The sequence below is a fragment of the Lentzea sp. NPDC092896 genome (assembly GCF_044754905.1).
Lineage (GTDB): Bacteria > Actinomycetota > Actinomycetes > Mycobacteriales > Pseudonocardiaceae > Lentzea.
This window is the reverse complement of record NZ_JBIVPX010000004.1, coordinates 1-114610: the sequence shown is the minus strand read 5'-3', so window position 1 is coordinate 114610 and position 114610 is coordinate 1. Positions and strand designations below refer to the sequence as shown.

The window sequence follows — 114610 nt, the reverse complement described above, 5'->3', positions numbered from 1 at the left end:
CGACCGTCACGCGGTTCTGCTCGTCGCAGCACTTCACGGTCTGCCCGCCGACGGCGATCACGCGCTTGACGAAGTCCTCCTCGTTCGCCGACGGCAGCCCGATCAGCGATCCGAGCCACGACAGCCCCTGCGAGATCGGGTTGGCCGGCTCGTCGGAGATGAAGTCGTTCTGCCACGACGGCGGCCCGCGGAACACGATCACGTCGCCGGGCGACGGATCGGTGAAGCGGTAGGTGACCTTGTCCACGAGCACCCGGTCGCCGTAGCAGTCGGTGCAACCGTGCAGCGTCGCCTCCATCGACTCGGACGGAATCATGTAGACGCGGCCGAGGAAGATCTGGATGCCGATCGCAAGGCCGAACGCGACCAGGATCAGGACAGGCAGTTCCTTCCAGAAGTTGCCCTTTTTCTTCTGCTTCGCGGGCTTGTCCGAAGCGTCCGAACTGGGCTCGTCACCGGGCGGGTTCTGCTCTGGAGCGTCGTCGACCACGAGATCAGCCTAGGGGCTGGGGGTTGTGATCCGACACAACACTCCACCGATCTTTCGGGAAAACGATGTACCGGGCTTTCCCGATGACGTTCTCGACCGGCACGGTGCCCGCTACGCCCCCGCCGCCCTGTTTGCGCGAGTCGGTGGAGTTCATCCGGTTGTCCCCCATGACGAACAACCGTCCATCCGGCACCCGGATCGGCTCGAACGGCTCGTGGTCCGCTGGCGAAGTGCCTTGCTGCCAGTGCACATACGGCTCGTCGAGGGATTTCCCGTCCACAACGACACGGTGCTGCTCGTCGCAACACATCACCGTCTGGCCGGGCAACGCGATCACGCGCTTGACGAAATCGCGCTCGTTCGCGGGCGAGATGCCCAGCAGCGAACCGATGTTCTGCACGAAACCCGCGACGGGATTCGTCGACCGGGCAGCGCGGAAGTCGTTGGAGGTCCAGGCCTCGGGGCCGCGGAACACGACCACCTCGCCCGGTTCGATGTCGCCGAAGCGGTAGGTGATCTTGTCGACCAGCACCCGGTCGTTCTCACAGCCGTTGCAGCCGTGCAGCGTGTTCTCCATGGACGCCGAGGGGATCACGTAGACCCGCGCCACGAACGCCTGAATGAGCACCGTCAGCACGACGGCCGTCATGACGACGTAGAGAACTTCTCTCCAGACAGGAGTACGCCCCCGCTCCGGTTCATCCGGTGCGGAGGCGTCCTCGAAGTCTGCTGGGCTCGAAGCCACCGGTCAGGAGACCGGACGGGCCTCGCGCTTCTCCTTGATCTTGGCAGCCTTGCCGCGCAGGTCGCGCAGGTAGTACAGCTTGGCGCGACGCACGTCACCGCGGGTCGCGACCTCGACCTCGGCGATGTTCGGGGAGTGCACCGGGAAGGTGCGCTCGACGCCGACGCCGAACGAGACCTTGCGGACGGTGAAGGTCTCGCGGATGCCGCCACCCTGGCGACGGATCACGACGCCCTGGAACACCTGGACGCGCTCGCGCGAGCCCTCGATGACGCGGACGTGGACCTTCAGCGTGTCACCCGCGCGGAAGCTCGGGATGTCAGAGCGCAACGACTGGGCGTCAAGTGCGTCCAGGAGGTTCATCGGTGGTTCCTCACGTGTCTTGAACTCCCCAGAGCATGTTCCATGGCTGTGCACGACATGATGGGGGCTCGGCTTTGGTGCGCATGCCGACATGACACCGGCTGCGGCAACTGTTCCAGTGTGCCAGACCAGGCACCCCGGAATGAAATCGGACTACTCCCCACCCTCGCGCAGGCGCGTGAGCAGGGCTCGGTCGTGCTTGTCGAACGCCTCCGGCGACAGCGATTCCAGCAGGTCAGGACGCCGTTCGAAGGTGCGGGCGAGTGACTGGTCACGTCGCCAGCGGTTGATCAGCTTGTGGTTGCCGGAACGCAGCACGTCCGGCACCGCGAGTTCGCGCCACACCTCGGGCCGCGTGTAGCTCGGCCCTTCGAGCAACCCGTCCTGGAACGAGTCCTCGGCGTGCGACTTCGGGTTGCCGAGCACGCCGGGAAGCAGCCGTGCGACCGCTTCCACGATCGCGAGCACCGCCACCTCGCCACCGACCAACACGTAGTCCCCGATGGACACTTCATCGACGCGAACGCGCCGTGCGGCGTCATCCACCACACGCTGGTCAATGCCTTCGTAGCGACCGCACGCGAACACGAGGTGCGATTCGTTCGCGTACTCGTGCGCAACTTCCTGCGTGAACGGGCGTCCTGCCGGCGTCGGCACGATGAGACGCGTCTCGTCCGTGCACACGTCATCCAGGGCAGGGCCCCAGATGTCGGCCTTCATGACCATGCCGGGCCCACCGCCGTACGGGCTGTCGTCGACAGCCTTGTGCACGTCCTGGGTCCAGTCACGCAGGTCGTGCACGCCGACGCTGATCAGGCCCTTGTCGATCGCCTTCCCGAGCAACGCGGCACGCAGCGGCGCCAGGTACTCGGGGAAGATCGTGACGACGTCAATCTGCATCGAGCAGGCCCTCTGGCGGGTCGATCACGACACGGCCGCCGCGAACGTCCACAGTGGGCACGATCTCGCGCACGAACGGGATCAGCGCCTCGCCGGAGTCACGGATGACCACGAGCAACTCGCCGCCGGGGCCGTGCAGGATCTCCTTGACCGTGCCGATCTTCGTGCCGTCGACGAGTTCGGCCGTGAGCCCTTCGAGCTCGTGGTCGTAGAACTCGTCGGGGTCGCCGGTCGGCGGCAGGTCGTCCGTGCTGCCCAGCAACAACGTGCCGCGCAACGACTCCGCGACATCGCGCGTGACGACTTCCTCGAAACGCACGAGCAGCCGCCCGGCATGAGGCCGGGCGGCTGACACGGTGAGGCTTCGGGACGTCCCGTCACGCAGCTTGGCCTGAATCTTCTGCCCGAGCGCGAACCGCAACTCGGGTGAATCAGTGCGCACGTCAATGGCGAGTTCACCAGTGATCCCGTGCGCCTTGGCCACGCGGCCGACGACGACGTCCATTTGCCCTTTGCAGCTTCGTTCAGCGGTCGGTGTCGACGACGTCGACCCGGACACCACGACCGCCGATACCGGCCATCACGGTGCGCAGAGCCGTCGCGGTGCGACCGCCACGACCGATCACCTTGCCGAGGTCGTCCGGGTGGACGTGGACCTCGAGGGTGCGGCCGCGGCGGGTCGTGACGAGGTTCACCCGGACGTCGTCCGGGTGGTCGACGATGCCGCGAACGAGGTGTTCGAGGGCGTCAGCCAACAAACTCACGCCTCGTCCTTGGGCGCCTCGGCCTCAGCCTTGGGGGCGTCGTCGGCCTTCTTGGCCTTCTTCGCCTTCGGCGTGGTGGCGTCGGTCATCGGCTCCTCGTTGGCGGCCGCGAGCGCGGCGGCGAAGAGCTCGGCCTTCGGGGTCTTCGGCTCCTTGACGCGCAGCGTGCCCTCGGTGCCCGGCAGGCCCTTGAACTTCTGCCAGTCACCGGTGATCTCCAGCAGGCGCTGGACCGACTCGGTCGGCTGCGCGCCGACACCCAGCCAGTACTGCGCGCGCTCGGAGTCGACCGCGATGAACGACGGCTCTTCCTTGGGGTGGTACTTGCCGATCGTCTCGATGGCCTTGCCGTCGCGACGGGTGCGCGCGTCGGCGACCACGATGCGGTAGTACGGCTGGCGGATCTTGCCGAGACGCTGAAGCTTGATCTTGACGGCCATGGGCCTGGTACTCCTCGAAAGCTCTGTGTTGATGATTCGCACAGCCGTGGCCCGGGCAGAGGGGCCGGCCACGACGGACAGCGAGCAATTCTGCCAGATGGGGAACGGTGGATCCGAATCGGGTCCTACGCGAACGCCCGCACGGTGCCGAGCGCTTCCCTGACGGCGCGCGCGTGCGCGACCGCTCCTGGCGTGTCGCCGTGCACGCACAACGACTCGGCCTGGACCTTGATGACCGCTCCGTCGACGGCGACCAACTCTCCCGCGAGGAGGCGCACGGCGCGTTCGACGACCTGTTTCGTGTCGGTGAGCAGAGCGTTCGACTGCCCACGCGGCACGAGGGTGCCGTCCGGCAGGTAGCCGCGGTCGGCGAACGCCTCCTGCACGGCGCGCAGGCCGGCGGCTTCCGCCCGGTGCAGGAGGTGGGAGAACGGCAAACCGAGGATCGGCAGGTCCTTGAACGCCCTGACGCCGTCGACCACGGCTTTGGCCTGCTTCTCGTGGTGCACCGTCGCGTTGTAAAGCGCGCCGTGCGGCTTCACGTACGCGACCTCGGTGCCTGCTGCTCGCGCACACGCGTCGAGCGCACCGATCTGGTACAGCACCTCGTCGGCCAGTTCGGCGGGGTCGACGTCGATGAACCGCCGCCCGAAGCCCGCCAGGTCGCGATAACTGACCTGGGCGCCGACCTTCACCCCGTTCTTGGCGGCTTCCTCGCACACCTTGCGCATGGTGGACGGATCACCGGCGTGGAAGCCGCACGCGACGTTCGCGCTGGTGATGACGCCCAGCAACGCGTTGTCGTCGCCGAGCTTCCAGATGCCGAAGCCCTCGCCGAGGTCGCTGTTCAGGTCCATCACATGACTCCGGCGGAGACGAGCAGGAGCGTGAGCCCTGGCAGGAAGTTGTTCATCACGTGCGCCACGATGCTCGCCCCGAGCCTGCGGGTGAGCAGCCGGGCTATGCCGATCGGGATGGCGATCACCAGCAGCAACGACGTGCGCAGCGGCTCGAAGTGGCCGATCGCGAAGATCACCGTGGTGAGCCCGAACGCGGCCCACCGGCTCCAGCCCTGGCGTTCGACGGCGCCCCACAGCAGGCCGCGGTAGATGATCTCCTCGCAGACCGGCCCGATGAGGCTGACGTAGAGGAACATCGTGATCGCCGCGGAGAGCGGCAGGTTCGAGCCGGACAGCAGGTCGCCGACCGCGCTCGTGGCGTTCTCCTCGCCGACGACCTTCGCCCAGATCGTCGCGGCGGAGTAGGTGAGGACGAGGCCGAGGATGCCGAGCTTCAGGCCGATCGCCAGGTCCTCTTTGGTCATGCTCAGGCGCAGGTCGATCCTCGGGCCGTTGCCGCGCACGTACGTGATCACGATGGCGGTGCCGGCCGCGAGAATCGTCGGCACGATCGAGCCGACCAGGACCAGCGGCACCGACTGCAGCAGGTTCACGCCGAACTGCTTGGCGATCGCCGTGATGAACACGGCACTCAGGATGAAAACGGCTTCCACCAGCAGGAACGCGCCGAACCCCCAGCGCTGGCCGACCCGCTCGGGCTCCGGGTTGCGGCTGATGTCCCGCACGCTCTCGATGAAGCCGCGCTTCGGCTTCAGGGATTCCGCTTCACTCACGCTCTGCAATCTAGTCACGCGGCGGCTACCAGCGGACGAACAGCAGGCACTGGCACACTCATGATCAGCCCACCTCGCGATCGACGGCTTCTGAAGCACCGATGCGCTGTCGGTGCCTCGCGATACGCTTGGAGTGGGGACCGCGAGCCCCCTCGGGGGACGCTGCCGCCCCCGAATCCGAGGCTACTGTGCGGCACCGACACGAACGGGGCCAAGCACCTGGCCAAAAGATGGTCAGATCGAGTCCCCGCCGGATGTCCCACTCCTGGTGAGTGGATCGGCGTACAAACGCTGCTACTAAACCCCCGCGCCGCTGATCATCAGCGCTTCAGGGTCGTCTCCTGCTCCATGTGCGAGAGCTTGGCGGGGTTGCGCACCGCGTACAGGCCGCTGATCCGGCCGTCCTCCACGCGCACCGCGATCACCGTGTCGAGTTCGCCGTCGAACCGCACGATCAGCGCCGGATAACCGTTGGCCTGGGCAGGCTCCATCGTCCATCCGGTGACCTTCAGCAGGCCGCCGAGCAGCATCCGCGCCACCTTCGACGCACCCACGACGGGGCGCGGGACGGCCTGCTTCACACCGCCGCCGTCGCCGAGGAACACGACGTCCGGCGCCAGCAGGTCCAGCAGGGCCTGGAGATCACCCGTTTCGGTGGCGCGCTGGAACGCCGCCAGCGCCTCGCGGGACTGCGACTGGGTCACGACCTCGCGCGGGCGGCGGGCGGCCACGTGCGAGCGGGCCCGGTGGGCGATCTGGCGGACGGCGGCCGGGTTCTTGTCGACGGCGGCGGCGATCTCGTCGTAGTCCAGGTCGAAGACCTCGCGCAGGACGAAGACCGCCCGTTCGGTCGGGGTGAGGGTCTCGAGCACCAGCATCACGGCCATCGAGACGCTGTCGGCCAGTTCGACGTCCTCAGCGACGTCCGGGGCGGTCAGCAACGGCTCCGGCAGCCAGGAGCCGACGTAGGACTCCTTGCGGCGGCCCAGGGTGCGCAGGCGGCCGAGGGCCTGGCGGGTGACGATCCGGACCAGGTAGGCGCGGTGGTTCTCGACGACGCCGTGGTCCACGCCCGACCACTTCAGCCACGTCTCCTGCAGCACGTCCTCGGCGTCGGCGGCCGAGCCGAGCATCTCGTAGGCGATCGTGAAGAGCAGGTTGCGGTGGCTGACGAACGTGTCGGTGGCGGCGTCCATGGACACAAGACACCAGCCGGCGGCGGTTTGTGACAGTGGGCTGGATCACAGTCACACGGAGCGGGGCACCGGCATCTCGTGGTCGTCAAGCAAGTCCACGAGGGAGGAAAAGATCATGGAACCGCGCTTCGACCTCTTCGGCACCGAGACCGGCAGCAAGCTCGCGAAGCGGTTCGCGGGCCTCGGACAGGCCGTGCACCAGACGTCGCTGCCCGCGATCACGGCGGAACTGGTCAGCCTGCGGGCGAGCCAACTGAACGGCTGCGGCTTCTGCCTCGACATGCACGTCAAGGAGGCCATCGCGGCGGGCGAGGACCCACTGCGCCTGCACCTGGTGGCCGGCTGGCGCGAGACCACGGTGTTCACCGAGGCCGAGCAGGCCGCGCTGGCGTTCACCGAGGAGGGCACCGTGCTCACCCGTGACGGCGTGAGCGACGAGACCTGGGACAACGTGCGCAAGCACTTCGACGACGAACAGGTCGCGGCGCTGGTCTGCCTGCTCGGGCTGATCAACGCCGCCAACCGGATGGCCGTCATCACGCACCAGAAGGGCGGCTCGTACCAGATCGGTGCGATGGCCCAGTTCAAGGACTAGTGGATCCGGCCCCTGAGCATGATCATGCGCGGCGTCCGGAGAGTCTCCAGATTCTCCCGCGGGTCCTCGTCGTAGACGACGATGTCCGCGGCCGCGCCCTCGGTCAGCGACGGGAAGCCGAGCCACTCGCGGGCACCCCACGACGCGGCGCCGATGGCGTCCAGAGCGCTCATCCCCACGCCGTGCAGCGCGACGATCTCGTCGACGATGCGGCCGTGCTGGATGCCACCGCCCGCGTCGGTGCCCGCGTAGACCTTGACGCCCGCCTCGATCGCGGACGCCACGGTGGTCGAGACACGTGCGTGCAGGTCACGCATGTGGTTCGCGTACTTCGGGTACTTGCCGGCCTTGTCCGCGATGCCGGGGAACGTCTCGATGTTGATCAGCGTGGGCACCAGCGCGGTGCCGTGCTCCGCCATCAACGAGATCGTGTCGCCGGTCAGGCCGGTGCCGTGCTCGATGCAGTCGATGCCCGCGTTGATCAGACCCGGCAGCGCGTCCTCACCGAAGACGTGCGCCGTCACTCGCGCACCGGCGGCGTGGGCGACCTTGATGGCCTGCGCCAGTTCCTCGTCCGTCCACAGTGGAGCCAGATCGCCCTCGCCGCGGTCGATCCAGTCGCCGACGAGTTTGACCCAGCCGTCGCCGTTCGCGACCTGCTCGGCCACGGCCGACGCGAGATCCGACTCGATCTCCACGCCGATGTACGGGATGTAGCGCTTCGGGCGGGCGATGTGCCGGCCCGACCGGATGATCCGCGGCAGGTCGAGGCGCTCCTGCAACGGCGTCGTGTCGATCGGCGAACCGCAGTCGCGGATCAGCAACGTGCCCGCGGCGCGGTCCGTGAGCGCCTGCTCGACGGCCTCGGACAACTCGACGCCGCCCTGCGGGCCCAGGCCGACGTGGCAGTGCGCGTCGACCAGGCCGGGAACCAGGAACCCGCCGTCGACTACGGTCTGCGCGTTCGGCACCGGCTGGGTGCGGACGCGGCCGTTGACGACCCACAGGTCTCGCGGCTCGCCGTCCGGCAGGACGACGCCGCGCAGGTGCATGGTCACTTCTTCTTGTCGTCCCCGTCGAACTTGAACTTCGACGGGTCGAAGCCGGGAGGAAGCTCGTTCAGGCCGCCCAGGTTCGGCAGGCCACCGCCGGGAGGCATGCCCGGAATCCCGCCGGGGGGCATGCCGGGCATGCCACCGGGGAACATCCCGGGCGGGAAGCCGCCCTTGATCTTGGGAGGCGTCGGGCCGCGTCCGCCCTTGCCCTTCTTCCCCTTCTTGCCCTTGCGGGTCTTGCTGCCGCCACCGCCGCCGAAGCCCATCCGGCCGGCCATCGACGCCATCATCTTGCGAGCCTCGAAGAAGCGGTTGACCAGGTCGTTGACGTCGCTGACCTTGACGCCGGAGCCGTTCGCGATGCGCAGCCGGCGGGACCCGTTGATCAGTTTGGGGTCGTCGCGCTCGGCCGGGGTCATGCCGCGGATGATCGCCTGGATGCGGTCGAGGTGCTTCTCGTCCAGCATGCCGAGCTGGTCCTTCATCTGCCCGGCGCCGGGCAGCATGCCGAGCAGGTTCGCGATCGGGCCCATCTTGCGGATCGCGAGCATCTGCTCCAGGAAGTCCTCGAGCGTCAACTGGCCGGAGTGCAGCTTCGCCGCGGCCTTCTCGGCCTGGTCCTGGTCGAAGTGCTGCTCTGCCTGCTCGATCAGGGTGAGGACGTCACCCATGCCGAGGATGCGCGACGCCATCCGGTCCGGGTGGAAGACGTCGAAGTCCTCGAGCTTCTCACCGTTGGACGCGAAGAGGATCGGCTGGCCGGTGACCTCGCGGACCGACAACGCGGCACCACCGCGGGCGTCGCCGTCGAGCTTGGTGAGCACGACACCGGTGAAGCCGACACCGTCGCGGAACGCCGTGGCGGTGTTGATCGCGTCCTGACCGACCATGGCGTCGACCACGAACAGGATCTCGTCGGGGTTGACCGCGGCCCGGATGTCGATGGCCTGCTGCATCATCTCCTCGTCGACACCGAGCCGGCCGGCCGTGTCGACGAGGACGATGTCGTGCTGCCTGGCCTTGGCCTCCGCGATGCCGAGGCGCGAGACCTCGACGGGGTTGCCGACGCCGTTGCCGGGCTCGGGAGCGAAGACGGGCACGCCCGCGCGCTCACCGACGACCTGGAGCTGCGTCACGGCGTTCGGGCGCTGCAGGTCGGCGGCGACGAGCAGCGGGGTGTGGCCCTGGCCCTTGAGCCACTTGGCCAGCTTGCCCGCAAGCGTCGTCTTACCGGCACCCTGCAGACCCGCCAGCATGATCACCGACGGAGGGTTCTTCGCGAGGTTCAGCCGCCGCGTCTCGCCACCGAGGACGTTGACGAGCTCCTCGTTGACGATCTTCACGACCTGCTGCGCCGGGTTCAGCGCCTGGTGGACCTCGGCGCCCTTGGCACGTTCCTTCACCTTCGCGATGAAGTTGCGCACAACGGGCAGCGCGACGTCGGCCTCGAGCAGGGCGACCCTGATCTCGCGGGCGGTCGCGTCGATGTCGGCGTCGCTGAGCCGGCCCTTGCCGCGAAGGCCCTGGAGAACCGTGGTCAGCCGGTCGGAAAGCGTGGAGAACACGCCTTCCAGACTAGCTAACCGAACGTTCACCCGATCCCGTGGCTCGCCAGGGCGTCCAGGAGCACCGGCTCACGACGTCCGACCGGAGCAGTGGAGATCTGCGCGAACCGCAGCCCGGCCGACACCGCTGCTCCATCCGCCACCGGGTCGTCGCCGACGTACAGGCACTCGGACGGCTCGACGTCGAGCCGGACGCAGGCGGCGTCGAAGGCCCGTGCGGACGGCTTCGAGACACCGATCTCGTAGGACAACGCGAAGGCGTCCACGGACAGCGACTCGCGCTCGAACACGCGGCGGATGTCCCACGAGATGTTGCTCAGCACCCCGACCTTCAGCGGCTTCACCAGGTTCAGGGCCGCGGCCGTGTCGGTGTAGGGCAGCCAGAACGCCGGGTTGTGCAGACGTTGGAACAACTCGTCGGTCATCGTGAGGCCCGCCAGCCGGAACAGGGTCCAGTGGGCGGAGCGGTTGGCGAGCGCGGTGAGGTCGCGGGCGTCCCAAACCGCGCGCTCGGCGGCGTTCATTCGCGCCACGAACGGCGCCGGGGCGCGCAACACGGTGAGGTGCCGCGGCGAGAGCCATTGGTAGGTCGGGCGCCCGAAGAGGGTGCCTGCGAAGTCGAAGAGGACAGCCTTGATCACGACACCATGATGCGCAGACCACCCGAGGTCCCCGCACGGGTGAGGAGCGTCACGCCGCTGAATCCGAACGGCACCCAACCCGCCTCGAACTGCGCACGCATCGACGAGCCGCGGCGGACGTGTCGCTCGAAAGCGTGAGTGCGGACGACGCGCTTGCGGGCGATCTGGCCGTCCAGGGCCTGCGCCGCCGAGGCGTCCAGCCACAGGAAGTGGCGGGAACGCCCCGACAGCAGTCCGGCGAGCACCAGCATGAAACGCGTGCCGGGCCTGGTGGACGGCTCGTGCACCACCAGCAGGCCCGCGCAGAACAGCGCTGACCAGAACACGCGCAACCGGTGCGTGAGGTGCACGAAGACGCGCCAGTACTTGTACGGCAGCGGTACGCGTGGTTCGAGCCACATGCGCACCTGGTCGGAGTCGAGCACGGTGACCGGCTCGTCCGCGTCGAGGCGGGTGAGCAGCGTCGTCTTGCCCGCGCCGGGAATCCCGGCGAGGACCACGAGCGAGCGCTTGCGCACCCGGACGACTGCGGCTTGCGTGTTCAACACGGCGGTCATGTCCTAGAAGACGTCTTGACCATCCTTCTCGTTCAGTTTGGTCCGATTTCGGCCGAAATGCACAGGGGTTCAGCGCCAGACGACGGCGTGATAGGTGCCGTTGGCGAAGTTCGCGACGCCGATGACCTGCCCGACCTCGCTCAGCCCGCTCACGGAGTGACGTGCGGCACTCGGCAGCCCTGGCAGCAACGTCTGCGTGCCCGCCATGTTCCAGGTCGCGGCCGAGGTGCCCATGGTGCCCGCGACGACACCGGAGTTGTTCACCTCGGCAGCGCTCGAAGGTGCGGGCGCCAGCACGGCACTGCCGCCACCGAAGAGATCCCACCTGATCGCCTGCGACGCAAGCTCGCCGACCGCGAACCCGTTGTCGTTGATGTCGAACGGCCGCGCGCCTGCGCCCAACTGGGTGCGGGTGTTGTCGCGCAACCAGAGCACGCCGTTGGTGCCCACGGTGCCGCCCGCGTCGGCGAGCTGGTTGACCGCGAGCAACGTGCCGCTGTCGAGCACGGTCCGCACGCCGGACGCGTTCCAGCGCACCACATCGCTGCCGGTGGACCCGACGGCCCAGCCCGCGTCGGTCACGTGGTGCGCGCTGCCCGCGCCCAGGATCCTGGCGTCACCGATGGAGTCCCACAGGACCGCCTGGCTCACACCGTTGATCGTGGCGGCGCCCGCGACGGTGCCGGCGTCGTTGACGTCGAACGCGACGGAGCTCGTCGCACCCGCCACCGCCAGCTGCACCAGTGCGCCGGAAGGGTTCCACTTCACCGCCTGTGCCTGGCCTGCCGAGTTCACGGCGTAGCCGGTGACCACGCCGTCTCGGTTGATGGCGGTGGCCTGCGAGTCGAATCCGAGGTCCGCGAGCTTCCTGATCCCGTCGAACCGGTCCCAGCGCACGGCGTGCTGCGAGGTGCCTGTGCCGTAGGAGACGCCGGCGATCGAGCCGGAGTCGTTGATGTCGATCGCCGTGCTACGGAGATCACCCGGCAACGTGCCGAGGTCCTCCACGGCCAGTGGAGCCGCTTGAGCGGTGGCGGGAACGATCAGGGCCGCGACGACGGCGGCCACCATGGCGGTTCTCAAAGTTCTTCCTCCCCAGTCAGAACAACGAGAACCTGACACTGCCCGGACGCCGCGAAGGTTGTCCAGGAAGCTGTCTCGTTGTCAGAACCGGGAAACAGCGGCGGTGGTGCGAGTGCGCGGTACCTCCCCCGGCGCCGTCACTCGTCACCACCACCCTCTGCCCGTCCGGGAAGCGATCCACCCCTCGAGGACGCTTTCCGGACACCACGAACACTGCCGTGTTTCGGAACCGCGCAGGAGCGTGAGCACCCGGAGAGGTTGTGCGTAGAGCTACTCAACCTCTACCTGGCCGCGTCCAGCACCGCCCGTTCGATCCGGCGCCGGTCGAGGTCGGAGCCCGCGATGCTGAACGAGTCGACGACCGTCGCGCCCAACGTGGACACGCGCGCCCACTGCACGTCGGCGCCGCACTGCTCCAGCGCACCGGCCACGCGGTGCAGCAGCCCGATCCGGTCCGCGGCCCGCAGTTCCAGCACCACCGCGCCGGTCGCCTCGTCGTCGAACCACAGGACCTTCGAGGGCGGCGGGTCGAGCGGCGGGCCGCCGTAGTCGCGTTCCTTCGCGGCGAGCTTGTCGGCCAACGGAAGCGAGCCGTCGATCGCCCTGGACAGCTGTTCGCGCAGCAGCGTCGCGTCCGGCAGCGACCCGAACCGCGGCGACACCGTGAACGCGTCCACCGTCGCGCCGCCGTGCGAGTGCAACGTCGCCGCGTGGACCTCCAGCGAGTTCAACGCGAGCACGCCGGCGGCCTTGGACAGCAGTCCAGGACGGTCCGGCGCGATCACCGTCACGAGCGCCGCGTGGTCCTGCTTCTCCAGCAGCACGTCCGGCTTTCCCGACGCCGCAACGCGTTCCGCCATCGCCACGTGCACCGGGTCGAGCGGTTCCGGTTTGGGCAACGGCTCTCCCGCCATCGCCTTGCGGCAGCGGGAGACCAGGTCGGCCATCAGCGCGGCCTTCCAGTCCGTCCACACGCCAGGCCCGGTCGCGATGGAGTCCGACTCCGCCAGCGCGTACAGCAGTTCCAGCAGGACCGCGTCACCGTTGAGCGTCTCCACCACGCGGTGCACGGTCGCCTCGTCCTCGACGTCCCGCCGGGTCGCGGTGTGCGGCAACAGCAGGTGGTGCCGCACCATCATCGACAACGTCTCGACGTCCTGCGGCCACAGCCCGATCCGTTCGCCGATCTGGGTCGCCAGCGCGGCCCCGACCTCGGAGTGGTCCTGCTGCCGGCCCTTGCCGATGTCGTGGATCAACGCGCCCAGCAGCAGCAGGTCGGGCCGCGACACCGTGGTCACCAGCCTGGCCGCGTGGGCGACGGTCTGCACCAGGTGCCGGTCGACCGTCCACATGTGCGCGGCGTCGCGCGGCGGCAGGTCCCGCACCGCACCCCACTCGGGGAACAGCCGGCCCCACAGATCCGTGCGGTCCAACGCTTCCACGACGTCCACGAGTCCACTGCCGCTGCCCAGCAACGCCAGCAGTTCCTCACGGGCCTCGCGCGGCCACGGCTGGCGCAGCTCCGGCGCCGAGTCCGCGAGCCGGGACAACGTTCCTGTCGCGATCGGGTGCTTGCTGCGTGCCGCCGCCGTCGCGACACGAAGCAACAACGCGGGATCACGGCTGGGAATCGCGTCACGGGCGAGCGAGACCTCAGACCCGTGCAGCACCACGCCTTCGTCCAACGGCCTGCGCGGCGGCTGTCCCCTCAGGAACGCGCCGAGCCCGCGTTTCGGGGCGGCCGCGCGGGCCGTTCGCATCGCCACGTCGAACGCGTAGACGACCGTCCGTGCGGCGGAGGAAAGCGAACGGGCCAAAGCGAAGCGGTCGGTCAGACCGAGCGCGGAGGCCACCTCGTCGCCGTCCTGCGCCCGCAGCACGTCACGAGGTTTCCGTGCGGCACGACGAAGTTCGGTGCGCACGTCCAGCAGCAGCTTGCGGGCTTCGTCGACGTCGGCGGACGGTCTGTCCACCACCTGCGCGACCGACAGCGCGTCCAGGATCGTGACGTCCCGCAGCCCGCCGCGGCCGTGCTTGAGGTCGGGTTCGACGCGGTGCGCGATCTCGCCGCTGCGGCCCCAGCGCTTCTGCGACGACTCGGCGATCTCGTCCAGCCGGTTGCGCACGTTCCCGCGCCACGCCTGCTTCGCGCCTTCGGCGAGCTTCTGGGTGACCTCGGGGTCGCCCGCGATGTGGCGGATGTCCAGCAGCCCCAACGCGGTGCGCAGATCGCCTGCCGCGACTCTCAGGGCTTCACCGACCGTGCGGACCGAGTGGTCGAGTCCGATGCCGGAGTTCCACAGTGGATACCAAAGCTTCTCGGCTATCTCGTCGACGTTCTTGACGCCGTTGTGCACCAGGACCAGATCCAGGTCGGAATAGGGCACGAGCTCGCGCCGCCCCAGCCCGCCGACCGCCACGAGCGCGATACCCGATCCGGATATCCCCGCTCCCCCCGCATGTTTGGTCAACCAGAACTCGTGCAGATCCACGAGTGCTTCGCGCAAAGGTTCGGCGGCCAAGCGACGACGACCTGGCACGAGCAGCCTTTCGCGTGCTCGCACCAGGTCGTCAGCCGTGACGACGGCCGTTTGGTTGTTCTCCACGGGCCGTCTCCTCAGTTTTTACAGCGCATCCGATCCACGTTCGCCCGTGCGCACACGGACAACGGTTTCGACCGGAGTGACCCACACCTTGCCGTCGCCGATCTTGCCGGTACGGGCGGCCTCGACCACCGCTTCCAGCACCTTCTCGACGGCCGTGTCGTCGATGACGACCTCGATCTTGATCTTGGGCACGAAGTCCACCGAGTACTCCGCACCGCGGTAGACCTCGGTGTGGCCCTTCTGGCGGCCGTAGCCCTGCACTTCACTGACCGTCATGCCCAGCACCCCGAGCTGTTCGAGGGCGCCCTTCACGTCGTCCAGGGTGAACGGCTTGATGATCGCGGTGACCAGCTTCATTTCTTGTTGCTCCCCTCGAGGACCGCGGTCGCGCCCGCGGCCACGCTCGGCTTGCCGGTACCACGCGCGCTGGTGAGGCTGCCGTACTCGTACGCCCGCTCAGCGTGCTCGGACTCGTCGATGCTCGCCACCTCGGCCTCTTCCGACGCGCGGAAGCCGACGGTGAACTTCACCAGGTAGCCGAGTGCGAGGCTCAGGACGAAGGAGTAGCCGAGCACCGCGAAGGCACCGACGGCCTGGCGCCAGAGCTGGTCGACGCCGCCGCCGTAGAACAGGCCGTTGACCTTGGCCGGGGCCGACTCGCTGGCGAAAAGGCCGATCAGGATCGTGCCGGACAGACCACCGACGAGGTGCACGCCGACGACGTCGAGCGAGTCGTCGAAGCCGAAGCGGTACTTGAGCGACACGGCCAGGGCGCAGAGGACACCGGTGATCGCACCGATCGCGATGGCGCCGACCGGGGTGACCGACGAACAGGCGGGCGTGATCGCGACCAGACCGGCGATGACACCGGACGCCGCACCGAGCGTGGTGGCCTTGCCGTCACGGATGCGCTCCGTGAGCAGCCAGCCGAGCATCGCCGCGCAGGTGGCGACGAGCGTGTTGATGAACGTGACGCCGGCGAGGCCGTTCGCACCGAGGGCGGAACCGGCGTTGAACCCGAACCAGCCGAACCACAGCAGACCGGCGCCGAGCACGACCAGCGGCAGGCTGTGCGGCTTCATCGGCTCCTTCGGCCAGCCGACGCGCTTGCCGAGCACGATCGCCAGCGCGAGACCCGCGGCACCGGCGTTGATGTGCACTGCCGTACCACCGGCGAAGTCGATCGCGAGGAGCTTGTTGGCGATCCAGCCACCGGGGTCGACGACGTTGCCGGCCGCGTCCTTGCCGTCGAAGTCGAACACCCAGTGCGCGACCGGGAAGTAGACGATCGTGGCCCACAGGCCGGCGAACAGCAGCCACGGGCCGAAGCGGGCGCGGTCGGCGATCGCACCGGAGATCAGCGCGACCGTGATGATCGCGAACATCGCCTGGAACGCCACGAACACGGTGCTCGGGATCTTGCCCGACAGCGAGTCGGCGCCCAGCAGCCCGTCGAGGCCGAAGAACTCGAACGGCTTGCCCAGCAGGCCTCCGGCGACGTCCGCACCGAATGCCGTCGAGTACCCGAAGAGCACCCAGAGGACACCGACCACGGCCATCGCGCCCAGGCTCATCATCATCATGTTGAGCACGCTCTTCGAACGGACCATGCCTCCGTAGAAGAAGGCAAGGCCCGGCGTCATCAGCAGCACCAATGCGGCGCTGGTGAGCACCCAGGCGGTGTCCCCTGTATCCACTTCGACCTCCACTGCACGTCGGTTGCAGGGAGCATCGAGATGTCCTGTTTCACCCACCCACGCCCAACGTTTCGCGGAGGTGAACTGTCGACCTGGACGTGTTACGTCCGCGTTTCGCGGCGTTCACGGACTCGATTCGGCCACCTCACCGCGTCGAGGTGATAACGAGAAGTAGTCGCGAGAAGTAGTCGGAGGCTCCCCTTCCGGGGCATTGCGGCCGTGCGCGGCGGGTCCGCCGGCCACTCCGAGTCCACGGTCATTCGCGGCGGACCGACTCCGCACCGGTGCTCCGCCCCAGCAGCACCAGCGGTGTCGAGGCGATCAGCAACGCCGCCACCAGACCGCACGCGACCACCACCGCGAACCCGAGCGTCGGCAACGGCCCCTTCGTCGCGACCAGCGTGAGCACGCCCAGCACCACGCCGAGCCCGGTCATCGCCACCAGCGGCACGCCCGTCTCCAGCAACACGACCCTGCGCAACTGACCGAGCGTCGTGCCGGACGCGCGCAGCAACGCGAACGACCGCCGCCGTTCGAGCACGCCTCCCACCGCGCCGGCGGCCAGACCGCATCCCGCCACCACCACGATGACGACGAGAGAGAAGTGGACGGCGGACTCGACGTCGTTCCAGAGCCGTTGCTCGCGCAGCACGAACTCGCGGCGGGTGTTGATGATGGCCCGTGGCGCGGCGACGGCCTCGCGGGTGCGGATGCGTTCCTCGTCGTCCACCGTGCCGTCGCTGACGATCTGGCGGTCGCGGCCGTCGAACACGGTCACGACGCCGGGCGGGGTGGCGGTGCCGGGCAGGTCGCCGTACGCGCTGACCAGGCCGCTGAGGTAGGTCGCCGCGAAGGCCGCGAACACCAGGGCGCCCGCCGCCCGGAACGACGCCTTCGGGTCCTGCTCGATCCGGCGCGCGGCCAGCACCGTCGTGGCGCTGGAGGCGTGCGCGAGCAGCCGTCCGATCTGCAGGCACACCCACGGCCCCACGATCGTCACACCGACCAAGGTCGCGATCATGAACAACGGCGCCAGCTCGTCGAAGCCGGCGGACGAGGTGTACGTGACCAGGAACAACCCGCCGAGGCCGATCACCAGCGGCAGCACGCGCACGGCGGTCGGCGGTTTCGACGCGGCACGCCGGAGGATCCCGAGCGGCCCGATGTCGACGCGGCGCAGCGAGAGCACGGAGACCACGATCGCGAGCAACGGCACGAGAGCCAGCACGGCCAACGGCGCGCGCACATCAGCGGCGTGGAACGGGAAGCCCTCGTACGTCATCGAGGAAGCGAACACACGACGCAGCACTTCGTAGGCGACCCAACCCGCGAACGTTCCCGCCACAGCCGCGATCCCGGTCTCGGCGGCCGCGATCAGCGCCGTCTGCGACCGGGTGGCGCCGACCAGCCTCAACGCGGCCAGGCGGCGTTCCCGCTGGGCCGCGGCGATTCTGGTCGCCATCGCCACGAACACCACGACGGGCACGAGCAGCAGCAACGCCGCGATCCCGAGAAGGATCCGGGTGAACGCGAAGAACGCGTGGTCAGGCTCGGCAGCGATGCCGGACGCGGTGAACATGCCGGGCACCTGCCCGCCGACCACGGCGACGAGTTGCGCGGGATGGGCCAGCAGGTCCACGGGAATCGTGCCGACGACCACGCCCGGATAGCGATCATCGAGTTGATCGTCCGGAGTGGACTCGAACAGGCGCTGCATCGCCGGTGAGGCAACGACCTCACCGGGACGCGGCAACGGGAAGCCGGGCGAAGGAGCGGAGGGACCGACGTCGGCGACGTGGATCCGCAGCATCTGCTCGCCGTGGAAGTAGTCGGTGACGGCCAGCCACCGCACAGAGCCGGAACCGGGCGTGTCCGCGCGGGTGTACTGCCACGCCGAACGGTCGGAACGCCCCTGCAGCGCGCCCTGAGCCGCGAGACAGAGCATCAACACCGTGACGCCAACGGCCACACCGGCTGCCGTGAACGCGAAACGCGCCCACGCACCCTTACCGCGAGGCCACCACAGGCCAGCCATGGCGCAGGACTATACCCCCGGCGTATACACCGGGGGTATAGCGACTGACCAGCGTTAGCGGACCGAGAACGGGCCGGACGGAATCCGCGGCTTCACGGACATGACCGACTGGGCCGGCGGCTCGACCGCGGCGCACGAGGTGCCGTTGCGCGGCAGCTTGAGCGACACCAGGTACTCGTTGTTGATCTTCAGCGTGCACTCGCTGCGGTCGTAGACGCCGTGGCCCCAGCCTTCGTAGGTCACGAAGACGGTGGTGTCACGGGTCTGACGGTGCGCGTTGACAGCCCACTCGTACGCCGTCGCCGGGTCGTGCTTGGCGTTGGTGAGCAGGATCTTCGGCGAGTTCTTGATCTTCAGCGTGCGCTGCGGGTTCGTGGCCTTCGGGAACCCGACGCAGCCCATCATGGCGCCGTGGCCGAGCGACGAGCCACGCGTGTTCGGCGCGATCCGGTACTCGGACTTCACCAGCGACTGGTACTCGCCCCACGAGCTGACGCGGAGGTTGTAGTCGTTGCAGAAGATGCCCGGGAACGGGTTGTCGAACGTCTCGTCAGCCGCGAACGCCGAGAAGGCCGACTTCGGAGCCTGCGTGCCGTCGATGATCTGCTTGATCTGCTCGGCGAACCGCTGCCAGCTCGGCCCGTAGGCCATGCTGACCACACCGCCACCGAGGTCCTCCGGCGTCATCTTGACGGTCGGGTCCCACGGCGCGGGCACCTCACCGCGCTCCGCCTTGGCCAGCAGGTCCTTCCAGATCTTGCGGAGGTCCTGGCCGGCGAACGGCGAGGTCGCCGTGCGGTCGTTCCACTTGATCCACTCGTTGAACGAGTCCTCGGCGGTGCGCGCCTCGGAGTCGAGGAACTGCTTGGTGCCGAGGCTGTGGTCCATGTTGGAGTCGATGATCATGGCGCGGATGTTCTTGCCGAACTTCTCCGCGTAGTGCTGGCCCATGATCGTGCCGTACGAGATGCCGTAGTAGTTGATCTTCTGCTCGCCCAGCGCGCGGCGGATGGAGTCGATGTCCTGCGCCACCTCCGCGGTCGAGGCGAAGTTGAAGATCGCGCCGCTCTGCTTGGCGCAGTCCTCGCGCAGCGCCTTGTTGAACGTGACCAGGGCGTCGAACTCGGCCTTGGTCTTCGGGTAGCTCGACGGCGTCTTCTGCAGCAGCTCCGCCGAGCACTTGATCGGCGCACTGCGCGCGACACCACGCGGGTCGAACCCGATGACGTCGAACTTGTCGATGATCTCCTTGCTGAAGTACCCGTCGGCGAACATCGAGAAGTCGACGCCCGAACCGCCCGGTCCGCCGGGGTTGATCACCATCGCGCCGATGCGCTTGGACGGGTCGGCCGCCTTCAGGCGCGACACGGCCAGCTTGAACTTCTCACCGTTCGGCTTCTTGTAGTCGATCGGCAACTCGAGGAAGCCGCAGTCGACCGTCGGCTTCTCCTCGCACGGCTTCCAGTCGATCGCGCCGACCTGGTACTCCGGCTGCCCTTCCGGAGCCGCGATCGCGACCTGACTCGCGCCTAGAACCAATGCAGAACTGGCGATCGCGGCGCCGAAGGCGCGCACCATCGGTTGCATGGAATTCCTCCCTGGATCCCCGAACTTGCGGGAGGAACGCTTCCACCGATCGTGTGACGCAGACAACCGACCTAGGTAGGGAGAAGAATCAGACCGTGGTCGTACAACCACAGTCAGTTAGTCGTTTTGGCCCACATCTCCTGCAAATGCCATAGGCCGTCACTCGTAGGGGTGCCGAGGATTCGGAGGCGTGCCATTCCGCCGTCCGGATAGATGTCGAGCCGCACGGCCGTCGCCTCGGTCGCCTCCACGACGAACCGGTGCCGCGTGTCGGGCTGCAGCCGGGTGCGCGGAAGCAGGTCGAACCACGTGTCCGGATCCGTGCGCTCGTCGCAGCCGCGGACGGACGCCCAGCCCGGCGCGTTGCCCTTGAAGTGACTGGTGTCGAGCTCCACGAGCTGCACAGCACCGGGTGCGGCGAGCCGGAGCGACACCCAGTCGTTGCCGTCGTCACGCCGCCGCGCGGTCTCCCAGCCCTCCCCCATGACCGTGGCCTGACCAGGGGCGATGAGGTTGTTGGGCGAGCTGTAGAACATGTTGCTGCAGCCGGTGACGACCGCGCCGTTCTCCAGCGCGGCCAGGTCGATGCCACCCACGAGCAGACGCGGATCGGCGAGCGGTTCGCCGTGCACGCGCAACCGGGCCACACCGCCGTCAGGGTCGATGGTCAGCCGTACGTGCGTGACGCGGCGTCCCTCGGTGACGTCGAAGTAGTGCTTCTCGTCGCCCTTCAGCGCGGTGCGTTCGACCAGCGGGAACCACTCGGTGATCTCGTCGCCGGACGGGTAGCCGTCGACCTGGGCACCCTCGACCCAGCAGAACGGCGGGTAGTTGCCCTTGAAGAACGCCGTGTCGACGACGATCCCGCGCACGACGCCGGGCATGCCGAGCCGGACCACCGCCTGGTCCACGCCCGCCTCACGCCGGCGGCGGGTCTCCCAGCCGTCGTAGACCTGGCCTTTGTGACCGAAGGTGTAGGTCTGGTAGACCGGCTCGGCGGGCTTGATCAGGTTCTCCCGCTCGGCGAACAGCTCGTCGTTCGCCCACAGCACACCACCTCCGACCGCGCGCGAGGCGAGATCGGGCAGCCGGGTCCACTCGGTCATGCTTCTCCTCTGCGTAGCAACTTGCCCTGCGTTGTACTGATTTCCTTGCCCCGCAACCACGTCTGCCGCACAACGCCGTTCAGCGTGCGGCCGTGGTACGGCGTCACGGGGTTGCGGTGGTGGAGCTTGTTCTTGTCCACCACGAAGGTCTCGTCCGGTGCGAACACCACGAGGTCCGCGTCCTTGCCGACCTCGATGGCGCCCTTGGTCTCCAGCCCGACCTGGCGCGCCGGATGCGTCGCCATCCAGCGGACGACGTCGGTGAGCTGGAAGCCGCGCTCCCGTGCGCCCGTCCACACCGCCGGCAGCCCGAGTTGCAACGACGCGATACCGCCCCACGCCGTCGCGAAGTCGCCTTCCTTCAGCTCCACCGTGCTCGGCGAGTGGTCGCTCACGACCAGGTCGATCACGCCGTCGCGCAGTCCCTGCCACAACGCCTCGCGGTTCTCCGCCTCACGGATCGGCGGGCAGCACTTGAACTCCGTCTGCCCGTCGTGGATCTCCTCGGCGGTGAACGTGAGGTAGTGCGGGCAGGTCTCGGCACTGATCCGCAGGCTCTCGCGCTTGGCGGCCTCCAGGATCGAGAGCGCGTCCGACGACGAGAGGTGCAGGACGTGCGTGCGAGCACCGGTCCTGCGGGTCAGCTCCACGACGTCGCTGATGGCCTTGTTCTCGGCCTCGCGCGGCCGTGACGCCAGGAAACCCGCGTAGTCCGGCTCCGAGTCACGGACCGTGTGCGCGTCCTCGGCGTGCACGATCGTCAACGCGTCGAGCGTGGCCAGCTGCCGCAGCGCCACTTCGAGTTCCGCGGTGGTCACCGCCGGGAACTCGTCCACGCCCGAGTGCAGCAGGAAGCACTTGAAACCGAAGACGCCGGCCTCGTGCAACGGCTTCAGGTCGGCGAGGTTGCCGGGGATGATGCCGCCCCAGAACCCGACGTCCACCGAGACGGTCGCCGCGGCCTTGCGCTTGATCTCCAGCGCCGCCACCTCGACCGTCGGCGGGATGCTGTTGAGCGGCATGTCGATGATCGTCGTGACGCCACCCGCGGCGGCGGCCCTGGTCGCCGTCTCGAAGCCCTCCCACTCGCTGCGGCCCGGGTCGTTGACGTGCACGTGCGTGTCGACCAGGCCTGGCAGCAGCACCTCGTCGTCGGCGAGGTGCACGACGTTCGGCGAGTCGATGTGCGGTTCGACGGCGACGATCCTGCCGTCGGCGACACCGACGTCGCACGCGATCTCACCCTGCGGGGTCACGACCCTGCGGGCGCGGAAGACCAGGTCCATGGCACTCACTCTGACACCCAGTCGCGGGCGATGCGACCGCCGAGATCAACCAGCAGCGTCTCCGCCCGGGCCATGCACCTCGTCACGTCCGGCTCGACGTCCAGCAACGCGTAGGCGGCCTTGAGCCCCAGGTCACCGGGTTCGACCGAGCACTGCCCCGCCACCGCGACCACCGGCACGTCACCGGAGGCCCTGACCACCCCGTACGGCGCCTTGCCGTGCCGGGTCTGCGCGTCCAGCGATCCCTCGCCCGTGATCACCAGCGACGCGTCCGTCACGGCTTCGGCGAACCCGGCCAGTTCGAGCACCACCTCGATACCGGGCCGGAACCGCGCGCCCAGCACCGCGAGCGCCGCGAACCCGATCCCGCCGGCCGCGCCCGCTCCCGGCTTTGAGGCGTACTCCGGGCCCACGAGCTGGGCGAACGCTTCGAGCCGCGCTTCGAGGATCTCCACCTGCTCGGGTGAAGCTCCCTTCTGCGGCCCGTAGACCGCCGCGGCACCGGACGGACCGAGCAGCGGGTTGTCCACGTCCGAGGCCAGCACCAGGTCGACGCCGCCGAACGACGCCTTGCCCAGCGCCTCCAGCATCCCCGCGCCGCCGTCCGTGCACGCGCTGCCGCCCAGCCCGAGCACGATCGTGGTGCAGCCGACGTCCAGAGCGGCTTTCAGCAGCTCACCGACGCCGTAGCTGGTCGCGTCGAGGGGCGCGGGCCGGTCCAGCAACGTCAGCCCGGCCGCCGAGGCGACCTCGACCACGGCGGTCGTGCCCTTGACCGCGAACGACGCGGGCACCGGCTTGCCGACCGGTCCGGTGACCCAGCGCCCCACCTTCATGAACCCGGCGGCGACGGCGGCGTCGACGGTGCCGTCGCCGCCGTCGGCCACCGGGAGGAGGCGCACGTCCAAGTCCGGGACCGCCTCCCGCAGGCCGCGCGCGACGGCGGCGGCGACCTGCGGGGCGGTGAGCGATCCCTTGAACTTGTCCGGCGCGACGATCACTGAACTCACGGGAGCGGCTCGAATTCCTTCATCGCGGCGATCGACGTGCCGTTCGCGGTGTTGCCCTCGCGTTCGATCATGATCTCCACGAGGACGGGACGGCTGGTCCGGTCCGCCTCCTTGCGCGCCCACTCCAGCGAGCCGCGGATCTCGCTCGGATCGGCGACCCGGACGCCGGAGCAGCCGTAGGCCTCCATGATCTTCACGTTGTCCGAGCCGCTCGTGTCGTAGTGGATGTCGACCTCGTACTTCATGTCATAGCCGCCGTGGTCCTCCGCCATCCTGATCAGGCCGAGGTACTCGTTGTTCAGCATGATCAGCACGAACGGCACGTCGTACTGGGCGCCGACCGCGAGCTCCTCCACGAGGAACTGGAACGAGTAGTCGCCGACGATGCCGACGACCTCCGCGTCCGGCCGCGCCTTCTTCACGCCGATCGCCGCCGGGATCTCCCAGCCGAGCGGGCCTGCCTGGCCGCAGACCTGGTAATGCCGCGGCTTGTGCGCCTTCTGGTGCTGGCCGGACCAGATCTGGTAGAGCCCGATGGCCGTGACGAAGTAGGTGTCCGGGCCGTAGAACTCGTTGATCTCCTTGAAGACCCGCGGCGCCTTGACCGGCACGGTCTCGAAGTCCTCGCGCCGCAGCAGCGTCCGCTTGAGCTCCTGGCAGCGGTCGACCCACTCGCCGGCCGCGCGCGGACCCCGTTCACGAGCCTTTTCCAGCAACGCCTGCAGGAACAGCTTGGTGTCGGCGACGATCCCGAGGTCGGGCCCGAACACCTTGCCGATCTGCGTCGGTTCGACGTCGACGTGGATGAACTTGCGGTCGCCGCGGTAGGTCGCGAGGTCACCGGTGTGCCGGTCGCCGAACCGCGCGCCCAGCGCCAGCACCAGGTCCGACTCCAGGAACGACGCGTTGCCGTAGCGCTGCGAGGTCTGGATGCCGGTCATGCCGGCGTAGAGCGGGTGGTCCTCGTCGATCGCGCCCTTGCCCATCAGCGTGGCCTGGATCGGGATCTGCAGGAACTCAGCCAGGTCCAGCAGCTCGGCGGACGCCTCGCCGAGGATGACACCGCCACCCGCGAGCAGCAGCGGGCGTTCCGCGGCCAGCAGCATCTCCAGCGCGCGCTCGACCCGTGCGTCGGAGGGCACGACTTTCGGCACCGGCAACGGTTCGTCGATCGTGGAGTCCCATTCGATCTCCTGCTTCTGCACGTCGATCGGCAGGTCGATCAGGACCGGGCCCGGACGGCCGGAGCGGGCGATCCGGAACGCCTCGCGGAAGATCCACGGCATCTGCGCGGCTTCCTTGACCTGCACCGCCCACTTCGTGACGGGAGCGGCGATCGAGACGATGTCGACGGCCTGGAACGCCTCCTGGTGCAGCTTCGACACCGCGGCCTGGCCGGTGATGCAGAGGATCGGCACGGAGTCGGCCTGCGCGGTGTAGAGCCCGGTGATCATGTTCGTGCCGGCCGGACCGGAGGTGCCGATCGCGACGCCGACGTTGCCGGTCGTGCGCGACCAGCCGTCCGCCATGTGCGTGGCGCCCTCCTCGTGCCGCACGATCAGGTGCTCGATCGAGCCGTCCTGCTCCATCGCCTTGTACAGCGGCAGGATCGCGGCGCCGGGGCAGCCGAACACGGTGTCGATGCCCTCGGACTTCAGGACCTCGACGACCGCCTGCATGACTGGGATCTTCGGCATTTGGCTACGACCTTCCCGCGAAGTTCTCGATGACCTTGAGCAGCGCGGAGTGGTCGAGCGACCCGTAACCCTGCGCGCGTGCCGCCGCGACCAGTGCGGCGATCTGGTTGGTGACCGGCAGCGCGACGTCGGCGGCGCGTGCCGCGTCCAGTGCGATGCCCATGTCCTTGTGGTGCAGGTCGATCCGGAAGCCGGGCTGGAACTCGCGCGCGATCATCGACTCGCGCTTCAGGTCCAGGATCCGGTTCGCCGCGAGACCGCCGGCGAGCACGTCCAGGCCCGCCTTCGGGTCGACGCCGGACGCCTCCAGCAGCACGATCGACTCGGCCACGAGGGCGTAGATGCCGCCGACCATCAGCTGGTTCGCGGCCTTCACGACCTGGCCGGCGCCGTGCGGTCCGACGTGGACGATCGTCTTGCCGACGACCTCCAGGAACGGCCTGGCGGCGGCGAAGTCGGCCTCGTCGCCGCCGACCATGATGCTCAGACTCGCCTGCACCGCACCGGTCTGGCCGCCGCTGACCGGCGCGTCGAGCACGCGGACGTTCGACAGCTTCTTCGCGATCCCGATCGACGTGGACGGGCGGATCGTGCTCATGTCGATCAGCAACGTGCCGTCGTCGAACGTGACCTCGTCGATCACCGCCTCGACCTGCGGGTGGTTCGGCAGCATCGTGATGACGACCTCGGCGCCGCTCACCGCTTCCTGCGCACTCGAAGCCGCCTTGCCACCGTCGGCGGCGAGCTTCTCCAGCGAGGCCGAGCTGAGGTCGAAGCCCGTCACGTCGTGCCCGGCGGCTACGAGGTGGGCCGCCATCGGGCTGCCCATGATGCCGAGTCCGATGAATCCGATGCGGGTCATGCGTTGGCCCTCCAAGCGAAGGAGTGGGTGACGGGCTTGTACTCGGCGCCGACGAAGCCCGTGTAGCCGTTGGCGCGGAGTTTCTGCAGGTGCCCGAAGAGGTCGAGCTCGCCGGTGCCGGGCTCGCCGCGTCCGGGAGCGTCGGCGATCTGCACGTGACCGATGCGGTCGACGTGGTCGGCGAGGAGGTCGAGGTCGTCGCCGTTCGTGGCGAGGTGGTAGAGGTCCGCGAGCAGCTTCACGTTGCCGCGGTCGATCTCGTCGATGAGCTCGAACGCCTGGTGGGCGGTCTTGATCGGGTACTTCGGCGCACCGCTGAGCGGTTCGATCACGAGCTGGGCGCCGATCTCCGCCGCGACGTCGGCGGCGAAGCGGTAGTTGGAGACGGTCTGCGCGGTCGTCTCGAAGTTGCCGTGCAACGCGTTGAGCGTGCGGCAGCCGAGGCGGGCCGCGATGGCCGCGGTGATCTCGACGTTCGTCCGGAACTCGGTCTCGCGGCCGGGCCAGCTCGCGAGCCCGCGGTCTCCGGCCGGCATGTCGCCCGCGAAGAAGTTGAGGCCGACGAGGCGCACCTGCGCGTCGACGATGGCGTTCTCGAACGCCTCGATCTCCCGCGTCTCGGGTACGGCGTCCGCGAACGGCCACCAGATCTCGACCGCGTCGAACCCGGCGGCGCGCGCCGCTGCCGGACGCTCCAGCAAGGGCAGCTCAGTGAAGAGCATGGACAGGTTTGCGTCGAACATCGTTGGCTCGTTCCTTCCACATTGCGGAAGTTGGATTTCGCTCTATGGAGACACTAGACATCTCGCGCAGCCCGGGTCAAGAATGTGGAAGTTAGATTCCGCGATACAGAAACTTGGAGAGCCGTGGACAGCTTCAACAGCGCCCCGGAGGCCGAACTGCGACCTCTGCTCACCGAGTGCCTCGCGGTACCCCGCTGGATCGACGCGATGGTGGCGGGCAGGCCCTACGCGTCGGTGGATGCTCTCCTCGCGGCTTCTTCGGTTGCCGCACAAGGACTTTCCGACGAGGAGGTGCTCGGCGCCATCGCCGGGCACCCGCGCATCGGCGAACGACAGAAGACAGGTGGGGTGTCGGCGAAGTGGTCGCGGTCCGAACAGTCCGGTGTGGACGCCTCCCAGGCTGATCGCCTGGCGGAGGCCAACGCCGCGTACGAGGATCGGTTCGGGCACATCTACCTGGTGTGCGCGACCGGCCTGAGCGGTGCGGAGATGCTCGGCAACCTGTCCAGTCGCATGGACAACCCGCCGGACGTCGAGCTCCGCGTCGTCAACGACGAACTCGCGAAGATCGCCGCCTTGCGGCTGCAGAAGCTGATCGGGAGCTGATTTCATGGCCATCGTCCTGGGCCCCAACCAGTACGGAAAGGCGGAGAACCGCCTCGTCACGGTGTCGCGCAACGGTTCCGTGCACACCATCAAAGACCTGACCGTCAGCACCTCGCTGCGCGGAGACCTCTCGGACACGCACCTGACCGGCGACAACGCCAAGGTGCTCGCAACCGACACGCAGAAGAACACCGTCTACGCCTTCGCCAAGGAGGCGCCGGTCGGCGAGATCGAGGACTTCGCGCTGCGCCTCGGCCGCCACTTCGTGGGTACGCAGGAGGCCATTTCCGGCGCGCGGATCCTGATCGACGAGCACGCGTGGGAGCGCATCGACGGCCACGACCACGCGTTCTCGCAGGGGTCGAACGAGAAGCGCACCACCGCCGTGACGATCGAGGGCTCTCAGGCCTGGGTCGTGTCGGGCGTACGCGACCTCGTGGTGCTGAAGTCGACGGGTTCGGAGTTCCACGGCTATCCGAAGGACCCGTACACGACGCTGAAGGAGACGAACGACCGCATCCTCGCGACGTCCGTGACGGCCCGCTGGCGTTACGCCGGCACGGACGTCGACTGGGCGAAGTCGTTCACCGAGATCCGGTCCGTGATGCTGAAGACGTTCGCGGACAAGCATTCCCTGTCGTTGCAGCAAACGCTGTACGCGATGGGCGAGGCCGTGCTGAACACACGGCCGGAGGTCGCCGAGGTGCGGCTCTCCATGCCGAACAAGCACCACTTCCTGGTGGACCTGAGCGCGTTCGGCCTGGAGAACGACAACGAGGTGTTCTACGCCGCGGACCGCCCGTACGGGCTCATCGAGGGCTCGATCCTGCGGGACGACGCTCCGGACGCGGGCCAGGCCTGGAGTACTTTGCCAGCCTTCTGAACACCACCGGGTTGAGCAGGCTCGCAGGCCTCGCGACCATGTGCACGACCCGGACGAAGCGGCGGAACAGGTCGGGGTCGTGCACGATCCCGGCCTGCCACTTCTTCAGGTACCAGCCCAACAGGCCGCCGCGCTGGGCCTCCACCCAGCTGCGGTCGGCGTTGCTGGACATCGCCCACGGCCCCTTCGAGGCTTTCGCGATCTTCCGCTGGAACGCCCGGCACCCCTTGGCGCTGAAGTCCTTGTGCTGCCGGAACAACAGCGCCTCCATCGCGGCCACCGTGATGCCTTGCCCGTACACGGGGTTGAACGCGCACACGGCGTCTCCGACCGCCACGAGCCCGCCGGGCCAGTTCGCGACGTCCTCGAAAGCGTTGCGACGACTGGCCGTGCGCGCGAACAGGTAGACGGGCGTGAGCGGTTCGGCGTCGGCGAGCAACTTCGAAATGGGCACCCGCAACGAGTCCAGGAACTCCTGGTACCCGTCGAGGTCGCGCGGCGGGTGATCGCCGACAGCGCCCTGCGCGGTGACCATGATCCGGTCGCCCTCGACGCGCATCGCCGCGACCCCGCGCGGCAGATCCGGCGCGGACAGACTTTCCGCGTACACCACGGGAAAGTCGTCCGGCGCGGTGTAGATCCGGGTCGCGTAGCCGGTGCCGGAGTCGACCACCTCGGGCTCCGGCGTGGTGATCCCCGCTTCGGCGAGCCAGGCCGCCAGCTTCGACGACCGGCCGGACGCGTCCACGACCAGGTCCGCGTCGACCCTGCCGTCACGCGTGAGCACGCCATCGACGTTGCCATCGCGGAACGACAACCCGGTGATGTGCACGCCGTCCACGATCTCGGCGGTGACGCGCCGCCTGACGCAGGTCTCCAGCAACGGGCGGCTCAACGACAGCAGCGGCATGCCCATGTGCGTCGTGGCGAGCCAGCCGAGCGGGTTGAGGATCTGCATGTCCCCCGCGTCGGCGAGCACCGCCCCTTCCGCCACGAGTTCGTCGCGCAGCCCGGGAAACAGCTCCTCCAGGAGTTCGCCGCCGCGCACCAGCAGTCCGTGCGTGTGTCTGCCCTGCGGCACACCCGCTCGGTACTCGGGCTCGTCCGTCAGCTTGTCGCGTTCCAGGACAACGACATCGTGAGACTCGCTCAGCACGCGAGCCGCCAGCAAGCCGGCGATTCCCCCACCCATCACCACGGCCTTCATGAGGCCATTCAACCAGCGCCCAGCTGAGAGTCAGCGGTTCTCGCTCGTGCGCAACGACATCTGCTGATCACGCCACGAGTGGAACAGGTCCGCCTCGGAGTACCAGCCGACACCGGTCGGCCGTTCGCCGGAGACCATGAATTCGATCAGCAGCTGCCGGAACAGGCCGAGCGGAACGCCGACGCCGGGTGGGAAGTCCGTGTACTTCTCGTTGACGTACGGCGCTTCCTCGGACCCTTTGGGCCAGCCCATGAAGGTGTTGTCGACGTAGTACATGTAGCCCCACGCGCCGCGCACGGCGAGCACGACGTTGTGGTCCGGGTCGCCCTCGGCCGTGAGGTCGCGGCCGAAGTGGTCGAGCGAGCCGTCGTTGCACTCGGGCCGCCCCAGCAGCCTGATCAACGTGTCCACGTCCGCCTCGCACGCGACGACCTGGTACTTGTGCTCGGCAGCGTCGAGGTCGGGTAGCCCGGTCCACAGGCCCGCTCGCATGCTCATGCGAGCCACCCTGCACCCATTGCCCGCACTATTCGACACCCATTGACAGAACCACACGAACGGGTGATGACCCGATCAGCTCGATCGGGTGGCGAGCCCCCGCAGTGCTGACTCGTCCAGACCCGTCGCCACCTGCACTTCCACCGGATCGAGCGCACCGCAGTCCACCGCTCGGAGGAAGAACGATGACAACGCCTGGGCGGTCGCGGGCTCGTCCAGAACGCCTCCTGAGACGTTCTGCACGTACGCCTTCAAACGTGCCGCGTCCGCTTCCAGACCTTCGCGGTAGAAACCGTAAACAGCTGCATATCGTGTCACCAGTTGTGCCGGGTGCAGGTCCCAACCCTGGTAGAAACCGTGCTCCAGCGACCGTCGCGTCAGCCGGTAGTGCGTGTCCCAGCCGTGCTTCTTCTGGTCACCGACGGGCAGCACGTTGGTGGAGCCGTCCGAGAGGCGGACACCCGTGCCAGCAGCGGAAACCTGCATCACGTGCCGGGCGAAGTCGCACGCGCCGTGGGCCAGGTGCTGCTGCGCCGCGGACAGCCCGCAGCCCGCCGTGTAGTCGTAGGTGCCGAAGTGCAGACCTGTCACCCGGCCTCGGCCCGCCTCGATGAACCGGGGGATGGCCAGGCGGCCGGTGCTGTCCACGATGGACTGCGTGGTCTCCACCTGGATCTCGAACTTCAGGTCCTTGCCGAAGAGGTCGAGCACCTCCCCGAACACCTCGACCTGGTCGACTGATGTCACCTTCGGAAAAGTGATGACGAAACCTGGCGGAATCTCTCCCAGTGCTGTCAGGAAGATGTCCAGCGTGCGCAGTCCGCGCTCGCGCAACTCGGCCGTGTCGAACGACTTGATCCGCAGCCCGAACGACGGCGGTGCGGTGCCGTCGGCGATCCAGCGCGACACGAGGTTCGCCGTGCTCTCGGCGTCCATGTCCTCGACGTCGTCCTCGGGCGCGCCGTAGCCGTCCTCGAAGTCGATCCGCAGGTCCTCGATCGGCTCCCGGCGGAGCTTGTCCTCGACGCGCTTCAGCACGCCCTCCGGCAGTTCCGGGAGAAGTTCCGGTTCGATCGACTCCAGCGCCTCGCGGCCCCAGTCGGCGATCGTGGACCCGATGATGCGACCGGCGGGCACGTAGCAGGTGTGCACGGGCTGACGACCCGTCGGCCAGCCGCGTTCCACAGTGGACAGCCGCGCGGTCACCCGCGCGACGTCCTCCGGGGACAGCGATGTCTCGTACATCAGATGCGCTCGTACGCCGGCAGCGTCAGGAAGTCCACGAAGTCCTCGGACAACGCGACCTGCTCGAACAGCTCGACGGCCGCCGCGACGTGCGGGCCTTCCAGCTCGTTCCCGACCCGCGTCAGCACTTCCCGCACGGCGTCGGCGGTGACCTGCGCGCCGTCGTCGAGCACGACCTTGTTGTTGATCCACTGCCAGATCTGCGACCTGCTGATCTCCGCGGTGGCCGCGTCCTCCATCAGGTTGTGGATCGCCGCCGCGCCGTTGCCGCCCAGCCAGGACGCGATGTAGCGCACGCCGACGTCGACCGCGGCCTCCAGCCCGGCCCGCGTCGCCGCGCCACCCGCCGACTTGAAGTCGAGCAGTTGCTCGGCCGTGACGCTGACCTCCGGACGCTGCTTGTCGATCTGGTTCGGCCGGTCACCCAGCACCCCGTCGAAGATCTCCCGGCAAATCGGCACGAGATCAGGATGCGCAACCCACGACCCGTCGAAACCATCGTTCGCCTCGCGCGTCTTGTCCTCGCGAACCTTGCGCAGCGCGTTCTCGGTGACTTCGGGATCACGGCGGTTGGGGATGAACGCGGCCATGCCACCCATGGCGAACGCCCCGCGCTTGTGGCACGTCTTCACCAGAAGCTCGGTGTACGCGCGCATGAACGGCGCCGTCATCGTCACGCTGTTGCGGTCCGGCAGCACGTAGTCCGCACCCGCGTCGCGGAAGTACTTGATGACGCTGAAGAGGTAGTCCCACCGACCGGCGTTGAGCCCCGACGCGTGGTCACGCAGTTCGTAGAGGATCTCGTCCATCTGGAACGCGGCCGGAATCGTCTCGATGAGCACCGTGGCCCTGATGGTGCCGTGCGGAACGCCCTTGAGCTTCTGCGCCGTCGCGAAGACGTCGTTCCACAGCCGGGCTTCGAGGTGCGACTCCATCTTCGGCAGGTAGTAGTACGGCTTGCCGAGTTCGGCGTTGTGGAAGAAGTGCAGCCCGAAGTCCACAAGCGCGCCAACGGCGTTCCTGCCGCCGAACTGGAGGTTGCGCTCGTCGAGGTGCCACCCGCGCGGCCGCACGACGATCGCCGGGTAGGGCCCGCCCTTGAGCTTGTACTCCTTGCCCTCGGGCGAGGTGAACTCGATCGTCTCGCGCGCCGCCTCGTACAGGTTCACCTGCCCCTGCACGACGTTGTCCCAGTGCGGCGTGTTCGCGTCCTCGAGATCCGCGAGCCACACCTTCGCCCCGGAGTTCAGCGCGTTGATCGTCATCTTGCGCTCGGTGGGCCCGGTGATCTCCACGCGCCGATCGCGCAGTGCCTCCGGCGCTTCAGCCACCTGCCACTCACCGTCACGCACGTGCTGCGTCTCGGGCAGGAACCCGAGGGGCCGGCGCTCCTTGCGAAGGGCGAGCAACTCGTCCCTGCGGGCGGCGTGCGCCTCATGCAGCTTCGCGACGAACTCAAGAGCCTCTTCGGTCAGGACCTGCACCTGGATCCACCTCTCTCGGTTTTGCTGTGTGGACTATAGTTTTTGCATTGCGGAACTGCAATGAGAGGAGCCGCACGTGTCCACTGGTGGCGTGCAGTCCTTGCAAAGAGCCTTCGACCTGCTGGAACGCCTGGCAGACGCAGGCGGCGAAGCCTCACTTTCCGAGCTCGCGGCATCGTCGGGCCTACCGCTGCCCACGATCCACCGCCTGATCCGCACCCTTGTCACGCTGGGCTATGTGCGCCAGAACAGCAACCGGCGCTACACCCTCGGCTCGCGCCTGATCCGCCTCGGCGAGACCGCATCGCGCCAGTACGGCACCTGGGCACGCCCACTGCTGTCGCAACTGGTCGACTCGGTGGAGGAAACGGCGAACCTGGCCGTCCTGGACGGCGACGAGGTCGTCTACGTGGCGCAGGTGCCGTCGAAGCACTCGATGCGCATGTTCACGGAGGTGGGCCGCCGCCTGCTTCCGCACGGCACCGGCGTGGGCAAGGCGATGCTGTCGCAGCTGCCGCGTTCGGACGTGCGCGCGCTGCTGGAACGCACCGGCCTGCCCGCGTACACGTCGAACACGATCACGGACGCCACTCAGCTCTTGGACTCGCTGGACGAGATCTCGGCGCGCGGGTTCGCGCTGGACGAGTCCGAACAGGAGCTCGGGGTGCGGTGCATCGCGGTGCCGGTGATCGGCGGGCCGACGCTGGCAGCGGTGTCGGTGTCGGGGCCGGAGGGACGACTCACGAAGGACGCGGTGAACCGCATCCTCCCCGAGGTGCTGGCGGTGGCGAAGAAACTCGCGGACCAGGCCGCGACGGCCTAGCCGAGCAGGGCGTCCACGAAGGCGCCCGGCTCGAACGGCGCCAGGTGGTCGGCGCCTTCACCAAGACCGACGAGCTTCACCGGCACGCCGAGTTCGCGCTGCACCTGGAACACGATGCCGCCCTTGGCCGTACCGTCCAACTTGGTCAGCACGATCCCGGTGATGTCCACCTGCTCGGCGAAGACCCGAGCCTGAGTCAGCCCGTTCTGCCCGGTGGTCGCATCCAGCACCAGCAGAACCTCATCCACCACGGCCTGCTTCTCGACCACGCGCTTGACCTTGCCAAGCTCGTCCATCAGGCCCTTCTTGGTGTGCAACCGCCCAGCGGTGTCGATCAGCACCGTGTCTACCCCGGTGTCCATCCCCCGCTTCACCGACTCGAAGGCCACCGAAGCCGGGTCCCCACCCTCAGGCCCGCGCACGGTCTCCGCGCCGACCCGCTTGCCCCAGGTCTCCAACTGGTCGGCGGCAGCAGCACGGAACGTGTCCGCGGCACCAAGCAGAACAGTGCGACCGTCCGCCACGAGAACGCGCGCGAGCTTGCCGGTGGTCGTGGTCTTGCCAACGCCGTTGACACCCACCACGAGCAGCACTGCGGGCTTGCCGGCATGCGGCAGCGCCTTCAAAGACCGGTCCATCCGAGGCCCGAGAGCGTCGACCAGCACAGTGCGCACCAACGCCTGCGCCTCAGCCTCGGTCCGCACGCCGGCGCCGGCGATCTTCGAACGCAACGTCGAGACGATCTCGGTGGTCAGCGCCGCGCCCAGGTCCGCGATCAGCAGCGTGTCCTCGACGTCCTGCCACGAGTCCTCGTCCAGGTCTCCTGCGCCCAGGAGGCCCAGCAGCGACGTGCCGAACGCGTTGCGCGACTTCGAGAGCTTGCCGCGCAGCCGTTCCAGGCGGCCGGAGGTGGGCTCGATCTCCTCGACCTCGGACGCCTCGACGGGCAGGTCGACCTCGACGAAGCCGCGCTTCGCCGAGTCGCGCGGCACGGAGGCGTCGTCGCCCACGCCCGGCTGGCCGTCGACCTCGGTGCGGTCGGCGACCGGGTGCTCGACGGGAGCCACCTCGGCGACGGCCACCGCTTCGGCGGCACTCGCTTCGGGGGCGGCCGGGGTCAGCGAGATCCCGGACGACGCCTGGTATCCGCCAGGCCTCGGCGCCTCCTCCTTCTGGGTCAGGCTGATGCGACGGCGACGCGTCAGCACCACACCGGTCACCAGCGCGGCGATCAGGACGACCGCCACGACGACGAGGATCAGGACAAGGGAGGACGTCGGCACGAGCTCATGCTTTCACAGACCATCATGTGACCTGTCAACCATGTATTGCTCAATTAGGCGAAGATTTCACCAAGGCTCTTGCGTCCCGCCACGCTGTGGAATAGACCACACGTCGTGAGGGTGATCGGACTGATTTCCGGCACGTCGATGGACGGCATCGACGTCGCCGTCGCCGACCTGTCGATCAACGGTGACGTGGTCGAACTCGTGCCGGTGCAGTGCGCCGAGCACCCCTTCCCCAAGGACCTGCTGGAGAAACCGCGGGACCTCGCCGAAGTGTGCGCCTTCGACACGTCGCTGGGGCAGGCTTTCGGCGAAGTCGCCGCCGGATACCTGCCGGCGGACCTGATCTCCTCACTCGGGCAGACCGTGCACCACGAGGTCCAGGACGGCGACTGCCTCGGCACCCTGCAACTCGGCCAGCCCGCCTGGATCGCCGAACGGACCGGCCTCCCGGTCGTCGCCGACCTCAGGGTCCGCGACGTGGCCGCGGGAGGCCAGGGAGCGCCGCTGGCCTCCACCCTCGACGCGCTGTGGCTCGCCGGCATGGCCGAGGACGCGCCCGCGATCGCGCTGAACATCGGCGGCATCGCCAACATCACCGTCGTCAGACCCGGCAGCCAGCCGATCGCCTACGACACGGGCCCCGGCAACGCGCTGATGGACGCCGTGATGGAAGTCCTGTCCAACGGCGAACGGCGCCAGGACACCAACGGCGAGTTCGCCGGCAGAGGCACCGTCAGGGAAGACGTGCTCAAGAAGCTCCTCGCCGACCCGTACTACGCGAAGCCGTGGCCCAAGTCGACGGGCAAGGAGCACTTCAACGCCGAGTACCTCCAGGGCTTTCCCACGGTCCAGGCCGAGGACATGCTCCGCACGCTCGCCGAACTCACCGCGCGCACCATCGCGGACGCCTGCCGCGCGCACGACGCGAGCGTGGTCGTCGCGTCCGGCGGCGGCATGCGCAACCCGGTGCTCGTCGAGGCGCTGACCCAGGCGCTCGACCCCGTCCCGTTGAAGATCAGCGATTCACTGGGCCTGCCGCGCGACGGCAAGGAGGCCTACCTCGCCGCGCTGCTCGGATTCCTGACGTGGCACGGGATCGCGGGCAACACGCCGTCCGCGACCGGTGCGTCCGGACCGCGGCTGCTCGGCAGCATCACGCCCGGCAACGGGCCGCTCAGGATGCCGGAGCCCGTCACCACCGCCGTGACCAAGCTGAATGTGGGGGACCTGAAGTGCGCGGACTAGACCTCGCGATCATCGCCCTGTTCCTCGTCGGGATGCCGTTGCTCGGCATGTGGATCGGCGGCAGGCAGAAGTCGTCCACCGACTACTTCGTCAGCGAGAAGCGCATCTCGTGGTGGGTCGTCTGCCTGTCGGTCGTGTCCGCGGAGACCTCGACGCTCACGGTGCTGAGCGTGCCGGTGATCGCGTACATGGCGACGCCCGCGCAGGGCGGCATGACGTACCTGACGCTCGCGCTCGGCTACATCGTCGGCCGGATCATCGTCAGCTTCGTGCTGCTACCGCGCTACATCGCCGGTGACCTCGTCACGGCGTATGCGTTCCTGGGCAAGCGATACGGCAACGGCATGCGCGCCACGGCGTCCGTGACGTTCCTCTTCACCCGACTGCTCGCGGACGGCATCCGGCTCTTCGCGACGGCGATCCCGATCAAGCTCGTGCTCGCGCAGTACGGCATCGACGCGAGCTACTGGGCGATCATCCTGGCGCTCGGCATCGCGATGGTGTTCTACAGCTTCTTCGGCGGCGTGCGCGCGGTCGTGTGGGTCGATGCCATCCAGATGCTCTGGTACGTGCTCGGCGGCGTCGTGGTGATCTGGTGGCTGTCGGGTCAGCTGCCGGACGGCTGGTTCTCGAAGGCCGTCGACGTCAACAAGTTCCAGATCTTCGACTTCACCTCGTCACCGCTCACGGGCGCGTACCCGTTCATCGCGGCGTTCTTCGGCGGCGCGCTGCTGTCGATGGCCTCGCACGGCGCGGACCAGTTGATCGTGCAGCGGCTCATGTCCACGAAGGACGTGAAGTCCGCGCAGAAGGCGTTGATCGCCTCCGGTTTCGTGGTGTTCCTGCAGTTCGCGTTCTTCTTGTTCATCGGCGTGATGCTGTGGGCGTTCTACAACGGCGTGGACCCGGTGAAGAACCTGAAGCTCGGCAACAAGGACGAGCTCTTCGGCTACTTCATCGTCAACTCGCTGCCGTCTGGCCTGTCCGGCTTCGTGATCGCCGGCATCCTCGCGGCCGCGCTGTCGTCGTCGCTGGGCGCCCTGGCCTCCAGCACGGTCACCGACGTCTACGAACGCATCCGCAAGACCCCGATGACCGACGACGAGCGCCTGCGCCACGGACGGATCTGGACCCTCGTGTGGGCGGGTCTGCTGATCGTCTGCGCGGGCCTGTTCGCCTCCTCGAACAAGACCACGGCGGATCCGATCGTGGTGCAGGCGCTCGGCATCGCCGGCTACACCTACGGCGCGCTGCTCGGGGCCTTCCTCCTCGGCCTCATCTTCAAGCGCGTCACGCAGGTGGACGCGATCATCGCGTTCGTGTCGACGGTGCTGGTCGTCGGTTTCGTGATTCTCGGCGTCAAGTTCGCCGGCAGCACGCCGACGATCGACTTCGGCAAGGCCACCGCTGACCTGAAGTCCTTGACCGGCTGGTGGAACACGCCCCTGGGGGTGGCGGTCACCTTGCTCGTGGGTGGGTTGTTGTCACTGAGGCATTCACGCGGTGTGGCGGTACGCGACGAGCTCGATGTGAAGGCGGAATCCTAGTCGGGCGAACATGTTCTGCGACGACTCGTTGCCCGCGTGGATCGACGCGGCGGCCTGCGGCCTGGCACCGTGGTCCGCCGCGAGTTTCCACAGCAGTTCGGTGATGAGCGCTGCGCCCACGCCCTGACCGCGAACATCGGGTTCGACGGCCACGAAATCGACGTAGTACTCCTCGGGCTGGGCCTTGCCCGCGGCGTACCCGAGCACGCGCCGGCCGTCCATGGCGACGACGATCGTGCGCTTCTGCGGATCGGATTCGACGAGTTGCTTCCCGGACAGGTAGGTCCGCGGGAAACATCGCTCGTGCAGGACCGCGACGGCCTCGTGCACGAACCGATCGGTCGGGAGGACGCGCATCTCGCGGTCGCTGGGACATTTGGCGTCCCTGAGCAGCAACGTGCGCAGGTCCCCGTTGTCGAGTATGTGGATGGCACTCGCCTTGCCCGCGCTGAAGGCGTGCCTCTCGGCGAACGCCGCCAGACGCTTGTGGGCTGTGTGCCCGTAGAGCTCGAGATCGGAGATGCCGGTGAGGAGCTCGGTGGCGCGCCGGAACATCGCGTCGGCGGTCTGGTCCCAGATGCGGCTGCCCGCGGGGTGGTTGACCGGTACGTCGACGAACGGTCCGTGCAGCCACGCACGGCCGAGCTCGGCGTCGATCTCCACGCTGAGCATGCCGGTGATGTTGTCGTCGGCGTCGACGGCCACCACCGTGCAGTCCGCCCAGCTGGGCTCGAACTCGCCGAGCTCCGCGCGGAGCTCTTCGACTGTCTCACCGAGGTACCCGATGTGATGCGCGTTGTCGGCCTGGAGCCGGACCAGCAGCGCCATCGTGGCGCCGAGGTCGCCAGGTTCGGCGAAACGGATGTCGTACATAGAAGGAATGGTTGCTCGCACGGCCGTTCGAAGCGAGGGAGTTTTCCGCGGTCTCAGGTCACGATCGTGCGGCTCTGTAAAATGGCGTGGATGTCGTCCGTCCGAGACCTCGAAGAGCTGGCAGCCAGGAACGCGTTGGCGCAGGCCAAGGCCCATGCGGGTGACTTCAGGGGAGCCGCCACCGAGTTCAGGTCGCTCGTGAGGGACCACGTGGCCGCGGTGGGCGCGGACGATCCCCGGACTCTCGCCGTTCGCCTGAACCTGGCGCAGGTGCTCGGCACGGCGAGGCAGTACGGCAAGGCCATCGAGGTCTGCGCGCCGCTGCTGCGCGACCAGACCCGCGTCCTCGGTCCCGAGCACGACGACGTAATGGAGACCACTCAGCTGCTGGCGAACCTTCGCTACCAGGCCGGTGACGCCGAGGGCGCGGTCGAGGATCTGGAGCGGTTGCTGGCGGCTCTGTCCCGCGTGCTCATGCCCACCCACGACCGGATCGCCAGGGTGAAGCGCGAGATCGCGTACTTGAAGCGCCCTACATGACGTAGGAGACAACACTCACACCGGGGCACTGCGCGGCGCTGGTATGCCGTAGCACGAACACCGACGTCCCGGGCACAACACCCAGATTCGGGCTTGCAGGGCAGGTGAGGGTGGGGGACTCTTCTACGGTGAGTGAGGAAACGATCCAACTCGATCTCAACGAATCCGGGGTGGCCGTCGACCTGCCCTTGCCGGCGAACATCCGGGACGGTGTCCAGGGAGTTCCGTATCGGCCGGTCGAATTCCGAGACGATGATCTTCCGTCAGCTCTGGAACGCGCTGCCGCCTGGTTGCGGCAGACCCAGGACTGGCTGGGCGAACCCGTGGACGTGATCGCAGTCCATCTCGACTACGACGACACCCACGGCAACCCGTACTACGACCTCAAGCTGCTGTGCAACGACGAGGATCTGGCGGGCGTGCCAAAGATCATGCGAGAACACGAAGGGGCTCCTACCGGCCAGTAGCTTTTCCGGCTACCGTTCGGAAGATGTCGGATCGCGTATATCCCCCGGTGATCGCCGCAGCGAAGCTCATGTTCAAGGTGCTCGACGTGCGGCTCACCGTGGAGGGGGCGCACCACGTCCCGCGCACAGGTGGAGCGGTGCTGGCGTCGAACCACGTCAGCTACCTCGACTTCATCTTCGCGGGCTACGGGGCGCGTCCCTCGGGGCGCCTCACGCGGTTCATGGCGAAGCACGAGATCTTCGCCAACAAGATCGCAGGCCCGCTCATGCGCGGCATGCACCACATCCCCGTCGACCGGAGCGCGGGCCAGGCCTCCTACCAGCAGGCCCTGTCCGCGCTCCGCACCGGCGAGGTCGTCGGGATCTTCCCCGAGGCCACCATCAGCCGGTCGTTCACGGTCAAGGACATCAAGTCCGGCGCGAACCGCCTCGCGTACGAGGCCGGCGTGCCGATCGTCCCCGTCGCGCTGTGGGGAACCCAGCGGCTGTGGACCAAGGGCCGCCCCAAGGACCTGACCCAGCGCCACGTGCCGGTCACCATCCTCATCGGCGAGCCGTTCGAGCCCTCCCCCGGTGACTCCGGCGACGACGTGCTGCGCAAGCGGATGCAGGAACTGCTGGACACCGCGCAGGCCGACTACCCGACCGAGCCGGGTGCCTGGTGGGCGCCGGCGCACCTCGGCGGCACCGCTCCCACGCCGGAACAGGCGGCCAGGCTGGACTCGCGCGGCGCCTGAACCAGGTTTCTCCAACACGCCCCTGCGAGGCTGGTTCCCCGACCAACCACCTCGACCAGGGGACTCGATGAAGATCGAACGTGCGGCGGTACTGCTCGCGGTGATGGCGTTGCTCCTGGGACTGACGCCCGCGGCCCAGGCAGACGTGACCTGGGTGATGAAGTCCAGGTTCAACAACTACTGCCTGGACTACAACCCCACCGACGGCGTGCACACGCGACAGTGCAACGGCGGTGACTTCCAGCGTTGGGACCCGACCTACTACTCGGACGGCACGACCAGGTACATGAACGTCGCCACCAAGATGTGCCTGGACGCCAGCGAGTTCGGCGTGCGCGGGTGGGGGTGCAACGACCTGAACTACCAGCGCTGGACGCGCAGTTCGTTCAACGCCACGGAGTTCCAGCTGTTGCACCAGCGCAGCAACCACTGCCTCGACATGAGCGAGTTCGGCGTGCGCACCATCGGCTGCAACGGCGGAATGTGGCAGCGCTGGGTCAGGGTCAACTGACCGATCGGCCCCTGACCTGGCGATACAAGGTTTCCACAAGCATCGTCCGGCAGAGTGGCCTGTGCGCACCTGGAGCGATGAGGTCGATCTGGGGGATCTCATCCCTTCGGGCGCGTAGAGGCCGCGGCCGGAGCTGGTTAAAGCCCCCCAGGCACCGCTCCGGCCGCCCTCTCAGGCTTCCGCGTCCGCCGGTTCGGGCGAAGGTTCCGCCACCGGCTCCTCGGTCACGACGGGCTCCGCGGTCTCGACCGGCTCCGCCACCGCGACGGGTTTCGCCGCCGCACGCGCGGGCACGTCGCTGGACGTGCGCAGCCGCTGCGAGATCACCTGCGAGATGCCGTCACCGCGCATCGAGACGCCGTACAGGGCGTCCGCGATCTCCATGGTCGGCTTCTGGTGCGTGATGATCAGCAGCTGCGACTTCTCCCGCAGCTGCTCGAACAGGGTGATCAACCGGTGCAGGTTCGTGTCGTCCAGCGCGGCCTCGACCTCGTCCATCACGTAGAACGGTGAGGGGCGGGCGCGGAAGATCGCGACCAGCATCGCGACCGCGGCCAGCGACTTCTCGCCACCGGAGAGCAGTGACAGGCGCTTGACCTTCTTGCCGGGCGGGCGGGCCTCCAGCTCGATGCCGGTGGTCAGCATGTCGTCGGGCTCGGTCAGCACCAGGCGGCCTTCGCCGCCGGGGAACAGGACCTTGAAGACGATCTCGAACTCGCGCGCCACGTCCTCGTAGGCCAGCGTGAAGACCTCGAGGATCTTGTCGTCGACCTCCTTCACGACGGTGAGCAGGTCGCGGCGGGTGTCCTTGATGTCCTCCAGCTGCGTGGAGAGGAACTTGTAGCGCTCCTCCAGCGCAGCGAACTCCTCCAGCGCCAGCGGGTTCACCTTGCCCAGCAACGACATGTCGCGTTCGGCGCGCTTGGCTCGGCGGGTCTGGGTGTCGCGGTCGAACGGCATCGGCTGCGGCTCGGAGACCTGCTCGCCGCGTTCCTTGGCGGCCTGGTACTCGGCCATCTCGGCGGCCGACGCCGGCACCATGACCTCGGGGCCGTACTCGTTGATCAGGTCGTCCAGGCCGATGCCGAAGTCCTCGGCGATCTTGGTTTCCAGCTGCTCGATGCGCATGCGCTGCTCGGCGCGCAGGACCTCGTCGCGGTGCACGGCGTCGACGAGCTTCTCCAGCTCACCGGACATCTCGCGCGCCAGGTTGCGCACCTGGGTCAGCAGGAGTTCGTGCTGCGAACGACGTTCCTGGGCCTGGTCGCGCTCACGGGCGGCGCGGGACAGCGAGATCTCGATGCGTTCCAGCGCCTGCTCACCGCCGCGAGCGACGGCCTTCGCCACCACGGCGCCACGGGCGCGGTGCTGGGTCGCGCGGGCGTGGCGTTCGCGTGCCTCACGCTCGGCGCGCGCGGCACGACGAAGGCCCTCTGCTTTGCCCTGCAACGCCCGTGCGCGCTCTTCCGCGGTGCGCTGCACCAGACGTGCGTCCATCTCGCCCTGACGGGCCTGAGCGAGCTCTGCGGCCAGTTCGTCGCGCTGCTCGGTGTCCGGCTCGTCGTCGAGGGTCTGCTCCTCCTCGGCCATCAGCAACCGCTCTTCGAGTTCGCCCAGCTTCATCAGGGCTTCCTCGCGCGACCGCTCGACCTTGGCTCGCTGCTCGGAGATGCGGCTGACCTCGGCCTCCGCCGACCGCACGGCCGTGGCCATCCGGTTGAGCCGCTCGCCGGAGCGGGCCTGGCGGACCTTGGCCTCCTGCATGGCCTCCTTGACCGCGTCGAGCACCTTGCGGCGGGACTGCTGCTCGGCGCGGGCGCCCTCCAGCGCGGCCGAAGCGTGCTCCAGCGCCCGTTCGGCGGTCGCGAGCTGCTCCTGCGCCTCGTCGACGGCGGCCTGCACCTCGATGACGCTCTGGCCCTGGGCACCCGAGCCACCGACGGCCCAGTCCGTGCCGAAGAGATCGCCCTCCCGGGTCACCGCGCGGCCGTGGAACCCGGCCGCGGTGTCCAGATCTCCCACCACCGCAAGGCGATCGAGCGCACGGGCCAACGCCGGACGCAACGCCTCAGGGGCGTGCACGACGTCGATCGCCCACCGCGCGCCGTGCGGCAGGTGACCCCACTGACTGGTGTCCACAGTGGACCCGTGTGAACCGATCAGCACGCCCGCTCGGCCGGCGTCCTTCTCCTTCAACAGCTTCAGCGCCTGCAGCGCGCCGTCGCCGGACGACACCGCGACGGCGTCGGCGATCGGGCCGAGCGCGGCGGCCAGCGCCACCTCGAAACCGGGCTCGACGGTCAGCAGCGCGGCGACGGAACCCAGCAGGCCCGGCACGTCCGACGCGAGCAGCGCGCCCGCGCCGTCCTTGCGCGTCAGCCCCAGCGAGAGAGCGTCGACACGGGCCCGCCACGACGCGATGTCGCGTTCGGACGTGCGTTCGGCCTTGACCAGTTCCTCGACGCGCTGCCGTGCCGCGTCGTTGGACTGCACGGCCTGGCGGTGGCGTTCGTCGAGGCCGTGGTCGTCCTCGTCCTCGGTGCCGGTGATCTCGCGGGCCTCGGCCAGTTCCATCGACGCGTACTCGACGCGTTCGGAGGCCTCGGACAGCGTGACGGACAGACGTTCGATCTCCTCGGCGGTCGCGCTCGTCTTGCTGCGCAACGCTTCCACCTGACCGGACAGGCGGGCGAGGCCCTCGCGGCGGTCGGCGATCGCGCGGACGGCGGCGATGTGCGCCTTCTCCGCCTGCGAGACCATGCGCTCCAGCTCGGCGCGCGTCTCCACGGCCTCCGCCAGCGCGATGCGGGCCTCCGTCACGCCTTCCTGGAGCTCCAGCTCCATCTCGGCGGTCTCCTCGGCCTCGCGGTCGAGGTCGTCGGGGTCGCGGCCCCTGCTGGGCGCGTCCACGACGTCGGAGAGGTGGCGGGCTCGTTCGGCGGCGAGGCGCACGGTGCCGCGGAGGCGTTCCTCCAAAGCGGACAGCCGGTACCAGGTGTCCTGCGCGGCCTGCAGCCTCGGCGCGTCGGCCGCGACCCGCTCCTCCAGCTCGTTCTGCTGGTACTGGGCCGCCTGCAACGACTTCTCGACCTCGGCGCGGCGCACGCGGGCCTTCGCCTCGTCGTGCTCCTCCTGCGCGATGGTCTCGCGCTGCGTCACCAGGTCGTCGGCGAGCAGGCGGAGTTTGCTGTCCCGCAGCTCGGACTGGACGACCTGCGCGCGGCGGGCGATCTCGGCCTGCTTGCCGAGAGGCTTGAGCTGGCGGCGCAGTTCGGCGGTGAGGTCGGTGAGGCGCGTCAGGTTCGCCTGCATCGCCTCCAGCTTGCGCAGCGCCTTTTCCTTGCGCTTGCGGTGCTTCAGGACGCCGGCGGCCTCTTCGATGAACGCGCGCCGTTCCTCCGGTTTGGACTCGAGGATCGCGGCGAGCTGGCCCTGACCGACGATCACGTGCATCTCGCGGCCGATGCCGGAGTCCGACAGCAACTCCTGGATGTCCATCAGGCGGCACGAGTTGCCGTTGATCTCGTACTCGGTGGCGCCCTCGCGGAACATGCGGCGGGTGATCGACACCTCGGTGTACTCGATCGGCAGCATGCCGTCGGCGTTGTCGATCGTCAGCGTCACCTCGGCGCGACCGAGCGGCGCGCGGCCGGACGTGCCGGCGAAGATGACGTCCTCCATCTTGCCGCCGCGCAGGTCCTTGGCGCCCTGCGTGCCCATCACCCAGCGCAGCGCGTCGAGCACGTTGGACTTGCCGGACCCGTTGGGGCCGACCACACAGGTGATGCCGGGCTCGAAGCGCAGCGTGGTAGCCGAGGCGAAGGACTTGAAGCCCTTCAGCGTCAGGCTCTTGAGATGCACGCCGGGCAGACTACCCAAACGCTTGCGGGTGATGCGGGACGCGGGCCTTGACCTGCGTTTCTATGGACGGAGAGTAACCAACAACCCGCTCTCGTCCGAGACCTCCAAACGTTCGATCTGGTCGACCCGGAACGACGTCGAACCGGGAATCCGCTCGTCAGCCCCGTGATCGGACCCCCACCAGCCGCCGATCTCCCGCTGGCCCTGCCGGTCGAACACGATGACCTTGCAGCGCGCGCCGGGCCTGACCTCGCCGAGCTTGAACCACATCTCGGTGCCCCAGGTCTTCGAGACCATCGACACCTCGCCGTTCACGCCGCTGGCGGCGTCCTTGGCGGCCCAGGTCGGCGTGGGCGGCTGACTCGACGAAGGCGGCGCGGCTTCCTGCGACGACGTCTGCCGAAGGAAGAAACTGCCACCGACCAGTGCCAGGAGGACGAGGGCCGCCGCGCACGCGATCAGCACGCGGCGCTGGTTGTGGTTCGGCTTGGGCGGGCAGGCGGGGATCTCGTCGAGGTTCTCGACGTCCTCCAGGGTCAGGCGGCCGAGCAGGCCCGGCAGCGGGGCCAGCCGCAGCATCTCGGCCTGGCAGCAGTCGCAGGTGCCGAGATGACGTTCGAACGCGGCTCGTTCCTTGAGGTCGAGCGAGCCGAAGAGATAGGCGCCGACATCGACGGTGTGCTGGCAGCTCACGCCTCGGTCACCCCTCTTTCCTCCAGCGCGTCGCGCAGCGCCCGCAGCGCGTAGAAGCAGCGCGACTTGACCGTGCCCGGCGGGATGCCGAGCGTCTTGGCGGCCTCCGCGACGGTGCGGCGGCGGTAGTAGAGCTCGATGACGACCGTCCGGTGCTCAGGCGTGAGCGCCCGCAGCGCCGACGCGATCTGCCACGTCTGCAGCACGTGCTCGACCTGGTCGCTGACCGGTGGCAGGTCCACCGGTTCGAGCGGCACCTCGGTCGCGCGTGCGTTGCGGCGGCGGTAGCCGGAGATCACCAGGTTCTTCGCGACCGTGTAGAGCCACGGCGCCGCGTCGTCCGGTTTCAACTCCTCGTGGTGCCGCCACGCGCGGAGCAGGGTCTCCTGCACGACGTCCTCTGCCTGCTGGTAATCGCCGTCGACCAGCCGCAGCACGTAGTGCAGCAGCGGGCCCCTCCAGCGGTCGTACAGCTGGATGAGGACGTCTTCCGAGGAGTCCACGATCTCCTACTACGCCATCTCGTCCGGAAAGGTTCAGCGCTCGATGAACCCGGTCAGGTCACCCCTGGCGTCGGACCACTGCTCACCGACAGATTCGACGTGTCCGGGGGTTTCACCCGAACGGAGAGCATTCAGCAGTTGTTCACAGTTCTCCCGTGACCCCTCGGCAACGACCTCGACCCGGCCGTCCGGCCTGTTCGAAGCACTCCCGACCAGGCCGAGTTCTAGCGCCCTGGCTCGCGTCCACCAGCGAAAACCAACACCCTGAACCCGTCCTCGCACCCACGCGTTTAGTCGCACGTCCACCTCCGAATGGTTGCGTAGTCACGCCAGGTGACCGAAGACGCACTCTGGGGTTGTCACCCATTAGTGGTACGGTCCCGGCTCGTGAGTGCCCGCAGCCTCTTACTCGGCCTGCTGATCGGTGCAACCGGAATCGGCGGCCTCGCCCTCTCCGGTACCTCTCCTCTCGGCATCGGTTTCACCAATGCCGCACAGCAGGAGACCACCGACGCGGCGAACCAGTTCGGAACGGGCAACGCCGCCGCACCCAACGGCAACAGACCGCAGTCCGACGGCGGCAACGCCGACGTTCCAGCACCCCAGACGTCCTCCTCGGTGCCCGCCACCTCGACGACGTCCGAGACGCCTTCCTCCACACCTTCGACGCCGGCGTCCCCGTCCACCACGACGCCACCCCCCGAGGCGCCGAAGCCGCCGGCCCAGACGCAGCCGCCCACCGGTCAGACGCCGGAGCAGGCCGTGCTCGCGCTCACGAACGACGCCCGTGCCGCAGCAGGATGCAAGGCCCTCGTGATCGACGACCGCATCACGACCGCCGCGCAGGCCCACAGCACGGACATGGCGACCAAGAAGTACTTCTCGCACACGTCGCAGGACGGCAGGACGTTCGACGTGCGGATGAAGGAAGCCGGTTACCCGAAGCCGGGCGGCGAGAACATCGCGATGGGCTACCCGACCGCCGCGGCGGTCGTGGACGGCTGGATGAAGTCCACCGGCCACCGCGAGAACATCGAGAACTGCAGCTTCACCACGATGGGCGTGGGACTGGACACCCGCGGCAACTACTGGACCCAGAACTTCGGCCGCTGACCGTTCAAACAGGGGAAACTTCGTGTACGAGAGCCCGGAACCGGACTCGCGCTCGCGCTTCTTCCGAGGTGCACCGCAGGTCGTCCTAGCCGCCTCAGGCGTCGTGCTGGCGACCGTCTTCGCCGCTGTCGCCTCCTTCGCGGCAGGCTCGGACTCCGCATCCGAGTCACCGGCGACCCAGCCGCCCCGCAAGGAGGCCGTGCGCGACGCCCTGAGCATCGTGCCGACCTCCGCACCGACCTCGAGCGTCGAGCAGACGTCGTCGGCCGCGGAGACCACCACCGCCACCTCGGCGACCACGACAACGAAGAAGCAGACGCGCGTCACGACCATCACGCGTCCCGACGGCACCACGACGACGGTCACGACCGACGACCCGCCGCCGGTGATCACCTCGTCGTCCACGACGACCACCACGTCGAAGACCACGACCACGACCACGTCGTCGACCACCACCACGACGGACCCGACGACAACGACGACGGCGCCCTAGGGTTACGCCCGTCACCGCCAAGTGACGCAGAGCTACACGAAGGTGTGGCTCTGCTGAGGCGATGGTTCGTTTCCGCCGATAACTCGAACGCAAGTCCATCCGACCGGGTTTCCCCCGAGGAGCGAGTGGTGTTCGAGGAAGATCATCCGCAGTCACCGGCCGAGCAGGCCCAGCCGAAGAAGCGCGTGGGCACGGCAGTGATGCTGGCGGCGGGCGGTGTGGTCGTGGCGACCCTGTTCGCCACCGTGGCCTCCATGCTGGCCGCCTCCGGCCGCGAAGCGAGCCCGGAACGCACCGCGGCCGACGTCGTGCAGACCATCACCAGCGTCGCGCCCGACGGCAGCACCAGCACCGTCGTGGTCACGGTGTCCTCCGGCGCCCCGAAGCCGGCGTCCGCACCGGACCGCAAGCAGGCCGCCCGCCCGCAGGACCAGCCGAAACCGGGCACGCCGGACCAGCCGCAGCTGACCACCGACCCGGCCAAGCCCACGAAACCGACGCAGAGCACCCCGCCGCCGTCTCAGACCGAGCCGCCGTCGTCGACCCCTTCGTCCTCGGCGTCGCCGACCACCGAGCCGCCCGCGTCCTCGACGTCGAGCACGCCGCCGCCGGACCCGAAGCCCTAGTCCGGCACGGCCCTGAGCGTGGCGGCGGCGGTCCGCCTGATCCGCTTGGTCCGGCCGCCGTCGGCGAGGGCGATCAGCAGCTCGCGCGAGAGGATCTCCGCCAGCCGGAGTTGCAGCCAGTCCGACCACGCCGGCAGGTCGGCCTCCACTGGCCGTGTTCGGACGTGAGGTCGGTGACGCAGCCGGTCTCCCGCGTCAACGCGGCGAGGGCGCGCCCGAACGGCTCCGATTCGTCCGTCACAGCTCGAACCGGTACCCCATGCCGGGCTCGGTCAGCAGGTGCCGCGGCCGCGCGGGCTCCGGCTCCAGCTTCCGCCGCAACTGCGCCAGGTACACCCGCAGGTAGTGCGTCTCCTTCTCGTACGCGGGGCCCCACACGTCCCGCAGCAGCTGTTTCTGCGCGACGAGCTTTCCCGCGTTGCGGGCGAGCACCTCCAGCAGGCCCCACTCGGTGGGCGTGAGGTGGATCTCGGTGCCGTCCTTGAGCACGCGCTTCGCCGCCAGGTCGACGGTGAACGAGGCGGTCTTCACGATCGGCTCGTCCTCGGGGCCGGCAGCGGCCGAGCGGCGGACGGCGGCGCGCAGGCGGGCGAGAAGTTCATCCATGCCGAATGGTTTTGTCACGTAGTCGTCTGCGCCGGCGTCGAGGGCTTCCACCTTGTCGGCCGAGTCGGTGCGGGCGGACAGGACGATGATCGGCAGGCTGGTCCAGCCGCGCAGGCCCGCGATGACGTCGGTGCCGTCCATGTCGGGCAGGCCGAGGTCGAGGACCACGACGTCCGGTTTGCCGTCGGCCGCCAGGCGGAGGGCCGTGGCGCCGTCGGGGGCCGTGAGCACCTCGTAGCCGCGGGCCGAGAGGTTGATCCGCAGGGCGCGCACGATCTGCGGCTCGTCGTCGACCACCAGTACTTTTGTCACGCGACCCTCTCATCTGCGGGGAGTGAGATCACCACGGTGAGGCCGCCACCGGGTGTGTCCTCCATGGTGATCGTGCCTCCCATCGCCTCCGTGAAGCCCTTCGCCACGCTCAGACCGAGACCAACGCCACCTGGCGTGCGGTCGCCCAGGCGTTGGAAGGGGGCGAAGACCTGGTCCGCCGTGCCGCTGGGCAGGCCGCGCCCGTGGTCCACGACGCGTAGCTCCACCTCGGAGCCGTGTGCGGACGCGCGCAACGCCACGGCGCCGGCGTAGCGCAACGCGTTGCCGACGACGTTCGCGATCACTCGTTCGAGCAGGCCCACGTCGGCGCGCACGGGCGGGAGGGACTCCGGGACGTCGACCTCGATGTCGCCGGGCTGGCCGACCAGGGCCCGCGCGACGGCCTCGTAGTAGTCGACGGCGCGGAACTGCGGTTCCACGGCACCCGTGGCCAGGCGGGAGGAGTCGAGGAGGTTGTCCACCAGGCCGGTGAGCCGGTCCGCCGATTCCTCGACCGCCTCGAGCAGTTCGGCCGTGTCGGAGTCCGAGAGTCGGAGCTCCGGGTCGCGCAACGAGCCCACGGACGCCTTGATCGACGTCAGCGGCGTGCGGAGGTCGTGGCCGACGGCGGACAGCAAGGCGGTGCGCAACTCGGTTCGGGAGGCCTGGCGCTGGGCTTCGAGGGTCTGCTCGGCCATGCGTTGCTGCCTCAGCGCGAGCAGCGCCTGACCCGCGGCCGCTTCGAGAACTCGGCGGTCGGACGCGGGCAACGAACGGCCGCGCAGCGCCAGGTGCACTTCCGGCGTCACGGCGATGTCGACGTCCGCGTCGTCGGGCTCGTCGCACGGGCTGACGCCGACGCACGCGACGCGTTCCCAGGACCCGTCGACTCGTTCCAACAGCGCGACGGACGTCAGTCCGAAGTTCTCCTTCACCTTCTCCAACAGCCGCGCGAGCGGATACGGGTTCGTCAGGACGGTGCGCGCGTACGACGCGAGGAGCGTGGCCTCGGTGCGAGCGCGCGCTGCCTGCGTCGCACGGCGAGCGGCGTGGTCCACCACCAACGCCGTGGAGACGCCCACGATGATCATCGCGAAGAAGGTCAGGACGTTCTGCTGAGCGTCGATGGTGAACGTGTAGAAGGGCTCGGTGAAGAAGAAGTTCAGCAGCAACGCGTTGATCAGCGCGGCGGCGATCGCGGGGCCGAGCCCGCCGACGATCGCGACCACCAGCGTGACCAGCAGGTAGCCGATGACGTTGGTGGAGAAGTTCAGGCCGCTGCGCAGCGACGCGCCGGCCGCGGTGACCAGCGCGGGACCGGCGACCGCGAGGAACCAGCCCCACGCGAGCCGGCTCGGCTTCAACGGGCTGCCCGCGAACCGTGCTCGCCAGCCGCTGGTCGTCGCCGGGTGCGTGACCATGTGGACGTCGATCGCGCCGGACTCCTGCACGACCGTCGAGCCGATGCCTGCCGAGAACACGCGCGCGAACCGCGAACGGCGCGAGGTGCCGACCACGAGCTGAGTGGCGTTGACGCCCCGTGAGAACTCCAGCAGCGCCGTGGGCACGTCATCGCCGACAACGGTGTGGAACGTGGCACCGACGTCCTCGGCGAGCTTGCGGTACTTCTGCAATGAGTGCGGATCGGCTCCTGCGAGGCCATCACCGCGAAGTACGTGCACGACGAGAAGATCACCACCCGCGCGCGTGGCGATGCGACGCGCGCGACGGATGAGAGTCTCGCTTTCCACGCCACCGGTGATGGCGACGACGACGCGTTCGCGCGTCTCCCACGTGTCGGTGATCTGCTGCTCGGTCCGGTAGCGCAGCAACGCGACGTCGACCTGGTCGGCGACCCACAGCAACGCGAGTTCGCGCAGCGCCGTGAGGTTTCCGACGCGGAAGTAGTTGCCGAGCGCGGCGTCGATCTTGTTCGCCGCGTAGACGTCGCCGTGCGCGAGCCGGCGGCGCAGCGCTTCCGGCGTGAGGTCGACGAGCTGCATCTGGTCGGCTTTGCGCACGACCTCGTCGGGCACAGTTTCCTTCTGCGGCACGCCGGTTATGCGCTGAACGACGTCGTTGAGCGATTCCAGGTGCTGAATGTTGACTGTCGACAGGACATCAATCCCGGCTTCGAGGAGTTCCTCGACGTCTTGCCACCTCTTTGCATTACGCGATCCGGGCGCGTTCGTGTGGGCCAGTTCGTCGACGACGGCGAGCTGCGGCGCACGGGCCAGCACGGCGTCGACGTCCATCTCGGTGAGTTCGACGCCGCGGTGCACCGAGTGCCTGCGCGCGACGATTTCCAGGCCTTCGACCAGTTCGGCGGTCTTCGCACGACCGTGGGTCTCCACAAATCCGATGACCACATCTGTGCCGCGTTCCCGCCTGCGGTGCGCCTCAGCGAGCATGGCGAACGTCTTGCCGACGCCGGGAGCGGCGCCGAGGTGGATGCGAAGCTCGCCACGTCGGGGTTTCGGACTCACCGGCCCAGTCTGCTCCTGGCCGGACATGGACCGTTCGGTGGTATGCGCTGCGCCACACGGCTAAACGAGTGCGCCTTCCCACAGTTCTGTCAGAAGATCTGTCTCGTTGAATCATGCTTCAGCACGGCGCCCGTTCGAGTGAGCTTCGCTGCGCTTTTTACGCCGTTTACCAGCACATTTAAGTGTGACGGACGCGCGCCGTGACACCCCGCGTCACCACAACGGCCGAATGGGTTATCGGCAGTTGGCGGATAGCGCGCGGAGCGTGAATGAGGGAAAGTGCCAGGGTTCGTGTCCGAATTCGGACAATCACATGCGCGCGGAGAAACGATGCCCACCACCGTCACCAACCACGAGGCACTTCAACTCGTGGTGGCCGTGCACCGGCTGGTGCGAAGTCTTCGGCAGGCCGCTCCGGCCCGCCGTTTGCAACCCACCCAGTTATTGGTGCTGTCAGAACTGAGCGCCCACGGCCCGATGCGGATCGGCGAGATCGCGGTGCGCGCCTTGTGTTCGCAGCCGACCGCCACAACCGTCGTGACCAGCCTGGAGTCCACCGGCCTCGTCCGTCGCGAGCCAGATGCCGCCGACGGCAGAGCAACGATAGTCGTGCTCACGGAAGTCGGTCGCGAGACGATCCTGTCGCTCGCTCACGGCGAAGCCGAACTATTGAGTGAAAGAATGTCCGAACTTTCGCCAGAAGACAGAGAACACCTGCGCTCGGCCATGCCGGTTTTGCGGGGCCTGGCCGAACCACAGCAGAACAAGTAGGAGCGGGACCCCCCGACGGGCCCCGCTCCTACGTTTACTTGCTGGGTGACACGGAAGTAGGTGGCACCGAGCTCGAAGTCGCGCTTCCAGAACTCGACGGCGTCTCACTGGACGTTGATGACGGAGCGGACACGCTCGGTGCCACCGTGTAACAAACGCCGTTTTCGTAGTCGATCTTCGGCCGCGGATAGCGGTTAGCCGGAATGACCGGCTCAGGACCGTTACCCGGGTCATTGCAGCTGTTGTAGCTTCGCGGCGCGTTGATGGGCTGGCCGTCCTGGTCGTACAGCAGCACGTTCGTGAGCAGCTTGCCGTTCTCGTCGTACGCGTAGATGTTCTGGTACGTCTCGACCATCGGCTGCGGGTAGGACGAGCGCGACGACGAGCCGTAGGCCAGCTGATTCGCTGTCACGTCGATCACCTGGAAGAGCAGTCCCACCGCCAGCGCCGACGCGGGCAGGCTGAACCACAGCCACCGACGGTCGATCTTGGCGCGCGGCCCGGCGAACACCGACACCACCGCGATCGCGGCGAGCGCCAGGAACCCGAGGATGTCGCGACCGGCGAGCAGCACCGCCCCGAGCCCGAGCAGACCGGCCCGGATCAGCCACCACGCGGGCTGCAACGACTTCAGGTAGGTCAACGCCCGTTCCGCCGGCGTGCCCTGCTCCGGCGTCAGCCACTTCTTCAGCCGGTGGGTCTCCGGCAGGTTCATGATCTCCTGCTGGACCGGCCCGCGGTCGTACACCAGAGCCAGGCTGAGCACCAGGATCACCGCGGGCAGCAGCAGGATCGCCGGCTCCCGCAACGCCGCCGCCCCCGCGAGCAGCGTGACACCGGTGGCGGCGACGAGCCCCCACGCGGCGGCCCGAGGCCTGGTCAGCCAGCCGCCCTTCGTGGTGACCGGCAACCGCTCGGTCTTCGGCGGATACCCGGCCGCCTGCCGCAGTTCCCGCGCGTACTGGTCGGGCGACCCGAGCCGCTGCTCCAGCGTCTCGTCCTCGCCGAGCTCGGTGGACAGCTCGGCGACGTGCGCCTCGACGTCCTCCATGATCTCGGCGACCTCGTTGGGCGGCAGGTCGTCGAGGGCGGCACGCATCCCGGCCAGGTAGTGCTCGACACCGAGCGCTTGGGTGTTCATGCTGCGACCTCCTCGAGCAGGCCGTCCAGCGTGCTGGCGAACGACCTCCACGTCTCCCTCGACTCAGCCAGGCGCGCCCGCCCGGTCTCGTTGATGCTGTAGTACTTGCGGTGCGGGCCTTCTTCGCTCGGCACCACGTACGAGGTCAGCATCCCCGCGTTGTAGAGCCGCCGCAGCGTGCCGTACACCGACGCGTCACCCACTTCGTTCAGTCCCCCGGCGCGCAGTCTGCGCACCACGTCGTACCCGTACCCGTCGTCCTTGCGCAGAACCGCAAGCACGGCCAGGTCCAGCACCCCTTTGAGCAGTTGACTGGTGTCCATGGTCCCCTCCGACCGCTGTTGCGCTGTGAACGGTACTACGCAGTGCGCAGTACTGTCTAACGCGCGTTACGGCTTCGAGATTTGAGACGCGAACAAGGGTGTGACTACAGGACGCTCAGGCGCGTGCGCGGGTTGTCAGCACGTCGCGGAGCAGGGGAAAGAAAGCCTCAAGCCCTGGGGCGAGGCTGGCACCGCGGGCACGAGTACGAGGAGCGGTTCATGAACGGCTCTCGGATCATCGCCGCACCGCACCGCTTGCAGGGCCGGTTCTCCTGCCCGTAAGCGTTCAGGGAGCGGTCGAAGTACCCGGACTGCCCGTTGATGTTGACGTACAGGGCGTCGAACGAGGTCCCGCCCTGGCCGAGCGCCTCACGCATCACGTCGGTGGCGTGGTCCAGCAGTTCGGCGGCCTTGACCTTGGCCAGCTTGTCCGTCATCCGGGTGCCGTGGAGCTTCGCGCGCCAGAGGGCCTCGTCGGCGTAGATGTTGCCGATACCGGACACGAGGGTCTGGTCCAGCAAAGCGCGCTTGACCTCCGTGTGACGCAGGCGCAACGCGCGCACGGCAGCATCAGGGGAGAACAAGGGGTCCATGGGGTCGCGAGCGATGTGCGCGACGGAGTCGGGGACCAGGGTGCCGTCGACCTCGACCAGCTCGGCCAGAGCGAGGCCGCCGAAGGTGCGTTGGTCAACGAAACGGAGCTCGGGTCCGCCGTCGTCGAACGTGAAACGGACGCGCAGATGCTTCTCGTCGGGGGCCGACGAGGGTTGAACGAGCATTTGGCCGCTCATGCCCAGGTGCGCGAGCATGGCGGCCTTGTCGGCCAGTTCGACCCAGAGGTACTTGCCGCGGCGCTTGGCTGCCACCATCGGTTGCGAGACCAAGCGCGCGCAGAAGTCCAAGGAACCCAGGTCATGCCGGCGAATGGCACGTGGGTGCAACACCTCTACCGAGGAGATGACCCGGCCGGCGACGTGGGCTTCGAGGCCGAGGCGTACTACCTCGACCTCTGGGAGTTCGGGCACGTCAGGCTTCGGACTTGCCCTCGTCGACGGGCTGCGCCTCGATCACGGCAGCCTGCGGCTTGGTGGGCTTGAGCACCCACACACCCGCGCGGCTCGTGTCCCTGACCAGCACAAGGCCCTGGATTCCTCCACTGCGGGAGGTGTTCACCGGCCCGCGGTTGGTGCGCGTACGGCGGTTCGTGCGGTTCCTGGTCGCATACATTTGCGGTCTCAGTCTTCCTCGGTTGGGGAGATCCCTGGCGTCACCGAGGCGCCATTCTGTCCGTTCTTGGCCACGGCCGACTCCTGCTCGGCCTTGACCCGTTCCGACAGAACATGATAAGCCGCTTCGGCGGCTTTCTGCTCGGCTTCCTTCTTGGTGCGCCCATCACCCTTGCCGTAGGGCTGGCCACCGACGAGCACCGTGGCGGTGAACTCCTTGCGGTGGTCCGGCCCCTGGTCGTCCACGCGATACTCCGGGACGCCGAGACTGGCTTGAGCGGTGAGCTCCTGCAGGCTTGTCTTCCAGTCCAGTCCAGCACCCAAAAGCGGAGCTTTGGCCAAGAGCGGATCGAACAGCCGGTGAACGAACGTTCGTGCGGTATCGATACCGAACTGCAGGTACACCGCACCGATGACGGCCTCGAGACCGTCAGCGAGAATGCTCGCCTTGTCCCTGCCGCCGGTCAGTTCTTCGCCACGACCGAGCAACAGGTGTGCACCGAGCCCGCCCTCACTCAGGTTGCGCGCGACGCCGGCCAGTGCGTGCATGTTGACCACGCTGGCACGGAGCTTCGCGAGCTGACCTTCTGGAAGGTCGGGATGAGTGCGGTAGAGGTGGTCGGTGACGACCAGCCCCAGTACCACGTCTCCCAGGAACTCGAGACGCTCGTTCGGCGGCAAGCCGCCGTTCTCGTACGCGTAAGACCTGTGGGTGAGCGACAGCACGAGCAGCTCGGCGTCCAGGTGGACGCCGAGCGCTTCGAGCAGGTCCGCGCGGTCCGCTTGCGGTGCGCGCGGCGGCTTTCCCCCCACTACGTCGCCGAGGAGATCAGGCCGGCTGAGCGACCTGGCGGCCAGCGTACTGACCACAGGCCGGGCAGGCGACGTGCTGCGGCTTCGGCTGGCGGCAAGCCTTGTTGGAGCACGCCACCAGGTGCACGGCAGACGTCTTCCACTGGGAACGGCGCGCACGGGTGTTCGAACGCGACATTTTCCGCTTCGGGACGGCCACGACTACTTCTCCTCCGAGTTGTCATCGCTGAACCGCTCTTGCAACGCGGCCCAACGAGGGTCAATCGTCTCATGCCCGTGGTCGGGCCCGAGCTCCGCCCACCTGCCACCACACTCGGAGCAAAGCCCCTTGCAGTCCGGCTCGCAGAGCGGTGCCTGCGGCAGCGCGAGAACGATGGCGTCCCGCACCACAGGCTCGAGGTCGATCAGATCGTTGACGATCCGGCTGACCTCGTCTTCATCAGTGGTCGCGTCGGTGGTGCTGTCCGGCCAGGCGTAGAGCTCGGTGATCCGGACTTCGACCTCATCGGTGAGCGGCTCGAGACACCTCGAGCACTCCCCTTCGACCTTCGCGAACGCTGTCCCCGACACGAGCAGGCCCTCCACGACCGATTCGATCAGGAGGTCGAGCTCCACTTCCCCGTCCTCGGGCACCGCGATCACCCCGAGCAGCCCCACACCTGCGCCGGGAACCGACCTCACGAAGGGTCGGCTGAGGCCGGCGCGACGGCCGATGTCCCTGGTGTCGATGACCCAGGGACCGGATGCTGTGGGACGCGTGGACGCGTGACGATGCTCAGTCATGATTTCGGGTTTTGCCGGCGGGGACCTACCACGTCCAGCCGTTCCAGGGTACGGGACGACGCCCCCGTGCGTGAAATCGGCAGGTGATCGCACCTGTCCGACGTAGCACGAATCACACGTTCAGGTGCGTTCCGAGCCGCTGGTTCGTCAGGAACCGTAGTCGAACGGCGCCGCGGCACCCGCGACAGCCGGCCCGCGCAGGTGCGAACGGCCCTTGCCGACCGACCTGAGCGTGTGCGCGAGGAGGTCCTCGAAGTCCGCGAGCTTGCCGTCCACGTACGCGTCGCACTCCGACCGCAGCCGGATCGACTCGCTCTGGGCGGCGTCGAGCAGTCGCGCCGACTCGGCGTGCGCCGCCCGGACGACCTCCTGCTCGTTGACGAGCCTCGCCTGCTCGGCGCGGCCGTCCTCGGTGGCGCGCTCGTAGTTCGCGCGGCCCGCCTGGATCATGCGCTCGGCCTCGGAGTGCGAGCGACCCACCAGGTCGTCGTACTCCTGGCGGCCGGCGGACACGGTCCGTTCGGCCTGGTCCTCCGCCTCGGCGATCATCCGCTCGGCGCGGGCGCGCGCGTCGGACAGCATCGCCTCCGCCTCGGCCTGTGCCTCGGCGAGCATGCGATCCGCGTCCGCGCGTGCCTTGGACACACCCGACTCGGCCTCGTGCTTGGCCTTGCCGACGACCTCGTCGCGGTGGTCCAGCACGTCCTGCGCGTCGTCGAGTTCGGCAGGGATCGCGTCACGCACGTCGTCGAGCAGTTCGAGCACGTCGCCGCGCGGCACCACGCAGCCCGAGGTCATCGGTACTCCGCGCGCTTCCTCGACGATCGTGACGAGCTCGTCGAGTGCCTCGAACACCCGGTACACGTCTCACTCCCTAACCCCTGTGACTCCCACCCACAAGTGTGCCCTGCCGATCTACCCGGGAGAGGGAGATCGGCAGGGCGTGTCAGGATTTGCCCCGATCCGGCAGGGGGAAACGTGAAGATCACAATCAGGCGGGCCACGGCCGCCGATGTCCACCCGATCGTGGCGATGCTGGCGGACGACCCGCTCGGCGCGCGGCGGGAGACGCCGGGCGATCCTGCCTATCTGAAGGCGTTCGAGGTGATCGACGCCGACCCGCACCAGTACCTGGCGGTGGCGGTGGACGGCGCCGAGGTCGTGGGCACGCTGCAGCTGACGTTCACGTCCGGCCTGTCGCGCCTGGGCATGACCCGCGCGACCGTCGAGGCCGTGCGGGTGCGTTCCGACCAACGCGGCAACGGCCTCGGCGAGCACCTGATGAGGTGGGCGATCGACGAGGCGCGCGCACGCGGTTGCGGTGTGGTTCAGCTGACGACGGACGCGTCACGTGTGGACGCGCACCGGTTCTACGAACGGCTCGGGTTCACCGCGTCGCACGTGGGGATGAAGCTCGCGCTCTAGTGCGGCGACCTCCAGCCTTCGCCTGCCGTTCCGCCGTTCATACGGTGCATCGCCCTGCTGGGCGCCGGAACAGACGGTGAAGGTTGGAGGTCGCCGCACTACCGAGTTTCGGCGAGGCGCTGCTGCAGCCGCTGCTCGATGGACGCGGGCAGTAGCGTCGAGACGTCGCCGCCGTACGTCGCGACCTCCTTGACCAGCGAGGACGCCAGGTAGGAGTACTGCGGGCTGGCCTGCATGAACAGCGTGTCGACGCCGGTGAGCTGGTGGTTCATCTGCGCCATCTGCAGCTCGTAGTCGTAGTCGCTGACCGCGCGCAGGCCCTTCACGATGGCCTTGATGTTGTTCTCGCGGCAGTAGTCGACCAACAGCCCGTGCCACGAGTCCACGCGCACGTTGTCCCATTGCGCCGTGACCTCGATGAGCATCTCCTGGCGCTCCTCGACGTCGAACAGCGTGCGCTTGTTCTTGTTGATGAGCACGGCGACGACAACCTCTTCGAAGAGGTGCGCGGCTCTCCCGATGATGTCCAGGTGACCGTTGGTTACCGGGTCGTAGGAGCCGGGGTACACGGCACGCGTCATGTGCCGGACGTTAGCACCCGATCGGACGCCTCCAGGCGTGTCCGTGGTTCTCGTCACCCATCAGAACGCACCTGTGCCCAGTACACGGCCGTGTCCCCGTAACGCTTGGCACGCAAGGCTTCCACTTCCTCGGGCCACACTGGTTCGCCACTTCGCGAAGCACGTTCCACGATCAAGATGGCGTCCCCGGCGAGCCTGGGCACGATCCCGCGAAGCACTTTGGCGAGCTCGTCGTCACCCACGGCGTACGGCGGGTCGGCGAACACGACGTCGAACTTCTCCCCTTCGGCCGTGACGTACGCCTCGGCCGTGCGATTCACGACGACCGTGTTCGCGAACCCGAGCTCTTTGGCGTTGCCCTTGAGGACGTCAGCGGCCCGCTTGTCCGACTCCACGAACGTCGCGTGCTCCGCGCCCCGGCTCAGCGCCTCGAACCCGAGCGCGCCCGATCCGGCGTAGAGGTCGAGCACCTTCGCGCCGTCGAGGTCGAACAGCGCCTCGAGGGAGCTGAACAACGCCTCCCGCACCCGCTCGGACGTGGGCCGCGTGCCCTTGGGCGGAACCTTGAGCCTGCGGCCTCCCGCGGTCCCGGCAACGATTCGTGTCACCGGCCCATCGTCCCAGGTGCGCTCCGCGCGTCAGGCGAGCGCCTGCCACCAGCCGTCGACCTCGGCCGGCTTGTCGACGTCCACCCGTTCGCCGGGCCTCGGCACCGCGAGTTTCAGCCCGCCCGCCTTGACCTCCCGCCACACGCGGTCGATCGGCTCGCCCCACGGGTGCAGCGCGAGGTTGAACGTCGCCCAGTGCACCGGGATCAGCAGCTCGCCGCCGAGGTCCTTGAACGCCTGAACGCCTTCCTCCGGCGTCATGTGGATGTCCGCCCACGCGTCGTTGTACGCGCCGACCTGCATCAGCACCACGTCGAACGGCCCGTGCTCGGCACCGATGGCCGCGTAGCCCGGGAAGTAGCCGGTGTCACCGCTGTAGAACACGGCACGCTCACCGCGCTTGATCACCCACGACGCCCACAACGTCACGTTGCGCTGCACCGAACGGCCGGAGAAGTGTTGTGCCGCAGTGCAGGTGAGCGTGAACCCGTCGACGGTGTGCGACTCGTCCCAGTCCAGTTCCACGACGCGGTCGGCGGGCACGTCCCACCGCGCGAGGTGTGCGCCGAGCCCGAGCGGCACCACGAACACCGCGGACGTCCCGGCGGTCAGCGCCTGCACGGTCTCCATGTCGAGGTGGTCGTAGTGGTCGTGCGAGATCACGACGGCACTGATGTCGGGCAAATCCGACAACTCGTGCGGAACCGGGTGCAGTCGCTTGGGACCGACGTGCGCGGACGGCGAGACGCGGTCGCTCCACACAGGATCGAGGAGCACGGCGGCGCCGTCGATCTCGATCAGCGCGGACGCGTGGCCGTACCAGGTGACGTGCAGTCCGTCGGTGACCGGCGTGGCGGGTCCCACCAGCGGCACCGCCACCGCGGGCTTGCGGTCCTGTCCACCGCGCACGAAGTCGCTGATCGAGAACGAGTCTCTGTCCGGAACGGTGCGGACTTCCTTGTCGTTGTGGAACTTCCCGTCGCGGAAACGCGGCGAGCGGGACATGTGGACCGGATCCGGCTTCCCGCCAAGCTGCCGGGGCACGTCCTTGAGCGCCCAAGCCACCCCAGCCAGGCCGAGCAGTCCGGCCAACGCCTTCTTCATGTGCGAAACCCTCTTCCCCTGACTCCCGTGTCCGGTGCAACGCAGGGAATCGTCGTGGAGTTCCGCGCACTCCGCACAGCGAAAGGGCCCGGTCTCGACGAGACCGGGCCCTTCACACGGGACGAGCTACTCCAGAACGATCAGGAGGTCGCCGCCCTCGACCTGCTGGGCACCGCGCAACGCCAGGCGCTGCACGACGCCCGCCTTCGGGGCGGTGATCGCGGCCTCCATCTTCATGGCCTCGATCGTCGCGACGGTCTGCCCGGCGTCGACGCGGTCGCCCTCCGCCACCACGGCCGTCACCACGCCGGCGAACGGGGCCGCCACGTGGTTCTGGTTCGCGCGGTCGGCCTTCTCCGCGGCCGGGATGTCGGCTGCCACCGAGCGGTCGCGGATCTGGATCGGGCGCAGCTGGCCGTTCAGGGTCGCCATGACCGTGCGGATGCCCCGCGCGTCGGCCTCGGAGATCGCCTCCAGGCCGATCAGCAGCCGGACGCCCGGCTCCAGGTCGACGGAGTACTCCTCGCCGGGACGCAGGCCGTAGAAGAAGTCCTTGGAGCGCAACACCGACGTGTCGCCGTAGGCGTCGCGGTGCGTGCGGAACTCCTTGGTGGGCGCCGGGAACAGCAGCCTGTTCAACGTCGCCCGCCGGTCATCGACGAGCCCGGCCTCGTCCTCGTCGGACAGCTCCTCGACCGGCTTCGGGGCGGGGCGGCCTTCGAGGGCCTTGCTGCGGAACGGCTCCGGCCAGCCGCCGGGCGGGTCGCCCAGCTCACCGTGCAGGAAACCGATCACCGACGCCGGGATGTCGAACTTGCCGGGGTCCGCCTCGAAGTCCTTCGGTGCGACGCCCGCGCCCACGAGGTGCAGCGCGAGGTCACCGACGACCTTGGACGACGGCGTCACCTTCACGAGGTGGCCGAGCATGCGGTCGGCGGCCGCGTACATCGACTCGATCTCCTCGAACTTCTCGCCGAGACCGAGCGCGACGGCCTGGGTGCGCAGGTTCGAGAGCTGACCACCGGGGATCTCGTGGTGGTAGACGCGGCCGGTCGGGCCGGGGATGCCGGACTCGAACGGCGCGTAGATCTTGCGCACCGACTCCCAGTACGGCTCCAGGTCGCAGACGTTCTGGAGGTTCAGCCCCGTCGAGTGCTCGGTGTGGTCGGTCAGCGCCACGATCGACGACAGCGGCGGCTGCGAGGTCGTGCCCGCCATCGACGCGGTCGCGCCGTCGATCGCGTCCACGCCGGCCTGGATCGCGGCCAGGTAGGTCGCGAGCTGGCCACCGGCCGTGTCGTGCGTGTGGAGGTGGACCGGGACGTCGAACTCCTTGCGCAGCGCGGTGATCAGGCGGGACGCGGCGGGTGCCCGCAGCAGGCCGGCCATGTCCTTGACGCACAGCACGTGCGCGCCCGCGCCGACGATCTGCTCGGCGAGCTTGAGGTAGTAGTCCAGTGTGTACAGACGTTCGTCCGGATTGGACAGATCGCTCGTGTAGCAGAGCGCGACCTCGGCGATCGCCGTCCCGGTCTCGCGCACGGCCTCGATCGCCGGGCGCATCTGCTCGACGTCGTTCAGCGCGTCGAAGATCCGGAAGATGTCGATGCCGGTGTTCGTCGCCTCCTGCACGAACGCCTTGGTGACCGCCTCGGGGTACGGCGTGTAGCCGACCGTGTTGCGGCCGCGCAGCAGCATCTGCAGGTTGATGTTCGGCACCGCTTCGCGCAACGCCGCTAGGCGCTCCCACGGGTCCTCCGCGAGGAATCGCAGCGCCACGTCGTAGGTCGCGCCGCCCCAGCACTCCAGGGACAGCAGCTCCGGCGTCATGCGCGCCACGTGCGGTGCGACGGCGAGCAGGTCCTTGGTGCGCACTCGCGTGGCGAGCAGCGACTGGTGCGCGTCGCGGAACGTCGTGTCCGTGACGCCGACGGCCTTGCTCTCCCGCATCCACCGCGCGAAGCCCTCGGGGCCGAGCTCGACCAGCTTCTGCTTGGAACCGGCGGGCGGCTCGGCGTTGAGGTCGATGACCGGCAGCTTCTCGCGCGGGTCGACCGCGGTGGGACGCGTGCCGTTCGGGTGGTTGACCGTGACGTCCGCGAGGTAGGTCAGCAGACGCGTGCCGCGGTCGGCCGAGTGACGCGCCGTCAGCAGGTGCGGGCGCTTCTCGATGAACGACGTGGTGACGCGGCCCTCGTAGAAGTCCGGGTCGTCCAGAACGGCCTGGATGAACGGGATGTTCGTGGACACACCGCGAATGCGGAACTCCGCGATCGCACGGCGCGCACGGGCGACGGCGAGTTCGAAGGTGCGACCGCGGCACGTGAGCTTCACGAGCATCGAGTCGAAGTGCGGGCTGATGGCCATGCCCGCGCCCGCCGTTCCGCCGTCGAGGCGGATGCCGGACCCACCCGGCGAGCGGTACGCGCTGATCGTGCCGGTGTCCGGGCGGAAACCGTTGGCGGGGTCCTCCGTGGTGATGCGGCACTGCAGCGCCGCGCCGCGCAGCTGGACGGTCTCCTGGGACAGGCCCAGGTCCTCCAGCGTCTCGCCGGACGCGATGCGCATCTGCGACTGCACCAGGTCGACGTCGGTCACCTCTTCGGTGACCGTGTGCTCCACCTGGATGCGCGGGTTCATCTCGATGAAGACGTAGTGGCCCTGCGGGTCGAGCAGGAACTCGACGGTGCCGGCGTTGCGGTAACCGATGTGCTTCGCGAACTTCACCGCGTCGGCGCAGATGCGGTCGCGCAGCTCGGGAGCGAGGTTCGGCGCGGGCGCGATCTCGATGACCTTCTGGTGGCGCCGCTGCACGGAGCAGTCGCGCTCGAAGAGGTGGATCACGTTGCCCTGGCCGTCGGCGAGGATCTGCACCTCGATGTGGCGTGGCTCGACCACGGCCTGTTCGAGGAACACGGTCGGGTCGCCGAACGCGGACTCGGCCTCGCGTGACGCGGCTTCGAGGGACTCGCGCAGCGCGGACGGCTCGTCGACCTTGCGCATGCCGCGGCCACCACCACCGGCGACGGCCTTCACGAAGACGGGGAAGCGCATCGTCTTCGACGCTTCGAGCAGCTCGTCGATGTCGGACGACGGCGGGCTCGACTCCAGCACCGGCAGCCCGGCCTCGCGGGCGGCGGCGATGGCGCGCGCCTTGTTGCCCGTCAGCTCCAGCACCTCGGCCACGGGGCCGACGAAGGTGAGACCTGCCTCACGGCACGCCATCGCGAGTTCCGGGTTCTCCGACAGGAAGCCGTAACCGGGGTAGATCGCGTCGGCGCCGGCCTTGCGGGCGGCCTTGATGATCTCCTCGACGGAAAGGTAGGCACGGACGGGATGTCCGGCCTCACCGATCTCGTAGGACTCGTCCGCCTTCAACCGGTGCAGTGAGTTCCGGTCCTCGTGTGGGAAGACGGCGACCGTTCCCGCGCCCAGTTCGTAGGCGGCTCGGAACGCGCGAATCGCGATCTCGCCGCGGTTGGCGACAAGAACCTTGCGGAACATCCGTGCCCTCCCGGTGTTACTCGGCAGTCATCAGTCGTGGCACGTTACCGTGCGACTCTTGCCTGTTGGGAGGACTGTCCCACGTGATGGGTGTCATCCTGATCGGTCTTGCTCACACCAATTCTCGCGTGATGAGAGCAAAGTGGATACCCACCACCCGGTCAGACTGCGGCCGGTAGTGGGTTTAACCAGATCGAGTGACGATCTTCGCGACTATCTCGGTAGGGTGAGCCATATGGCCGGGGCTGATGGAGCCGGGCAGCCTACTGCCCGCACACCGCATTTCGACGTTGTCCTTCGTGGTTACAACCAGCGACAGGTGAACGAACGAGTCACCCGCTTGGAGTTCGACCTCAAGAACTCGAACCGCTCCCGTGACGCAGCCGCCGCGCAGGTGGGGGAGCTCACCAAGCTCCTCAACTCGATGCGCGCCGATCTCGACAAGACCAAGATCCAGCTCCAGAACCTCGCCAGCAGTCCCGTGAGCGCGTCGAACGTCACCGAGCGTGTGCGCGTGATGATGAGCCTGGCCGAGGAAGAGATCGCGGACATCCGCAAGGACGCCCTCGACAAGGCCGCCGCGACGCGCGGGGAGGCCGAGCGGTGGGCCGCGGACCAGCGCGACGCCCACCAGCGCCTGCTCGCCGAGACCGAGGCGCGCCGCAAGCAGTTGGAAATGAACTACCAGCAGCGCCACGCCGAGCTGGACCAGCAGACCGCCGGCCGCAGGTCCGAGCTGGAGGCCGAGCACTCGGCGCTGCAGGCGAAGCTCGCCGCCGAGCACGAGGCGCTGGTCGCGGAGGTGCGCACGAACGGTGAGCGCGTCGCCGCCGAGTTCGAGAAGAAGTCGGCCGACCTGGACGCCCACCGCGTCGAACTGGACGCGAAGTACAAGGCGTACCACGACGAACTGGACAAGGAGTACGACGGACTCAAGGCGACGCTGACCGCCGAGCACCAGAAGGTGCTGGCGGACGCGCGGTCCGAGGCCGAGCGGATCTCCGCCGAGGCCGAGGTCAAGCGCGTCGAGACGCTGCAGAGGCTCGACGACGAGCTCAAGGCCAGGCAGGCGGAGGCCGAGAAGGCTCTCGCCGACATCGAGGCCGAGTCGCTGGCGAAGGCCGAGAAGATCGGTTCTGACGCGTCCGCTCAGGCGATCGCGCTGGTCAGCGCGGCCGAGGAGAAGGCGGCGACGACCCTGCGCGTCTCCGAGGACAAGGCCACGGCCACCGTCGCGGAGGCCTCGCAGAAGGCCGAGGCGACGGTACGCGAGGCCGACGAGAAGGCCGTCGCGCTCGTCCGCGACGCTGAAGCCAAGACGTCGGCGCTGGTGCGCCAGGCCGAGGAGAGGTCCGCCGCGGCCGTCGCCGAGGCCGACCAGCGCGCGGCCGCGGCGTCCGAGAAGGAGTCGTCGCTGCGTTCGGCGCACGACAACCTCGCCACGCAGTTCCACGCCGCGCAGGCAGCGGTGGAAGCGGCGATGTCGGTGCTCAAGCCTCTGGAGGACGGCTCGGCGGACGCGGACGAGGCAGCGGCCTCGCCGGCCTCGCCGGTCGAGCAGAAGACCGAGCAGCTGCCGAAGCCGCGGCAGCAGGGCTGAGTTCTATCCGGGGAACGGCGGCAGGCTGCTCGTGGCCCAGCTCGTGTGGCAGCTGCCGTTCGCCGCGAAGTCGCTCGCGAACCCGATGAACTCCCTGCCGTCGAGCGACGGCACGCCGGTCGGGTGGTAGTTCGGGCAGTAGTTGTCGCGTGCGCCCGGCACCGGAACCGGCGCGGGGATCTCGTACCAGCCGTCCCTGCCGCCGTTCTCGGAGACGAAGATCGTCCTGCCGTTGCCGGGATCGACCTTGCCGTTGGCCGACATCAGCATCTGTCCCATGAGCAGCACACGTCCCGTGGCGGTGCCGTTGGGCGCGAGCACGATCGACGGCGTGTGCGCGAAGTACTTGCCGTCCTTGGTCGTCGGCCGCTTGCCGAACCACTTGGGGTCGCCCCAGTTCACGCCGTCCGGTGACGTGCGGTGGTACGCCTCGCAGAAGTACTGGTCGGGCTGCGAGCAGATCTCGTACATCATGTAGTACTCGCCCGTCGGCAACCGCTTGACCTGCTGCATCCCCGGCCGCAGCCAGCCGGGCTGCACCGCGACGACCTTCTGCTTGGCCGACCAGATGACGCCGTCGTTGGACACGGTCCGCCCGATGTACTGGCTGTGCCCCTTCTCGGACTCGTCGGAGAAGTAGCAGTTGAGCCTGCCCTCGGCGTCGACCGACAGGTCCGGCTCCCACAGCCCGCCCCCTGGCCGGGCCCGCGCGCACTCCGACAGGTACCGCCACGACTCGCCCGCGTCGTCGCTGCGCCAGATCCGCGCCTTGAGCGTCTCCGCCTTGAAACCGGCCGAGCCGGCCCACAACACCGTGCCCGCGGGCATGTCGCCGACCCTTTGCGGCAACTCGTAGAGGTGCCCGCAGCACGTGGCGGTGGACCCGGCCGAGTCGGTGAACTCGGCGATCTTCTTGAACCTCTTGCCGGCGCGCCCTGCTTTGAGCACGTCCACGACGTGGTCGCCGTGCAGCGCCACCAGGATCGAGCCGCGCTGAGTGCCGTGTTCGAGGCGGATCGCGTGCGGGTAGCGGGACTCCTCGCCGGTCAGCACCACCGGGCTCGCCAGGGCCGGGCTCGGGCTGGAGAGGACGGTGAGGGCGGCGGCCAGCGCGGTGATGATCATGCGACGCACGCTGGGAACGTACCGAGGTCGCGGGGCGGTTCCGACGCCTGGCACGCGCACACCTTCAGGTGATGTGGGGTGAGAAGGGGGACGCGGCCTAGGCAGGTGGGGGTGGCGGGTCGTGCGGGCGGCGGGCTAGTCGCTGGCGGCTGGCAGGCAGAGTGGCGGGTTGGCGGCTGGCAAGCAGAGCGGCGGACCACCAGGTGGCAGGCCACGCGGGCGGCGAGCTGGGCCGGGGTCGCGAGCCAAGCCGGGGTGGCAGGACGCACGAGATCGCGGACCAAGCAGGGCGGCAGCCAGGTGAGCAGGGCTCGCACCAACGCCGCACCCTTCCCGCACGCGGCACGAACCCCAGGGCGCACACCCCTGCGACACGCCCCCTTGTGCCTAGTCCGTGGACACGCCGCTCAAACCCCGGCGCACAACCCTCGCGCCTCGCCCGCACAACTCGGCTCCGCCGCACCAACCCCGCCACACGCGGCACCAACTCCGCCGCACGAACGCCGCCCCAGGCCAGGGCGAGGCGCGCGACACGGACCCGCCTCTCGCCCTGCCCACACGCGGCGCCAGCCGCGCCGCGCGGGCCCCGCCGGCTAGGTCTTCTCCAGGAAGTCCGCGCGCTCCTCCGTCAGCAGCGTCGCCACCATCCCCGCCAGCCCGGGATGCTCGGCCAGGTCCGGGTCGGCGTCCACGACCTGCTGCGCTGCTGTGCGGGCGTCCGCGATGATGTCCTCGTCGCGCAGCAGGGACAGCATCTTCAGGCCCGAGCGGCGGCCTGACTGGGCGGCGCCCAGGATGTCGCCCTCGCGGCGCAGTTCGAGGTCCAGCTGGGCCAGTTCGAAGCCGTCCAGAGTGGACTCGACGGCGCGGAGGCGTTCCATCGTGGCCGTCATCTCCGGCATCTCGGTCACCAGCAGGCACAGGCCTGGGGCGCTGCCTCGGCCCACTCGGCCGCGGAGCTGGTGGAGCTGCGACACGCCGAAGCGGTCCGCGTCCATGATGGCCATGACGGTGGCGTTCGGGACGTTGACGCCGACTTCGATGACGGTGGTGGCCACCAGGACGTGGACCTCGTTGGCCGCGAAGGCGCGCATCACCGCGTCCTTCTCGTCCGGGGGCATGCGGCCGTGCAGGATCTCGATTCGCAGGCCTCGCAACGGGCCCTGCGCGAGCATGGTGGCCACGTCGATCACGGAGAGGGCGGGGCGCTTGTCCTCGTCGTCGGACTTCGCCGGTTCCTCGTCGCCGATGCGCGGGCAGACGAAGTACGCCTGGTGGCCCTTCGCCACCTCCTCGCGCACTCGGGCGAACGCGCGGTCGAGCCAGGCCGGCTTTTCGCGGGCCGGGACCACCGAGGTCTTGATCGGCGAGCGGCCGCCGGGGAGTTCGCGCAGCGCCGAGACTTCCAGGTCGCCGTAGACGGTCATGGCCACCGTGCGCGGGATCGGGGTCGCGGTCATCACGAGCACGTGCGGGTTCTCGCGCTCGCCGCGGGCCGAGAGGGCTGCTCGTTGTTCCACGCCGAAGCGGTGTTGCTCGTCGACCACGACGAGGCCCAGGGAGTGGAACTCCACCTTCTCCTGGATGATCGCGTGCGTGCCGACGACGATGCCCGCCTCGCCGGTCACGATGTCGAGCAACGCCTGACGGCGCTGGGCCGTGTTCATCGAACCGGTCAGCAGCGTGACGCGCGTCGCGTCCTCCGCGCCGCCGAGCTGGCCCGCCTGGGCGAGGTCGCCGAGCATCTCGGTCAACGAGCGGGCGTGTTGTGCCGCAAGGACTTCCGTGGGAGCGAGCATCGCGGACTGACGGCCCGCGTCGACGGCCTGGAGCATCGCCCGCAACGCGACCATGGTGTTGTGAGTGACCACGAAGTGGTCAGTTACGTAGAGCTGGTCAGGGTGTGCCACGGAGATGCACTGCACCGGCTTGCGGCCGACGAACTCGACCGCGCGAATCGCCCGCACGGGCTTCACGTATTTGGTGCGCTCCTTGAGGAGTTCGGCCTTCCGAGTGAGCCGGAACGGCGGGAACTCGTTCGGCAAGCGAAGGCTGACCTGGTGGTACGTGTTTCCCATCTTCTCGACGGTGCGGACTCTGCCCGTGCCGCCCAGTGACTCCGCCAGCCAGGACACCTGATCAGCAAGTCGTGGCGACGCAGACAAGAACGTCACGTTCGAACCACGGTCGCCGTCCAGCGTGCCGTCGGTGTCGAGCAGGCCCTGCAACAGCGCGTGCCGAACCTTCACCGGGGCGATCAAGTAGTTCTCCGGCAGAAACTTCTCCCTGGCGCGGTGGCCGTAGACCCCGAGAGTCCTCAATGCGTTGAGGACCGGGTTCGTGCCCTTGCGACATCCGTTCACGAACCAGTCGTACTTCTTCGCCCAGTCAGGCTTGACGAGGTGCGCACCTTTCGGCAGGACCGCAATCAGTTCGACGAGCAGCTCCGGATCAGCACTGGTGAACATGACTCTGCCGTTGAGCAAGGAGCCGTCCCCGATCAACATGCCCAGCGCGTACGGGTCCAGCGGCCGTTCGGTCAGACAGTCCAACTCAGGTGCTTCCACGACGGGCAGGTGCCACTTCGACGACCCGTTCGCCGTGGTCAGATCGTCGCGGATCTCACGCAAGCTCAGGACTTTCAGCGGGTTCCCGCGGTCGCGGCGCACCGTCGTGTTGACGGCCCACAGGTGCTCAAGATCAGACTCCACGCTGCGCCCGTCGGAGAGCACCACGCGGTAGACATCTCGCTCGCCCTGGGGAAAGACGCCGGTGACGACGGTGATCTCGCCACTGGGCGCGATCACCTCGTCCCCAAGGCGGACCTCGCCCATCTTGATGAAACCGGTCGGCGTGAGAACCAGCGAATCGAGCGGTTGGGCCTTGCCAGAACCCACCTCACCTTGCAACAACCGGTTCATCGGCACGGTCGACCCGAGATCAGCGGAGACCTGCTCGCCCACCTCCACCTGGCCCGCCGTCAGCGTGAACGGCAGCCGCGCGTCGAACGCGTCCAGGATGCCGCCGGACCTGCGCGCGCAGGCGGGTGCCGGACGGGCCGTGGAAGCCTTGCGGCGCTGCGCCAGGGCCAGCTGCACGGCCAGCGCCTCGTCCCACTTCAACCGCAGCTGCGCCACCGAGATCTGCGCCCAGCTGTCCGGCCGGTGGATCGACCGCAGCGCGTCCTCCAGGCCGATCAGGCCCTGCTCGAGACGGAAGTCCTCGGGCAGCGGGTCCTCCGGCACGCCGTCCCAGATCTCCAGGAGCTGCTTCACGCAGTTCGCGATGTTCCACGTGTTGATGTGCTGCGACGCCGGGTAGACGGGCAGGAAGGCCTGCAGGAACGACGAACCGTCCTGCTCCGCGGTGAGGACCTCGAACGCCGGGTGCACCAGCTGCAGGTTCTGCCGGTAGCGGCCGACCTTGCCGGCGAACAGCGCGCGCGTGCCCGGCAGGAGTTCCTGCTCGGCGACGAACGCGGGCTTGCCGAAGAACACCAGGTGCAGCTCCGAGGTGCCGTCGGTGATGACGGCCTCGGTCATCTGGCCGCGGCGCGCCTTCATCTGGCGCTTCTGGCACTTGCGGACCTCGGCCTGCACCGTGACGTGCTCGTCGATTTCCAGCGACCTGATGTCGGTCAGCTTCCCGCGCTCGTCGTAGCGGCGCGGGTAGTGGCGCAGCAGGTCGCCGACCGTCGTGAGGCCGAGGCCGGTCTCCAGTGCGTCGGCGGTCTTCTTGCCGAGCAACGGCTGCAGCTTGTCGTCGAAGGAGATCATCGCGCCCTATTGAACTACTCGACACCGACAAAAATCACCGCGTCCGGCTGTCCGCCCGGATACGCGGTCACCTCGACCTCCGGATGGGTGACCCGCACGTGGTCCTCCAGCACTTCGGTCAGGCCTTCGGGCGCGTCGGCGCCCAGGATCACCGTCACCAGTTCGCCGCCGCCCGCCAGCATGCGGTCGACCAGGCGGCAGGACAGGTCCATCAACGACTCCGGCGCCGCGGGACCAGGCTCGATCAGCACGACCTCGCCGTCCAGCATGCCCAGCAGATCACCCGGCTGACAGCGGCCCACCCACGTGAGCGCCTCGTCCGCAGCGATCGAGAGCTCACCACGGCGCGTGGCCGCGGCGGCCTCGGCCATGGCGACAACGTCGTCACCTGCGCGCCGAGAGGAATCGTGCACCGCCAACGCCGCGAGGGCCTGCACGGGCGAGAACGTCGGCACCACCACTACGTCCTGCCCTGCGGCCTGGGCGTACGCCACGGCCTCGTCCAGAGCCGTACGGATGTCCGGATCACCCGGCAGTACCGCGACGTGACGCGCGCGCGTCGACACGATGGCCGACAACAGGTCCGTGGGTGTCGCAGTAGTAGAAGCGAGGTCGAACACCGCGGCGCCTTCCGCGCGGAACAGGTCCACGGCGCCGCTCACCACCACCACGATCGCCCGGTCGCGCACGAACCGAGAAGCCTGTGCGGCGATCTGGTCGGCGAACCGCGCCACCGTGATGCGGTGCGGACGCCCGGCGCGCACACCCGACTCGACCGCCGCGCCGATGTCGTTGCAGTGCACGTGGACGGTCCACAACGAGGCCCCGTCCCCCACGACCGACACGCAGTCGCCCAGCCCGTTCAACGTGGCGCGCAGCTCGGCCACCGCCTCGTCCGAGGTGTCGTCGAGCAGGTACATCACCTCGTACTCGAACTCCGACGACCCGCTCTCCCGCTCGGTCGTCAGCGACTCCGGCGTGCGCGGCAGCAACGGCGCGTCTATTGGTGTTTCCACACTCTGGCCGGTGATCACCGCGGCCAATGTGTCCAACAACACAACGAGCCCTCGTCCGCCCGCGTCGACCACTCCGGCCTTGGCCAGCACGGCCAGCTGACGGGGCGTATCGGCCAGTGCGACGGCACCCGCGCGCGACGCCGCCATCACCACGTCGTCCAGTTCGTCCGACTCGCAGTCACGAGCAGCCTCGGACGCTGCGTGCAGCACGGACAGAACAGTGCCGGGTACGGGCTTGGACACAGCGGCCGTGGCCAGCTCATCGGCCCGGTGCAGGCCCTTGCGCAACGCCGTGCCGGTGACCAGCGACACCTCCTGCACGGTCTCCGCCAGGCCCCTGAGCACCTGGGACAGGATCACGCCCGAGTTCCCGCGCGCCCCGGCCAGCGCGCCGCGGGCCAGCGCCGAGAGCGCGTCCCCCACCGTCGACATGGGCGAACGCAGCAGCGCGTCGAGCGCCGACTGCATCGTGTGCAGCAGGTTCGTACCTGTGTCACCATCCGGCACGGGAAAGACGTTGATCTGGTCGATCGACTCCCGATTGGCGTCCAACGACCGCACGCAGGCGTCTGCCCATCTGCGCACCGCGACCGCATCCATGACCTGCATGGCGGCGAGAGTATCCACCCGGTTTGGTCGCGGGTGAGGCCACCGGCTACCCTCATTGAGTTGCCGTGCCCGGTTGAGGCTTGTGCACGCTTGCGCGCCCACCGGGACGCATGACTTACCGCTTGAGGAACCTGAAGGAGTGGCTGACGTGGCTGCCGTGTGCGACGTCTGTGGCAAGGGGCCGGGCTTCGGCCATTCGGTTTCGCACTCCCAGCGGAAGACGAACCGCCGCTGGAACCCGAACATCCAGTCTGTGCGCGCGAAGGTCTCGGCCTCGCAGCGCCAGCGGATCAACGTGTGCACGTCCTGCCTGAAGGCCGGCAAGGTCGTGCGCGGCTGATCACCGCCACAGTTCGTTTTCAGTTCGGGGAGAGCTCGGCTTCGGCCGGGCTCTCTTCGCGTTTCAGGGCCCGGCGCACGAACACGAGACAGACCGCGCCGCAGAGAAACGCACCGACGCCGCCGAACGCGAACACCGCGCGAGGCCCCATGACCAGCAGCAACCCACCGGCAGCCGCCGTCCCGAGCAGGTTCGCGCCGGTCACCATCGACCCGACCGCGGCGAACGCCCGCCCGCGCATCTCCTCAGGTGTGCGCAACCGCACGATGGCGTTCACGGTCACGTTGTCGACGCCGTTCGACACGCCACCGATGAACCACCCGATCACAGCGGCCGCGACGAACGGGAAGACAGCCGGGATCAGCACGGCGATGCCCGTGGTCAGGCCAGTGATCGCCAACGCGTGGGCGAGCTGCGAGGCGGACTTCAGCCGCGCGGCCACCCGGTTGCCGACGATGATGCCGACCATCCAGCACGCCTGTATGGCACCCAGCAGGAACTCGTTGCCGTGCAGGACGAACCGCACGAACGCGGGGTCGGCCACGTTGATCACCACCGTCGCGCCGACGAAGCACGCCAGCCCGACGATCGCCGCGAACAGCACGGAATCCCGCCGCACGTGCCGAATCCCCGCCAACGCGCTGGAACGCGTCTGGTGCTCGCCCGTGGGCCTGCGTTCGGACCGCACGAACGCCACCAGCACCGCGTAGACCAGAAAAGCGGCGCCGTTGAACAGCATCGCGGTCGGATGACCGAAGAACCCGGCGAGCAACGCTCCACCGGTGACCCCGGCGATGTTGCCGACGCTGCGGGTGGTGCCGATCAGCGCGTAGGCGCGCGTGGAATGCTCCTCGCCCGCGATGTGCGGCACGAGTGCGGCGACGCAGGGCTGGGCGACCGCACGGCCGCAGCCGAACACGAGCACCAGCGCCACCACGAGCACCGGCTGTCCCATCGACGGCGCGATCGCCGCGATCGCCGCCCCTTCGCAGAGCAGTCCGGCGATCAGCAGGCGGCGGTTGGGCAGCCGGTCGACGAGCGCACCGGTGAGAGGAGCGCCGAGGACGAACGGGAGCAGTTCGGCGATCAGGACCGCGGCCACCAGCAGCGAACTGATCGGCGTCGCCCAGAACAGCAGGACCAGCAACGACAACGCGTTGCCGAACTCGCTGACGCCCACGCCGGCAGCGACGATGAACAGATCACGATTCCCCCGCACACCTCGCGACGTTAGCGGTACGAGGCGTGCGGGGATGTGCGAATTACGGGAGCTTCCAGTCGATCGGGTCGGCGCCCTGCTTCTCCAGCAGTTCGTTGGCGCGGCTGAACGGCTTCGAGCCGAAGAAACCGGAATGCGCCGACAAAGGCGACGGGTGCGCGGATTCGATGGCGGGCAACGGTTCCAGCAACGGACGCAGGTTGCGCGCGTTGCGGCCCCACAGGATCGACACCAGAGGTGCGTCACGGGCGGCGAGAGCCTTGATCGCCTGCTCGGTCACCTTCTCCCAGCCCTTGCCCTGGTGGGAGTTCGCCTTGCCGGGCTGCACGGTCAAAGCCCTGTTGAGCAGCAGAACACCGCGCTCGGACCACGGGGTCAGATCGCCGTTGGACGGGATCGGGTGCCCGAGATCTTCGGCGTATTCCTTGTAGATGTTGATGAGCGACTTGGGAATGGGCCGCACGTCGGGGGCCACCGAGAACGACAGGCCGACCGCGTGGCCGGGCGTCGGGTACGGGTCCTGGCCGACGATCAGCACCTTCACCTGGTGAAACGGCTGCTGGAACGCACGCAGCACGTTCTCGCCCGCGGGAAGATAGGTGCGATCTGCGGCGACCTCCGCGCGCAGGAACTCACCCATGGCGGCGATCTGGTCAGCAACGGGGGCGAGAGCTTCAGCCCAACCGGCTTCGACAACTTCGTTGAGGGGACGAGCCACGGCTGTGAACCCTATCTCACTCAATCGAGCCGACGGAGCTTCTCCCGGTACAAAGCGATGTTCTGAACATATTTCTCCACGATGAATGCCCAGGCCTGTTCTGGCACAACGTGTCCGGCACGTTCGCGAGCAGGAACTCCCAGCACCATCGTGCGTTCGCGGACGTGGCCGTCGAACGAGACCACCGCGCCGGCGCCGACGATCGCGCCCTTTTCCACGATGGAACCGTTGAGCACCACCGAACCCGAGGCGATCAGGCAATCGTCCGCGACCGTCGCGCCCTCGATGTGGACGTTGTGGCCGATGACGCACGACGATCCGATGTGCACCGGGTGGACCTCGGTGCAGTGGATGACCGTGCCGTCCTGGATCGACGTGCGTTCGTCCACGACGATGCGCCCGTAGTCGCCGCGCAGCACGGCTTGCGGCCACACCGACGAGAACGCGCCGATGCGGACGTCGCCGATCACCGTCGCGTCCGGGTGCACGTACGCCTCCGGGTGGATCTGCGGCGTGTAGTCCCCCAGCGCATAGATGGCCATGCGCCCGAACCTACAACGACTTCCCGAAGCAGCGGCTCTCCGGGTGGTCCCGGTACACACCGAAGTTGTCGATCCGCTCGTAGCCGCTGGACGTGTACAGGGAGATCGCCTCGGGTTGGCGCAACCCGGTCTCCAGCACCATCCGCTGCAGCCCCGCCTCGCGCGCGGTGGTTTCCAGATGCGCGAGCACGAGCCGTGAGAGGCCCTTGCCGCGTGCGGAGTCGACGACGTACATCCGCTTGATCTCGGCGGCGCCGTCCAGCTCGTCGTTGACGCGCCAGCCGCCGCACGCGACGGGCTCGCCGTCCAGGTAGCCGATGACGAAGTAGCCCAGGGGCGCGGCGAACTGCGCCGGATCGACCGGCGTGACGTCGACGTCGCCGTAGCGCTCGACGTAGACCTGCTGGAGGTCGGCGATCATCTTGACCGAGTCTGGATGGTCATACGCGCGCGTGCATAGTTCCACGGATTGAATCCTACGCCCGCCAGTGCTCCCAGCCAGGAGGTTTTTCGTAGTTCCTGCCGTCGACCGTCACACCTTCGCCCGCACGGACCGTGCCGATGGTCGTCCAGTTCGGCGGAACCGCCTTGGGGCCGGGGAACGTCGCCGCGAGGGCGTGGTCCTCACCCCCGGTCAGCGCCCAGTGCCGCGCGTCCCCGCCGAGCGCCGACGCGACGTCGAGCAGGCGCGGGTGCAACGGCAGCAGTTCGGTGCGGATGTCGATCGCCACGCCGGAGGAGTCCGCGATGTGACTCAGGTCCTGCAGCAGTCCATCCGAGACGTCGATCATCGAGGTGGCGCCCGCCTCCGCGGCCCTGGGACCTTCCTCGTACGGCGGTTCCGGGGTGCGCTGGGCGTTGACGATGCCGACCGGTGAACGGAATCCGCGGCCGAGCACGGCCAGTCCGGCGGCGGCCCAGCCGAGCCTGCCGGCGACCGCCACGACGTCCCCGACTAGTGCTCCCGACCTCGTGATCGGCTCGAGCCCGTTCATGTCTCCCATGGCGGTGATGGAGATCACGAGCGTCCCGGAGCTGACCATGTCGCCCCCGACGATGCCCGCGCCGGCCGTCGCCGCCTCCTGCCAGAGTCCCGACATGATCCCCTCGACGACGGACGCGGGGGTGTCGGCCGGACAGGCGATGCCGACGAGCAGTGCGGAGGGCAGCGCCCCCATGGCGACGACGTCGGCCAGGTTCACGGCGGCCGCTTTTCGGCCCACCTGCTCGGGAGTGGACCAGTCGAGTCTGAAGTGGACACCCTCGACGAGCACGTCCATCGAGGCGACGACCCGTCCGTCCGGGACGGCGACGACGGCCGCGTCGTCACCGGGACCGAGGATGGTCGTCTCCGGCTGCGCCCGACCGGTCGTCACCCGGTGGATGAGATTGAACTCACCCACATCGGCGACCGTCTCCGCGTCGCGCGGCGGCTCCGGACGCAAAGTTGCCTCCCAATCTGAGCATTCGGAACCCCAACTGGGGTACGTTGCGTGACACGTTCCTACCTCGACCCAACCTGTCGCGACGAAGGGGCACGCCGTGGTGCATGCATACATCCTCATCCAGACCGAGGTCGGCAAGGCCGCCGCAGTCGCCTCCGAGATTTCCGGGATCGCCGGAGTAGCCACCGCCGAAGACGTCACCGGGCCGTACGACGTCATCGTGCGCGCCGAGGCGGAGACCGTCGACCAGCTCGGCCAGCTCGTGGTCGCGCGCATCCAGAACGTCGAGGGCATCACTCGTACGTTGACCTGCCCGGTGGTACATCTCTAGCTCGTGTTGTCATAGCCGGGTGACTCAGCAGGAATCCACGTCAACGCTGTCCCGGCCGCTGCTCGCGGCGGTCGGGCTCGCTGTCGTGCTCGCCATCGGTGTCGCAGGGCTCGGTCTGGTGCTGGGCACGGGAAACCAGTCGGAGGACGTACCCGGTCGCACGGGTCCCCTCGCGCTGGTCTCGATCGACGCGCCCGACGCGGGCTCGCCGACGTGCGTGACCCTGACCGAGAAGCTGCCGGTGGGGCTGCCGTCCGGGAAGGACATGCTGCCGCGCAGGGAACTCGCCTCCCCCGCACCTCTCGCGACGGTGGCGTGGGGTGACGCCAAACACGATCCGGTGGTCCTGCGCTGTGGCCTGCCGCGACCGAACGAGCTGTCGGCGACCTCGCAGCTGCGGGTGATCTCCGACGTGCAGTGGCTGCAGCTGCCCGGTTCCGGCAGCTCCACGTGGGTGATCGTGGACCGCGGCGCGTACGTGGCGCTGACGGTGCCCGACGAAGCGGGCACCGGACCGTTGCAGGACATCTCCACGACGGTGCGCGACCTCCTGCCCAAGCAGCCGGTCAGGACAGCGCCCTAGCGCAGGCCGGAGCCGCGCGCGATCGCCGTCTCGATCAACGTGGTCAGCAGCGTCGCGAAGTCAATGCCGGTCGCGTCCCACGCCTTGGGGTACATGGAGATCGGCGTGAAACCGGGCATGGTGTTGAGCTCGTTGATGATCAGCTCGTTCTGCTCGGTCAGGAAGAAGTCCACCCTGGACAGACCCTGGCAGTCGAGCGCCTTGAACGCGGTGACGGCGAGTTCGCGCAGCCGTGCGGTGATGTCGTCGTCGAGCTTCGCCGGGATGTCGGCCTCGTAGGAGTCGTCGACGTACTTGGCGTTGAAGTCGTACCACTCGACGCTCTCGCCGACCGGGCGCAGTTCGGCGGGCAGTGAGGCCTCAACGCGGCCGTCCGGGAACTCCAGCACCGCGAGCTCGATCTCGCGGACGTTCGGCACGGCGGCCTCGATGATGACCTTGGGATCGTGCTGGCGCGCCTCGAAGATGGCCGCGTCGAGGTCGCTCCAGTCGGACACCTTCGAGATGCCGACGGACGACCCTGCGCGCGACGGCTTCACGAACACCGGCAGCCCGAGGTGCTCGCGCTCGTCGAGGGTGAGCGTGGTCGCGGCGCGGTCGAGAGCGACGAACTTGCCGACGTCGAGTCCCTCGGCCTGGAGGATCTTCTTGGCGAAGACCTTGTCCATCGCGGCGGCGCTGGCGAACACGCCGGGCCCGACGTACGGGACGCCGCCGAGTTCCAGCAGCCCCTGGATCGTGCCGTCCTCACCCCACGCGCCGTGCAGCAGCGGGAAGACGACGTCGACGTCCTTCAAAGCCTGGCCGGGTTCGATCGCGGCGACGGTCTGGTTGCGCAGCGTGGGGAGGTTGCCGGCGCCTGCCTCCAGCGCGTTCGGGTCCGTGCCGAGTGCCCACTGCCCCTGCGGCGTGATGCCGACCGGCACCACCTCGAACCGGTCCGCGTCCAGGTAGGGCAGGACGCTCTTGGCGGACTGGCAGGAGACCTCGTGCTCGGAGCTGCGGCCGCCGAAGACCACGGCAACCCTCGTCTTGCGCTGCGTCATGCGGGCGACCCTACCCGTTTGGGCGATTGTGCCTACCTGCCAGTTAGCCTCGGTCGCGTGCTGGAGATCAAACCGCTCGACCTGGACGACGAGGCCGCGGTTCAGGCCTACGCCGACGTGCGGATCGCGGCCGATCCGGCGTCGAGCAGGGAGCGGATCATCGCGTCGCTGCACGAGAAGAACCCGGATTTCGACGAGGTGGTCCGCCTGATCGCCCGCCGCGACGGCGAAGGCGTCGGCATCACGTCCGCGGGTCTGCTCGGTGGTCTGAACGCACGGCTCGCGATCGGTCCGATCACGGTGCACCCGGAGCACCGCGGTCAGGGCGTCGGCACCGCGCTGCTGGAGGCGTTGCTGCCGGAGTTGCGCGCCCGAGGCCGGGACGCGTTCGAGAGCTGGGGTGTGATCAAGGGCAGCGTGGGCGAGCACTGGGCGGTGGCGCGCGGGTTCCGCGTGGCCGCGTCGAGGGTGATGCAGCGGTTGACGTTCGCCGGCACCGATCCGGCTTCCTGGGAGATCGAGGCGCCACCCGGATACCGGCTGGAGCGGTGGATCGGTGCGACGCCGGAGCACTTGCTGGCGTCGGTCGCCGTGACTCGGCAGGCGATCCACGACGCACCGGCCATGGAGTCCGCGCTGCGGGCACCGGAGTGGACGCCGGAGGTCGTGCGGGCCGAGGAGGCCGAGGCTCGCGCCGGCGGTGTCGAGCTGCGCGTCGCCGTCGTGGTCGAAGAAGCCACCGGCCTCGTGGTCGCGCTGACCGACGTCGCACTGCAGCCCGGCGACTCGGCGCACGCGCGCTGGGGAAGCACGATGGTCGTGCCCGCCCATCGCGGCCACGGACTCGCCCGAGCCGTCAAGGCGCACGTGCTGCGCTGGTTGCTCGCGGACCGGCCCGCGCTCGAGAGCGTCGACACCGGGACGGACGCGACCAACGCCGCCATGATCAGGGTGAACGAGCAGCTGGGCTTCGTCACCGACCGCGAGGTGGTCGTCGTCAGCCGTTCGCTGTGAGCAGCTCCGTCAGCACGGGCAGGGCGTTCACCAGCTGTTCCCGCGAGCACGCGCTGTAGCCGATGACCAGCCCGTGCAACTTGGCCCGGTTCACGTAGTGCCGGGCCAGGCCGTCCACCCGCAGGCCGCGTTCGAGTGCCTGCCTCGTGAGCTCACGTTCCCGTTCGGCACCAGGCAGCAGCACCACGACGTGCGCGCCCGCGTCGTCGCCGAGCACCTCGATGCCAGCCTTCGCGAACGTGTCGATGATGAGCGCACGGCGTTCCGACAGCTCACGGCGCAGCTTGCGCAGGTGCCGGCCGAGGTCGCCCATGCGGGCCAGTTCGACGACGACCCGCTGGCCGGCGGCGGACGGGCTGGTGCCGGTCAGGTCCCGGTGTTCCAGCACGGTCGTGGCGATGTGCTCGGGCGCGACCATCCAGCCCGCGCCCAGGGTGGGTGTGAGGATCTTGCTCGTGGTGCCGAGGTGGACGACGACGTCCGGGGCGAGCGCGGCCAGTGACGGCAGCGGGGCGACGTCGTAGCGGAGTTCGCCGTCGTAGTCGTCCTCGATGACGAGCCAGCCGTCACGGCGGGCCCGTTCGACCAGCGCGACCCGGCGGCCCGCCGACATGCGGCCGCCCAGCGGGTACTGGTGGGCGGGCGAGCAGTAGACGGCCCTCACGCCCGCCGGCACGGCGTCCGGCAGCAGTCCTTCGGCGTCGACCGCGGCCTGGACGACCTTCAGACCGTTGGCGCGGAAGACGCCCACGGCCCGTTGGTAGCCGGGTTCCTCGACGGCCACCGCGTCGCCGCGCTTCAGCACCGCGACCGCGATCTCGGTCAGCACGGCGGTGGTGCCGCCGGTCGCGAGCACCGGGTCGGCGTTGACGGCCAGGCCGCGGTGCCGCAGCAGGTGTTCGGCGATGGCCTCGCGGTACTCGGGCAGGCCCGCGCGTTCGGGACGGGACAGCGGGGGTGCGTCCGCCGCCGCGCGCCAGGCCCTGCGCCAGGCCGCGCGGTCGAGGCCGCCGGCCCAGGGCGCGCCGGTGCCGAGGTCCACGAAATCGGTGATGGTGGGCGCAACGGGCTTGCGCGAACGTTTGCGCAACGGGCCGGGCGGCGTGGTGGTGACGTACGTGCCGGAGCCGTGCCGGCCGGCGATCCAGCCTTCCGCGTGCAACTGTTCGTAGGCGGCGGCAGTGACCGTGCGGGAGACTCCAAGACTGTCGGCCAACGCGCGCGTGGACGGAAGACGGTCGCCCGCGCGCAGCCGTCCTTCCGACGCCGCCGAGCGGAGCGCGTCGGCGAGTTGGACGGCGAGCGGTTCGGCGGACTCGCGGTCCAGCGCGACGGGAAGTGCGGTCTCAGCCAAGTGGCCTTCTCAGATCGATCAGAAATGGCGCTTCAATGATGCCACTTCCGCGCGCACAGTAGAGACATGACCTCTGACGTGCAGCTCTCCCCCACCCCGCGCAGCACCGTGATCCGCGGCAAGAAGCGAGCCGTCGAAGACCGCCAGGTGCTCTACGACATCCTCGACGCAGGCATGGTGTGCCATCTCTCCGTGGACGTCGACGGGGCACCGTTCCTCATTCCCACCGCGTACGGGCGGGACGGCAACACCATCTTCCTGCACGGGTCGACGGGCTCACGGTCCATCAGGAGCATGCTCGAGGGCAAGCAGGTTTGCGTCGCGGTCACGCTGGTCGACGGCGTCGTCTACTCGCGGTCGGTGTTCCACCACTCGATGAACTACCGGTCGGCGATCATCCACGGCACCGCGAAGATCGCCGAGGACACCTCGCACGCCCTGCGCACGATCGTCGAGCACGTGACGCCGGGCAGCTGGGACTACGCGCGGCAGCCGTCCAAGAAGGAGCTCGCGCAGACGGCCGCCCTGGAGATCGACCTCACCGAGGCCAGCGTCAAGGTGCGCGCCGGCGGGCCGGGTGAGGAGCCGTCGGACCTCGAAGCGAACCTCGTGTGGGCTGGACACGTGCCACTCATCCAGTCGTGGGGCGCGCCGGTGCCGCACGAGACGGACAAGGCGATCCCGCCGCACGTCAGCGAACGGGCCCGTTGACCGGGTCGTAGCGGTACGGGGTCATGGCGCGTGTGCCGTGGCGGTACACGTGGATCGACACGGCCGGATCCACACCGTCGTTGCGCACCTGGTGCACGTAGCCAGGACCCCACACGCGGGACTGACCGGTGTGCAGCGTGTGCACGACCTGGATCTTCGTGGTCACGACCTCGGTCAGCAGGCCGCTGACCACGGTGAACGCGCCGGAGGTGTGGTCGTGGTCGTGCAGCGACGCGACCTGGCCGGGGAGCCAGCTCATCAGCCAGATCTCCTGGTCACCGGTCTTGTCGACCAGCGCGGAGAAGCGCTCTTCCGGGTCGTAGCGGAGCAGGTGCTTCCAGCGGTCGCGGTCGGCCGCCCACGCCAAAGCCACCCGGACGGGGTGCAGCAGCTGGGTGTTTTCAGGCAGAACGACGCTGTTCTCGGGAACGGCGAACATCGGGGAAAAGTCCTAACCAGGCGAGTGCGCGAAAAGAGGACGCGGGACTATCGCCAGGTACAACAGCAACATGCGTTGAAGGACATGGAGCAGAGGGTCCCGAAAACGGGACCCTCCGTCAATCCAGTCCCAAAGCGTGGGACACGTCCGCGACCAGGTCTCGAGTGTCCTCACAGCCGGCCGAGAAGCGCACCAGGCCCTCGGGCACCGGGTCGCCGAACTGGGCCCGCCGGTCCGCGGTCGAGTGCAGGCCGCCGAACGACGTCGCCGCCGACACGAGCTTCGAGCGCGACAGGAACGATTCCACGGCCGCCACGTCCGGCAATTCGAACGTCAGCACGCCGTTGAACCGCCGCATCTGCTGCGCCGCCACGAGGTACGAGGGATCGTCCGACGCACCCGGCCAGCGCAGGTTCGCCACCCTGCCCTTGAGCAACGCGTGGATCGCGGCGGCGTTCTCCGCCTGCCGCGCGAGCCGCAGGTCCAGGGTTCCCAGGCCGCGCAACGCGAGCCACGTCTCGAACGGGCCGGCAATCGCGCCGCTCATCGTCCGCGCGTCCCGCACCTTCGCCGCCAGCTCGGGAGAAGCCAGCGTCACGTGTCCGAAGAGGACATCGCTGTGGCCCGCGACCGCCTTGGTGTCCGAAGCCACCACGACGTCCGCGCCCAGCTCCAGCGGCCGTTGCCCCAACGGCGTCGCGGTCGTGTTGTCCACGGCCAGCAACGCACCCGCGGCGTGGGCAGCCTCCGCGAGCGACGCGATGTCGCAGACGTCCAGGCCGGGGTTGGACGGTGTCTCCAGCAGCACCAGCCGAACGCCCTCGAAGGACGGGTACGGCCCTGCCGTCGGCACCTCGACGACGTTCACGTCCATTTCGGACACGAACTTCCGGGTCAGGAAGTAGCCGTCCGACGGGACGACCAGAGTGTCCCCAGTGGACAGAACCGTCCGCAGCAACGTCGAGATGGCCGCCATCCCGGACGGGAAGACGACGCACTCGCCACCCTCCAACGACCCCAGGGCTGATTCGAGGGCCCGCCAGGTCGGGTTGCCGGCGCGGCCGTAGTAGTCCTCGCCGCCCAGGTGGTACGCCGACGCGAACACCGGCTGTGCGCCGAAAGGGTCTCCCGGCTCGCCGGAAACCGCGTGGACGACCCGTGTGCCGTCACCGAGTTCGGGGCTCACTGGCGCTCGTGCTTCCGGTCGCGGCCCAGCAGCGCGGCACCGAGGTCCCGCACGCTCAGGCCGTCGTGGCAGACCTGGTGGATGCCTTCGGTGATCGGCATGTCGACGCCGTTCGCCGCCGCGAGTTCGCGGATCGACGAGCAGGACTTCACGCCCTCGGCGACCTGTCCGTGCGCGGCTTCCTGCGCCTGGGCGAGAGTGTCGCCACGCCCGAGCCGTTCGCCGAAGGACCGGTTGCGCGACAACGGCGACGCGCACGTCGCGACCAGGTCGCCCAGTCCGGCGAGGCCCGCGAACGTCAGCGGGTCGGCGCCCAGAGCGGCGCCCAGCCGTGCCGTCTCGGCCAGGCCGCGGGTGATGATCGACGCCATCGTGTTGTCGCCGTATCCCATGCCCGCGGCCATGCCGCACGCCAGCGCGATGACGTTCTTGCACGCCCCGCCCAGCTCGCAGCCGACCACGTCGGTGTTGGTGTACGGGCGGAAGTACGAGTTCGAGCACGCGTGCTGCAGGTCGACCGCTCGGTCGTGGTCCGTGCACGCGATGACGGTCGCGGTCGGCTGCTCGACGGCGATCTCCTTGGCCAGGTTCGGCCCGGACACCACGGCGACCTGCGACTCGTCGACGCCGGCGACCTCGCGGATCACCTCGCTCATCCGCTTCAGCGTGCCGAGCTCGACACCCTTGGACAGCGACACGAGCGTCGCGTCCGGCGGCAGCAGTTCCTTCCACGCCGACAGGTTCACCCGCAGCGTCTGCGAGGGCACGGCCAGCACCACCGCGTCCGCCCCGTCCAGCGCCTTGGCCGGATCGGAGGTGGCGCCGAGGTTGGCCGGCAACGAGATGCCGGGCAGGTAGCCGGAGTTCACACGGGTCTCGGTGATCTCCGAGGCGACGTCCTGACGCCGCGCCCACAGCACGACCTCGGGACCGGAGTCCGCGATGACCTTCGCGAACGCCGTGCCCCACGAACCGGAGCCGAGCACCGCAACACGTTCGATCGCCATGGTGTTCAGGCCTTCCTCGGTCCGTAGAAGCCCTCGGGGGCCGGCTCCTGACGCACCTCGGCCAGGTGCTCCTTGACCGCGCCCATCAGCAGGTCCGTGACCTCGCGCAGCATCGGGAGCGTCTCCTCCCTGCCGCGGTAGGCGGAGAGGTCGACCGGTTCGCCGACGAAGTGCGTGATCGTCTTGCGCGGGAACGGCCGGAACTTCTTCGCGTAGTGGTTGTAGAGGTCGAGCGTGCCCCAGCGGGCGACGGGGATGACCGGGCCGTCGTGCTGCAACGCCAGCCGGGCCACGCCGGTGCGCGAGTTCGCGGGCCAGCCGTCGGGGTCCTTGGTGATCGTGCCCTCGGGGTAGATCACCACGATCTGACCGGTCGCCAGGGCCTTGTGCGCCTCGCGCAGGCTCTGCTGGGCGTCCGTGGTCCCCCGGTAGACGGGGATCTGGTTCGCGCCCTTCAGGATCCGGCCCATGATCGGCACGTTCCACAGGCTGTGCTTCGCCAGGAAGTGCGGCACCCGGTAGTTGCGGTGCACGAACACGGCGTCGTAGCACGGGTCGAGGTGCGAGATGTGGTTCATGACGAGCAGGGCCGCCCCCTGGCGCGGGATGCGGTCCCCGTGCAGGATCCGGTGCCTGCCCAGCACGAACGACATCGGGTAGACGATCGCCGCGGCGACCCCGACCCAAAAGCCGCCCTTCTCCCTTTTGGCCACGAGGCCTCTCCTTACCTGCGTAGATCTGCGCCCGAGAGCACAGTAGTCGCCGAATCGTGGACTATGACTAGGTGCGGGATGAAGTTGACCTAGTGGTCCCGGTCAAGACCCTCGACAGGGCCAAGACCAGGCTGACCAGCGCGACAGGCGGAGATCCGGTGTCGCACGCGGCGCTGGCGCTCGCGCTCGCCCTCGACACGGTGAGCGCGGCGATCGCCACCCCCGGCGTCCGCCGAGTGGTCACGATCACATCGGACCCGGCCGTCGCGTCCGAAATGGCCGCTCTCGGTGTCGAGTCGCTGCCGGAGCCCGCCGAGCCCGGACTCAACGCGGCTTTGCGGCACGGCGCGCGCACGCTCCGGTCGTCCCGGATCGGCGCGCTTCAGGCGGACCTGCCGGCGCTCAGGCCCGACGAGTTGCAGGCCGCGCTCGAAGCATCGGCCGGCCGGCGCGCGTTCGTCCCGGACCGTCAGGGCACCGGCACGACGCTGCTCCTCGCGGCACCTGGCGGAGAACTCGACCCGAGGTTCGGCGTCGGGTCGGCCGGGCACCACCGCGTTTCCGGTGCGGTCGCGCTGATCGGCGCGTGGCCGTCGTTGCGCTGTGACGTGGACACGGAAGAAGATCTGCGGCTCGCGCTCATGCTCGGCCTCGGCACGCACACCGCGAACGCCTTGCCCGCCTGGACAACCTGAGCAGTCCTCACGCGTCTTCCCGGGTGATCACGACTTGGGGAGACTGATGCGAGCGCTCATCGCGCTGGCGGGCGTCACTGCGCTCGCAGGCTGTGTGGCCGCCTATCCGATCGACCGTCCGCCGGACTACAGGGCGGAGAACAACCTCAGCACGTGCGGGGTGGACCTGCCCCAGGACTGGAAGGACCGGCTGTCGCGCACGTCGACAGAGGCGGGCTCGCACGAGAAGGTCACCGTCGTCGCGGCGGACGCGGACGGCGGCACGACGCTGGTGAAGACCACACGCAACAGGACCACCGAACTCGTGCTGCGCGACCACGGCAAACGCCAGCAGGTGGTCGCGATGCAGAACGACGGGCAGGTGTTCGGCGTCGAGTTCGACGGCCGCTGGGTGACGTTCTCCACCACGCCGAACCCGGCCAACCTCGCCACGACCACCTACGCGTGGGACTCGCGCAACGACGGCGCACCCGCCGAGATCGGCGGCTACGGTGCCGTGGTGCACAACGGCAAAGCCGCCTGGTCGGACCGTGCGGGCGTGCACTTCTACGACCTGGCCAAGAAGAAGGACAGGATCGTCGGCCAGGGCGAGACTCCGGTGTTCTTCGGCGACGCGGTCATCTGGCAGCAGGACGGGAAGTTCCGCGGTGAGGGAGCGCTGCCGGAACAGCTGGCGAACGCGACCCCAGGCCCCAGCGTGGCATCGGATGGCCGCACGGTGGTGTGGACGCAGGGCGACAAGCTGCGCGGGTGGCGCGACGGCTGGCCGGAACCCCGTGACCTGGCCGGGATCAAGCTCACGCCGGCGAGCGAGGGCATCCTGTTCCCGCGGGTCAGCGGGGACTTCGTGTCGTGGGTCTCGGGGTCGTCCCACGTCACGGACATGCGCAGCGGCGCGACCCTGCGCATGACCGACGGCGCGTACTGGCTGGAAGTCCACGGCGGAGTGCTTACGCAGCAAGGATGGCGCGTCGCGGCCACCGCGCCGCTCTCGGAGCTTTCACCGCTGCGCAGGTGTTGAGGCCGTGACGAACGCCACGAAAGTGTTGGTTTAGGCAACTCAGAGGGGAACCCCGGCACCTTTACATCCGTATCCCCTGCTGCAAACGACGTATCCCCCGACGTCGTTCCCCGACGCTTTGCCCCGAGGTGTACCTGCATGACTTCACTGACGCACGCCGACTACCTGGCGTTGCGCCGCTTTCCCGCTCTCGACGGCCTGCGTGCCATTGCCGCGGTCCTGGTCGTCTTCTTCCACTACGGCGGCCCCGACTGGCTCCAGGGCTGGGCCGGTGTCCAGATGTTCTTCGTCCTCAGCGGATTCCTGATCACCACGCTGATGCTGCGCGAGGAGCACCGGACCGGCGAGATCTCGCTCGGTGAGTTCTACCTGCGGCGGGCGTTCCGGATTCTCCCGGTCTACTTCGTGATCCTGCTCGTGACGGTCGTCGCCTCCGCGCTCTACGGCACGTTCGCCAGCAACGGGATCGGCTCCGCGCTCAAGTACTTCCTCACGTTCACCAACGAGTTCGCCGGCGGCAGCCCGTACGGGCAGTCCTGGTCGCTGGGCATCGAGCAGAAGTTCTACCTGGTCTGGCCACTGGTGGCGATCGCGCTGGGCACCGTCGTGCTGCGGCGCCGCGCCGGTGCCGCCGTCCTGGGCATGCTGCTCGCGCTCGTGGTCGTGAACTTCACCGCGTCGCACAGCAACCCCGGCTGGCCGCTGCACTACTTCTCGATCCTGACCGGCGTGCTGCTCGCGATCGCGCTGCACAGCCCGCGCGGATTCGCCCTGCTGCGCCCGCTCACGAACCGGGTCGCGCAGGTGATCGTCGCGATCGGATTCGTCGCGGTGCACCTGAGCGTGAAGCCGATCGCCGCCTTCCTCGACGGGATCAACGGAATTCCCGGTCACGTGCTGGTCATCCCCGTGTACGCGCTCGCGACGGCGGTGCTGCTGACCGCGATGATCGCGCCGGGACCGGCCACGACCTTCCTGTCCACGAAGCCGATGCAGTTCGTCGGCGAGCGTTCGTACTCGCTCTACCTGGTGCAGACGATCGCCGCGACGATCATCGCGTTCTTCTGGCCCGCGTTGTCCGGTCTCGGCCAGTCCGTCGTGGTCACGGCGCTGGGGCTGGCGCTGGCGAGTGTCCTCTACGCGACCGTGGAGATCCCGATGATCAACCTCGGCCGCCGCGTGATCACCCGCCAGCGCGCGAAAGCCGCCGTCAAGGCAGGTCTTGCTCAGCAGGGTGCGCCGCAGGCTCCCACGCCGCAGTCCGAGTCGTCGCGGCTCGCGACCATCGGGCAGGCCCAGCCGTAGAACGGGTTCGGGGCGAGCGGCACGGGTTCCCGGTCGCTCTCCCTGGCCAGTTCCCTGGCGTGGTGGGCGGTCAGCGTCACGGGAGTGCCGCTCGCCTGCGCCTCGTAGGCGCCCTTCTCCAGCTGCAGGATCTCGACGCCGCGCGAGATGTCCGCCACGAACACGGTGTCGCGGTGCCAGTACGGCGCCCACGAGGTCGCGGTGTCCGGCCGCCAGTACCCGATCTGGATCGGCTTGGCGGGGTTGGAGATGTCGAGGAACCTCGTGCCCTGGTTGTACCAGGAGTAGGCGACGATCCTCTTCTGCACGTCGAAGTAGTGCGCGGAACACGTGACGTCGCCGGGGATCGTGCCCTCCTGGTCGTCCGGGCTCCAGATGCCGACGGTCCTCATCTCCTTGGGCTGCTCGCCCCAGCCCTCACCGTTGTGCGTGCCCTGCAGCGAGGAGATGACGAACCGGCCCTCGGTCTTGCAGGTCGGCGAACCGAACGCCTCCTCGGTGTGCAGCAGCAGTGAACCGGCCGGGTTCTCCCGCGTCGGCTGCGGTCCATCGCTCAGAGTCCGGCCGATCGGGCGGAACGAGTTGTGCGTGAACGAGGTCGGCATGTCCGCCTTCGGCACCGTGCCGCCCGCGTACGCGACGGGATCCCACGCCTTCGCCTCGCGGTACTTGCCGCTCAACGGGTCCCGGTGCCAGCCCTGCGTGTAGTAGCCGCGGGTGCCGTCGTCGCCCGCCACCCAGGCGATTCCCTGCGCGTCGACCTGGACGTCGTGCGTGATCTTCCCCTCGCCGGCCTTGCCGCGGACGTCGACGGAGACCGGAAGTTCCTTCGGGGTCTTCGGATCGCGGATGTCGGTGACGAAGATCCGCCCCGTCTTGGCGTCCGACCGGTCGAGTCCCGCCGTCCAGAGGAAGCTGCAGTCGTTGACGCAGGTGCTCGTGTGGCCGGTGTTCTGCCGGTGAAAACTGAGGATCTTGAGGTCGGCGGGGTCCACAGCGGACACGATGTAGTTGCCGGTCGGGCGGTCGCCGGGCAGTGCGCGCCCGAACGAGTTGACCTCGCGCGCCAGGAACGCGAGCTTGCGCTTGGGGTCGACGTTGATGTCCTCGTTCTCCCAGAAGCGCTTCGTCGGGTCGTCGCCCGGCAGCGCCATCTCCTCCTTGGTGAGGTGGTCGAGGAGCTTGGGCTTGTCGAGGTCGGTGACGTCGAACGTCTTGAGCCCGGTCTCCATGCTCACGAACGCCACGTCGCGCTTGCCGTACTGGGCGAACGCGATCGAGATGGCCCGTTCGGTACCGGGAAGTGAGGCTTTCAGGCGGACGTTCTTCGCCGCCGCCTGGAGTCGTGGTTTGTCCACCTGGGGAGTCCTGGGTTCGGCTGAGGCAGCCGAAGCCAGTCCTGCCGTGGTGAAGGCCAACAGGGTCGCCGCGGTGATCGTGGCCATAACCTTCATGGATCGACCCTGGCAGCGGCGCGAATGAGACGTGTACCGACGAACGTCTAGGGTTCTGGTCCGTGCAGGCGACCGTGTCTACTTTTAACAGCGACGGCTCTGCCGTCGTTCTGCGTGATGACGGCGTTCTCGTCGACGTGAGTGCCGAGGCGGTCACGGCGGGTGGCTGGCGAATGCTGCGTCCGGGGCAGCGGGTGACCCTCGAACGTAGCCCCGGCGGAGCCATCACCGCTCTTCGAATGCCTGTTCTGTGACGAGGAGTTCACCGAACGGACGTCCTGCTTAGGGGCGCTCACGGCGATAGTGCGCCACAATGCGTGACGTGAGCAAGGACGACGGTAACGACGGTAAGGCGACCCCCTCGCGACGCCGCACCCCGCGTGCGAAAGCGGAAGCGGCGACCCCGCGCAAGCAGCCTCGCGCGGCGACCCGGCGAGTGTCCACGACGCGGGCGAAGGTCGAACGGGGGCCCACGGCCGCCGCCCCGTTGCGCGGTGTGCCTTCCGCACCGCCCGCCGTGACGCCGAGCGCGATACCGACCGACCTGCCGGACGACCGGTATTTCAACCGTGAACTGTCCTGGTTGGACTTCAACGCCCGCGTGCTCGCACTGGCCGAGGACTCCTCGCAGCCGTTGCTGGAGCGCGCGAAGTTCCTCGCGATCTTCGCCTCGAACCTGGACGAGTTCTACATGGTCCGGGTCGCGGGCCTGAAGCGCCGCGCGGAGACCGGTCTCTCGGTGCGCAGCGCGGACGGGCTCACCCCGCAAGAGCAGCTCGTGTCGATCTCCAAGCGCTCCCAGGAACTCGTGGAGCAGCACGCCCGCGCGTTCCTCGACCACATCCGGCCCGGCCTGGAAGAGCACCGGATCAGCATCGTGACGTGGGGCGACCTCACGGACTACGACCGGCTGAGGCTCTCCAACTACTTCAGCGAGCAGGTGTTCCCGGTCCTGACGCCGCTGGCCGTCGACCCGGCGCACCCGTTCCCCTACATCTCGGGGCTGTCGCTGAACCTCGCGGTGACCGTGCGCGATCCCGAGGGCGGCGGCGAGCGGTTCGCCCGCGTGAAGGTGCCGGACAACGTGCCGCGTCTCGTTCGGGTGGAAGGGGACCGGTCGTCGTCGTCCGCGACCTTCCTGCCGCTCGAGGAACTCATCGCCGCGCACCTGGGCGAGCTGTTCACCGGCATGGAGGTCATCGAGTGCCACGCGTTCCGCGTGACGCGCAACGCGGACCTCGAGGTCGAGGAGGACCGCGACGAGGACCTGTTGCAGGCGTTGGAACGCGAGCTCGCGCGGCGCCGGTTCGGCCCGCCGGTGCGGCTGGAAGTCGCCGACGACATGACCGAGCACATGCTCGAACTGTTGCTGCGGGAGATGGAGGTCGACCCGCACGACGTCGTGACCGTGCCCGGCTTGCTCGATTTGTCGTGCCTGTGGCAGCTCTACGGCATCGACCGCAAGACGTTGAAGGACCCGGCGTTCGTGCCGGCGACGCACCCGGCGTTCGGGGAGCGCGAGACGCCGAAGAGCGTTTTCGCGACGCTGCGCGAGGGTGACGTGCTCGTGCACCACCCGTACGACTCGTTCTCCACGTCGGTGCAGCGCTTCATCGAGCAGGCCGCGGCCGACCCGCACGTGCTCGCGATCAAGCAGACGCTGTACCGCACCTCAGGTGACTCGCCGATCGTGGACGCGCTGATCGACGCGGCCGAGGCGGGCAAGCAGGTCGTGGCGCTCGTGGAGCTCAAGGCGCGCTTCGACGAGCAGGCGAACATCAAGTGGGCACGGGCGCTGGAAAAGGCGGGCGTGCACGTCGTCTACGGCCTGGTGGGCCTGAAGACGCACTGCAAGACGTCGTTGGTCGTGCGCCAGGAAGGCTCGACGATCCGCCGTTACTGCCACATCGGCACCGGCAACTACAACCCGAAGACCGCGCGGTTGTACGAGGACGTCGGCATCCTGACGGCCGAGCCGACGATCGGCGCGGACCTCACCGACCTCTTCAACGTGCTGACCGGTTATGCGCGCCAGGACGAGTACCGCTCGTTGCTCGTCGCGCCCTACGGCGTCCGCAAGGGAATCGTCGACCGGATCAACCTGGAGATCGAGCGCGCGCAGGCGGGCGAGCCCTCCGGTGTGCGCATCAAGGTGAACTCGCTCGTGGACGAGCAGGTCATCGACGCGCTGTACCGGGCGTCGCAGGCCGGTGTGCCCGTCGACGTGGTCGTGCGCGGCATCTGCGGCCTGAAGCCGGGCATCAAGGGACTGTCGGAGAACATCCGGGTGCGGTCGATCCTGGGCCGGTTCCTGGAGCACTCGCGCGTCTTCCACTTCGTCGCCTGCGACGAGTACTGGATCGGCAGCGCGGACATGATGCACCGCAACCTGGACCGCCGCGTCGAGGTCGCCCTGCGCGTGGCCGACCCGCGGCTGACCAAGCAACTGGCCGACATGTTCGAGTCGGCGCTCGACCCCCACACCCGCTGCTGGGTCCTGCGCCCTGACGGAGAATGGGAAGCCTCGCCGTCGGACGGCTCGTCCGTGCGCGACCATCAGATGGAACTGCTGCACAAGCACGGAGCTCTTGGGTGATCAAAGCTGCTGGGGCGGTGCTCTGGCGCGATGCGGACGGAAACGTCGAAGTCGCGGTCGTGCACCGTCAGCGTTATGACGACTGGTCGTTGCCGAAGGGCAAACTCGACCACGGAGAGACGATTCCCGCCTGCGCCGTGCGGGAGATCGAGGAGGAGACGGGCTTCTCCTGTGTCCTCGGCCGCCATCTGCGACAGGTGTCGTATTCGGTGAAGGGCGTGCCGAAGACCGTCGACTACTACGCCGCGCAGGCCGTTTCCGGTTCGTTCGTCCCCAACGAAGAAGTCGACGTACTGCGGTGGCTGCCCATCGCCGAGGCGACGGAGTTGCTGACCTACGAACCGGACCGGGACGTGCTGGCGGAGTTCGCGCGCCTGCCCGCGGACCTGCTGCTGGTCGTGCTGGTGCGGCACGCGAAGGCCGGGAAGCGTTCCGAGTGGGACGGCGACGACGACCTCCGCCCGCTCTCGGACGCGGGCTGGCGCCAGGCCGCGGCGCTGCGCACGTTGTTGCCCCTGTGGGCACCGGTGCGCGTCCACACCGCGCCCAGGGTGCGTTGCGCGGACACCGTGCGGGCCGTGGCAACGGACCTGTCCGTGGAGATGGTCGAGGAGTATCGGCTGTCGGAGGAGGGCTACTGGCCGGACCCGGACGCCGGTCTCGTGCGCCTGCTGGAGGTCGCCGCGCTCGAAGGCAGGGCCGTCGTCTCTTCGCAGGGCGGCGTGATTCCGGCCGTCGTGCAGTCGCTGGCGGAGATGGGCGGGCTGCGGCTCGACGAAATCCCCTGCAAGAAGGGCAGCACGTGGGTGCTGGCCTTCACCAGGCCGTTCGGCACGTGGTCCACTTCGGACTCACCTTCGAGCTGGCCAACCCTGGTGTCGGCGCACTACCTGGCCTCGCCGCTGCCGCGTCCCTAGCCGCTGTTGCAGACGTTTTCAGCCGCCGTCTTCCCGCTCTGACGAAAGTTCGCCTGTGGCAACCAAGTCGGGCCGGAAGGCGGCGGTTTCGCTTGCACCGGGGGCGTTCGCAGGCGTGCCGGCGTTATTTCTATTGGCGGGCCGGGGGTTCGGAGGAACCGCGCCGGGCAATCCTCCAGGCCGGGTTCCGGAATTCTGAGTGGCGCCTCAAAGTCGTGCCGCGGGCTGCCTGACTCCGGCTCGGCGGAACGTTTCCGGCGCCTCGGCGCGGGCTTCTCTGCTGCCTTGCGGCGAATGCGGGACGGCTCTCCAAGCATGTGAACACATGGGCACGCCGCGCGTGCCCGCCCGCCGCGTCAGTCGTGTTCCAGGCGTGCCAGGCAGCTCCGCCACGCCTGCGGCGGCTTCCCGGACGCCCCAAGCGACTCCCCAGCCGCCTTCGGCGCATCCCAGGCGTGCCAGGCACCTCCGCGGCCCCTCCCTCGCCTTTCTCGCAGGCCAAGCACCTTTCCCCGGACACACGAAGGCCCCGGTGTGCGCACACCGGGGCCTTCCGCGTGGTTCCTGAAGTGACGCAGCCTCCCTCAGGAGGCCCGTCTCACTTCTTCTTGGCAGCCGTCTTGCGAGCAGCCGGCTTCGCAGCCGCGGTCTTCGCAGCAGGCTTGGCCGCAGCCGTCGTCTTGGCGGCAGCGGGCTTGCGGGCCGCGGGGGCCTTCGCAGCAGCGGCCGGCTTGGCGGCGGTCTTCGTGGCGGTCGCCTTCGCGGGCGCCTTGGCAGCAGCGGGCTTCGCCGCGGCAGCCGTGGTGGTGCGACGGGTCGCGGGCGCCTTGGTGGCGGCCGCGGCCGTGCGGGTGCGCGTCGTGGTCGTCGCGCGGGTCGTCGCGGCCTTGGTCGCCGGAGCCTTGGTAGCCGCGGGCTTCGCGGCAGCAGCGGCGGCGGGCTTCGCGGCAGCCTTGGCCGCAACAGCCTTCGGCAGCTTCTTCGCACCGCTGATGACGTCCTTGAACGTCGAGCCGGGGCGGAACGCGGGCACGTTGGTCTTCTTGACCTTCACGGTCTCGCCCGTACGCGGGTTGCGCGCGGTGCGAGCCGCACGGGCGCGCTTCTCGAAGACGCCGAAGCCCGTGATGTTGACCTTCTCGCCCTTGTTGACGCTGCGGACGATCACGTCCACGAGGCCGTCAACAGCTGCGCCGGCGGTCTTCTTGTCTCCAAGGCGCTCGGCGAGCGCCTCGATGAGCTGGGCCTTATTCACCGTCAGTCCCTCCCAGGACGCTCACGGCCCTAAGAGAGCGGGCCGACTAGAACGCAACGGTAGGCCCAAAACGCGAGAAATACCAATCGCCACGCCAGATTTTTCGTTGTGGCGTGGCTAATTGCGCCCCTTCGAGGGACAGGAGGCGCCGGATTCGCCCCTCTCAAGGGGAGAATCCGGCCCCCTCTCAGACCGCCGGAAGCGGATCCGTTGTGGGCAACCAAGTCTGGCGATTGCCCTCGAATGCGCTGATCTCAGGCTCGTGGCGCAACGTCAAAGCGATGTCGTCGAGGCCTTCGAGAAGGCGCCAGCGGGTGTAGTCGTCGATCTCGAACGGGGCAACCAAGTCCTTGGCGCGAACGGTCTTGTCGGTGAGGTCCACCGTGACCGCCGTGCCGGGTTCGGACTCCAGCAACTTCCACAGGAGCTCGACATCGGACTGGCTGCACTGCGCCGCCACGAGACCCTGCTTGCCGGAGTTGCCCCGGAAGATGTCCGCGAACCGGGACGAGATGACGACCCGGAAGCCGTAGTCCATCAGCGCCCAGACGGCGTGTTCCCGAGAGGACCCGGTGCCGAAGTCAGGGCCCGCAACGAGGACGCTGCCCGCCTTGAACGGCTCCTGGTTGAGGATGAAGTGCTCGTCGCCGCGCCAGGCCGCGAAGAGCCCGTCCTCGAACCCGGTGCGGGTCACGCGCTTGAGGTAGACGGCCGGGATGATCTGGTCGGTGTCCACGTTGGACCTGCGCAGCGGCACACCGACGCCCGTGTGGGTGGTGAAGGCATCCATGCTCAGACCTCCAGGTCTGCGGGGGCGGAGAGGGTGCCGCGCACGGCCGTGGCGGCGGCGACGAGCGGGGAGACGAGGTGCGTCCTGCCGCCCTTGCCCTGCCTGCCCTCGAAGTTGCGGTTGGAGGTCGACGCGCTGCGCTCGCCGGGCGCGAGCTGATCCGGGTTCATGCCAAGGCACATCGAGCAGCCGGCCTGCCGCCACTCCGCGCCCGCGTCGAGGAAGACCTTGTCCAGGCCCTCGTCCTCGGCCTGCTTGCGCACCCGCATCGAACCGGGGACGACCAGCATCCGTACTCCTGAAGCGACGTGCTTCCCCTTGATGACGTCCGCCGCGGCGCGCAGGTCCTCGATGCGCCCGTTGGTGCAGGAGCCGAGGAACACCGTGTCCACGCGGATGTCGCGCAGTGGCGTGCCGGGCTCGAGGCCCATGTACGTCAGCGCCTTCTCGGCGGCCACGCGCTCGTTCTCGTCCGCGATCTTCTCGGGGTCGGGGATGTTCGCGCTCAGAGGCAGACCCTGGCCGGGGTTGGTGCCCCACGTGACGAACGGAGTGAGCTCGGCCGCGGAGATGTGGACCTCCGCGTCGAAAGTCGCGTCGTCATCGGTGCGCAGCGTCTTCCAGTACTCGACGGCCGCGTCCCAGTCCGCGCCGGACGGCGCGTGCGGACGACCGAAGATGTAGTCGAAAGTCGTGTCGTCCGGTGCGATCATGCCGGCGCGCGCGCCCGCCTCGATCGACATGTTGCAGACCGTCATGCGCGCTTCCATCGACAGCGCCTCGATGGCGTCGCCGCGGTACTCGAGCACATAGCCCTGTCCGCCACCGGTTCCGATCTTCGCGATGACGGCGAGGATGATGTCCTTCGCCGTGACGCCTTCGCCGAGCGGCCCGTTGACGTTGATGGCCATCGTCTTGAACGGACGCAACGGCAACGTCTGCGTCGCCATCACGTGCTCCACCTCGGACGTGCCGATGCCGAACGCGAGCGCGCCGAACGCACCGTGAGTGCTCGTGTGGCTGTCGCCGCACACCACCGTCATTCCCGGCTGCGTGAGACCGAGCTGCGGGCCGACCACGTGGACGATGCCCTGCTCGAAGTCCCCCATCGGGTGCAGCCGCACCCCGAACTCCGCGCAGTTGCGGCGGAGCGTCTCAACCTGCGTGCGCGACACCAGATCCGCGATCGGCTTGTCGATGTCGACGGTCGGAACGTTGTGATCCTCGGTGGCGATCGTGAGATCGGCCCTGCGCAGCTTGCGGTTCGCAAGGCGCAGCCCGTCGAACGCCTGGGGGCTGGTGACTTCGTGCAGCAGATGGAGGTCGATGTAAAGCAGGTCCGGCTCCGCACCACTTCCGTGGCGCACAACGTGTGCCTCCCACACCTTCTCCGCGAGCGTGCGGCTCATCGCGACATCTCCCACATTATGGACGCGCCGACAGATCTGGACTTCTCACTGTCTGGGAAGTTAGTATCGGCTTGTGGGACAGCATAGCGGGATCGGCGTGCTGGACAAGGCAGTGGCCGTGTTGAACGCCGTAGCAAAAGATCCTTGTGGCCTGGCCGAGTTGTGCAACCGCACCGGCCTCCCCCGAGCGACCGCGCACCGCCTCGCAGTAGGCCTGGAGGTGCACAGGTTGCTGCGCCGAGGCTCCGACGGCCGCTGGCGTCCGGGCGCTGCTCTGGCCGAACTGGCGGGCGGCGCCACAGACCCGTTGCTGGACGCCGCTTCCTCAGTACTGCCGCGCCTGCGCGACATCACCGGCGAAAGCGTGCAGCTCTACCGCCGCGACGGCATGCAACGAGTCTGCGTCTCCTCAGCCGAACCCCCGTCGGGCCTGCGCGACACAGTCCCCATCGGCGCCAGGCTCCCCATGACAGCGGGTTCAGGCGCCAAAGTCCTTGCCGCGTGGTCAGACCCAGGCACCCAACGCGCGGTCCTGGCGGACGCCGTCTACGGCGAACGCACGCTCCTGGAAGTCCGCCGCCGAGGCTGGGCACAAAGCGTGGCAGAACGAGAACCAGGCGTGGCGTCAGTCTCAGCCCCGGTGAGGGACTCCTCAGGCGCCGTAGTGGCAGCCGTCTCAGTGAGCGGCCCCATTGACCGAATGGGCCGCCGCCCAGGCGCCCGCTGGGCAGCGGACCTACTGGCCGCAGCCGAAGCACTGCAAAGCCGCCTCTAAAGCACCAACGAACTGTGGCCGTTCTCCCATCGGGAGAGCGGCCACAGTTCGTTTCGCCCCCTACGACACGCCGCGTTCAACACACGACACGCGGCGTTGACACGTCTCAACAGGCGACCGCCCTCGATCCGCCAAAAGCCCGAGCCCCCACCTCCAACCGCCATATGCTCGCCCCTCGGCGCGTGACGCCGGCCACGATCTGGGGGACGGACATGGACACCTACAAGGCGCAGTCGACAGAGATCACCATCGACGACGAAGTGCTGACGATCATCAGGAAGAAGATCGGCAAGGACGAGGTCCGCCGAATCCCTCTGGCCGCGATCACCGACCTGCGCGTCGACCCGGGCGGCAGGTTCGCCCCCGCCTTGCTGCAGCTGGTCCTGAACGACGAGCCGCCGGCCACCATGAAGCCGACCGAGCCCAACACCTTCCTCTTCCCCAAGACGCCAAAACACACCACGTCCTTCAACGCCCTGCAGGCCCGCCTCGAAGCCGCGGTGGCCCACAACCGCACCACCTCCACCCCTCACGTCCCTTACGACGCCCCGAGCAAGCCGACCTCCCAGCGCCTGCTCGACAGCGCCAGGGAACGATCAGCCCGCCAAGCAGAGGCCGCGGCAAGAGCCCGCGAAGAGTCCGTGGCGAGGGCCACAGCCGCAGCCCAGGAGGCCGAGGCAGCAGAACAGGCGAGAATCGCCCAACTCCGCGCCGACCTCGCCGCCCAGGGCATAACCCGGGAAGACGTCGTGACCGCGGCCCTGGCCACCACCTGGCTGGGCACGACAGCGTCAGAAATCCCGGCCTTGGCAAGAACCCTCAGGCCAGACGAGCCGTTGCTTCACGCCACCAGGGCGACCTTCAACGACCACGTGGGCATGATCGCCCTCACACCGACCCGCTTCATCGCCCTGGACGAGTCCTTCTACTCAACCGAGGCAACGGAGTTCCCCCTGACAGCAGTGATCACGGTGACCCAACAGCAAGAACTCCTGTCCAACACCCTGACCGTCACCCTGCACAACGGCCAAACAGCCACCTACACCAACGTCCAAGACCTGCAGACCTTCACCGAAACCCTAAAAACAGCAACGCGACACACGCCCTAACAACAGAAGAGCCACACCAAAGAAACGACCACCCATAAGCACCGCCCGGCGAGCGAAGCGAAGCGAAGCCACCCATTCGCGAGCGAAGCGACGCGCCAACCGAATGGTCCGGGCACACTCACGCCGGGGGTCCGGGGGCGGAGCCCGCCGGCTGGGGGTCTGGGGGCTCGGCCCCCAGAGGACGCATGCGAAAGAGGCCTGTCTGCGCACTCCGCAGACAGGCCTCTGACACCTCTGTAGCCCCGAAGGGATTCGAACCCTCGCTACCGCCTTGAGAGGGCGGCGTCCTAGGCCGCTAGACGACGGGGCCCTAGAACTTCTTGCTGGCTTGAACCTTATCAGATCGCTCTGTCCGGTCCAAATCCGGCTATTCAGTTCTTGTACTGCAGGCTATTACATTCTGCAGGTCTTGCTATTTTCAGCAGCTCCGAAAGCTTACCCGAGGGCAGTTCTTCCGCAGCAGCTGGGGTACCAGGACTCGAACCTAGACTAACTGAACCAGAATCAGTCGTGCTGCCAATTACACCATACCCCATTGGCTTTCGCGATCGACTTCGTTGTCCCGAAGGAGTTCCGAGGTCCTCGTTGCTGCCGTGAGAAATACTAGACCACGCCCCCACCAGAAGTGAAATCGGCCCCCACCTGAACGCATATGCGCAGGTGGGAGCCGGTCTCGAGGCGCTTCTCAGGCGCTGGCGGTGGAGAGCTCGCAGACGAGGAGCTCCGGCAGTTCCGCGAGCGTCGTGATGGACGACAGGCCCGCGGGCAGCGTGCCGCCGGTCGGGCCGGTGCGGTTGATCCAGACACCGTGCATTCCGGCGTCGCGCGCGCCGATGGCGTCGGCGTGCAGGCGGTCTCCCACGTGGACGGTGTCGCCGGGCGAGACGCCCAGGGCGAGGCACGCGGTGTGGAAGATCACGCGGTCCGGCTTGGCGCAGCCGACCTCGCCGGCGATGAGCACCGCGTCGAAGTACTCGGAGAGACCGAGCTGGGCGATCTTCACGCGCTGGTGGCGGCCCGACGCGTTGCTGATCGCGGCGATCGGGAGGCCCGTCGCCCGCAGCCAGTCGAGCATCGGGATGACGTCCGGGAACAGGCACCAGCCGGAGGTGAGGACCTCCTGGCGGCCGAGCTCGCGACGGGTGGCTTCCTCCAGCGTGAGCTCCTCGCCGAGTGCGGCGAAGAAGGCCTGGGTGCGGATGTTGCGCATCGACTCGTACTGGAGCTCACCGGCGAGCTGGCGGGAGACGTGGTCGTCGGTGATTCGCTGCCACAACGACCAGGCGTCGGCGTTACCGACCATCGAGGCCAACGCGGCTCGCGATGAACTGCTGTAGTCGACAAGTGTGTCGTCGACGTCCAGGCAGACAGCGCGGATCTCGCCGGTTCTCTTACGCGTGAAAGTCGGGGACGCAGTTGTCACTCCGGAAGGTTAGGTGCGCGGGGCCCTCGTCCGATTCGGCTAACGAGGTGATTCCTATAGGTCCTTGCACGATCCAGCTGACCTTGAGGCCCCGAACGAACTAGTCACACTCCTCCGAGCGCCGAATGCAATCACCCGGTCGAGTGTTATTCGGCGGCGCAACGATCTCTGCCCGAACGGGCGGTTCCGCGAGCGCGACACCCTAGCTCGCACAACGACATTCCGCACCAGCCGCAACCTTTTCGGGGCCTGGGTCCCCAGACCGTCCACATTGGACCGACCCGAACGAGAGCCACGACACCGGGAATCCGGCTTGACGCACCTGGCGATCAAGAGCATGCTTGAGTTTATTCAACACCGGTTGAAAAGAGGGGATCGACATGGAGAGGACGACCTGTCTCGTCGTCGGCGGCGGACCTGCCGGAATGGTGCTGGGACTGCTCCTGGCCCGCGGTGGCGTCGAGGTCACGGTGCTGGAGAAGCACGGTGACTTCCTGCGCGACTTCCGCGGCGACACGGTGCACGCGTCGACGCTCACACTGCTGGACGAGCTGGGGCTCGGTCCGGCGTTCGAGCAGGTGCCGCACCAGGACGTCGACAAGATCGAGGCCCTGCTCGACGGCGGCGCCAAGGCCACGATCGCCGACCTGTCCCGGCTCCCCGGCCCGAACAAGCGCATCGCGATGGTGCCCCAGTGGGACTTCCTGGACCTGCTGGCGGACGCGGGCAAGCTCGAACCGACGTTCACGCTGCGGATGAACACCGAGGTCACCTCGATCACCAAGAGCGGCAACAGGGTCACGGGCGTGAAGTACCGGGACCGCGTCGACGGGCACGAGGGCGAGATCGTCGCGGACCTCGTCGTGGCGGCCGACGGGCGGAGCTCGATCCTGCGCGCGGCCGTGGAACTTCCGGTCTACCGCTTCGGCGCGCCGATGGACGTGTGGTGGTTCCGCTTGCCGCGCAACGAAAGCGACCCGGTCAAGGGCGGCGGCGGCAGGTTCAGCGCCGGCAGCGGACTCGTGCTCATTCCACGCGGCGAGTACTTCCAGTGCGCTTTCCTGATCCGCAAGGGAACGGACCAGGCCGTGCGCGCCGAGGGTGTCGAGAAGTTCCGCGAACGCGTCGTCACGCTCGTCCCGTGGCTCGTCGACCGGGTCGAGCACATCAAGAGCATCGACGACCCGAAGCTCCTCGACGTGAAGCTGGACCGGTTGCGGCACTGGCACGTCGACGGACTGCTGTGCATCGGTGACGCGGCGCACGCGATGTCACCGGTCGGCGGCGTCGGTATCAACCTCGCCGTGCAGGACGCGGTCGCCGCGGCCACCGTGCTCGCGCGGCCGTTGCGGGACGGCAAGGTCACGAGCGCGACGCTCGCGAAGGTGCGCGGACGCAGGCTGTTCCCGACCGTGGTGATCCAGACCATGCAGCGGGTCATCCACCGGCTGTTCCTGGGCCGCAAGCTCAACAGCACGGCCACGGTCTCGAGCACGGGCACGCCGTTCATGCTCAAGGTCGCGCAGAAGCTGCCGTTCCTGCAGGCGGTGCCGGCCTACATGATCGCGATCGGGCCACGTCCCGAGCACGCGCCGGACTTCGCGCGCAGGGCACCGCAGACCATCGCTAGGTCGTGACGAAGGCCTCGGAGCTCTCGCCGAGCACCAACGCCACGGCGTGGGCGCGGTCACGGGCGCCCAGCTTGCGCAGGATCGCCTTCACGTGGGTCTTCACGGTGTCGTTGCTGATGAAGAGCCGCTGGGCGATGCGCGCGTTGTCCATCCCCTTCGCCATCTCGGCCAGCACGTCGAACTCCCGTGCCGACAACCTGCCGAGCGACGCGGGTGGCGGCATCCGCGACGGCAGGCGCGCGAGTGATCCCACCCGCGCGTCGATCGTGGCGGGAGCACCCCGCACCGCGGCCGCGATCAGCGGTAACAGCTCGGCCACGGGCGAGGTTTTCAGCAGGTAGGCCACCGCGCCGGCGTCGAGAGCCGCGCGGGCCCAGCTCGGACTGTCCGCATTGGACAGCACGACGACGCGGGCGCTCGGCCGGTACTGCGCCGTGTCCCGCACGGTTCGCAGCGGTCCGGCGCCCGGGACGTCGAAGTCCGTGACGACCAGATCCACCAGAGTGCCGCGCAGGCTGCGCGCAGCCTCGGCCACGGTGTGGGCGATGCCCACAACGCGGAAGCAGTGCGTGCGATGCAGCGAAAGCCGCAGCCCTTCGGTGATGAGCTGCGATCCGTCGACCAGCAACACGCGGGTGGACGCCAGGTCCGTCATGACACCGGGAAGTTACTCGCGGGTACCCGGATGCGTAACCTGCCGGACGCCGGATTGCTCCGTACGGCTACCTATTTGCGACCGGATTGGTGAGCGTGCCAAGGCCGTCCACAGTCACGGAGACCGTCTGTCCGGCCCTCATCGGCCCGACACCGGCCGGCGTGCCGGTCAGGATCAGGTCGCCCGGCAGCAGCGTCATGATGCCGGACACGTACTCGACGAGTGACGGAATGTCGTGCACCATCAACGAAGTACGGCCGTCTTGTTTGACTTCCCCGTCAACTTCGGTGACGACGCGGACGTCGGAGGGGTCGAACTCGGTCTCGATGAACGGACCCAACGGACAGAACGTGTCAAAACCCTTGGCACGCGTGAACTGCACGTCCTTCTTCTGCAGGTCGCGCGCCGTGACATCGTTGGCGATCGTGTAACCCATGATCACACTCGCGGCCTTGGCCTTGGGCACGTCGCGGCACGGCTGGCCGATGATGACGGCCAGCTCACCCTCGAAGTCGACGCGCTCGGACACGGCCGGGAGCTTGATCTCCACGTTCGGGCCGACCACCGACGTGTTGGGCTTGAAGAACAGCAACGGCTCCGCGGGAACCTCGTTCCCCATCTCCTTGGCGTGGTCGGCGTAGTTCCGCCCCACCCCGATGATCTTGGTCGGCAGGATGGGAGCGAGCAGCCTGACGTCGGCCAACGGCCACTTCCGGCCGGTGAACGTGGGCGTGCCGAAAGGGTGTTCGGCGATTTCCGCGGCCTCGTCGCCGTGAACGGCGACGAAGGCCACGCCTTGGGGATGAGCAATTCGGGCGATGCGCACGGCCCCAGTTTACGAGGTCAGCTGGACCTCATGGATTTGTGCACGAGCGCGTCGCACAACGCCAGCCAGGACGCCTCGACGATGTTCCCGTGCACTCCGACCGTGGTCCACTCGCGCTCGCCGTCGGTCGACTCCACCAACACCCGCGTCACGGCATCCGTACCGGGATGCTCCGTCAGGATGCGCACCTTGTAGTCGGCCAGCTCCACAGTGTCCAACCAGGACAGATGCGGCAACAACGCCTTGCGCAGCGCCGCGTCCAGAGCGTGCACGGGCCCGATTCCCTCGGCCGTCGCGATGACCCGCTCCCCCGCCACGTGCACCTTGACCGTGGCCTCGGACACGATCTCGCCGTCCGACCGGTGATCGAGCACGACCCGGTAGGACTCCAGCGTGAACGGAGGTGTGTCCAGTTCGGACAGCTCGGTGCGCAGCAGGAGCTCCATCGAGGCGTCGGCGGCCTCGAACGACCAGCCCTTCGCCTCCAACTCCTTCACGCGCTTCAACGCGCTGCCGACCTCGGTCCCCCGGCCGGCCAGGTCGAGTCCGAACTCACGTCCCTTGAGTTCGATGCTCGCCCGACCGGCCATCTCGGTGACCAGCACCCGCATGTCGTTGCCGACGGTGTCCGGATCGATGTGGTTGTACAGCTCCGGATCCACCTTGATCGCGCTCGCGTGCAGACCCGCCTTGTGAGCGAATGCTGACGACCCGACATAAGCCTGGTGGGTGTCGGGTGCGATGTTCGCGATCTCGGCCAACGCATGGGAGACACGGGTGAGCTCGGCCAGTGCTCCGATCGGGAGCACCTCCATGCCGAGCTTGGTCACGAGGTTTCCCACGACGGCGAACAGGTCCGCATTGCCTGCTCGCTCGCCATATCCGTTGGCGGTGCACTGAACGTGCGTCGCGCCCGCCTGAACGGCCGCGAGTGTGTTCGCCACCGCACAGGACGTGTCGTCCTGGCAGTGAATTCCAACGCGGAAGCCGGTCTTCTCGACGACCTCCGCGACCGTCTCCGCAAGCCCCAACGGCAACTGACCACCGTTGGTGTCGCACAGCACAACGACGTCCGCGCCACCCTCCACAGCGGACTCCAGCACACGCAGCGACGTGTCCGGCGAGAACGCGTACCCGTCGAAGAAGTGCTCGGCGTCGAGAAAGACCCGCCTACCGTGGTCCTTCAGGAACCGAACGGTGTCGCGCACCATCCTCAGGTTCTCGTCGGCGTCCGTGCGCAGCGCCCGTTCGATGTGCCTGAGGTCCGACTTGGCCACCAACGTGACCACCGGCGCCTGACTGTCAACAAGTGCCTTGACCTGCGGGTCTTCCTCGACCTTGACCCCGGCCTTGCGCGTGGCCCCGAACGCGACCAGCTTGGCGTGCTTCAACTCCAGATCCCCGGCCGCCGCACGAGCGAAGAACTCCGTGTCCTTGGGCAACGCGCCGGGCCAGCCGCCCTCGATGAACCCGACGCCGAGCCCGTCCAGCAGCCGCGCGACCGCGAGCTTGTCCGTGACGGAGTACGAAATGCCCTCACGTTGTGCGCCATCGCGCAACGTCGTGTCGTAGACGTGGAACTCGTCGGTCGGGCCGGCCATCGGGGTCATCTCCTCATCCGGGCAAACAAAAAGACCCCCCGCGGGATGCGAGAGGTCTGCGCGTCGGGTGCCAGGGGCGGCAACTACCCGACGCGCTCGTCAATAATGATGGCGACGTACTGAACCATGTCGGCGATGCTGCCACAGCTCAGCGCGGCGTACCAAGCGACGGGAGGAAATCTCCCACTATCTGGTCACGGGTTCACGCCTTCGCAACGGCACCCACGCGGTGCCACCCGGAGCCCGCCGACGCAAGGCAACCACCCGCACGGAACGCGACCAACCCCGCTGGAACCCGGCAACCGCCCGCAACCCGACCCGCACCGACGTCACCCCTGGGCCAGGAACTTCGCGAACGCCTCGATCGAAGCCGCGTTCCGAGGCGACTCCACCAACGCCGCATACGGCAACGAGAAGAACCTCTTCCCCTTGACCGCAGGCGAGTTGGCCAGCGGAGCGAAGCCCTCCAGGAACGCCTGCTTCTGCTCCGGAGTGTTCGCCTCCCCGTCCGCGTAGTCCACGATCAACACCACATCGGGGTTCCGCTGCACCACGGTCTCCCAGTTGACCGTCGTCCAGCTGTCGTTCAAATCCCCGAAGATGTTGTCCCCACCCGCCTTCGAGATCACGTCCTGAGGCGCGGCGTTCTTCCCGGACGTGAACGGCTGGTCCTGCCCGCTGTCGTACAGGAACACCTTCGGCCGAGGCTTCCCCTCCATCAACTTCCCGGCACGGGCGATCTGCTCCTGATACCCCTTCACGAGCTCCTCAGCCTTGGCCTCGACCCGGAAGATCTTCCCGAGGTTGCGCAGGTCCGTGTACAGCGCGTCCAACGCGGGCATGATGCCGCGCTGCTTGCCCACCCCGTTCCGACAGGCCTCAGTCAGCTGGTAGGTCCCGATCCCCAACGCCTTCAACGCGTCCGGCGTGAACCCGGTGCTCTCGCTGAACCCGTAGTTCCAGCCGGCGAAGACCAGATCGGCGTTCGCGCCCTGCACGACCTCCTTGGAGACCTTGTCGGACAGATGCTTCACGCTCCCGAAGTCGGCCTTCCACGGCGAGGTGCGCACGTCGACGGAGTCCACGCCGCTGATGACGTAACCCGCCATCCGGTCCTTGAGTCCCAGCGCGAACATCAACTCGGTGATCCCGGTGTCGTTGGTGACCACTTTGGACGGAATCTTGTCGAACGTGACCTGCTGACCACAGTTCGTGACCGTCACGGGGTCGGACGCGGAGGTGTCCTGGGCGACCGTGGCGCCGCAGCCGGAGACCAACAGCACAGCGGCAAGGACAACGGTTCTCAAGGGGTGACCTCCTGATCGAACAGGAGCTGGGGAACTCCCGTGGTCGGATGCCGCACGACGTGCGCGGTGACGTGGAAAACCTTGGCGATCAGTTCAGGCACGAGAACCTCCGCCGGTGTGCCGGACGCGACGATCCGTCCTTCGTCCAACACGTACAGCCGGTCGCAGAAGGAAGCAGCGAGGTTCAGGTCGTGCAGAACCGTCAGCACCGTGATCCCCAGCCCACGCGTGAGCTGGAGAACATCGAGCTGATGGCGAATGTCGAGATGGTTCGTGGGCTCGTCCAGCACGAGCACCCGCGGCTCCTGGGCGATCGCGCGGGCGATGAGCACGCGCTGTCGCTCACCACCGGACAAACTGAGGAAGCTGCGCGAAGCGAGATGTGAAACGTCCACCGTGGACAGTGCCTCGGCCACCACCCGAGAGTCGCGGACCGGATCACGGTCGTGCGGCAGCCGGCCCATCTCCACGACCTCGGTGACCGTGAAGTCGAACTCGACCTGCGACTCCTGGGTCAACGCCGCGAGGTGGCGGGCGACATCATGTCGCTTGTGGACGTTCGAGCCGTCGAGCAGCACAGTGCCGGCGTCGGGCTTCAACGCCCGGTACACGCAGCGCAGCGTCGTGGACTTGCCGCTGCCGTTCGGGCCCACGATGCCGACAACCTCGCCAGAGGCGTGCAAAGAAACGTCGGAGATGATGTTCCGGACGGCGACGTCGTTCAGCTCGACGCGCATCAGCGGCCTCCGAAGACGTAGGACTTGCGACGCATCAGGAAGATGAAGCAAGGCACGCCGAGCGCGGCCGTGATGACGCCGAGCGGGAGTTCCTCCGGTGCCGCGAGCATGCGCGCGGCCACGTCCACCCAGACCAGGAACGACGCTCCGGCCAGCGGTGCGAGCGCCAGGACCTTGCGGTGGTCGGCGCCCACTACCATGCGCGTCAGGTGCGGCAGCATCAGTCCGACGAACCCGACGGCACCGCTGACCGCCACCAGCACACCGGTCATGGCCGCGGTGACGATGAACAGGTGCGTGCGGAACCGGTTGACCGCCACGCCGAGCGTGGTCGCGGTCTCGTCGCCCATCGCCAGCGCGTTGAGCTGCCGCGCCTTGGTCGCCAGGTAGACGATGCCGGCCGCGGTCACCACGGCGGCGACCGGCAGCGACTGCCAGTTCGCCCCGCCGAGGCTGCCGAGCAACCAGAACATCGCGGCCCGCGCCGCCTCACCGCGCGGTGCCTGGAACACCAGCAGCATCGCCACGGCGGAGAACCCGTACGCCAGCGCCGTCCCGGTCAACACGAGCCGCAACGGTGTGAGCCCTCGGCTCGTGCGTGCGGTGATGTAGACCAGGGCGGTAGCGCCGAGACCGGTCAGGAACGCTCCCACCGACAACGCGTAGACGCCGAGGCCGGACAGGATGCCGAGCGTCGCCACCGCCGTCGCGCCCACGCTCGCGCCCGACGAGATGCCGAGCACGTACGGGTCTGCCAACGCGTTGCGGACCATCGCCTGGATGGCGACGCCGACCGTGCTCAGGCCGGCGCCGACGACGGCCGCGAGCAGAACTCGGGGAAGCCGGATGTCCCAGACGATGTGGTACTGCCCGGCGAGGTCGGCGGGGATCGTGCCGCCGGTCAGCGCCGCCCACAGCAGTTCGAGCGTGAGGTCGAACGGAACGGAGACGGGGCCGAGCGCGACGCCCGCGACGAGACTGACGGCGAGCACGCCGACGAGCACGCTGATCTTGGAGAGCACTGGGTCCTTCCCGCAGTCCACGGCGGAGTCGGAACTTCTCGGTCACCGTGAGCGGGTGTTCGGGCTCGTCTCCTGATCAGGAGACCTACCGTTGCGGGTCAGCGCCGGACTTCGACCGGTCTTCCCCCACGCACGACTGAGGCGACCCTACCTGCGGAAACAGAAAGTTCGAGAATTTTCGGGTGTGATGTCGATCCGGCCCGCGGTCCGTTCGACCTGTGGACGTCACCGAGGAAGACACCGAGCGAGGAGATCCACCGTGAAGTACATCCTGATCATGCGCGCCACCGACGAGGGCTTCGCGAACATGGGCGAGGTCGACTTCGACAAGATGCTGGAGACGGTCGGCGCGTTCAACGAGGAGCTGATCCGCGCCGGTGTGCTGCTGGCCGCCGAGGGTCTGTCCGAGCCGTCCGAGGGCGTCGTCGTGGACTACTCCGCCGAGCCGCCGGTCGTCACGGACGGCCCGTACGGCGAGACCAAGGAGCTGTTCAACGGCTTCTACCTGCTCAACGTCTCGTCGAAGGAAGAAGCGATCGAGTGGGCCAAGCGCATGCCGCTGACCGGCCCGGGGTTCAAGACCGAGATCCGGCGCGTGCCGACGATCGACGAGTTCCCGCAGGACAACGAGTGGATCAAGAAGGAGCGCGCGTGGCGTGAGGCCAACGGCCAGCTCTGACGCGGAGAACGCCGAAGCCCCGGCCGGAAAGTCCGGCCGGGGCTTCAAAACGTCGAGCGGATGAACCTCAGCCAGTGCGGACGTTCGACGACACGAGTGCCGCGAGACGATCGCCGATGGCGTAGGTGGCCCCAGGCGACTGGTGGTCCCTGGTAGCGAGATCAAAGGCCACGGAGGCCTCGATCCGGCGGGCCGACTCGTGCTCGCCGAGGTGGTCGAGCAGCAGCGCGACCGACAGCACGGCGGCCGTCGGGTCCGCGATGCCCTGGCCCGCGATGTCCGGCGCCGAACCGTGCACCGGCTCGAACATCGACGGGTTGCGACGGGTCACGTCCATGTTTCCCGACGCGGCCAGGCCGATGCCACCCGTGACGGCGGCGGCGAGGTCGGTCAGGATGTCGCCGAACAGGTTGTCGGTGACGATCACGTCGTAACGGCCCGGGTCGGTGACCATGTGAATGGTCGCCGCGTCCACGTGCTGGTAGGCCACGGTGACGTCCGGGTGCTGCAGCGAGACCTCCTCCACGACGCGCGACCACAACGAGCCGGCGTGCGTGAGGACGTTCGTCTTGTGCACCAAGGTCAGGTGCCGGCGCTGACGGTTCGACGCACGCGCGAAGGCGTCCCGGACCACGCGCTCGACGCCGAACGAGGTGTTCAGCGAGACCTCGGTGGCGATCTCGTGCGGCGTGTCCTTGCGGAGCAGGCCGCCGTTGCCCGCGTACGGGCCTTCCGTGCCCTCGCGGACCACCACCATGTCGATCTCCGGCGGGTCCGCGAGCGGGCTGCGGACACCGGGGTAGAGACGAGCCGGGCGGAGGTTCACGTGGTGGTCGAGTTCGAAGCGCAGCCTCAGAAGCAGGCCCCGCTCCAGAATTCCGCTCGGCACCGACGGGTCGCCCACCGCGCCGAGCAGGATCGCGTCGTGCTGGCGAAGCTCTCCCAGCACCGACTCGGGCAACAACTCTCCCGTGGCGTGCCAGCGCGCCGCGCCGAGGTCGTAGCGAGTGATCTCGGCCGCCGGAACGACCTCTCCGAGGACCTTCAGGGCCTCAGCGATGACCTCGGGCCCGATCCCGTCTCCTGGGATCACTGCGAGCCGCATCCACACACCTCCCAGGTGTCAGTCCCCAATTGGTGGGACTACTTTCCTTCGCGAAAGGCTACCGGCATCCAGGCCGCCCGCCGCATGCCGGACACCCCATCGGGGTGTTATCTCCCGTACTGCGGGACACCCACACGGCCCATATCCCACTTTCGAGTGTCACTCGACCGCAGGAACGGGGTCGCGTCAAGGGGTGACGGGAGGCAGTTCCGGGCCGTGACACGCCGAGAGGCCCGGTTCCAAACGAAGAACCGGGCCTCTCGTGAAACATCCGATCTAGTAGGCGCTGCCCCGGCCACTCGACTTCACCAGGACGACCGACGCGCGGTCACCGTTGGCGTTGTGGTGGTTCAGGACCAGCAGGCCCTCGGACTTGTCGGCCTTCAGCGAGGCCTCGTTCTTGTTCACCACGAGCGCGGTACCCGGCTTCGCGAGGTACGAGAGCGCCGCGTCGCCGCCGCCCTGCGCCCACAGACCCGGCTTGAGCGGGTCGTAGGACAGGTTGCGGTCGATGACGTCGACGAGCTTGTTCGCGTTGCCCGGCGCGGCGTAGTAGCCGCCGACGCCCACGACGTACGAGAGGCGCGCCGTGTCCTTCGTCGCGTCGATGCCCAGTGCGCTGAGCAGCACCGGCAGGACGACGACGTTGGTGTCCTGGACGTTCGCGTCGACGTCGCCGAACAGGCCGTTGACGCCCTGGATGTCGACGGTCTCGCCCGTCTTCAGGTCCACCGTGGACGCGACCAGCAGGTCGGTGTCGGTCAGGCGGGTCGCGAACACCTCGAAGTCCGCCGTGCCGTCACCGTTGGTGTCGATGTCGACGAACGGGATGGTGTTCTTGCCCAGGTTGTACCAGTTGCCCCAGGTCGCGACACCGAACGCGAGCAGCGCCTCCTCGGGCTTGCCCTGCGCCTTGGCCAGCGGGGCCGTGGAGGCCGCGCCGACGTAGCGGAGGTCGCCGCCCTTGGCGGTCTCGTTGAGCGCGCAGTTCTCGGTGACGTTGCGCTTGCAGTCGCGCAGCTTCGGCGACTGGGCCTGCAGCTCGAGAACGCTGATCAGCGAGCGGTAGGCCTGCGAGCCCGTGCCCTGGTCGATGCCCTTGCCGGTCACGTTCAGCACGGCCTGCTTGCTGTTGCCGGAGAACTTGAGGCTGGACGCGGTCTTGATGTCCGCGACCGGCTTCGGCGCCGAGTAGACCGACAGGCGCAGCGGCACCGTGGCACCCGCGGTCGGCGTGAAGGTCACGCGACCGGAGGCGTCCGCGAGGAACTGGCGCGGCACGTCGAGCTGGTTCGGCTCGACCGTCGAGTCGACCGTCTTGCGCAGCGCCTTCGGGTCGGTGATCTTCAGGGTCACCTTGACGCGCGCGACACCGCGCGGGCTCAGCTTCACCTTGTCCTGCGAGAGCACGTAGCTCACGCCGGGGATCGTCGTGGCCGCGGTGTAGCCGACCTTGTACTCCACGGACTTCGTGGACTTGTTGACCAGCTTGATGGTCTTGGACTTCTCGACCGGCTTCGAGACCTCGACGACGCCGAAGTTCGCGCTGACGTAGCCGTTGTCCTCCTCGACGTACGCGAGGACCTGGTTGTCGATCGCGGACTTGCCGTCCACGCGGCCGGTGCCGACCCGGTTGGGGGCGAAGGTCTTGCCGTCTTCCTTCACGTCCGCACCGGCGGTGTTCATGATCGAGGCCTTGACCTCTTCCAGCGTCCAGTCCGGGTGCGCCTGGCGGACCAGGGCGGCGATGCCGGCGACGTGCGGGGACGCCATCGACGTACCCGAGATCACCAGGCGGTCGTTGCCGGAACCGACGGCGGTCGACGAGATCGTGTCACCGGGGGCCGCGACGTCCGGCTTGATGGACTGGCCGCGGGTGCCGCGGCTGGTGAACGCGCTCGGGGTGTCCGAAATGGACTGGTCGTACGTCGGCGTCGAGGTGCGCAGGTCACCCGCGAGGCGGACGACCAGCGTGCCCGCGTTCAGCGCCGGGCGGATCGCCGCGGTGGCGGAGCCGGTGAACTGGAACATCGGGATGCCCGCGTTGCCGGCGATGCCCGCCGCGAAGTTCTCCAAAGTGGACGAAAGGAGCACGCCCTGGCCACCGGCGGCCTGCACGTTGTTCGCGCGGACGGCCGAACCACAACGGCGCGTGGCGTCGTTGTCGTCCCACTCCAGCCACACGAACTTGCCGGCGACGTTGTCGGTGATCGCGACGCAGCCGTCGGCGTTGCCAGCCTGCGACAGCTTCACGACCGGCAGTTCCTTGTTGTAGCCCAGGTAACCGGTGAAGCTCTGGCTGTACTGACCGGGCTTGAGGCCCTGGCCCTTCACCTCGGCGCCGTCGCGCAGCACGAACGAGTCGCGCACGGACGCGACGGTCAGCGCCTCGGGCGTGTTGCCCGGCGAGCCGCCGATGTCGTAGAGGTCGCCACCGTTGCCCGCGGAGAAGACCGGCATGACGCCGACCTTGTACAGCTTCTTCACGAACAGGCTGTCGGGGTCGTCCGGTGCGCCGTAGTCGGAGCCGAGCGACAGGTTGACCACGTCGAGGTGGTCGGAGAAGTCGCCGTCACCGTCGGGGTCGAGCGACCAGTCGAGCGCCTGCGAGGTGACGTTGGTCGAGCCCTCGCAGCCGAAGACCTTCAGCGCGAAGATCTGGGCCTTCGGCGCGGTGCCGGGGCCGATCTTCATCTCGTTGAGCTTCGCGGCGTCGAGCTTGGTGTAGTCGCCCTTGAACGTGCTGCCGTCGGCGTTCTCGCCGAAGCCGGCCGTGGTGCCCGCGACGTGCGAGCCGTGGCCGTTGCAGTCGATGGGGTTCGGGTCCGGCTTCGGCGTGTTGATCGCCGGGTCGGTGCTCTCCCCGTCGTAGTCCTCGCCCACGAAGTCGTAACCGCCGACGACCTTCGCGGTCGGGAAGTTCGGGTCCTTCACGCGCGGGTCGACGGCCTTGAACGCCTCGACCGTGCCGGGGCCGCCGAAGTTCGCGTGCGTGTAGTCCACACCGGTGTCGATGATGCCGACGCGGATGTCGTCGCCGAGCTTGCCGTACTGCTGCCAGACGTTGAGCGTCCTGGTGAGCTGGACGGCGTTCGAGTTCTGGCGCTTCTTCGGGACGACCGGGTAGACCGCGAGAACGTCCTGGCGCTGGGCCAGTTCGCGGACCTTCTGCGCGTCGGCCGTCACGACGACGCCGGGGACGCCGTTGGAAGTGCGGTAGAGCTCCTTGGTCTGCGTGTCAGCGCTCTTGAGCTGGCCGACGACCTGGTCGACCGCGGCCGACGTGTCGTTCTTGGCCTGCTTGGCTGCCTGCTTCGCGACCTCTTTGCCCTGGCTCTTCTTCTCGTCGAACGCGTCGACGGCGGGCTTGCGGTCCAGCGCGACGAACGCGGTGACCGAACCCGCGGCGTTCAGCCTGGGAGAAACCTTGAGGTGCAACGCTTTCGCGTCCAACCCGTGCGCACCCTTGACCGGCTGCGCGAGCGGTTCGCTCTGCGCCTGTGCCGTGGCAGGTGCGATCAGCAGTGTGGTGATGGCAGAGAACACCACCAGACTCGATCGTCTCTTCACAACGTTGCCCCAACCGAGGTGTGTGCCTTCGACCCGAAATGACAGTGCCGTGCCCTCTACGGCACCGGGTCAACCTCGTGGGGACGCTAATCGCTGATCGTGTGTCTGCGACTGCCCCGAAAGTATGAATGTGGTCTACAGATAGTTGCCTGTTACGACTTCGTTGTGAACGACGATGAACACGGGAAGGGGACTTTGCCGTCCCCTTCCCGGTTTGTCGTGACTATCCGAAGTCGACAGACCTGACCGTGCGCGCGCCGACGGCCGCGCCGATCGGGTCGAGCACCTGGGTGTCGACCGGGCGGTCGACGCGCAGCACCATGACGGCGTCGCTGCCGGTCTGGCTGATCTGCGCGGCCTCGATGTTCACGCCGGCCTCGCCGAGCAGCGTGCCGACCGTGCCCATGACACCCGGACGGTCCGGGTACTCCAGCAGCAGCACGGTGCCTTCGGCCCTCAGGTCGAAGTTGCGGCCGTTGATGTTCACCAGCTTCTCGACCTGCGCGATGCCGCTGACGGTGCCGGACACGGTGTTCGTCGCGCCGTCCGCGTACACGGCCTTCACCGTGACGAGGCTGCGGTGGTTCGGGCTCTCGGTCTCCTTGACCAGCTCGACGCTGACGCCCAGGTCCGCGGCGAGGCTCGGCGCGTTCACGAACGTCACCTGCGACTCGACGACCTTGGAGAACACCCCGCGCAGCGCGGCGAGCGGCAGGATCGCGACGTCCTCATTGGACAGTTCGCCGCGGACCTCGACGGTGACGCTGGTCGGGGCCTTGGGCGACAGTGCACTGAGGACGGTGCCGAGCTTCTGCACCAGCGGCAGGTACGGGCGGACCTCTTCGCCGACCGCACCGCCCTGGACGTTGACGGCGTCCGGCACGAACTCGCCGGCCAGCGCGAGGATGGTGCTCTTCGCGACGTCGGTGCCCGCGCGGTCCTGCGCCTCGGCCGTGGACGCGCCGAGGTGCGGGGTGACGACGATGCCCGGCACGTTGAACAGCGGGCTCTCGGTCGTGGGCTCGGTGGAGAAGACGTCGATGCCGGCGCCGCCGACCTGGCCTTCCTTGACGGCCTCGGCGAGGGCAGCCTCGTCGATGAGGCCACCGCGGGCCGCGTTGACGATGATGACGCCGCGCTTGGCCTTCGCCAGCTGCTCGGCACCGATGAGGCCCTTGGTCTCCGGCGTCTTCGGCAGGTGGATGCTGATCGCGTCCGCCTTCTCGAGCAGCTCCTCGAGGCTGACGAGCTCGATGCCGAGCTGGGCGGCGCGGGCGGCGCTCACGTACGGGTCGTAGGCGATGAGCTCGACGCCGAACGCGGCGATGCGCTGCGCGAACAGCTGGCCGATCTTGCCGAGGCCGACGACGCCGACCGTCTTGCCGTTGAGCTCGACGCCGTTGAACTTGGAGCGCTTCCACTCGTGGTTCTGCAGCGTCTCGTGCGCGGCCGGGATCTGACGCGCGACGCTCAGCAGCAGCGCGACGGCGTGCTCGGCGGCGCTGACGATGTTGGACGTAGGCGCGTTGACGACCATCACGCCGTTCTGCGTGGCGGCCGGGACCTCGACGTTGTCCAGGCCGACACCCGCGCGGGCCACGACCTTCAGCTTGCGCGTGGCCGCGAACACCTCGGCGTTCACCTGGGTGGCGGACCGGACGAGCAGGGCGTCCGCGTCGGCGACAGCGGTGAGGAGGGCTTCGCGGTCGGTGCCGTCTACGTGGCGCACTTCGACGCCGTCACCGAGAGCGTCCAGAACGGACGGCGCGAGCTTCTCGGCGATGAGGACAACAGGTCGGCTCGTGTTGCTCACGGACATCGCTCCCAGGAAGGGTCGGATCGTGGGGCGCGGGCGTGGTCGGGGGCGGCTGGCCCGCGCCGACCGGAGCACCGCAATGTGTCCGGACTGTTAACGAGCATAGACACCGGCCTTGCGCCCGCATTCCGCCGGGTGGCTCAGGTCACCGCCCGCGTCTTGCAGTATGGGACGAAGCATGGGTGGACGTGGTGTTCACCCATCAGTGTCGGGTCCACTGCCTGGGAACTGGTGGGGTGTTGACGTAGGGCTGGTGGAGGGGCTGGTGGGGCGGGCGAGGGCATGCGGGGCGGGCCAGGGCCGGGCGGGGGCCGTGCGGGGGCGGCGGGCCAGGGCCGGGCGGGTGCCGTGCGGGGGCGGGTGGGTGCCGTGCAGAGGCGGGCGAGGGCGGGCGTTGGCGTGCCGGGGGCATGCGGGGGCGAGTGAGGGCCGAGCCGGGGGCATTCGGGGGCGTTCCAGGGCCGTGCGGGTCGGCTTGCGGGCGTTTGTCGCGTTCCAGCGGGGTTGGTCGCGTTCCTGACGTTCCGTCGCCTTGCGAGGGTGGTCCATCAGGCA

The 114610-nt window shown here is 68.4% G+C and carries 109 protein-coding genes, 2 tRNA genes, 2 pseudogenes and 1 riboswitch (1 of these 114 cut by a window edge); of the genes and pseudogenes, 31 read left to right on the top strand and 82 right to left on the bottom strand.

What is annotated here, in order from left to right:
• The 10 genes from lepB (ACIQF0_RS21420) to ACIQF0_RS21375 form a co-directional block, all read right to left on the bottom strand.
• Positions 1–490, bottom strand: partial view of a signal peptidase I gene (gene lepB, locus ACIQF0_RS21420; protein WP_360047367.1) — the 5' portion only. The gene continues 374 nt to the left of window position 1, outside the view; 490 of the gene's 864 nt are visible here — the first part of the coding sequence; the start codon lies at positions 488–490; its stop codon lies beyond the left edge, outside the window.
• 4 nt (positions 491–494) lie between these two features.
• Entirely contained in the window at positions 495–1235 is a 741-nt protein-coding gene (lepB, locus tag ACIQF0_RS21415; RefSeq protein WP_401031727.1) for a signal peptidase I, read from the bottom strand.
• A 3-nt stretch (positions 1236–1238) separates the two neighbouring features.
• Positions 1239–1598 carry a 50S ribosomal protein L19 gene (rplS, locus tag ACIQF0_RS21410; protein ID WP_360047368.1) on the bottom strand — a complete coding sequence of 120 codons (360 nt, stop codon included), beginning with the start codon at positions 1596–1598 and terminating at the stop codon, positions 1239–1241.
• Between the two features lie 153 nt (positions 1599–1751).
• Positions 1752–2498, bottom strand: a complete 747-nt coding sequence (gene trmD / locus ACIQF0_RS21405; protein ID WP_401031722.1) for a tRNA (guanosine(37)-N1)-methyltransferase TrmD — start codon at positions 2496–2498, stop codon at positions 1752–1754.
• Positions 2488–3003: a ribosome maturation factor RimM gene (rimM, locus tag ACIQF0_RS21400; protein ID WP_093593367.1), complete on the bottom strand. Its 516-nt coding sequence runs from the start codon at positions 3001–3003 to the stop codon at positions 2488–2490. Before rimM ends, trmD begins: the two co-directional genes overlap by 11 nt.
• A gap of 19 nt (positions 3004–3022) precedes the next feature.
• Positions 3023–3262, bottom strand: coding sequence for an RNA-binding protein (locus ACIQF0_RS21395; protein ID WP_030468017.1), 240 nt, complete (start codon positions 3260–3262; stop codon positions 3023–3025).
• Positions 3259–3702 carry a 30S ribosomal protein S16 gene (rpsP, locus tag ACIQF0_RS21390; RefSeq protein WP_319977560.1) on the bottom strand — a complete coding sequence of 148 codons (444 nt, stop codon included), beginning with the start codon at positions 3700–3702 and terminating at the stop codon, positions 3259–3261. The genes ACIQF0_RS21395 and rpsP overlap by 4 nt, the downstream gene beginning before the upstream one ends.
• A gap of 125 nt (positions 3703–3827) precedes the next feature.
• On the bottom strand, positions 3828–4559 hold the full coding sequence (locus tag ACIQF0_RS21385) for a LamB/YcsF family protein (protein ID WP_401031717.1): 732 nt from the start codon (positions 4557–4559) through the stop codon (positions 3828–3830).
• Positions 4559–5335: a lysostaphin resistance A-like protein gene (locus ACIQF0_RS21380; RefSeq protein WP_401031714.1), complete on the bottom strand. Its 777-nt coding sequence runs from the start codon at positions 5333–5335 to the stop codon at positions 4559–4561. The genes ACIQF0_RS21385 and ACIQF0_RS21380 overlap by 1 nt, the downstream gene beginning before the upstream one ends.
• A gap of 320 nt (positions 5336–5655) precedes the next feature.
• Entirely contained in the window at positions 5656–6531 is an 876-nt protein-coding gene (locus tag ACIQF0_RS21375; RefSeq protein WP_401031711.1) for an RNA polymerase sigma-70 factor, read from the bottom strand.
• 115 nt (positions 6532–6646) lie between these two features.
• Here ACIQF0_RS21375 and ACIQF0_RS21370 point away from each other — a divergent pair, with 115 nt between their 5' ends.
• Entirely contained in the window at positions 6647–7126 is a 480-nt protein-coding gene (locus ACIQF0_RS21370; RefSeq protein WP_360047373.1) for a carboxymuconolactone decarboxylase family protein, read from the top strand.
• Here the strand turns inward: ACIQF0_RS21370 and ACIQF0_RS21365 are convergent.
• The 16 genes from ACIQF0_RS21365 to ACIQF0_RS21290 form a co-directional block, all read right to left on the bottom strand.
• Positions 7123–8178 carry an amidohydrolase family protein gene (locus ACIQF0_RS21365; RefSeq protein ID WP_401031708.1) on the bottom strand — a complete coding sequence of 352 codons (1056 nt, stop codon included), beginning with the start codon at positions 8176–8178 and terminating at the stop codon, positions 7123–7125. The genes ACIQF0_RS21370 and ACIQF0_RS21365 overlap by 4 nt on opposite strands.
• 2 nt (positions 8179–8180) lie before the next feature.
• On the bottom strand, positions 8181–9746 hold the full coding sequence (gene ffh, locus ACIQF0_RS21360; protein WP_360047375.1) for a signal recognition particle protein: 1566 nt from the start codon (positions 9744–9746) through the stop codon (positions 8181–8183).
• Positions 9747–9772: 26 nt separating this feature from the next.
• Positions 9773–10387, bottom strand: a complete 615-nt coding sequence (locus ACIQF0_RS21355) for an HAD family hydrolase (protein ID WP_360047376.1) — start codon at positions 10385–10387, stop codon at positions 9773–9775.
• Complete coding sequence (locus tag ACIQF0_RS21350) at positions 10384–10944, bottom strand: AAA family ATPase (protein WP_360047377.1); 561 nt, start codon at positions 10942–10944, stop codon at positions 10384–10386. The genes ACIQF0_RS21355 and ACIQF0_RS21350 overlap by 4 nt, the downstream gene beginning before the upstream one ends.
• A 69-nt stretch (positions 10945–11013) precedes the next feature.
• Positions 11014–12027, bottom strand: a complete 1014-nt coding sequence (locus ACIQF0_RS21345) for a hypothetical protein (RefSeq protein ID WP_401031703.1) — start codon at positions 12025–12027, stop codon at positions 11014–11016.
• 281 nt (positions 12028–12308) lie between these two features.
• Complete coding sequence (locus tag ACIQF0_RS21340; protein ID WP_360047379.1) at positions 12309–14633, bottom strand: [protein-PII] uridylyltransferase; 2325 nt, start codon at positions 14631–14633, stop codon at positions 12309–12311.
• An 18-nt stretch (positions 14634–14651) separates the two neighbouring features.
• Positions 14652–14990, bottom strand: coding sequence for a P-II family nitrogen regulator (locus ACIQF0_RS21335; RefSeq protein WP_030479675.1), 339 nt, complete (start codon positions 14988–14990; stop codon positions 14652–14654).
• Positions 14987–16330, bottom strand: coding sequence for an ammonium transporter (locus tag ACIQF0_RS21330; RefSeq protein WP_401031698.1), 1344 nt, complete (start codon positions 16328–16330; stop codon positions 14987–14989). The genes ACIQF0_RS21335 and ACIQF0_RS21330 overlap by 4 nt, the downstream gene beginning before the upstream one ends.
• Before the next feature lie 256 nt (positions 16331–16586).
• Positions 16587–18365: an FtsX-like permease family protein gene (locus tag ACIQF0_RS21325; RefSeq protein WP_401031695.1), complete on the bottom strand. Its 1779-nt coding sequence runs from the start codon at positions 18363–18365 to the stop codon at positions 16587–16589.
• Positions 18366–18419: 54 nt separating this feature from the next.
• Complete coding sequence (locus ACIQF0_RS21320; RefSeq protein ID WP_401031692.1) at positions 18420–19952, bottom strand: alpha/beta hydrolase; 1533 nt, start codon at positions 19950–19952, stop codon at positions 18420–18422.
• Positions 19953–20065: 113 nt separating this feature from the next.
• Positions 20066–21058: an allantoicase gene (gene alc, locus ACIQF0_RS21315; protein WP_401031690.1), complete on the bottom strand. Its 993-nt coding sequence runs from the start codon at positions 21056–21058 to the stop codon at positions 20066–20068.
• Positions 21055–22344 carry an allantoinase AllB gene (allB, locus tag ACIQF0_RS21310; RefSeq protein ID WP_401031687.1) on the bottom strand — a complete coding sequence of 430 codons (1290 nt, stop codon included), beginning with the start codon at positions 22342–22344 and terminating at the stop codon, positions 21055–21057. Before allB ends, alc begins: the two co-directional genes overlap by 4 nt.
• A gap of 5 nt (positions 22345–22349) precedes the next feature.
• Positions 22350–23354, bottom strand: a complete 1005-nt coding sequence (locus ACIQF0_RS21305) for a glycerate kinase (RefSeq protein ID WP_401031683.1) — start codon at positions 23352–23354, stop codon at positions 22350–22352.
• Positions 23351–25051, bottom strand: coding sequence for a glyoxylate carboligase (gene gcl / locus ACIQF0_RS21300; protein ID WP_401031680.1), 1701 nt, complete (start codon positions 25049–25051; stop codon positions 23351–23353). The genes ACIQF0_RS21305 and gcl overlap by 4 nt, the downstream gene beginning before the upstream one ends.
• 4 nt (positions 25052–25055) lie before the next feature.
• Positions 25056–25913, bottom strand: coding sequence for an NAD(P)-binding domain-containing protein (locus tag ACIQF0_RS21295; protein ID WP_360047387.1), 858 nt, complete (start codon positions 25911–25913; stop codon positions 25056–25058).
• Entirely contained in the window at positions 25910–26656 is a 747-nt protein-coding gene (locus ACIQF0_RS21290; RefSeq protein ID WP_401031676.1) for a hydroxypyruvate isomerase family protein, read from the bottom strand. Before ACIQF0_RS21290 ends, ACIQF0_RS21295 begins: the two co-directional genes overlap by 4 nt.
• A gap of 84 nt (positions 26657–26740) precedes the next feature.
• On the opposite strand from ACIQF0_RS21290, the gene uraD reads away from it, so the two are divergent.
• Together uraD and pucL are read left to right on the top strand one after the other, a co-directional pair.
• A complete protein-coding gene (uraD, locus tag ACIQF0_RS21285) occupies positions 26741–27262 on the top strand; it encodes a 2-oxo-4-hydroxy-4-carboxy-5-ureidoimidazoline decarboxylase (protein ID WP_401031673.1) in 522 nt (173 codons plus the stop codon).
• Between the two features lie 4 nt (positions 27263–27266).
• On the top strand, positions 27267–28145 hold the full coding sequence (pucL, locus tag ACIQF0_RS21280; protein WP_401031670.1) for a factor-independent urate hydroxylase: 879 nt from the start codon (positions 27267–27269) through the stop codon (positions 28143–28145).
• On the opposite strand, the gene ACIQF0_RS21275 is transcribed toward pucL, so the two are convergent.
• The 4 genes from ACIQF0_RS21275 to aceB form a co-directional block, all read right to left on the bottom strand.
• Positions 28072–29352 (bottom strand): FAD-dependent oxidoreductase, encoded by a 1281-nt coding sequence (locus tag ACIQF0_RS21275; RefSeq protein WP_401031667.1) that lies wholly within the window; start codon positions 29350–29352, stop codon positions 28072–28074. The genes pucL and ACIQF0_RS21275 overlap by 74 nt on opposite strands.
• A 30-nt stretch (positions 29353–29382) precedes the next feature.
• A complete protein-coding gene (locus tag ACIQF0_RS21270) occupies positions 29383–29850 on the bottom strand; it encodes an Imm1 family immunity protein (RefSeq protein WP_360047392.1) in 468 nt (155 codons plus the stop codon).
• Positions 29851–29925: 75 nt separating this feature from the next.
• The gene (locus ACIQF0_RS21265; protein WP_401031664.1) at positions 29926–31095 is read right to left on the bottom strand and encodes a DUF6986 family protein; all 1170 of its coding nucleotides are present in this window, start codon (positions 31093–31095) and stop codon (positions 29926–29928) included.
• Positions 31095–32579 (bottom strand): malate synthase A, encoded by a 1485-nt coding sequence (gene aceB / locus ACIQF0_RS21260; RefSeq protein WP_401031661.1) that lies wholly within the window; start codon positions 32577–32579, stop codon positions 31095–31097. Before aceB ends, ACIQF0_RS21265 begins: the two co-directional genes overlap by 1 nt.
• Before the next feature lie 76 nt (positions 32580–32655).
• On the opposite strand from aceB, the gene ACIQF0_RS21255 reads away from it, so the two are divergent.
• A complete protein-coding gene (locus ACIQF0_RS21255; RefSeq protein ID WP_401031658.1) occupies positions 32656–33402 on the top strand; it encodes an IclR family transcriptional regulator in 747 nt (248 codons plus the stop codon).
• On the opposite strand, the gene ftsY is transcribed toward ACIQF0_RS21255, so the two are convergent.
• Positions 33399–34685, bottom strand: coding sequence for a signal recognition particle-docking protein FtsY (ftsY, locus tag ACIQF0_RS21250; RefSeq protein WP_401031655.1), 1287 nt, complete (start codon positions 34683–34685; stop codon positions 33399–33401). The genes ACIQF0_RS21255 and ftsY overlap by 4 nt on opposite strands.
• Before the next feature lie 120 nt (positions 34686–34805).
• On the opposite strand from ftsY, the gene ACIQF0_RS21245 reads away from it, so the two are divergent.
• Both ACIQF0_RS21245 and ACIQF0_RS21240 read left to right on the top strand, forming a co-directional pair.
• Positions 34806–35936 carry an anhydro-N-acetylmuramic acid kinase gene (locus ACIQF0_RS21245; RefSeq protein WP_401032798.1) on the top strand — a complete coding sequence of 377 codons (1131 nt, stop codon included), beginning with the start codon at positions 34806–34808 and terminating at the stop codon, positions 35934–35936.
• A complete protein-coding gene (locus ACIQF0_RS21240; protein ID WP_360048479.1) occupies positions 35924–37483 on the top strand; it encodes a sodium:solute symporter in 1560 nt (519 codons plus the stop codon). Before ACIQF0_RS21245 ends, ACIQF0_RS21240 begins: the two co-directional genes overlap by 13 nt.
• Here the strand turns inward: ACIQF0_RS21240 and ACIQF0_RS21235 are convergent.
• Positions 37433–38356, bottom strand: a complete 924-nt coding sequence (locus ACIQF0_RS21235; protein ID WP_360048480.1) for a GNAT family N-acetyltransferase — start codon at positions 38354–38356, stop codon at positions 37433–37435. The genes ACIQF0_RS21240 and ACIQF0_RS21235 overlap by 51 nt on opposite strands.
• A 90-nt stretch (positions 38357–38446) precedes the next feature.
• Here ACIQF0_RS21235 and ACIQF0_RS21230 point away from each other — a divergent pair, with 90 nt between their 5' ends.
• From ACIQF0_RS21230 to ACIQF0_RS21215, 4 genes are all read left to right on the top strand, one after another.
• Positions 38447–38896: a tetratricopeptide repeat protein gene (locus ACIQF0_RS21230; RefSeq protein WP_401031650.1), complete on the top strand. Its 450-nt coding sequence runs from the start codon at positions 38447–38449 to the stop codon at positions 38894–38896.
• Positions 38897–39024: 128 nt separating this feature from the next.
• Complete coding sequence (locus ACIQF0_RS21225; RefSeq protein WP_360048483.1) at positions 39025–39363, top strand: hypothetical protein; 339 nt, start codon at positions 39025–39027, stop codon at positions 39361–39363.
• 23 nt (positions 39364–39386) lie between these two features.
• Positions 39387–40100, top strand: a complete 714-nt coding sequence (locus ACIQF0_RS21220) for a lysophospholipid acyltransferase family protein (RefSeq protein WP_401031647.1) — start codon at positions 39387–39389, stop codon at positions 40098–40100.
• Between the two features lie 67 nt (positions 40101–40167).
• Positions 40168–40611, top strand: a complete 444-nt coding sequence (locus ACIQF0_RS21215; RefSeq protein WP_401031644.1) for an RICIN domain-containing protein — start codon at positions 40168–40170, stop codon at positions 40609–40611.
• 171 nt (positions 40612–40782) lie between these two features.
• On the opposite strand, the gene smc is transcribed toward ACIQF0_RS21215, so the two are convergent.
• From smc to ACIQF0_RS21195, 4 genes are read right to left on the bottom strand one after another with little or no spacing between them, the layout of a single operon-like run.
• The gene (smc, locus tag ACIQF0_RS21210) at positions 40783–44472 is read right to left on the bottom strand and encodes a chromosome segregation protein SMC (protein WP_401031641.1); all 3690 of its coding nucleotides are present in this window, start codon (positions 44470–44472) and stop codon (positions 40783–40785) included.
• A gap of 60 nt (positions 44473–44532) precedes the next feature.
• Positions 44533–45165 (bottom strand): anti-sigma factor family protein, encoded by a 633-nt coding sequence (locus ACIQF0_RS21205; RefSeq protein WP_401031638.1) that lies wholly within the window; start codon positions 45163–45165, stop codon positions 44533–44535.
• On the bottom strand, positions 45162–45668 hold the full coding sequence (locus ACIQF0_RS21200; protein ID WP_093593275.1) for a sigma-70 family RNA polymerase sigma factor: 507 nt from the start codon (positions 45666–45668) through the stop codon (positions 45162–45164). The genes ACIQF0_RS21205 and ACIQF0_RS21200 overlap by 4 nt, the downstream gene beginning before the upstream one ends.
• A 33-nt stretch (positions 45669–45701) precedes the next feature.
• Entirely contained in the window at positions 45702–45974 is a 273-nt protein-coding gene (locus ACIQF0_RS21195; protein WP_093593272.1) for an acylphosphatase, read from the bottom strand.
• An 81-nt stretch (positions 45975–46055) separates the two neighbouring features.
• Between ACIQF0_RS21195 and ACIQF0_RS21190 the strand changes: the two genes are divergently transcribed.
• From ACIQF0_RS21190 to ACIQF0_RS21180, 3 genes are all read left to right on the top strand, one after another.
• A complete protein-coding gene (locus ACIQF0_RS21190) occupies positions 46056–46781 on the top strand; it encodes a CAP domain-containing protein (RefSeq protein WP_360048494.1) in 726 nt (241 codons plus the stop codon).
• Positions 46782–46803: 22 nt separating this feature from the next.
• The gene (locus ACIQF0_RS21185; RefSeq protein WP_360048495.1) at positions 46804–47274 is read left to right on the top strand and encodes a hypothetical protein; all 471 of its coding nucleotides are present in this window, start codon (positions 46804–46806) and stop codon (positions 47272–47274) included.
• 128 nt (positions 47275–47402) lie between these two features.
• Positions 47403–47900: a hypothetical protein gene (locus ACIQF0_RS21180; RefSeq protein WP_401031633.1), complete on the top strand. Its 498-nt coding sequence runs from the start codon at positions 47403–47405 to the stop codon at positions 47898–47900.
• Here the strand turns inward: ACIQF0_RS21180 and ACIQF0_RS21175 are convergent.
• The 3 genes from ACIQF0_RS21175 to ACIQF0_RS21165 all read right to left on the bottom strand — a co-directional run bounded on the left by ACIQF0_RS21175 (position 47897) and on the right by ACIQF0_RS21165 (position 51331).
• Positions 47897–48049: a hypothetical protein gene (locus ACIQF0_RS21175; protein ID WP_401031631.1), complete on the bottom strand. Its 153-nt coding sequence runs from the start codon at positions 48047–48049 to the stop codon at positions 47897–47899. The two genes, ACIQF0_RS21180 and ACIQF0_RS21175, sit on opposite strands and share 4 nt — an antisense overlap.
• A gap of 88 nt (positions 48050–48137) precedes the next feature.
• Positions 48138–48818 carry a response regulator gene (locus ACIQF0_RS21170; RefSeq protein WP_360048498.1) on the bottom strand — a complete coding sequence of 227 codons (681 nt, stop codon included), beginning with the start codon at positions 48816–48818 and terminating at the stop codon, positions 48138–48140.
• Positions 48815–51331: a DUF4118 domain-containing protein gene (locus tag ACIQF0_RS21165; RefSeq protein ID WP_401031628.1), complete on the bottom strand. Its 2517-nt coding sequence runs from the start codon at positions 51329–51331 to the stop codon at positions 48815–48817. The genes ACIQF0_RS21170 and ACIQF0_RS21165 overlap by 4 nt, the downstream gene beginning before the upstream one ends.
• 303 nt (positions 51332–51634) lie before the next feature.
• On the opposite strand from ACIQF0_RS21165, the gene ACIQF0_RS21160 reads away from it, so the two are divergent.
• Positions 51635–52075, top strand: coding sequence for a MarR family transcriptional regulator (locus ACIQF0_RS21160; protein WP_319977601.1), 441 nt, complete (start codon positions 51635–51637; stop codon positions 52073–52075).
• A 34-nt stretch (positions 52076–52109) separates the two neighbouring features.
• Here ACIQF0_RS21160 and ACIQF0_RS21155 read toward each other — a convergent pair whose 3' ends face one another.
• From ACIQF0_RS21155 to ACIQF0_RS21120, 8 genes are all read right to left on the bottom strand, one after another.
• A complete protein-coding gene (locus tag ACIQF0_RS21155) occupies positions 52110–53216 on the bottom strand; it encodes a DUF1700 domain-containing protein (protein ID WP_401031625.1) in 1107 nt (368 codons plus the stop codon).
• Complete coding sequence (locus ACIQF0_RS21150) at positions 53213–53539, bottom strand: PadR family transcriptional regulator (protein WP_089917641.1); 327 nt, start codon at positions 53537–53539, stop codon at positions 53213–53215. The genes ACIQF0_RS21155 and ACIQF0_RS21150 overlap by 4 nt, the downstream gene beginning before the upstream one ends.
• Before the next feature lie 167 nt (positions 53540–53706).
• On the bottom strand, positions 53707–54564 hold the full coding sequence (gene mutM, locus ACIQF0_RS21145) for a bifunctional DNA-formamidopyrimidine glycosylase/DNA-(apurinic or apyrimidinic site) lyase (protein WP_401031621.1): 858 nt from the start codon (positions 54562–54564) through the stop codon (positions 53707–53709).
• A gap of 1 nt (position 54565) precedes the next feature.
• Positions 54566–54766 carry a hypothetical protein gene (locus ACIQF0_RS21140; protein ID WP_093593249.1) on the bottom strand — a complete coding sequence of 67 codons (201 nt, stop codon included), beginning with the start codon at positions 54764–54766 and terminating at the stop codon, positions 54566–54568.
• Between the two features lie 8 nt (positions 54767–54774).
• Positions 54775–55578, bottom strand: coding sequence for a ribonuclease III (gene rnc / locus ACIQF0_RS21135; protein WP_401032796.1), 804 nt, complete (start codon positions 55576–55578; stop codon positions 54775–54777).
• A 16-nt stretch (positions 55579–55594) separates the two neighbouring features.
• Positions 55595–55777 (bottom strand): 50S ribosomal protein L32, encoded by a 183-nt coding sequence (rpmF, locus tag ACIQF0_RS21130; protein WP_030467958.1) that lies wholly within the window; start codon positions 55775–55777, stop codon positions 55595–55597.
• A gap of 2 nt (positions 55778–55779) precedes the next feature.
• The gene (locus ACIQF0_RS21125) at positions 55780–56361 is read right to left on the bottom strand and encodes a DUF177 domain-containing protein (protein WP_093593243.1); all 582 of its coding nucleotides are present in this window, start codon (positions 56359–56361) and stop codon (positions 55780–55782) included.
• 147 nt (positions 56362–56508) lie between these two features.
• The gene (locus tag ACIQF0_RS21120) at positions 56509–57225 is read right to left on the bottom strand and encodes a DivIVA domain-containing protein (protein ID WP_360048506.1); all 717 of its coding nucleotides are present in this window, start codon (positions 57223–57225) and stop codon (positions 56509–56511) included.
• Positions 57226–57345: 120 nt separating this feature from the next.
• Here ACIQF0_RS21120 and ACIQF0_RS21115 point away from each other — a divergent pair, with 120 nt between their 5' ends.
• A complete protein-coding gene (locus tag ACIQF0_RS21115) occupies positions 57346–57786 on the top strand; it encodes a GNAT family N-acetyltransferase (protein ID WP_401032794.1) in 441 nt (146 codons plus the stop codon).
• Between the two features lie 98 nt (positions 57787–57884).
• Here ACIQF0_RS21115 and coaD read toward each other — a convergent pair whose 3' ends face one another.
• The 4 genes from coaD to ACIQF0_RS21095 form a co-directional block, all read right to left on the bottom strand.
• Entirely contained in the window at positions 57885–58367 is a 483-nt protein-coding gene (gene coaD, locus ACIQF0_RS21110; RefSeq protein WP_319977615.1) for a pantetheine-phosphate adenylyltransferase, read from the bottom strand.
• 53 nt (positions 58368–58420) lie between these two features.
• Positions 58421–58975 (bottom strand): 16S rRNA (guanine(966)-N(2))-methyltransferase RsmD, encoded by a 555-nt coding sequence (gene rsmD, locus ACIQF0_RS21105; RefSeq protein ID WP_401031614.1) that lies wholly within the window; start codon positions 58973–58975, stop codon positions 58421–58423.
• Positions 58976–59005: 30 nt separating this feature from the next.
• Positions 59006–60079 carry an MBL fold metallo-hydrolase gene (locus tag ACIQF0_RS21100; RefSeq protein WP_360048509.1) on the bottom strand — a complete coding sequence of 358 codons (1074 nt, stop codon included), beginning with the start codon at positions 60077–60079 and terminating at the stop codon, positions 59006–59008.
• 126 nt (positions 60080–60205) lie between these two features.
• Positions 60206–63583 (bottom strand): pyruvate carboxylase, encoded by a 3378-nt coding sequence (locus tag ACIQF0_RS21095; protein WP_401031611.1) that lies wholly within the window; start codon positions 63581–63583, stop codon positions 60206–60208.
• A 319-nt stretch (positions 63584–63902) separates the two neighbouring features.
• Here ACIQF0_RS21095 and ACIQF0_RS21090 point away from each other — a divergent pair, with 319 nt between their 5' ends.
• The gene (locus ACIQF0_RS21090) at positions 63903–65183 is read left to right on the top strand and encodes a hypothetical protein (protein ID WP_401031608.1); all 1281 of its coding nucleotides are present in this window, start codon (positions 63903–63905) and stop codon (positions 65181–65183) included.
• Positions 65184–65186: 3 nt separating this feature from the next.
• Here ACIQF0_RS21090 and ACIQF0_RS21085 read toward each other — a convergent pair whose 3' ends face one another.
• The 4 genes and pseudogenes from ACIQF0_RS21085 to ACIQF0_RS21070 all read right to left on the bottom strand — a co-directional run bounded on the left by ACIQF0_RS21085 (position 65187) and on the right by ACIQF0_RS21070 (position 71709).
• Entirely contained in the window at positions 65187–66317 is a 1131-nt protein-coding gene (locus tag ACIQF0_RS21085) for an exo-alpha-sialidase (protein ID WP_401031605.1), read from the bottom strand.
• Positions 66318–66901: 584 nt separating this feature from the next.
• Positions 66902–68566: pseudogene (locus ACIQF0_RS21080) on the bottom strand (helicase-related protein); the annotation flags it as partial.
• A gap of 1020 nt (positions 68567–69586) precedes the next feature.
• Positions 69587–70084: pseudogene (locus ACIQF0_RS21075) on the bottom strand (OB-fold nucleic acid binding domain-containing protein); the annotation flags it as partial.
• 14 nt (positions 70085–70098) lie between these two features.
• On the bottom strand, positions 70099–71709 hold the full coding sequence (locus tag ACIQF0_RS21070; protein ID WP_401031602.1) for a DAK2 domain-containing protein: 1611 nt from the start codon (positions 71707–71709) through the stop codon (positions 70099–70101).
• A gap of 148 nt (positions 71710–71857) precedes the next feature.
• On the opposite strand from ACIQF0_RS21070, the gene rpmB reads away from it, so the two are divergent.
• Positions 71858–72049, top strand: coding sequence for a 50S ribosomal protein L28 (rpmB, locus tag ACIQF0_RS21065; RefSeq protein WP_030467945.1), 192 nt, complete (start codon positions 71858–71860; stop codon positions 72047–72049).
• A gap of 19 nt (positions 72050–72068) precedes the next feature.
• Here the strand turns inward: rpmB and ACIQF0_RS21060 are convergent, their stop codons facing one another.
• From ACIQF0_RS21060 to ACIQF0_RS21040, 5 genes are read right to left on the bottom strand one after another with little or no spacing between them, the layout of a single operon-like run.
• On the bottom strand, positions 72069–73268 hold the full coding sequence (locus ACIQF0_RS21060; RefSeq protein WP_401031597.1) for an MFS transporter: 1200 nt from the start codon (positions 73266–73268) through the stop codon (positions 72069–72071).
• 43 nt (positions 73269–73311) lie between these two features.
• Positions 73312–73986 (bottom strand): uracil-DNA glycosylase, encoded by a 675-nt coding sequence (locus tag ACIQF0_RS21055; protein WP_093593210.1) that lies wholly within the window; start codon positions 73984–73986, stop codon positions 73312–73314.
• Between the two features lie 20 nt (positions 73987–74006).
• Positions 74007–74528, bottom strand: a complete 522-nt coding sequence (locus ACIQF0_RS21050) for a gamma carbonic anhydrase family protein (protein ID WP_189153847.1) — start codon at positions 74526–74528, stop codon at positions 74007–74009.
• Positions 74529–74538: 10 nt separating this feature from the next.
• On the bottom strand, positions 74539–74949 hold the full coding sequence (locus ACIQF0_RS21045) for a GNAT family N-acetyltransferase (protein WP_360048521.1): 411 nt from the start codon (positions 74947–74949) through the stop codon (positions 74539–74541).
• 55 nt (positions 74950–75004) lie between these two features.
• On the bottom strand, positions 75005–75973 hold the full coding sequence (locus tag ACIQF0_RS21040) for a thiamine-phosphate kinase (protein ID WP_360048522.1): 969 nt from the start codon (positions 75971–75973) through the stop codon (positions 75005–75007).
• Between the two features lie 97 nt (positions 75974–76070).
• Between ACIQF0_RS21040 and ACIQF0_RS21035 the strand changes: the two genes are divergently transcribed.
• Both ACIQF0_RS21035 and ACIQF0_RS21030 read left to right on the top strand, forming a co-directional pair.
• Positions 76071–76304, top strand: a complete 234-nt coding sequence (locus ACIQF0_RS21035; protein WP_030467939.1) for an Lrp/AsnC ligand binding domain-containing protein — start codon at positions 76071–76073, stop codon at positions 76302–76304.
• Between the two features lie 19 nt (positions 76305–76323).
• Entirely contained in the window at positions 76324–76887 is a 564-nt protein-coding gene (locus tag ACIQF0_RS21030; protein WP_360048524.1) for a DUF3515 domain-containing protein, read from the top strand.
• Here ACIQF0_RS21030 and ACIQF0_RS21025 read toward each other — a convergent pair.
• Positions 76884–77933: a D-alanine--D-alanine ligase family protein gene (locus ACIQF0_RS21025; RefSeq protein ID WP_401031590.1), complete on the bottom strand. Its 1050-nt coding sequence runs from the start codon at positions 77931–77933 to the stop codon at positions 76884–76886. The two genes, ACIQF0_RS21030 and ACIQF0_RS21025, sit on opposite strands and share 4 nt — an antisense overlap.
• 57 nt (positions 77934–77990) lie before the next feature.
• Between ACIQF0_RS21025 and ACIQF0_RS21020 the strand changes: the two genes are divergently transcribed.
• Positions 77991–78947, top strand: a complete 957-nt coding sequence (locus ACIQF0_RS21020; protein ID WP_401031587.1) for a GNAT family N-acetyltransferase — start codon at positions 77991–77993, stop codon at positions 78945–78947.
• Here the strand turns inward: ACIQF0_RS21020 and ACIQF0_RS21015 are convergent.
• A complete protein-coding gene (locus tag ACIQF0_RS21015; protein WP_401031584.1) occupies positions 78931–80301 on the bottom strand; it encodes a PLP-dependent aminotransferase family protein in 1371 nt (456 codons plus the stop codon). The genes ACIQF0_RS21020 and ACIQF0_RS21015 overlap by 17 nt on opposite strands.
• Positions 80302–80367: 66 nt before the next feature.
• Between ACIQF0_RS21015 and ACIQF0_RS21010 the strand changes: the two genes are divergently transcribed.
• Positions 80368–81012 (top strand): pyridoxamine 5'-phosphate oxidase family protein, encoded by a 645-nt coding sequence (locus tag ACIQF0_RS21010; RefSeq protein ID WP_401031581.1) that lies wholly within the window; start codon positions 80368–80370, stop codon positions 81010–81012.
• Here ACIQF0_RS21010 and ACIQF0_RS21005 read toward each other — a convergent pair.
• The 4 genes from ACIQF0_RS21005 to ACIQF0_RS20990 form a co-directional block, all read right to left on the bottom strand.
• Positions 80993–81451 carry a cysteine dioxygenase family protein gene (locus tag ACIQF0_RS21005; RefSeq protein ID WP_360048532.1) on the bottom strand — a complete coding sequence of 153 codons (459 nt, stop codon included), beginning with the start codon at positions 81449–81451 and terminating at the stop codon, positions 80993–80995. The two genes, ACIQF0_RS21010 and ACIQF0_RS21005, sit on opposite strands and share 20 nt — an antisense overlap.
• 118 nt (positions 81452–81569) lie before the next feature.
• On the bottom strand, positions 81570–82637 hold the full coding sequence (locus ACIQF0_RS21000; RefSeq protein ID WP_401031577.1) for a cystathionine gamma-lyase: 1068 nt from the start codon (positions 82635–82637) through the stop codon (positions 81570–81572).
• A complete protein-coding gene (locus tag ACIQF0_RS20995) occupies positions 82634–83644 on the bottom strand; it encodes an NAD(P)H-dependent glycerol-3-phosphate dehydrogenase (RefSeq protein ID WP_360048536.1) in 1011 nt (336 codons plus the stop codon). The genes ACIQF0_RS21000 and ACIQF0_RS20995 overlap by 4 nt, the downstream gene beginning before the upstream one ends.
• Positions 83645–83649: 5 nt before the next feature.
• Complete coding sequence (locus tag ACIQF0_RS20990) at positions 83650–84357, bottom strand: lysophospholipid acyltransferase family protein (protein WP_360048538.1); 708 nt, start codon at positions 84355–84357, stop codon at positions 83650–83652.
• Between the two features lie 71 nt (positions 84358–84428).
• On the opposite strand from ACIQF0_RS20990, the gene cofC reads away from it, so the two are divergent.
• The 3 genes from cofC to ACIQF0_RS20975 all read left to right on the top strand — a co-directional run bounded on the left by cofC (position 84429) and on the right by ACIQF0_RS20975 (position 87378).
• A complete protein-coding gene (gene cofC, locus ACIQF0_RS20985; RefSeq protein ID WP_360048540.1) occupies positions 84429–85052 on the top strand; it encodes a 2-phospho-L-lactate guanylyltransferase in 624 nt (207 codons plus the stop codon).
• Positions 85053–85098: 46 nt separating this feature from the next.
• The gene (locus tag ACIQF0_RS20980; RefSeq protein ID WP_401031572.1) at positions 85099–86073 is read left to right on the top strand and encodes a hypothetical protein; all 975 of its coding nucleotides are present in this window, start codon (positions 85099–85101) and stop codon (positions 86071–86073) included.
• Positions 86074–86211: 138 nt separating this feature from the next.
• Positions 86212–87378 carry an acyltransferase family protein gene (locus ACIQF0_RS20975; protein ID WP_401031570.1) on the top strand — a complete coding sequence of 389 codons (1167 nt, stop codon included), beginning with the start codon at positions 86212–86214 and terminating at the stop codon, positions 87376–87378.
• Here the strand turns inward: ACIQF0_RS20975 and ACIQF0_RS20970 are convergent.
• Positions 87300–88832, bottom strand: a complete 1533-nt coding sequence (locus tag ACIQF0_RS20970) for a hypothetical protein (protein ID WP_401031567.1) — start codon at positions 88830–88832, stop codon at positions 87300–87302. The genes ACIQF0_RS20975 and ACIQF0_RS20970 overlap by 79 nt on opposite strands.
• A gap of 62 nt (positions 88833–88894) precedes the next feature.
• Between ACIQF0_RS20970 and ACIQF0_RS20965 the strand changes: the two genes are divergently transcribed.
• The 3 genes from ACIQF0_RS20965 to ACIQF0_RS20955 are packed head-to-tail and all read left to right on the top strand — an operon-like array spanning position 88895 to position 92345.
• Positions 88895–89086, top strand: coding sequence for a hypothetical protein (locus ACIQF0_RS20965; RefSeq protein ID WP_401031564.1), 192 nt, complete (start codon positions 88895–88897; stop codon positions 89084–89086).
• A gap of 59 nt (positions 89087–89145) precedes the next feature.
• Positions 89146–91428: an RNA degradosome polyphosphate kinase gene (locus ACIQF0_RS20960; protein WP_401031561.1), complete on the top strand. Its 2283-nt coding sequence runs from the start codon at positions 89146–89148 to the stop codon at positions 91426–91428.
• Entirely contained in the window at positions 91428–92345 is a 918-nt protein-coding gene (locus ACIQF0_RS20955) for an NUDIX domain-containing protein (protein WP_401032792.1), read from the top strand. The genes ACIQF0_RS20960 and ACIQF0_RS20955 overlap by 1 nt, the downstream gene beginning before the upstream one ends.
• Before the next feature lie 598 nt (positions 92346–92943).
• Here the strand turns inward: ACIQF0_RS20955 and ACIQF0_RS20950 are convergent.
• The 3 genes from ACIQF0_RS20950 to leuC all read right to left on the bottom strand — a co-directional run bounded on the left by ACIQF0_RS20950 (position 92944) and on the right by leuC (position 95799).
• On the bottom strand, positions 92944–93600 hold the full coding sequence (locus tag ACIQF0_RS20950; RefSeq protein WP_093593159.1) for an HU family DNA-binding protein: 657 nt from the start codon (positions 93598–93600) through the stop codon (positions 92944–92946).
• 187 nt (positions 93601–93787) lie between these two features.
• Positions 93788–94390: a 3-isopropylmalate dehydratase small subunit gene (gene leuD / locus ACIQF0_RS20945; protein ID WP_093593157.1), complete on the bottom strand. Its 603-nt coding sequence runs from the start codon at positions 94388–94390 to the stop codon at positions 93788–93790.
• A 2-nt stretch (positions 94391–94392) separates the two neighbouring features.
• Positions 94393–95799, bottom strand: coding sequence for a 3-isopropylmalate dehydratase large subunit (gene leuC, locus ACIQF0_RS20940; protein ID WP_360048549.1), 1407 nt, complete (start codon positions 95797–95799; stop codon positions 94393–94395).
• 73 nt (positions 95800–95872) lie between these two features.
• Here leuC and ACIQF0_RS20935 point away from each other — a divergent pair, with 73 nt between their 5' ends.
• Positions 95873–96574 (top strand): IclR family transcriptional regulator, encoded by a 702-nt coding sequence (locus ACIQF0_RS20935; protein ID WP_053736944.1) that lies wholly within the window; start codon positions 95873–95875, stop codon positions 96572–96574.
• Between the two features lie 212 nt (positions 96575–96786).
• A complete protein-coding gene (locus tag ACIQF0_RS20930) occupies positions 96787–97683 on the top strand; it encodes a PH domain-containing protein (RefSeq protein ID WP_401031555.1) in 897 nt (298 codons plus the stop codon).
• A gap of 237 nt (positions 97684–97920) precedes the next feature.
• Here the strand turns inward: ACIQF0_RS20930 and ACIQF0_RS20925 are convergent.
• From ACIQF0_RS20925 to ACIQF0_RS20915, 3 genes are all read right to left on the bottom strand, one after another.
• Positions 97921–97993 (bottom strand) — tRNA-Glu (locus tag ACIQF0_RS20925).
• Between the two features lie 153 nt (positions 97994–98146).
• Positions 98147–98218: transfer RNA gene (locus tag ACIQF0_RS20920), tRNA-Gln, on the bottom strand.
• Positions 98219–98368: 150 nt separating this feature from the next.
• Positions 98369–99106 (bottom strand): HAD family hydrolase, encoded by a 738-nt coding sequence (locus ACIQF0_RS20915; RefSeq protein WP_360048551.1) that lies wholly within the window; start codon positions 99104–99106, stop codon positions 98369–98371.
• Between the two features lie 380 nt (positions 99107–99486).
• On the opposite strand from ACIQF0_RS20915, the gene ACIQF0_RS20910 reads away from it, so the two are divergent.
• The gene (locus ACIQF0_RS20910) at positions 99487–100743 is read left to right on the top strand and encodes an FAD-dependent oxidoreductase (RefSeq protein WP_401031551.1); all 1257 of its coding nucleotides are present in this window, start codon (positions 99487–99489) and stop codon (positions 100741–100743) included.
• On the opposite strand, the gene ACIQF0_RS20905 is transcribed toward ACIQF0_RS20910, so the two are convergent.
• The 6 genes from ACIQF0_RS20905 to ACIQF0_RS20880 all read right to left on the bottom strand — a co-directional run bounded on the left by ACIQF0_RS20905 (position 100733) and on the right by ACIQF0_RS20880 (position 106885).
• Positions 100733–101392, bottom strand: coding sequence for a response regulator transcription factor (locus ACIQF0_RS20905; RefSeq protein ID WP_093593145.1), 660 nt, complete (start codon positions 101390–101392; stop codon positions 100733–100735). The genes ACIQF0_RS20910 and ACIQF0_RS20905 overlap by 11 nt on opposite strands.
• A gap of 67 nt (positions 101393–101459) precedes the next feature.
• Positions 101460–102218 carry a fumarylacetoacetate hydrolase family protein gene (locus tag ACIQF0_RS20900; RefSeq protein ID WP_360048555.1) on the bottom strand — a complete coding sequence of 253 codons (759 nt, stop codon included), beginning with the start codon at positions 102216–102218 and terminating at the stop codon, positions 101460–101462.
• Between the two features lie 17 nt (positions 102219–102235).
• The gene (gene cimA / locus ACIQF0_RS20895) at positions 102236–103819 is read right to left on the bottom strand and encodes a citramalate synthase (RefSeq protein WP_401031546.1); all 1584 of its coding nucleotides are present in this window, start codon (positions 103817–103819) and stop codon (positions 102236–102238) included.
• 329 nt (positions 103820–104148) lie between these two features.
• The gene (locus tag ACIQF0_RS20890; protein WP_401031543.1) at positions 104149–105126 is read right to left on the bottom strand and encodes an ABC transporter substrate-binding protein; all 978 of its coding nucleotides are present in this window, start codon (positions 105124–105126) and stop codon (positions 104149–104151) included.
• Complete coding sequence (locus ACIQF0_RS20885) at positions 105123–105863, bottom strand: ABC transporter ATP-binding protein (RefSeq protein ID WP_401031540.1); 741 nt, start codon at positions 105861–105863, stop codon at positions 105123–105125. Before ACIQF0_RS20885 ends, ACIQF0_RS20890 begins: the two co-directional genes overlap by 4 nt.
• On the bottom strand, positions 105863–106885 hold the full coding sequence (locus ACIQF0_RS20880) for a FecCD family ABC transporter permease (RefSeq protein ID WP_401031537.1): 1023 nt from the start codon (positions 106883–106885) through the stop codon (positions 105863–105865). The genes ACIQF0_RS20885 and ACIQF0_RS20880 overlap by 1 nt, the downstream gene beginning before the upstream one ends.
• A gap of 32 nt (positions 106886–106917) precedes the next feature.
• Positions 106918–107050, bottom strand: a riboswitch (cobalamin riboswitch).
• Positions 107051–107144: 94 nt separating this feature from the next.
• Between ACIQF0_RS20880 and ACIQF0_RS20875 the strand changes: the two genes are divergently transcribed.
• The gene (locus ACIQF0_RS20875; RefSeq protein ID WP_401031534.1) at positions 107145–107564 is read left to right on the top strand and encodes a YciI family protein; all 420 of its coding nucleotides are present in this window, start codon (positions 107145–107147) and stop codon (positions 107562–107564) included.
• A 67-nt stretch (positions 107565–107631) separates the two neighbouring features.
• Here the strand turns inward: ACIQF0_RS20875 and ACIQF0_RS20870 are convergent, their stop codons facing one another.
• The 3 genes from ACIQF0_RS20870 to serA form a co-directional block, all read right to left on the bottom strand.
• On the bottom strand, positions 107632–108669 hold the full coding sequence (locus tag ACIQF0_RS20870) for a 3-isopropylmalate dehydrogenase (protein WP_191301032.1): 1038 nt from the start codon (positions 108667–108669) through the stop codon (positions 107632–107634).
• Between the two features lie 276 nt (positions 108670–108945).
• Positions 108946–112221 carry a S8 family serine peptidase gene (locus tag ACIQF0_RS20865; protein ID WP_401032791.1) on the bottom strand — a complete coding sequence of 1092 codons (3276 nt, stop codon included), beginning with the start codon at positions 112219–112221 and terminating at the stop codon, positions 108946–108948.
• 241 nt (positions 112222–112462) lie between these two features.
• The gene (serA, locus tag ACIQF0_RS20860) at positions 112463–114058 is read right to left on the bottom strand and encodes a phosphoglycerate dehydrogenase (protein ID WP_396425894.1); all 1596 of its coding nucleotides are present in this window, start codon (positions 114056–114058) and stop codon (positions 112463–112465) included.
• Between the last annotated feature and the right edge of the window lie 552 nt (positions 114059–114610).

What these genes read in the sequence shown, in the direction of transcription:
- rplS (WP_360047368.1), bottom strand. Translation starts at nt 1,598, where the DNA reads ATGAACCTCCTGGACGCACTTGACGCCCAGTCGTTGCGCTCTGACATC.
- trmD (WP_401031722.1), bottom strand. Translation starts at nt 2,498, where the DNA reads ATGCAGATTGACGTCGTCACGATCTTCCCCGAGTACCTGGCGCCGCTG.
- rimM (WP_093593367.1), bottom strand. Translation starts at nt 3,003, where the DNA reads ATGGACGTCGTCGTCGGCCGCGTGGCCAAGGCGCACGGGATCACTGGT.
- rpsP (WP_319977560.1), bottom strand. Translation starts at nt 3,702, where the DNA reads ATGGCCGTCAAGATCAAGCTTCAGCGTCTCGGCAAGATCCGCCAGCCG.
- ACIQF0_RS21385 (WP_401031717.1), bottom strand. Translation starts at nt 4,559, where the DNA reads ATGGACCTGAACAGCGACCTCGGCGAGGGCTTCGGCATCTGGAAGCTC.
- ACIQF0_RS21375 (WP_401031711.1), bottom strand. Translation starts at nt 6,531, where the DNA reads ATGGACGCCGCCACCGACACGTTCGTCAGCCACCGCAACCTGCTCTTC.
- ACIQF0_RS21370 (WP_360047373.1), top strand. Translation starts at nt 6,647, where the DNA reads ATGGAACCGCGCTTCGACCTCTTCGGCACCGAGACCGGCAGCAAGCTC.
- ACIQF0_RS21365 (WP_401031708.1), bottom strand. Translation starts at nt 8,178, where the DNA reads ATGCACCTGCGCGGCGTCGTCCTGCCGGACGGCGAGCCGCGAGACCTG.
- ACIQF0_RS21350 (WP_360047377.1), bottom strand. Translation starts at nt 10,944, where the DNA reads ATGACCGCCGTGTTGAACACGCAAGCCGCAGTCGTCCGGGTGCGCAAG.
- ACIQF0_RS21335 (WP_030479675.1), bottom strand. Translation starts at nt 14,990, where the DNA reads ATGAAGCTGGTCACCGCGATCATCAAGCCGTTCACCCTGGACGACGTG.
- ACIQF0_RS21325 (WP_401031695.1), bottom strand. Translation starts at nt 18,365, where the DNA reads ATGGCTGGCCTGTGGTGGCCTCGCGGTAAGGGTGCGTGGGCGCGTTTC.
- ACIQF0_RS21320 (WP_401031692.1), bottom strand. Translation starts at nt 19,952, where the DNA reads ATGCAACCGATGGTGCGCGCCTTCGGCGCCGCGATCGCCAGTTCTGCA.
- alc (WP_401031690.1), bottom strand. Translation starts at nt 21,058, where the DNA reads ATGACCGAGTGGACCCGGCTGCCCGATCTCGCCTCGCGCGCGGTCGGA.
- allB (WP_401031687.1), bottom strand. Translation starts at nt 22,344, where the DNA reads ATGGACCTGGTCTTCCGCGCCCGCAGGGTCGTGACCCCGCAGGGTGAG.
- gcl (WP_401031680.1), bottom strand. Translation starts at nt 25,051, where the DNA reads ATGCCGAAGATCCCAGTCATGCAGGCGGTCGTCGAGGTCCTGAAGTCC.
- ACIQF0_RS21295 (WP_360047387.1), bottom strand. Translation starts at nt 25,913, where the DNA reads ATGACCCGCATCGGATTCATCGGACTCGGCATCATGGGCAGCCCGATG.
- ACIQF0_RS21290 (WP_401031676.1), bottom strand. Translation starts at nt 26,656, where the DNA reads ATGTTCGACGCAAACCTGTCCATGCTCTTCACTGAGCTGCCCTTGCTG.
- pucL (WP_401031670.1), top strand. Translation starts at nt 27,267, where the DNA reads ATGGCCATCGTCCTGGGCCCCAACCAGTACGGAAAGGCGGAGAACCGC.
- ACIQF0_RS21275 (WP_401031667.1), bottom strand. Translation starts at nt 29,352, where the DNA reads ATGAAGGCCGTGGTGATGGGTGGGGGAATCGCCGGCTTGCTGGCGGCT.
- ACIQF0_RS21270 (WP_360047392.1), bottom strand. Translation starts at nt 29,850, where the DNA reads ATGAGCATGCGAGCGGGCCTGTGGACCGGGCTACCCGACCTCGACGCT.
- ACIQF0_RS21265 (WP_401031664.1), bottom strand. Translation starts at nt 31,095, where the DNA reads ATGTACGAGACATCGCTGTCCCCGGAGGACGTCGCGCGGGTGACCGCG.
- ACIQF0_RS21235 (WP_360048480.1), bottom strand. Translation starts at nt 38,356, where the DNA reads ATGTACGACATCCGTTTCGCCGAACCTGGCGACCTCGGCGCCACGATG.
- ACIQF0_RS21230 (WP_401031650.1), top strand. Translation starts at nt 38,447, where the DNA reads ATGTCGTCCGTCCGAGACCTCGAAGAGCTGGCAGCCAGGAACGCGTTG.
- ACIQF0_RS21220 (WP_401031647.1), top strand. Translation starts at nt 39,387, where the DNA reads ATGTCGGATCGCGTATATCCCCCGGTGATCGCCGCAGCGAAGCTCATG.
- ACIQF0_RS21215 (WP_401031644.1), top strand. Translation starts at nt 40,168, where the DNA reads ATGAAGATCGAACGTGCGGCGGTACTGCTCGCGGTGATGGCGTTGCTC.
- ACIQF0_RS21165 (WP_401031628.1), bottom strand. Translation starts at nt 51,331, where the DNA reads ATGTCCGGCCAGGAGCAGACTGGGCCGGTGAGTCCGAAACCCCGACGT.
- ACIQF0_RS21160 (WP_319977601.1), top strand. Translation starts at nt 51,635, where the DNA reads ATGCCCACCACCGTCACCAACCACGAGGCACTTCAACTCGTGGTGGCC.
- ACIQF0_RS21155 (WP_401031625.1), bottom strand. Translation starts at nt 53,216, where the DNA reads ATGAACACCCAAGCGCTCGGTGTCGAGCACTACCTGGCCGGGATGCGT.
- ACIQF0_RS21150 (WP_089917641.1), bottom strand. Translation starts at nt 53,539, where the DNA reads ATGGACACCAGTCAACTGCTCAAAGGGGTGCTGGACCTGGCCGTGCTT.
- ACIQF0_RS21140 (WP_093593249.1), bottom strand. Translation starts at nt 54,766, where the DNA reads ATGTATGCGACCAGGAACCGCACGAACCGCCGTACGCGCACCAACCGC.
- ACIQF0_RS21125 (WP_093593243.1), bottom strand. Translation starts at nt 56,361, where the DNA reads ATGACTGAGCATCGTCACGCGTCCACGCGTCCCACAGCATCCGGTCCC.
- coaD (WP_319977615.1), bottom strand. Translation starts at nt 58,367, where the DNA reads ATGACGCGTGCCGTGTACCCCGGCTCCTACGACCCGGTAACCAACGGT.
- ACIQF0_RS21100 (WP_360048509.1), bottom strand. Translation starts at nt 60,079, where the DNA reads ATGAAGAAGGCGTTGGCCGGACTGCTCGGCCTGGCTGGGGTGGCTTGG.
- ACIQF0_RS21095 (WP_401031611.1), bottom strand. Translation starts at nt 63,583, where the DNA reads ATGTTCCGCAAGGTTCTTGTCGCCAACCGCGGCGAGATCGCGATTCGC.
- ACIQF0_RS21070 (WP_401031602.1), bottom strand. Translation starts at nt 71,709, where the DNA reads ATGCAGGTCATGGATGCGGTCGCGGTGCGCAGATGGGCAGACGCCTGC.
- ACIQF0_RS21050 (WP_189153847.1), bottom strand. Translation starts at nt 74,528, where the DNA reads ATGGCCATCTATGCGCTGGGGGACTACACGCCGCAGATCCACCCGGAG.
- ACIQF0_RS21045 (WP_360048521.1), bottom strand. Translation starts at nt 74,949, where the DNA reads ATGATCGCCGACCTCCAGCAGGTCTACGTCGAGCGCTACGGCGACGTC.
- ACIQF0_RS21025 (WP_401031590.1), bottom strand. Translation starts at nt 77,933, where the DNA reads ATGACGCAGCGCAAGACGAGGGTTGCCGTGGTCTTCGGCGGCCGCAGC.
- ACIQF0_RS21010 (WP_401031581.1), top strand. Translation starts at nt 80,368, where the DNA reads ATGACCTCTGACGTGCAGCTCTCCCCCACCCCGCGCAGCACCGTGATC.
- ACIQF0_RS21005 (WP_360048532.1), bottom strand. Translation starts at nt 81,451, where the DNA reads ATGTTCGCCGTTCCCGAGAACAGCGTCGTTCTGCCTGAAAACACCCAG.
- ACIQF0_RS20995 (WP_360048536.1), bottom strand. Translation starts at nt 83,644, where the DNA reads ATGGCGATCGAACGTGTTGCGGTGCTCGGCTCCGGTTCGTGGGGCACG.
- ACIQF0_RS20980 (WP_401031572.1), top strand. Translation starts at nt 85,099, where the DNA reads ATGCGAGCGCTCATCGCGCTGGCGGGCGTCACTGCGCTCGCAGGCTGT.
- ACIQF0_RS20975 (WP_401031570.1), top strand. Translation starts at nt 86,212, where the DNA reads ATGACTTCACTGACGCACGCCGACTACCTGGCGTTGCGCCGCTTTCCC.
- ACIQF0_RS20970 (WP_401031567.1), bottom strand. Translation starts at nt 88,832, where the DNA reads ATGAAGGTTATGGCCACGATCACCGCGGCGACCCTGTTGGCCTTCACC.
- ACIQF0_RS20960 (WP_401031561.1), top strand. Translation starts at nt 89,146, where the DNA reads ATGCGTGACGTGAGCAAGGACGACGGTAACGACGGTAAGGCGACCCCC.
- leuD (WP_093593157.1), bottom strand. Translation starts at nt 94,390, where the DNA reads ATGGATGCCTTCACCACCCACACGGGCGTCGGTGTGCCGCTGCGCAGG.
- leuC (WP_360048549.1), bottom strand. Translation starts at nt 95,799, where the DNA reads ATGAGCCGCACGCTCGCGGAGAAGGTGTGGGAGGCACACGTTGTGCGC.
- ACIQF0_RS20930 (WP_401031555.1), top strand. Translation starts at nt 96,787, where the DNA reads ATGGACACCTACAAGGCGCAGTCGACAGAGATCACCATCGACGACGAA.
- ACIQF0_RS20910 (WP_401031551.1), top strand. Translation starts at nt 99,487, where the DNA reads ATGGAGAGGACGACCTGTCTCGTCGTCGGCGGCGGACCTGCCGGAATG.
- ACIQF0_RS20905 (WP_093593145.1), bottom strand. Translation starts at nt 101,392, where the DNA reads ATGACGGACCTGGCGTCCACCCGCGTGTTGCTGGTCGACGGATCGCAG.
- cimA (WP_401031546.1), bottom strand. Translation starts at nt 103,819, where the DNA reads ATGGCCGGCCCGACCGACGAGTTCCACGTCTACGACACGACGTTGCGC.
- ACIQF0_RS20885 (WP_401031540.1), bottom strand. Translation starts at nt 105,863, where the DNA reads ATGCGCGTCGAGCTGAACGACGTCGCCGTCCGGAACATCATCTCCGAC.
- ACIQF0_RS20870 (WP_191301032.1), bottom strand. Translation starts at nt 108,669, where the DNA reads ATGCGGCTCGCAGTGATCCCAGGAGACGGGATCGGGCCCGAGGTCATC.
- serA (WP_396425894.1), bottom strand. Translation starts at nt 114,058, where the DNA reads ATGTCCGTGAGCAACACGAGCCGACCTGTTGTCCTCATCGCCGAGAAG.